This is a genomic window from Burkholderia sp. Ac-20365, assembly GCF_017104715.1.
Classification (GTDB): domain Bacteria; phylum Pseudomonadota; class Gammaproteobacteria; order Burkholderiales; family Burkholderiaceae; genus Paraburkholderia.
This window is the reverse complement of the sequence record NZ_JAAGPI010000023.1, coordinates 1-115,343: the sequence shown is the minus strand read 5'-3', so window position 1 is coordinate 115,343 and position 115,343 is coordinate 1. Positions and strand designations below refer to the sequence as shown.

The window sequence follows — 115,343 nt, the reverse complement described above, 5'->3', positions numbered from 1 at the left end:
GTCGGGACTCGACATTGCCGGGCATCGTGCACAACTGCTCAATCTCGAACTCGTCAGCAACTGCGATCTGATTCTCGCCATGGAAGCCTCGCAGAGGCACGAGATTGTGCGCCGCCATCCGTGCGCGTCGGGGAAGGTATTCCGTCTCGGAGAAATAGAACGCTTCGACGTGCCCGATCCATACCGGAAGCCAGTTACACGCTTTTACGATGCCTTCAGGTTGATCCAGAAGGGCGTCGACGCGTGGGTGCCCCGTATCAAAGCCATGACCTGACAAAAGTGCAACATGAATTACCAGGAACAACCGATCGTCGATGACCGACCAGGCGAAGAGAGCGATTTCATCCGTTATCTGGATACGCTATTCGCAAACCGTTGGCTCATTGCGAGCATCTTCGGCGTTGTCTTGCTGCTGGGCGCTGCCTATGCGCTGCTCGCCCAACCCGCGTACCAGGCCAATATTCTCGTGCAAGTCGAGGAAGATAATCCGACAAGCGCCAGCTCGTTGCTCGGGGACGTGTCGTCGCTATTCAATGTAAAAACACAAGCCGAAGGTGAGTCGAAGATCTTGCAGTCGCGTATGGTCGTCGATCAGGCTGTGCAGAGCCTGCAACTCTTTATCGACGCCCGGCCGCATTATTTTCCGCTGATCGGCTGGCGCATTGCCGGCGGCGCGAAATCATTATCCAATCCGGGAATTTTAGGCTGGGGAGGTTTTTGCTGGGGCAACGAATCAATCGACGTGCGCGAATTCGACGTGCCGAAAGAGCTGGAAGGCAAACCCTTCAAACTGACGTTACTCGATAAGGATCGCTTCCGTCTGGAGCAGTCCGATCTCGACTCGCCCATCGAAGGCGCGATCGGCGAACGCGTGGACGTCGAGCAGAGCGTTGGTCACATCCGGTTGCTCGTGTCGGCCATACACGCCGCGCCCCGCGCAGCGTTCGACTTAACACGCGAGTCGTCGCTCAAAACCCTGGTCGATCTGCAGCGTGAATTCACCGTCCGGCAGGAAGGCAAGCAGAGCGACATTATCAACGGCACGCTACGCGGCCGTGATCCTGAGCAGATCTCCGCGATTCTGAACCGCATCGGAGAGGCCTATGTTGCACAAAACGCCAAACGAAAAGCTGCCGAAGCGGAAAAGTCGTCGCAGTTCCTCGAGGGTCTCCTGCCAAAACTCAAGCTCGATTTGCAAACGGCGGAGAAGCGCTACAACGCGATGCGCAACCATTACGGCGCCTTTGACTTGAGTCTCGAGGCTCAAAGCCTGTTGCAGCAGAGCGTCGCCATGCAGAACAGCCAGTTGGATCTGCTCCAGAAGCGCGACGATCTCGCCACGCGGTACGCGCCGGGTCATCCCGCCATTATCGGTCTTGATCAGCAGATCGACGCGATCAAAGCAAGACTCGGTGATGTCAACAGCCGCATGAAGCGTCTGCCCGACATCGAGCAGGATATGGTGTCACTCATGCGCGACGTGCAGGTCGATCAGGGCATCTACGTCGGCACGCTCAACAATATTCAGCAACTGAAACTGGTTGCGGCAGGGAAGGTTGGCAGCGTTCGTCTCGTGGACATCGCCCGCGTGCCGGAAGAAGTCGTGTGGCCGAAGATTCCGCTTGTGATCGGGCTGGCGGCGATTGCGGGTCTGATGCTCGGTATTGGCGTCGCGTTCGCGAGAGAAATGTTGTATGGCGGCGTAACGGACGCGCAGGACATCGAGCGTTACACAGGGCTCAACGTGTACGGCACCATTCCGCTGTCACGCGCGCAGAAATCGTTCAACGCCGACGTGCGTGCGGAAAGACATCTGCTTGCGAAAACAAATCCTGCAGAGCCGGCAATAGAGAGCCTGCGCAGCATGCGTACCTCGTTGACCTTCGCGATGCTGGATGCGCAAAGCAACTGCGTTCTGCTGACAGGGCCTGCGCCAGGCGTCGGAAAATCGTTCATATCCGCCAACCTCGCCGCCGTATTGTGTGGCGGGACGAAGCGCGTGCTGCTGGTCGACGCCGATATGCGGCGTGGACACCTGCATCAATATTTTGGCTGCGGGCGCGGAGATGGTTTGTCAGATGTGCTTCTGGGTGTGGTCACGGCTGACGACGCGATCCGGCGCGACGTTTGGCCGGGACTCGATCTGCTCACAACGGGCAGCATTCCGCACGATGTCTCAGAGTTGCTGGTCAGCGAGAAGATGAGCAGTCTCATCGCAATGCTACGCGCCCGCTACGACATGGTCATTATCGATACACCGCCGATGCTGGTGGCTTCAGACGTATCGGCCATGGCGAACATCGCCGGCATGGTGTTTCTCGTCGCGCGGTTTCAGCGTACGAGTATTGGAGAAATCAACGAAAGCGCGCGTCAATTGCGGCGTGCACGTGCACCGCTCAAAGGCGTGCTCTTCAATGGCGTGAGCCCGAGCGCATTCGGTTATCGCTCGAGGTACGGCGCTTATCGCTATGTTGCCTATCAATATCAGAGCCGGAAGGCGACGAAATGAGCACTTCGCGCGCGCCATGGCGCAGGGGGCGGCGCAAGCCGCCGTTTGTTCCGCTGCTCACGGGTGGCCTCGCCGTGACGGGACTCTTCACAGCAGTTCATCTTGGCGGCGCCGACCCATTGACGATCGTGTTGTTGCTGCTCGAGGGCGCGAGCATCTGGTTCATCAAGGCCGACAATGAGTTGCTCAGGCTGTGGCGAATATTCGCGCTTGGCTATTTTTGCGTGCTGCCCGCCGGGCAACTGATCCTGCGCGACGAGATCTATCTGACGCTCCTGTCCGAACGGGACCCCGCGACGATCAGTTGGTTCGCGCTGAATATCGTCGGCATCTGGGCGATGAACGTCACGCTTATCGCAATGCGAAGGGGCGGCGTAGCGCGATCCGTATTGCCGGAGACGCTGCGCAATGTAAGGGTGAGCCGATGGGCTTACGTGTTCGCGTTGATGGCCCTCGCGGCACTGTTGTTCATCTACCTGAAGCTCGGCGGCTATGGCCAGATCGTGCAGCTTTATGCGGATCGCCTTGAAACGTCAGTCACTGAAAACGATCCCCTCGAAGGGCTGGGTGTCGTGCAGGCGCTTGCCAATACGGCACCCCTCTGGGTATTCGCTTGCATCATGCTCAGACCCTGGCGTAACCGCGCGTTGAGAACGGCGGCGTTTGTGCAACTTGTCGTGCTTGGGTGGTTGTCGTCAGGTGTTTTCGGAAACCGGCAAGGCATGGTGTTCGTGCTGCTGTTCGCCTCTCTCATTTACAACGCATTCGTGACACATATCAGCCGGCGCATAGCGAAACTCGCAGGAATCTGCGTCGCCGTAGGCGGCCTCGCGATGCTGCCGATGAAATTCGGAATCGACTATTCAGAGATCGGCAATATTTCGGAAAACTTCGCTGATCAGCGAATGCTGCAATTGTCGATGGGGCCGCTTAGCTTCTTCCTGTTCAGAGATCTGTCCCGCTTTGACGTGCAGGTAAAAGCATTGGACGCACTCTCCAAACCAGATTTCACGCTCGCGATGGGCCGTAGTTTCGTGGGCGCAGCAGCTGCGATCGTTCCTAAGGCGATGTGGAAAGACAAGCCGGAAACGTTCGCACGCGAGAAGAGTGACATTGTTCGCGGAAGCGAAAGTAACCAGTCTGATGAAACCACGCTTCTGTTCGGCATGCCGGGCGAGTTCCTCGTCAATTTCGGCATGTTCGGCTATCTGCTGTCGTTCGTCGTGGCGGCGTGGATGATCGATCGAATTGGCCGTATGGCCAACGGCTCGAACTGGAAATGGTTGCCGGTGAAAGTGGTGTCTTATCCGTTGCCGTTTCTGTACTTTCTTTTCGACTCAAATGTTTTGGCGTACTACGTAGTTAGATGGATTTTGCTGTTTGCTTTTCCCATGTCGATGTTGCTAAAAAAAAGGAGTTCCGGCGCGTCAATCGCGTCAGGGATCGTGAGTGAATAATGAAGATAGTTCACGTGGTTGAAGCATGGACAGGGGGTATCGCCAGTTATGTTGCGGCCCTTATGAGCGAACAGTCCAGCGGTGGACACGAAGTGGTCCTCGTCTGCGATCCCGCCAGAATGGACATTTCAAGACTCGATGCCGACGGCTTTCAGGTCGTACCGTATCGATCCAGCCGTAATCCATTTCGCATCCTGCCAGTCGCACGCAGGATGGGTGAGATTATCCGTTCGCTGAATGCAGACGTCGTTCATTGCCATAGCTCATATCCTGGATTCTACGTTCGCCTTAACCGGTTCGAAGATGAGCGAGTACTTTATACGCCACACGCGTGGGCTTTTATGAAAAAGGATATATCGCGTGTGACCGCGTTTGTCTTTGCTTCGATGGAAAAATGGCTGGCGCCGCGTTGCGCGCGAATCCTCTGCATGTCGTTCGATGAAGTTCGGGCTGCGCGAAAGTATCGCATCGCGCCCGAGAAAGTCGAACTTGTGTACACGGGTATTCCGACGGATATACCGGCACATCGAGCCGAGGAGGAGCGCCACGCGAGATCTCATCGAGAGAAACATATCGACGTAGGGTATTTCGGCCGGCTCGATTACCAAAAGGGCTTCGACATAATCGTCGACGCGCTGCCCTTGCTCGAGGATCACGTGCACGTGCACGTGTTTGGCACGGCGGTGCGCGGCGGGGTGGCGATCTCGGGAAACGATACGCGTATCAACTATCACGGTTGGCTAAGCCCGGAGGAGACGGGTGATGCGATGCGCAGGATGGATGTCATTGTCGTTCCATCGCGCTGGGAAGGACTCGCACTCGTTCCCATTGAGGCAATGCGGGCCGGCAAGGTATTGGTTGTCTCAAGTGAAAGCTCGTTGCCTGAACAGGTGATCCACGGCTACAACGGCCTGATGCTTCGGCAACTGACGGGAGCTTGCCTTGCCGAACAGCTCAACGCGTTGTCCATCGACGAATGCCGCCGGATGGGCGCAAATTCGCGCCATGTATTCGATCAGGCGTTCAACGCGGATAAATTCTTCAAGTCCCTGATGAACTGCTATGAAAAGTCCTGATATCTACCTGCTGCACGCATACAGTTCACGCAATAGCGGCGACGGGCTACTAGTCAAGCTAAGCTTGCGCGCACTACGCGATGCTGGATTTGCACAGCCCATTACGGTTGTGTGTCTTGATCCAGCATCCTTCCATGGTTATCTCGACGATCCGAATGTAGAGTTGATTTCGCTCTGGCGGTTTGTGGGCAGAACATTGGTATGTGCGAGGCGCGCGCGTCAGACAGTATTCTTCGGAGTCGGTGGCGGCTATCTGCGTGCGGGCACATGGAAGGAGGGCTGCAAGACGCTGATCGCGCATGGGCTGCAGATCGTGTGTGGGTCGCTGTGGAAGCCGCGCTCGCGCATCTATTTTCCGCAGAGTGTCGGCCCGTTTTCAGGGGTGCCGGGCCATATATTGAAGTGGCTCGTGCGAAATCACGTCGATACGATCATGTTGCGCGACGACAAGAGCGTGCGCGAACTCGATCATCGGAACTCCGTTCGGATCGGCGACCTGGTTGTGCTGGAAATCGGCAAGCCATTGCACATGTCGCGAGCCGTGACCGCTATATCCGCTGCTCCCGCCGCGCGCCGCAAGGTGTACTTCGTTTTTCGCGATCTTGGCGGCAAGCCTTACGCGGAGCGCTACAACGCAAAGCTCCAGCGTCTGCTCGAACTGACGCCCGACGCAACGCTTGCATTGCAGAGCGCCGGGCGTGGGAATAGCGACGATCGCTTCTACCAACAGATGTTCGGTGTGAGTTCTGCGCCCGCGCTGGGCGATGTGATTCGCGACGAAGATGCCGTCGTCGTGTCCGTGCGTTTGCACGGCAGCCTCGAAAGCGTGCTTGGTGGGACGCCGAGCATTCACATTGCGTACGAACGCAAAGGGCTTGCCGCGTTTAGCGATCTGGGACTGTCCGACTATGCGTTCCACGCGGAAAGCTTCGATCCTGAGCAGGTTGCTGCTTCGATCGAAAATCTCAGGTGTGACACAGCACCGTTCTGGAGAAAACTGGCGACTTCGGCAATCGATCGTCGTGAGGAATTGCTGGAGTTGATTGCGCCTGCAAAAAAACCTTCGATTACGTTCCTGATGGACGGCAACTTCCAGAGAGCGGAGAGCCGAATTTTCAGCCCGCATATGGGGCACCGAAAATTCGCGTCGCGCTTCGAGGGCAATTTTTCAAATGTTCTGATTGCAGCCAGGTCGTTTCCAGTACAACAGGCCCGTGGAGAACTCGTTACGGGACGATATACGCAATTCGTTGATCTGGGCAGTCCGCGCGGGGTAGCAGGGTGGATGAAGCACTTTCCCCACCTGGTATGGCGCTGCTGGCGTCTGGTCTGTGATGCGGACCTGTTGTTGCTCCGTTTTCCCGGCAATTTTCCGCTGCTGGCGATGCTGCTATGTCGGGCAAGCAACAAGCCATTCTCCGCCGAAATCGTCGCCGATCCTGCCGAATACTTCAGTGAGGCGGCCTCTAGTCATCCACTAAGGCGTGTCGCTCGCCGGGTTCATTGCTGGGCTACGCGTCACGCGGCAAGGCATGGCCGAACCGTGCGATATGTGACGGCGAACTCCCTGCAGGCGGCATATCCGCCGGGAGCACACGCACAAGCGTTCGGTTTCAGCGACGTCTATCTACCCGACGAGCTGTTCGGGTTTGACAACGGAAATCGGATGGACCACGCCGACGACGCCGTATTTCGCGTCGTGAACGTCGCCATGATGCACAACGGGAGCAAGGGGCATGCGATTTTGCTGCATGCGGTCGCGACTCTGCGTGAACGCGGCTTGAACATCGAACTGACGCTCGTTGGCGACGGCATGTTGCATGTCGAGCTAAAGAGTCTGGCCGAACAGCTTGGGCTCGCCGAGCATGCGCGGTTCGAAGGTGCGCTGAATGGAGAGGACGTGCTGCGCGTGGTTAGCCGGCACGACCTATTCGTGCTTCCATCGTTACAGGAGGGTATGCCGCGTGCGTTGCTCGAGGCGATGGCGATGGGCGTCCCCGCGGTCGCCTCGCGTGTCGGTGGCATTGCGGAGGTGCTCGATCCGGCCTGCCTGATTCCTGCGGGTAATGTCGATGCGCTTGTCGAAAAGTTGATGCAGATTGCCTCCGACAGGCAGTGGCAAGAAGAGCAGAAGCAACGCCAGCGCGAGACAGCCCGAGCGTTTCGCTATTCGGAACTGCAGGTGCGGTACCGCCACTATTGCGACGCGCTAAAAGCGTACGGCTGATATGAAACGAGACGTTGTCTATGTGATGCTCGCGTCCGCGTTGCCGGCCGCGGGCAATTTCGTAGCCGTAGCGCTCGCGCTGCGGTATCTCGATGCCGAATGGCTTGGTAAATCGTACGCGCTCATCGCGTTCTTTTTCGTTTCAATCGACCTTTTCAATTTCGGTTCGCCACGGATCTTCACGGTCAAAACGGTCCACTCGCGCGTATCGACGTTGATTTTCATGGATTGTATTAGCGCGTTTGGTTCGGCGGTCGTGTTCACAACCGTCGGCACGCTATTGGAAGATCGTGGTCTGCTTGCGCGCACGCAGTTCAGCGTGCTGATGACGATCGCGCCGATTTGCTACGGACTCTCGCATTTCTCGCTCGGAGCACTACGTTTTTATGGCCGGAGCGGCATGATCTGCGCGATTTCTACGCTATCCGCGCTCAGCCGCGTGTTGGTTGTCGTGCTACTCGTTGTGCACCAATCACTCGTTCCATATTTTCCCGATCTTCTGTTACTTGTCGAAGCCATGTATGGCGTCATGCTGCTAGTCGCGTACGGCTATAGTTTGCGCCGTGGAGCGCCGCATGACGCCGAGTTTTTTCCGTCAGAAGCGGAAAAGTTCAGACTTCTACGGTTCGAATACAAAACGTTCTTCCGCGAGAACCAGAAAGCGATTCTGGGAAGCTGGTATGGAAATGCGATCTTCTCAGGCGCAAAGCACGTGGACGTCGTGATCGTCACATTCGTTGCCGGGCCAGTTGCGGGGTCGTTGTATCGTGGCATGAAGAGCGTGCATAACCTGGCGTTTAACTGCGGGCAAGGCGTGGCACTCGTGCTGGGTGGTCGGATCAAGCACAGTGGCACGTGGCTCTTTCGAATGTCGTGGGGTCGCGTGCTCGCTGCAGTGGTGGCCTTGCTTACGCTGGTCTCGTGCTCGAGTTTGCTCGCGTGCCGTGTACGTTTGTTCCCGATCGCAGTGCTTGGCTCCGAGACGATACAGTTCAGCGTCATGTTTGCTGCCTTCCTTGGTGCTACGCTCATTTTCCTTTGCCGCGTGTTATCGCTTTTCATCTTCTCGACCAATCGCGCATCCTTCGTCGGCATTTCGACACTCGAGGTCAGTTCGACTCTACTGCTGGTTTCTATCTTGTCGTATGGTTTTGGACTACTCGGTGCACTGACGGGCATTGCGATCACAGGCGCTCTTGTGCTGGCGTTGTCGTTGAGGATGGGCGGGCGTGCGGCACGGCATTCAATGACGGTGCCATGCGCGGCGGGTAGGACCGGTTGACAACAGCCAGCGCGGAAAGATGAAACGTCGAACGCTGCTTGCAGGATGTGCTAGCGCGCCTCTCGTGTGGATGGCCAGACCTGCACGTGCTGCTGCATTGTCGGAACGGAAAGTGTTTGCGCATTACATGGTTGCCTGGCCACGTGGCGGACGTGATGCTCGTATCGCTGACTATGTTGCAGAATTCCGCGATGCGCAGCGGCGTGGCATAGATGGATTCGCATTGAATTGCGGCGGGTGGTCACTGAGCGAACCGCTGTATCGATCTCGGATACTCACGATGTATCGTGCTGCCGAAGAACTCGGCGACGGCTTCAGGTTATTCGTATCGGCAGATGGTAAGGCACAGCAGGAGCTCGATCAAATTGTGCGGACGACAGCTGAACTGCCCGCTCAATTAATGGTTGACGGCAAACCAGTGCTTTCATCGTACGCGCTTGGTGGACAAGACGCTGCTCGTTGTGAAGTACTGATCGCGCAGGCGGACAAGCTGGGTGCGTACTTCGTGCCGCATTTCATGCCTTCCACGCGCGAAGCGGAAATCGGTGATGTCGCTGCGCTTGAAGTTGCAAGCCGCTGCCAGTCCGCGAGCGGATATTTCTATTTTGGTGCGGCTGGTTTGCCGGATTCGCTGGCGCGGTCCACCAGGAATCTTGCTGAGGCGCTCAAGTCCAGTGGCAAGCTGTTTATGGCGTCCGTCACTCCCTACTATCGTGGCCTCGCGAGCGGAACGAACTATCGGGCGTTCGAGACCAATGGCTTTTCGGGTATGGAGACAGAATGGCGTGCCGCCATCGAAGCGCGTGTCGATTGGATTCAAATTGTCACGTGGAATGACTGGGCAGAATCAACGTATGTTTCACCCATCGGAAGCAGCACGCGAAAACAGGTCTATGATCCGCGATTCGGCGCTTTGCTGAACCACACCGCATACCTCGATGCGAGCCGATATTTTATCGAATGGTTTAAGCGGGGCGATGCACCGGAAATCGAGCGGGACGTCTTCTATTATTTCTACCGTGTCCATCCGATCCGAACTGGCTTGATGAAGGGGGAACCGACATCGTCCGATACGCCACCTCCACCTTTAGTGCGCGCACCGTTGACTGCTCAAATTCATGTGACTGCGTTTCTGACTGAAGCTGCTGTTCTGGTGATCGAACAAGGTGGCACGCACACAACGCACAAATTATGCGCTGGCGTGAACCATGTTGCCGTGCCGGCATCACCCGGTGCTCCGCGCTTCGTACTGGTTCGTAATGGAAACACAATCGCCGACAAGAAGGGCGAAGAATCCATCCGCACCGATGACTACAGCGGTGCGTTTAATTACTTCAGCGGATCGTCGGCACTGGTGCGCGAGGAAAACTGAGCGCGGAGGGCACATCGAGTGCTCTTCCACGCTCATTAGTAACATTCGCTCAGTAGGCACTCTTGCTTACGAATCCTTTGATGATTGTCAGCGCAATGATTTTGATGTCTAGCCAGAACGACCAGTTTTGAATGTAGAACATATCGAACTTGACGCGTGCTTCCATCTTTTCGATTTCCGCCGTCTCACCCCTGTATCCATTGATCTGCGCCCACCCGGTGATCCCCGGTTTGATCCGGTAACGGAACATATAGTGCTGAACAAGTTCCTTGTAGTATTCGTCGTGTTCGACGGCGTGCGGGCGTGGCCCGACAACGGACATTTCACCTTTTAGCACGTTCAGAAACTGCGGCAACTCATCAAGACTGGTACGCCGTAGCCAGCCTCCAATTTTTGTGATGCGCGCGTCGCCTCTACGGGCCTGTACAACTGAACCCGGTTTGTCAGCGCCCACAAACATGGTGCGGAACTTGTAGATGGAGAAAACATCGCCGTTGATCCCCTTGCGGTATTGCCGAAAAAGAACGGGGCCGGGCGAAGATAGCTTGATCAGGGCGGCGATCAACAGTAAAAGCGGGAGGATCGCAAGCAGGATAAAGAAGGAAAAAAGACGATCGAATACTTCTTTAGGAAAAATGTCCCAACCGCGTTCAGGTGCCGCTAGCAGGTTCAGGACAGGGATGCCCCTGTAGTGACCAATCGGGGAGCCGCTCCCGGTTCCCACGCTCGAAATGGGTAGAACGCGGATGTTGATGAAGTCGTCGCGAAACTCGCTTAAGAGATGCTCGACTGAAACCGGTCTGAGTGGATTGTTCAGAATCCAGATTTCACGAATTTTTTGAGCCTCAACGTACTGCTTGAACGCGTTCATATCGCGTACAGCGGCTATCCGGTCGATTGTCGTATTGACGCGAAGCGAAGGGTCGAAAATGACCTCCGGTATGAAGGCCATGCTCGTGTGTGCGGCAATCTGCGCGACGAGATCGTCACTGGATACCTTTGAGGCAACTATTGCAATACGCGTCGGTGCAAATTGACGCGGTCTGAACAAGGACGACAATGCATGTATTGTGAAGCGCGCCGCGACGAGTGCGCATGCGGCTGTCAGTGTCCAGCAGAGGAACCATCGGTCCCGCATCTCACCGTCTGGATAGCCATGAGAGATCGCAATCAGAATTAACTGCGAAGCAAGCCAGGCGAGGATTGCGCGCAGCGCGCCGCTGAGCGGTGAGTCATAACGGAATGGCTTGTACACCCTGGTCAGCCGAAACGTCATGAATGGAAGAACGAAACCTAGCAGACCTAGCAAGCCGTCGATGTGAGAAAACGAAGATCGGTCGCTAAAGATAACGCTTTGGGAAAGGATCGCCGCGCCTGTAATACAGATAAGGTCTGCGGCTTTTGCAAATGGAGTCAGCATCTTTTGTATTGACCAATGACGTTAAATATGCATGGTTCTTTCTTGGACTCTGCTTCACATCTATTTTTATATCGCACGCAATCGACTGCGATATTCTGTGGGCGCGATGCCCAAAATGTCCCTGAATAGTCTTGCGAGACTTTCGCCGCTTGTCAGGCCGCAGCGTCGGGCAATTTTGTCCACCGGTAGATCGGTCGTTTCCAGCATTTTCGTGGCGAGTCCTATGCGCGAGTGCCGTAGATATTCAGATGGTTTGACACCCATCTGCTCGCGAAAATGGCGCAAATAGGAACGGTCGCTCATTCCAGCGGTTTGGGCGGCCAATGTCACGGAAATCGGCCTATTGCAATTGCTCGTGATCCATTGCGCACTCTCTTGTATCTTCCGCTTGATTGATTTGCAGCTGTCTCTTGTGATAGCGGGCAATTCTGGGAGAGCGGTATTGTTGGCACAGAGTTCGATTACGCGACGCTGCAAGGCTACGCCGAAGTCCTGCCTGATCAATTCCAGCGCGCGTGCAACTGCCGATCGCTTTGCATGAGAATGCGCAGCGATACCCGCTATGCCATCAATGCTTGCGTCAATTTGTGTGACTATCTCGTCATGACGAAACGAAGAGCGCAGGATACTTGCCGACGATGACGGTGCGCTGCCGTCTGTCATTGCGATCAAATCGTAAGGATCAGCTGTCGCGGCGCGAAGGCGCTGTATTAATTCCGAATGGTGTGAAGTGGTTAGTCCGGCGTTGTCGCGTGCGAAGAACAGCGCCCGCGCGTTGCCGAGATGGTCAATCTTTTTCGTCAGCACATCGACTCTCGCCGAACTCGAGACGCGGCCACCGTGAATGGACACAAATACGGTCCTATAGCAAGACATGCCGGCATGCGTCGCGGCCAAGACCTGATTGGCCTTGTCAAACACATCGATGACTTCTGCCGCAGGCAGCATCGAGAACCCGTCGAATACGGCCACCCCGATGAGATGAGTCTGGCACCCGATGCCTTGCCTCAATACAGCGTTGCGCGGACTGCGTATGACGTCGCAATGATTCGACTTCATCCATGCCTCCCTGCAGTGTGACGGTCTGGACATGTGACGTAGTCCAGGGGTTGGTCGACGGCGCAATCGAATGTGGTTGCTCAGCAGTTGCTTCAAACTACGCCCTCTAAAGGCGCAGAGAATACGAAGACATTTCAATACGTCCTATCGGACAATTCCGATTCAAAGCGCGGAAGTTTCATGCGCGAAACTTTTAACGAATCTGCGCCACAAGAACTCGAACATCCCCTACAGACCCATTCAATCCCACGAATTGATGCACCAAACGTGGGCATTTCACAACGATTTCTACAACTGTTTAGCCTTCAACTAGACGGCATGAAACGGCTCGGGCAGCATCTCGTCCGTTGCATGCACCCTGATTCAAAAAATACGGGCACACCCGCAAGCAAACCGGCAAGAAGCTGCGCAAATAGTAAGCATGCCGAATGAAAAAGTTAAATCCTGAACCCGCGCCAACCAGCATATCTACCAAAATCGGAGATCGTCCAATGAAGAAACAGATCCTCGCGCTAGCCGCTACGGCTGCGTTCGCCGCTCCCGTGTTCGCACAAAGCAGCGTCACGCTGTATGGCGTGATCGACGAAGGCGTCAACTACACGAATAGCGTCGGCGGCCATAGCGTTGTCGAGCTGCAAAGCGGCTATGCGCAGGGCAGCCGCTGGGGCCTGAAGGGTGCGGAAGATCTTGGTGGTGGCAACAAGGCGATCTTCCAGCTGGAAAGCGGCTACGACCTGAATAGCGGCCGTGCGGGGCAGGGTGGCCGCATGTTCGGCCGTCAGGCGTACGTTGGTGTGTCGAATGACCGCTTCGGTACGATTACGTTGGGCCGTCAATACGATTCCGTCGTCGACTACCTCGCGCAAACGACGTCGAACGGCAACTGGTCCGGCTATCTGTTCTCGCACCCGTTCGATAACGACAATACGGACAACTCGTTCCGCGTCAACAACACGGTCAAGTACGCGAGCCCGGACATTGCCGGCTTCCAGTTCGGCGGCACGTATAGCTTCAGCAACGATACGAATTTCGCCAACAACCGTCAGTACAGCTTCGGTGCGCAATACGCGACGGGTGGTCTGCTGCTCGCGGCTGCGTATCTGCAGGCGAACAACACAGGCGCCACGTCGGCGGGTGCAATTGCAACCAACGACGCCAGCTTCTTCGCGCAACGCATGCGCGTGTTCGGCGCAGGCATCAACTACACGTTCGGCTCGGCGACGGTCGGCTTCGCTTACACGAACTCGGATTACCACAACCCGACGGGCAACGGCTACCTCGGCACGCCGGGCGCAATCGTTTCAGCAGGCTCGACGCTGAATCGCCTGCGCTTCCAGAACTTCGAACTGAACGCGAAGTACCAGGTGACGCCTGCCTTCTACGTTGGTGGCGAATACGTGTACACGTTGGAGAACTACGACGCATCGACGGGTAGCGTCAAGCCGAAGGTTCATACGGTTGGCCTGATGGCGGACTACAACATCTCGAAGCGCACCGACTTCTACGTGCAGGGCGTGTACCAGAAGGTTGCAGGCGACTCGACGAACTCGATCATGGACAACGCGTTCATTCTCGGCACGCAGGCGCCGTCGTCGACGTCGAACCAGCTCGCGTTCCGCGCGGCGATCCGCCACAAGTTCTGATCGCGTAATGTAGCAAGCGACATTCGTGTCGTCAGATTTCCACGCATTTCCCGTCGCGCTTCATTCGAAGCCCGACGGGTTTTTTTATTGGCGCAATTAGATTGCCATCACACCATTATTTGCGAACAGATGAAGCGCCGCATACTGCAACAGCATGATGGTCTTGCCATCCATGATCTCGCCGCCAGCGATCATTGCTAGCGCATCGTCGATGAGCAATTCGAGTACTTCGATATCTTCGCCTTCGTCCGCAATGCCGCCACCCCGGCCGACGCGCGAATCGGCATCGTATTCGGCAATGAAGAAATAGAGCTTCTCGGTCACCGAGCCTGGACTCATGAATGCCTCGAAGACCTTGCGCACGTTCGCCACGCGATAGCCGGTTTCCTCTTCCACTTCAGCGCGAATCCTCTCTTCGGGCGACGCCTCCTCGAGCAGGCCGGCGGGCGCTTCGATCAGCATCCCTTCGTGCCCATTGACGAACGCGGGCAAGCGAAACTGCCGCGTCAGCACGACGGTCCGCCGCCGCGGGTCGTAGAGCAGCAGCGTTGCGCCATTGCCCCGGTCATAAGTCTCGCGGCTCTGCCGCTGCCAGCTGCCATCGGCACGCCGGTAGTCGAAGGTGGTTTTCTTCAGCACGTACCAGTCGTCGGACAGCAGCTGTACATCGACGATGCGCACGCGTTCATTCGTCTCGCTCATGCATCCTCCTCGGTTCGAATGAATTCATGGTATCGTGCATATTCGTGCAAAATCAAGAAAAATCGTGCAATTCGAGTTGTCTCACCCTCAGACTAATGACGATGCTGACCTCCCAACGTAAGAAGCTGATCCTCGAAGCACTGAAGCGCGACGGCCAGGTGCTAGCCAGGCCGCTCAGCGATGCATTCGGTGTTTCGGAAGACACGGTGCGCCGCGACCTGCGGGAGCTTGCTGCCGAGGGCAAACTGCAGCGCGTCCACGGTGGCGCGTTGCCGTCATCCCCAGCCGTGGCGAATCTCGCGGGCCGGCAGGCGATCGGCTCGGAAGCGAAGGCCGCGATCGGGCGGGCCGCGGCGCAGATGATCGCACCCGGCCAGATCGCGTTCGTCGATGGCGGGACGACGGCAATCCAGCTGGCGCGCCATCTGCCTGCCGATCTCCACGCGACGATCGTGACGCACAGTCCGAGCGTCGCCGTCGAACTGGCGGCGCACGAGGCGCTGGAAATCGTGCTGATCGGCGGTCGGCTGTTCCGCCATTCGATGGTGACGGTGGGCGCGGCCGCGATCGAGACGCTCGGCCATATCCGCGCCGATCTCTACTTCATGGGCGTGACGGGCGTTCACCCCGAAGCGGGCTTGAGCACAGGCGATCTGGAAGAGGCGTATGTAAAACGCGCGCTCATGGGCCGCGCGGCCGAGACGGTGGTGCTGGCATCGTCGGAAAAGCTGAACGCGGCGTCGGCGTACATGATTGCGGGCATCGACGCTGTGAGCACGATCATCGTCGAGAAGGGTGCGGCCGAAACGGCGACCGCGCCGTTCGAAACGCTCGGCGTCTCGATCGTGCGCGCGTGAACGGCGCGAGGCTTACTGTTTCTCGAGAAACTGCTTCAGTGCCGCGAGATCGCGTGCGACCCATTGCGCGTCAGCGGCGAATTGCGCGTCGCTCATGCCTGCGGTCCGGAGCAGGGTGAGCATCACTTCGCAGCCGTCGCGGTTGGCGACGACGCGCATCGGTATATAGATCTCGTCGCCCTGTCCGGTGCTCACATAGTGGTCCAGCACGCCGTACGGATTGCGCGGCGTGAAGCGCACGGCGACGGGGCGGCCGTCCGCGCTTTCGAAGGTCCATTGCGCGCCTTCACCGCGCAGCGGCTTGCCGAGCCCCGACGCCCATTGCGCGAAAGACAGTGGATGCTCCATGAACGCGTACGCCTCGCGCCAGTCGCGCGCGATCGTCACGCCGATCGTCTTCGCTTCGACAGTTTCCGTCATGGTCGTCTCCGTATTGATGGCTGCACGTCGTGTGTCTCAAGTTTCGCGCACGGCGTGCCGATATGGAATTGAGCGGCCTTGTGTGACGCATGGTTGAAACGGCTGTCGATCTACCTGCGATCCACCCAAAATTACGCCGATTCAGGATTTTGTATCAGAGTGTTCGCGTGCCGCGTTTTCCGGTGCCTGCACTTTACAATGCGGCTTTGATCTGAATGGTCAATCCGACCCCTTTAGCGGAAGATCGCATCATTTTCGACGCGGCTCCGTGTCAGGTGGATTGATCCCGGCGTAACGCCGGAAGGTTGAGGCCGCAACGAGGCGGCATGCTGCGCGCCGTCCGTGGGTGTCGATGGACATCTGCTGTTCGGGCGAACCGCGAGCATCCGGTCTTTACACAACAATGCGCGAATAAGGCGGGAGTGCATATGTCGAAGAATGGATTCGACACGAACTGGGCCAGTTTTGCGAGCATCACGCTCGCCTTTATGTTGGGTGCCTGCGCGCAAGTCGGCGAGCAGGGTGCAAAGAACAACGACGCGGCATCGACCGCGCAAACAACAGCTGTCGATTCCACCGCCGCAGCGCCTGCCACGCAGATGGTTGCGCAGCCCGTGCCGCCCGTGATCTACAAGGTGAAGCGTGGCGACTCGCTGGCTCGTATCGCGCGCAGCAACAAGGTCACGGTCAAACAGATCGTCGCGTGGAATCATCTGAAGACTTCTTCGCGCCTGCATATCGGGCAGCCGTTGAAGGTGTCGTCGCCGGATGCAGTGAAGATGGTCGCGGTGCCGGCGGCTCCTGCTTCTGCTTCTGCTTCCGCGCAGGCGTCCGCTTCTGCCACGAAGAGTGCGCCAGCCGCTGCCAGCGTAGCAGCAGGCAGTGGGACGGCCGGCAACACGAGCGGCGCTCCGAACACGGCGGCGCCAGTACCAGTAACAGGCGCACCCGCGCCGAGCGCCGCCGACGCGCGTGAAGTCAACGCCGAAGTCGCGCGGCATGCAAAAGGCGTCGCGTTGATGTGGCCGGCGCAGGGCAGCGTGGTCGAAGGCTTCCAGCCGGGCGAGACGCGCGGCATCGAGATTGCCGGCAAGCCGGGCGACCCTATCCGCGCTGCCGCGGACGGCAAGGTCATGTATGCGGGCACAGGGCTGAACGAGTACGGCAGCTTGATCATCGTGCAGCACAACAAGGATTTCCTCACGGCTTACGCGCACAACCGCAAGCTGCTGGTGAAGATGGGCGATATCGTGCGCAAGGGGCAGCAGATCGCCGAAATGGGCAGCGAAAACAACTCGCGTGTCTCAGTGCTGTTCGAACTGCGCCACGACGGCAAGCCCATCGACCCGATGCCCTTTCTGCCGCATCAGCGCGGATAATCCCCGTTTCTTTTCATCTCGCCGGTGCTGAGCCGATAAACCTCAGCACCGCGGCGACGATTGCTTCGGGCGCATCTTCCTGCATCAGATGCCCGGCATTCGGCACGGGCTGAAAGCGCGCGTGCGGAATGACGCTGGCCAGGTGCTGGCCGCGTTCGATCGGAATCCACTCATCGTCCTCGCCCCACAGGATCTGCGTGCGGCAGCGCATTTGCGCGTAACGCGCTTCGACCTCATCGGTGTAGCGCTGATCCATCTGCGCGATCTGGCGATAAAACGCCGCTTGCCCCACGTCGCCTAGCCACGGCGCGACATAGGGCGCGAGATCGTCGTCGGATATCGGCCTGGCGAGCGCGCCACGAATGTACGCATCGACGATGGCTTTATGAATGTATGCGGGCAGGCCGGCGAACGCCGCGGCGTGTTCGCGCACGTGCCGCACGAACGGCGAGCCCCACGGCGCAACCGCGACGGGATCGATCAGCGTAAGGCTCGCGTAGTCGCAACCATCTATCAGATGCGCGCGCAGCGCCGTCGCGCCGCCGAAGTCATGCGCGACGACATCGGGTGCATCGAGTTTCCAGTGTTCGAGCAGCGCGGCAAGCAGGCCATTCTGCACGCCGAGCGACACGTCCTGGTCTTCACGCTTCTCCGATTGCCCATAGCCGAGCAGATCGTAAATATGGACCGTATGGTCCTGTGCGAGATGCGGCGCGATCCTGTGCCATACCCATGACGAAAACGGAGTGCCGTGAATCAGTACCATGGGCGGCCCGTCGCCGAAGACCCGATAACGAACCATCTGATCGCGATACGTGAACTGCTGATCGAGCGTCCAGTGTGTCATGCGTGTTCAACTCCGTTCGGCGTTCGTGTGAGTGTGGTTCGCTTTTGAGTCGATAAGTTCGCGCACACACCGCACGCTCATGTGCGCTCCCGCATCTTCTCACCGTAGCGAGGAAATCCACTCTTGCATGCTGCAAATCGAGCTTTCAACACGCGTGAAGCGAATTCGCAAAAGGTGAGTCGATACAGGAGCGCGCCCCGCTTTCGCTATTTATGCAGCGAGTCAATTGCGAAACAAATGAGTCGATTAATCAGCTTCCTTCAAGCGACTTTAAAATCGGCGCAATCTGACCATGTGCATGCAGTATCTCGGGACTGCCCTGCAAAATTTGCCGATAACGCGGCAGGAAAATATTGCCTGGCAGGTCGTCCGAGAAAAGACCCACGGTCGATTCAACGGCTGCAACACGATCGGCACTGGTCGCTTCTGCATCGTCGAGAATCTCATCGGTATTGGCAATTACCGTCGACAATGGATTGAGCCAGCGAAAGCCCGTTCCGTTGATCAATACTTGCAGAAAGGCGGCGGGCGTGACGGGACCGAACTCCTTCTCATACAATGCGCGCTCGTGATCGAGGATCGCCTTGTGCAGCACGAGTAGCGGCTTGCGAATGTCGCGAAGAAACTGAATGGCGCGCTCGTCGTTGATGTTCATCGTGTGACTCCAGAAGCGGTAATCCATTGAGTAGAAGCAGGCAGTCGGGCAGATGTGTAAGCCACGGAAAGAAAATGCGCAGTTCGAATGAAGCATTTGCTAAACCGAACAGAGCGGAAGCGAAAGAGCAAGTGCAAAATAATCGTTCCGTCGTTCACTTCCCACATCAGAAACTGTGCCGGTTGCTTTTTTATAGGCAGCTGAACGATGCTATGCTGGCGACGCCCATTATGACGATTCGCTGACCATATCAGTCTGTCGGCGTGACGGTGTCCGATACCGGATTACCCGTGCCGTTCCGGCGTTCCGGCGTTCCGGTTAACCCTACGCATACGTAATCAACCTCTCGGACATGCAAGACCAACACACGGCAAACCTGCTCGACTATTACACGCGACATCAGACTTCCGTGCAATGGCGCGGCTTTCTGACTGCGCTTGCCGAAGAGTTCGACACGCAACTCGATACGTCGCAACTGCGCGTGCTGATGTCGCGCATCGGTGCCCGCTTCGCCGCGCGCTATCCGGCCAGCGACTGCACGACGCTCGACGACCTCGCTGCTTTTCTCAACGGCATATGGTCGGGACTCGACTGGGGTTTCGTCGGTCTTGCCGAACGGGACGACTATCTTTCCATCGAACATAGCTGCGCGCCGCTTGCCGCATTTGGCGAAACGGCTGCGCCGTGGGCATCGGCGTTTCTCGAAGGCGCGTATCAGCACTGGCTGCACGAACTGGGTGCCGGGTCGCTGGCATTGCAGGAATATCAAGGCACCAGCGCGCATGTATATGAGTTCAGACTGTTGAAAGCGCCGTGACTTACTCTGACTAAACTTGGCGCGAGCGAAGACGTTAACCATATAGTGAACAGTGTGCCGCACGGGCATGCTGATGAAGTGCAGGGATGCGCAGGACGAGCAGGGGGAACATCATGAGCGTTTCAGACGACGTCGGTAATCTGTTCCGGCGCTTCGGCGGCGACGCCGGGCAATATCAGGAAGTCACGCGGGACGACGACGCGAAGCACGCTGCGCTACGCTGGCCGTTGCTGAACGCGCTCGACATCGCGCACACGGAAGCCGTGCCGGATGCCGGTCGTCCCGCGGCGTCGCCGGCGGCGCGCGTCCAGCCCGCCGTGCAGGCGTTGCAGCCTTCGCAGCCGGCGCGCGCAGTTGACGCGCCCGGCGCTTCCGATTCCGAATCCACTGGCCCGGCGCGTCCGCCGTTATTCGCGCGCGGCCATCGCCATGCGTCGATGCCGCCGCCCGTCGCGCCCGCGCAAACGGGCGCGAGCCGTTTCAGCCCGCCGCCCGCCGTCGCGGCTGCCACGGATCGCACGAATGCCGCCGCGAATGCGCCGACCATGTCGTCTGCACAGTCCCCGCAGTCCGCACCGTCCATACCATCGGTGCCCGTGACGCCCGTTGCCGAATCGCCGATGAAATCCGTCGCCCCCGCACCGGTCGTTGCGCCATCAGCACCGCCCGCGCCGCTGGCTTCACTGCCGTCACGCGATGCCGCGCCGCAGCGCCCGGCACAGGCCGTTCCGGCCGCCCCTTTTTTCGAAGAGCGGCAAACGTTTGCTCGTGCCCCATTTAACAAACCGGTTAACAAGCCAGTTAACAAGCCGGTCACGGAGAGTCCTCGCGTCGCATCGCAGCAGGGCGGTTCGATCCTCGCCAGCCTGTTCGGCGGCAAGAACGCGCCGCAGCCGGAAGCGCGCTCCGATGGACCGTCGAAAGACCTGTCGACGCTCTTCGCGCGGCTGTCGCATGGATCGGCGGCGCCCGGCCGTTCACTGCGCGACACCTTCAAATCGCGTTTCAAGGCGGATGGTGACGCATGAGAGTCGTATCCGTTGTTTCTGCTAAAGGGGGCGTCGGCAAGACGACGCTCGCCGCGAATCTCGCATCGGTGCTCGGCTCGAACGGCAATCGCGTGATCGCCGTCGACTTCGATCCGCAAAACGCGCTGCGCCTGCACTTCGGCATTCCCATCGATAACTACGACGGCGTCGCGCGCGCGACGCTCGCGGGCGCTTCGTGGCGCACGGTGATGTTCGACGGCATCGACGGCATTACCGCGCTGCCGCATGGCGCGCTGAACGAAGACGACCGGCGCGAGTTCGAGGCGCGCCTGGACGCCGATCCGTATCTGATCCGCGCGTCGCTCGAATCGCTCGCGCTCGATACCAACGACATCGTCCTGATCGACACGCCGCCGGGCGCAACCGTCTACACGCGCGCCGCGCTGCTCGCCGCCGACTTCGTGCTGAACGTGGTAATCGCCGACGCCGCATCGTATGCAGCGATTCCGCAGATGGAGCGGCTGATCCAGACATACGCGCTGCCGCGTCAGGACTTTATCGGCTACGGCTATGTGATCAATCAGGTCGACCAGAGCCGCAGCCTGACGAAAGACGTGGTCAAGGTGTTGCGCGATTCGCTGGCGGACCACATGTTCCCCGGCGTGATCCATCTCGACCAGGGCGTCAGCGAATCGCTCGCCTACGACACCACCGTGATCCACTACGACACGCATAGCCAGGCGGCCGCCGATCTGCGCGCCTGCGGCGACTGGTTGGGCGCACGCCTGAACGGTCGGGCCGGATTGCCGAGGAACGTCGCATGAGCACCGCACCCGAGGACATTCTCGAAGCCGTCGACGCCGAGCCGCCACGCCGTTCGCGTTTCGACCGGCTGGCGTCGCATCTGATCGATGGACGCATTCTCGGCAGCAAGCCGGTCACGCTCGTGCTGGTGCTGCTCGCGCTGGCGGCGCTCTTTTTCGTCTTCACCGTGCCGCTCGCGTTCGGCGAGCAGCTCACGTTCGCGATCTGCTGCTTCGTGTGCGCGCTGCTGTTCCGTCGCGCGAAAGGGCACTACGCGACGCTCGTGATGATCATGCTGTCGGTGATCGCAACGGGCCGCTATATGTATTGGCGTCTGACGGAAACCACGTACTGGGAGCGTCCGCTCGACGCCGCGTGGGGGCTGCTGCTGGTAACGGCGGAAGTGTATGCGGCGCTCGTGCTGATGCTCGGCTACTTCCAGACGGCGTGGCCGCTCAGGCGCAAGCCGTTGCCGCTGCCCGTGGATCGCAACGCATGGCCGACCGTCGACATTTTCATTCCGACCTACAACGAGCCGCTGTCGGTCGTGAAGCCGACCATCTATGCGGCGATCGCGCTCGACTATCCGAAAGACAAACTGTCGATCCACGTGCTCGACGACGGCCGTCGCCCGGAGTTCAAGGCGTTCTGCGAAGAAGTGGGCGTGGCGTGGACGATCCGCTCGCACAACCGCCACGCGAAGGCGGGCAACATCAACGAAGCGCTGAAGATCACCGACGGCGAATACTTCGCGATCTTCGACTGCGATCACATCCCGACGCGCTCATTCCTGCAGGTCGGACTCGGCTGGTTCCTGCGCGACAAGAAGCTGTCGATGCTGCAGACGCCGCACCATTTCTTCTCCGCCGATCCGTTCGAAAAGAATCTCGGCACGTTCCGCAAGGTGCCGAACGAAGGCGAACTGTTCTACGGTCTCGTGCAGGACGGCAACGATCTGTGGAACGCGACGTTCTTCTGCGGTTCGTGTGCGCTTCTGCGCCGCACGATGGTCGAAGAGATCGGCGGCATTGCCGTCGAGACCGTGACGGAAGATGCGCACACCGCGCTCAAGCTGCACCGTCGAGGCTACACGACCGCGTATCTGGCAATTCCGCAAGCGGCGGGTCTTGCGACGGAAAGTCTCGGCGGCCACATCGGCCAGCGCATCCGCTGGGCGCGAGGCATGACGCAGATTTTCCGTATCGACAATCCGCTGACGGGGCGCGGGCTCTCGTTCGGCCAGCGGCTGTGCTATCTGAACGCGATGATGCACTTCTTCTACGGCATCCCGCGTCTCGTGTTCCTCACCGCGCCGCTGTCGTTCCTGTTCTTCAACGCGCACATCATCCAGGCGGCGGCGGGCACGATCGCGATCTTCGCGCTGCCGCACATGTTCCACGCGAACATCACGAACTCGCGGATGCAGCAGAAGTTCCGCCATTCGTTCTGGTCCGAAGTCTATGAATCGGTGCTCGCGTCGTACATCACGGCGCCGACGCTGCTCGCGCTGATCAACCCGAAGCTCGGCAAGTTCAACGTGACGGCGAAGGGTGGGCGTATCGAAGAGCAGTACTTCGACTGGGGCATTTCGCGGCCGTATCTGATCCTGCTGGCGCTGAACCTGATTGGTTTTATCGTCGGCTGCGTGCATATCGCGCTCAATTCCAGCTCGCACAGCGAAGTGCAGACGACCGTGCTGAACCTCGCGTGGACGGGCTACAACATGCTGATCCTCGGCGCGAGCGTCGCGGCGGCGCGCGAGCAGCGCCAGGTGCGCTCGACACACCGCGTCGCGATGCGCATTCCCGCGTCGCTGCGCTTCTCGACGGGCCGCACGCTGGTATGTGAAACGGTCGACTACGCCGAAGGCGGCGTCGCGCTGCAACTGCCCGCCGCCATTCAGGTGCCGTTGCACGAGAGCGTGGTCGTGTCGCTGTTTCGCGGCCAGGAAGAATTCGTGTTTCCCGCCGATGTCACCTATTCGGTGCCGGGCCGAGTCGGCCTGAAGTTCGCGCCGATGACGCGCGAGCAGGAACTCGATTTCGTGCAGAGCACGTTTGCACGTGCCGATGCCTGGACCGGCTGGGCGGAAGGGCGCGAAGTCGATACGCCGCTCAAGAGTCTGTCACACGTGATGCGCGTCGGTGTGGGCGGCATCGGCGGACTGTTCGAACATCTGTATGCCGACCTGCGCACGTGGAGCGGCAGACGCAAGGCCGCAGCAACCGACTCGAAGAACGGAAAATAAAGCATGGGGATCTTGCGAAACAACACCGCTGGTTCAGCAGCGGCGAAGCGGATGGGTGCGCGTTTGTCGATTCGCAACGCATGGCGTCTGCCACTGCGCGCGACGCTCGCCGCGTCGCTGCTGTTCGGGGCGTTGTTGCCGACCGTTCGGGCGGCCTCCGACGCGACCCCTGCAACTGCGCCAGGTGCGATTCCCGCTACGCGCGCCGAACTCGCGGCGAAGCCGGGCACGACGCCCGCGACGACGCCACTCGTGCCGTCCGCGCCGGCCGGTTCAGGTTTGCCGCCGCTGCCAGCCGCGAAACCTGTCGATCCGCGCGCCGCGTTGCAGCCCGCATTCGCCGAGCCGATGGCGCAGACGTTCGCCGCCGTGCGCAGCGGCCGCGACACGATGCCGACCACGGCCGACAATGGCACGGCTGTCTCGGGCGGACGTCGCCAGACCTTCACGTTCGCGCAACTGGGCGCGCTCGATCCGCTGCAATTGCGCGGCGTCGATGGCCAGAACGGCGTGCCGTTTTCGGTGCGCGCCGACGAAGTGGTGACGGGCGCGAATCTGCATCTGATCTACAGCTACTCGCCGTCGCTGCTGTCCAACCTGTCGCATCTGAAAGTGCTGGTGAACGGCGAAGTTGCCGCGACCTTGCCGTTGCCGCGCGAACAGGCCGGCACGCTGCTCGCACGAGACATTCCGCTCGAACCGCGTCTGATCACCGAGTTCAATCACCTGAACGTCCAGTTGATCGGCCATTACACGCAAGGCTGTGAAGACCCCGCGAGCAGCGCGTTGTGGGCGACCGTCAGCAATGCGAGTTCGCTCGATCTGACGTTTGCATCGCTGGCGACGAAGCCCGATCTCGGCGCGCTGCCGCTGCCGTTCTTCGACCGTCGCGATATCCGCCGCCTCGAACTGCCGTTCGTGTTCGCCGCGAAGCCTTCGTCGCAGGCGCTGGAAGCAGCGGGCGCCGTCGCGTCGTGGTTCGGTTCGCTCGCAGGTTATCGCGGCGCGCTGTTCCCCGCGCAACTCGACAACGCGCCGTTGTCGGGCAACGCCGTGGTGTTTGCGACCAACGACGAACGTCCGGCCGGCGTCACGCTGCCGACCATCAACGGACCGATGCTGGCCGTCGTCGATCGCGAAGCGCCCGCGCGCGGCAAGCTGCTGCTCGTGATGGGCCGCGACGCGCGCGAACTGAAGATCGCCGCGAACGCGCTGTCGCTGGGCGAAGCGGCGCTGTCGGGCACCGTGCAGACGATCACGCACGTCGACGCGCCGCGCGCGCGTCAGCCGTACGACGCGCCCGGCTGGCTGCCGACCGACCGCACCGTGCGCTTCGGCGAACTGACCGTGCCGAAGGATCTGTCCGTGCGCGGCTATAACCCGGATGTGGTGCGCGTCGATCTGCGCATTCCCCCCGATCTCTTCACGTGGCGCACAAAGGGCGTGCCGGTCGATCTGCGCTACCGCTTCACGGTGCGTCCCGCGCCCGACCGTTCGACGCTCAACATCAGCGTGAACAACAACTTCGTGCAGGCGCTGCGCATTCCGGCGCAGTCATCGTCGATGCTCGATCTGGGCCGCTATCTGAACCGGATGCTGCCGGACAACACGGCGCCCGCGTCGAAAGAGATCTACATTCCGCCGCATCTGCTCGCGTCGCAGGCGCAACTGCGTTTCCACTTCTACTACGACATGCCGAAGACGGGCGAATGCCAGGGGCAGGTGCTCGATAACGTGCGCGGCGAGATCGATCCCGATTCGACCATCGATCTGTCATCGTTCCCGCACTACATGGCAATGCCGGATCTCGCCGCCTTCGCGAACAGCGGCTGGCCATTCAGCAAGCTCGCCGACCTCTCGCAAACGGCCGTGATCCTGCCCGTGAACGCGAACCCGAGCGACTACAGCCTGTATCTGATGGTGATGGGCCGCATGGGCGCATCGACGGCATACCCCGTCACGGGCGTCACCGTTGCGACCGCAGCGGATGTACAGCGTTTCGCCGACAAGGATCTGCTCGTGATCGGCGCGCCTGGCCAGCAGCCCTTGCTGACCACATGGGAAAAGGACATGCCGTTTTCCGCCGACGACGACACGCGCCGCATGCAGTTCTCGAACGTGTCGTTCCGTATCGCCAACTGGTGGCATGGCGATCGCGGCGGCGTCCGTACGGCGGGTCGCGCGGACCTGTCGCTGGTGAATGCGTCGGGCGATGCGATTGTCACCGGCTTCCAGTCGCCGCTCGAAAAGGGGCGCAGCGTCGTGGCGCTGATTTCCGCGCCCGGCCAGTCGGAGACCGATCTGACCAATGCGATGCTCGATCCCGATCTCGTCCAGTCGATCCAGGGCGGCCTGACGGTGGTGCGCGGTCGCACGCTCGAAGTCGTGTCGAACGGCGACGTGTATTACGTCGGCCATCTGTCGCCGATCGAATACATGCGCTGGGCATTGTCCGTGCATCCGCTGCTGCTGCTGTTCGGCGGACTGATCGCGGCGCTGATCATCGCGGCCGTGTTCTACCGGATGTTGCGCGCGGTCGCTGCGCGCCGGTTGAAGGATTGATATGCGGGCAGCAGTTTTCTCACGTCCGTTGCGTACCGCACTCGCGTGCGCGGGCCTTGTTGTGGGGATGACCGGCCATGCACACGCCGCAACGTGCGACGACTGGTCCGCGTATCGCGCGTTCGTGTCGCGCTTCGTGCAGCAGGATGGACGTGTCGTCGACTTCTCGACGCCGACGCAGCAGACCACATCCGAAGGGCAGTCGTACGGCATGTTCTTCGCGCTCGTCGCCAATGACCGCGCGACCTTCGAGCGTCTGCTGCGCTGGACGCGCGCGAACCTGTCGGCGGGACGTTTCGACGGCGAGGACGTGAAGCTGCCTTCGTGGCAATGGGGCAAAAAACCCGATGGCTCGTATGGCGTGCTCGACCCGAATTCGGCGGCGGACTCGGATCTGTGGATCGCGTATGACCTGTTCGAAGCGGGACGCCTGTGGCACGAACCGGCCTATACGAAGCTCGCCTATGCGCTCGTCACGCAGATCGAAAAGCAGGAAGTCGCCGATCTGCGCGGCCTTGGTCCGATGCTGCTGCCCGGTCCACAAGGGTTTCGCAATGGCAACACGACGCGCCTGAATCCAAGCTATCTGCCGTTGCCTCTCATTCGCGCGATGGCCGCGCAGTCGCCGAACGGGCCGTGGGCGCGCATCGCGGATAACGCGTTCAAGCTCATCAAGACGACCGCGCCGCTCGGCTTCTCGCCGGATTGGGCCGCTTATCGTGAAAGCTCGGGCGATGGCCAGTTCATCGTCGATCCTCAAAAGGGCGATGTGGGCAGCTACGACGCGATTCGCGTCTATCTGTGGGCCGGGTTGACCGCACCCGCCGACCCGCTCGCGAAGCCGTGGCTCGCTGCGTTGCACGGCATGCGCGACCGGATTGCGCAGACGGGCGTGCCGCCCGAGAAAGTCGCGACGACCACCGGCAACGCAACGGGTGAAGGCCCGATTGGTTTCTGGGGCGCGCTGCTGCCATACTTCCGTGCGTTTCGCGATACGCGCGCAGCGGGCCTCGCGCAAACGCATCTGGCCTCGCTTGCAGCCCCTGCGCCCGCACCGGGCGCGGGACAATCCACACAAAACCAGCCTGTCTATTACGACGAGGTGTTGATGCTCTTCGGTACAGGGTCCGCAGACGGCCGCTACCGCTTCGATGAAAACGGACGACTGGTGCCGCGTTGGGAGAACACATGCCAATCCGCCAACGCGCGCTCGTAATCGGCGTCGCGCTCACGCTGGGCGCGGGCGCGGCGGCGTCGGCATTCGCGCAGGCGCAGCCGAACGACCCGATGAACGTCCTGATCGATCAGGGCAAGTACTGGCAATCGCACAAGCGCGGCGATCTCGCCGAGCAGGCGTGGCTGAAAGTCTTGCGCATCGATCCGAAGCAGCCTGACGCGCTGTACGGCATGGGCATCGTGCTGGCCGACCGCAAGGATGGCGCGGGCGCGCAGCAATATCTGGCGCGCTTGCGCCAGGCCGCGCCGAACTATCCGAACATGGATGAACTCGCGCGCCGCCTCGGTCAGTCGAGTCCCACCGATCAGGCCGTCAACGACGCGCGTCGTCTCGCGCAGGCGGGGCAGCAGGCGTCGGCGGCACAGGCGTACCGGCAGGCGCTCGGCACGAAGCCGACCAATCCGCAGCTTGCGCTCGAGTATTACCAGGCGCTCGGTTCGTCGCCGCAAGGCTGGGAAGAGGCGCGCCGCGGGCTGGAGCAGCTTGCGCGCGAGCATCCCGACGATCCGCGTTTTGCGCTCGCGTATGCGCAGCATCTGACGTATCGCGAAGCGAACCGGCGCGAGGGCATCGAGCAGCTGGCGCAGTTGTCGAAGGATTCCGTGGTCGGCGCACAGGCGAAGGCCGCGTGGCGCCAGGCATTGCTGTGGCTCGGCGTGCGTGCGTCCGATGCGCCGCTGTTTCAGGCCTATCTGTCCGTCTCGCCCGATGACGCCGCCGTCAAGGCTCGCGCCGATTCGATCACGGAACAGGATCGTCGCGCGTCAGAACGTGCGCAGCAGAACGCGGGCGCCGATGCACGCGGCCGCACCGTCGCGGAAGGTTTCGCTGCGCTGGATCGCGGCGATCTGGTGACGGCGAAAGCGCGCTTCACGTCGGTGCTCGCGAGTTCGCCGAACGACGGCGACGCGCTCGGCGGCATGGGCGTCGCGTTGCTGAAGCAGGAGCAGTTCGCACAGGCGCGCGACTATCTGCTGCGGGCGTCGCAGCAAGGCGGCGCGGCGCGCTGGCGCGAGGCGCTCAATAGCGCGACTTACTGGATGTACACGAGCGAAGGTCTCGGCGAGCAGAGCAACGGCAATCTCGCGCAGGCCAAGGCATCGTTCGAAAAAGCGATCGCCGTGAGTCCCGGCGACGTCACCGCACAAACCGCGCTCGGCGATGTGCTGATGCAAAGCGGCGATCCGCGCGGCGCGGAAGCGGCGTTTCGCATGGCGTTGCGCCGACAGGCCGACAATCCCGATGCGATACGCGGCCTCGTTGGCGCGCTCGCTGCGCAGGGACGCGGCGACGAAGCGCTCAGTTTTGCCAATCAGTTGACGGACGAGCAGCGTAAGAAAGTGGGCGGCGCGGACCGTCTGCGCGGTGAAGCGCAAGCGGCGCAGGCGCGGGCAGCCGAAGCACGCGGCGATCTCGGCAATGCGCGCAGCCTGTTCGAAGACGCGCTGCTGAGCAATCCCGACGATCCTTGGCTGCGGCTCGACCTTGCACGTATCTATGCGAAGCAGGGCGCGTATGCGAATGCGAAAAGCATCATGGATGGGCTGATCGCGACGCACCCGGAGATGCCCGATGCGTTCTACGCAAGCGCGCTGCTTGCCGCCGACATGCAGGACTGGCGCTACGGCCTGTCGCAGCTCGAACGCATTCCGCTCAACAGGCGCACCGACGCGATGGCGATGCTGCAACATCGGCTGTGGGTGCATCAACAGTGCGACGAAGCCGTGGCGCTCGCGAAGAGCGGTCGCGTCGCGCAGGCACGCGGCATGCTGCAAAACGCGGAACCGGTGGCGGGCAATAATGCGGAACTGATCGGCGCGATCGCGTCGGCTTATGTGAGCACGGGCGATACACCGCGCGCGCTGATGATGGTGCGCAGCGCCGTTGCTCGCTCGCCGAACGATGCGGGTCTGATGCTCACCGATGCAGGCATTCTGCTGAACGCAGGCCAGGATATCGAACTGGGCGAAGTGATGCGCCGGCTCGCGTCGATGCAGTTGACTGGCCAGCAGCGCACTGACTTCGAGAAGATCAACGTGGCGATCGTCGTGCGCCGCACGGATGCGTTGCGTCAGGCGAACGATCTCGCGAGCGCATTCGACGTGCTGTCGCCATGGCTTGCTGCACGACCGAACGATCCCGACATTCTCGCGGCGCTCGCGCGTCTGTACACCGCGAACAACGACAACGCGAACGCATTGGCCACGTATCGCCTTGCGCTCGCGCAGAATCCGACCGACATGGGGCTGCTGCTGAACGCCGCGGGCGCCGCGACGCAGATCCGCAAATTCGACTTTGCCGAGTCGACGCTGAAGCAGGCGTTGCGCATCGCGCCGAACAATGCGGATGCGCTTGCCGCGATGGGCCGGATGTACCGTGCAGAGGGCAGGAACAATCTTGCCGCGCAGTATTTCCAGCGCTCGCTGATTGCGCAGAATGCGCCGCTGGCGCGGCCCGGTGCGACGACCGCGAGCGCCAATGGCCAGCCCGTGCCGAGCGGCTGGGACGTGCCGTTGCGTTCGCGCGGGCCGATTCCCTTGCCCGGCACGAATCCTTTTGCGAACCGCACGTCGGCGGATGCGTCGAACAGTGTGCCGTTCCCAGCGCAGAATACCGGTCTGACGACCCAACCGTATCCGATGCCAGCTATGCCTGCTTACACACCGCCGACGCAGCCGGCAACCGCGCCTTATGCGCCTTATGTCGCGCCGCAGCCGCAGCAGTCCCCGGCCTCGCAGATCAATTCGCTCGAGACGCTGGCGCCGCAGGCAGCGTTGAGCGGAAACACGACGCCTGACACGGACGGTTACGGCCCCGATCAGTACGGCTCGTCGCAGTCGGGCGGCGGGCTTGCGCCGGGGCAGGCGTATCCGGCGCAGGGTTATGCGCAGCCGGCGCAGACCTATCAGCAGCCGTATCAGCAACCTTATCCGCAGCAGTATCAGCAACCGGTGTATGCGCAACCGGCTGACGTCAGCACGCCGTGGCCGATGTCGCCGCAGGCACAGGCCGCCGCGCAATCTCAGGCGAATCAGGGTGCGGGTGTGCAGCCGTCGTCGAAGAAGCGCCCGGCGAAGAATGCGCGTAACACCGGCAATAACAACGCCGCGTATCCGCAGCAGGGATATGCGCAAGGTGGCTACCCGCAAGCCTATCCGCAGCAGCAGGCTTATCCGCAGCAAGCCTACCCACAGCAAGCGTATCCGCAGCAGCGTGCGTATGCGCAGCAGTATCCGCAGCAGGGGTATCAGCAGCCTTATCAGCCCCAACCGCCACAGCAGCCGTACCCGCAACAGTCGTATTCGCAGAACTACACGAATCAGGGCTACGGGCTCGTACCGTACATCCCGCAGCCGCCTGCGCCTTATCCGACGCGCAATGCGCAAATGCAGGACGAGCAGGCGCGGCAATATCCGCAGCCGACCCAGCCGCAGCCGCTGACCGTCGAGGAGGAACTCGCGCAGATCAACCGCGAGCAGACCAGCACCGTGAGCGCCGGCATCCAGTTCCGCAATCGCGACGGCGAAGACGGTTTGTCGAACCTGACGGATATCGAGGCGCCCATCAAAGGCCGCATTCGTGCTGGCGATGGTCACGTGACCGTCGAGGTCACGCCCGTCACGCTGGACGCGGGCACAGCGAGCAGCAGCGCCAACACGCTGGCCCGCTTTGGCAGCGCTCAGGTCAATCAGGCCACCAATCCGTACGGCTCGCAGACGGCCACGGGCGTCGGTGTAGGCGTCGGCTACGAATACCGCGGGCTGAAGACCGATGTCGGTGCCACGCCGTTCGGCTTTCGCGAGCAGAACATCGTCGGCGGCGTGCAGTTCAAGGGCGGGTTGACCGACAAGGTGTCCTACCGGCTGACGGCGGAACGCCGCGCGGTGACCGATAGTCTGTTGTCGTATGCGGGCGCGCGCGATGCGCTGGCGAACCTCGAATGGGGCGGCGTGACGTCGAACGGCCTTCGCGCGGACGTCGCCTGGGACGACGGCACGAGCGGCCTGTATGCGAACCTCTCGGGCGACTACTATGATGGCCATCACGTCGCATCGAACACGTCGATCAAGGGCGGCGGCGGCGTGTACACGCGTCTTTACAAGGACGCGGACCAGACCTTCACGGTCGGCGTGAACACCACGTGGATGCACTACAACAAGAACCTGTCGTACTTCACGTATGGGCAGGGCGGCTATTTCAGCCCGCAGCAGTATGCGATCCTGAATCTGCCGATCGAATGGACAGGGCGCAACGGACCGTTCACGTACGATCTGAAGGCGTCGATCGGCGTGCAGCATTACCGGCAGGACGACTCCCCGTATTTCCCGCTCGATCCAACCATGCAGAGCGACGCCGCCACGCGTTTCGCCACGTCGAACCAGACGCTGGCGGACCCGAACGCGGTCTATCCCGGTCAGAGCAAGACGGGCGTGTCGTACTCGATCGACGCAGTGGGCGAGTATCAGCTTGCGCCACAGCTCGCGGTCGGCGCGGCAGCGTCGTTCGGCAACGCGTACGAGTATCGCGAGTTCGTTGCCGCCGTCTACGTACGCTACGCATTTACCAAACAGACTGGCTCGCCCGTCTTCCCGCCTTCGCCGCTCAGGTCGCAGTATCTTCCTGTGAACGATTAAGCGCGCTTCCTGAAAGCAGCAACGCAGCGCGTTGCTGCTCCTCTCCTGCTGCCAAATGAACGACGGCCGTCCGCCACCACCGGACGGCCGCCGGCACTTCGCACGCACGTTTTTTTACGCCCCACTACAATCAGTCGGCCCGATTCCTCAATGTGCATGCGCAATGGATTCACGTAGTGCGTATGCACTTGCGGACCTCGCATGATTAGCGCGTCACGTCTAACAAAGACCGGTTATCGACCGGATTTTGTTCGACGTCGGCGGATAAATAAAACTCCCACTTTACGGATACGTTCATGGCAACGCTGAACATCAACGGCCAGTCTCACACCATCGACGCGCCGCCCGACATGCCCGTGCTCTGGGTGCTGCGCGATATCGTCGGTCTCACGGGAACCAAGTTCGGCTGCGGCATCGCGCAATGCGGCGCGTGCACCGTGCATCTGGACGGTGTTGCTGTGCGCTCGTGCGTGCTGCCCATCGCGGCGGTCGGCGACAAAAAGATCACGACGATCGAAGCCGTCGGCGATACGCCTTCCGGCAAGAAGGTGCAGGCGGCGTGGCGGCATCTCGACGTCGTGCAGTGCGGCTACTGTCAGTCCGGACAGGTGATGCAGGCGGCGTCGCTGCTCACGCAGAACCCGAACCCGAGCGACGCCGACATCGACGCGGCGATGGCGGGCAACATCTGCCGCTGTGGCACCTACAACCGCATCCGCGCTGCCGTGAAGCAGGCAGCCAAGGAGGCGTGACATGTCACAAGGATTGCTCGATGCACAAAACGGCAAGCCGCGCGACGACGATGCCACCCGTGTCAACCGCCGCGCCTTTCTGAAGTTCAGCGCGAGCGTTGCCGCGATGGCGGGCGGCGGCCTGATGCTCAGCTTCAGCATGCCTGCGCAAAGCCAGGGCGACGTGCGCAAGTCCGTGATTGGCGGCGATGGGGTCGAGACGCCGCAAAGCGGTGTGCTCGCGGCGAACTCGTTCGTGCAGATCGACACAGCCGGCAAGGTCACGCTGATCATCCCGAAGGTCGAGATGGGCCAAGGCGTGTACACGTCGATTCCGATGCTGATCGCGGAAGAACTCGAAGTGCCGCTGGACAGCGTCACGATCGATCATGCGCCACCCGACGAAAAGCGCTTCACCGACCCGCTGCTCGGCGGCCAGCTGACGGGCGGCTCGACGTCGATCCGCTATGCGTGGGAACCGATGCGCCGCGCGGGCGCGACCACGCGCGTGCTGCTCGTCAATGCAGCCGCCCAGCAATGGCAGGTGGATCCGGCGTCGTGCCATGCGGAGAACGGCCAGGTGATCCACTCGGACACGAAGCGCAGCATCGCGTATGGACAACTCGTCGAAGCTGCCGCGAAGCTGCCCGTGCCGGAGAACGTGCCGCTGAAGAACCCGAAAGACTTCAAGCTGATCGGCACGCAGGCAAAGCGTCTCGATTCGCCGGAGAAGGTGGACGGTAGCGCGATGTTCGGTCTCGACGTGCGTTTGCCCGATATGGTCTACGCGGCAATCGTGAATTGCCCCGTGTTTGGCGGCACGCTCGCGAGCGTCGACGACGCGGCGGCGAAGAAGATCCCCGGTGTGCGCCAGATCGTGAAGATCGACAACGGCGTCGCGGTGATCGGCGATCACACGTGGGCCGCGAAACGCGGCGCCTCGGCGTTGAAGATTACGTGGAACGAAGGCGCGGGCGCGACGGTGTCGATGAAGACGATCGTCGACGATATGGAGAAAGCGTCGCAGGGTACTGGCGCCGTCGCACGCAAGGACGGCGACGTGAACAACGCGTTTTCGCAGGCGAAGACGCGTATCGATGCGGTCTATCAGCAGCCGTTCCTTGCGCACGCAACGATGGAGCCGGTCAACTGCACGGTGCACGTGAAGCCGGATAGCTGCGATATCTGGGTCGGCACGCAGGTGCCGACACGCGCGCGCGATGCGGGCGCGAAGGTGACGGGACTGTCGCCGGACAAGATCGTCGTGCACAACTTTCTGCTTGGCGGCGGCTTCGGGCGCAGGCTCGAATTCGATATGGTCACGCAGGCCGTGAAAGTCGCGAAACAGTTGAACGTGCCTGTGAAAGTGACGTGGACGCGCGAGGAAGACATTCAGCACGACATGTACCGGCCGTATTACTACGACAAGATTTCGGCGGGACTCGACGCGAATGGCAAGCCGATCGCGTGGCAGCATCGGATTGTCGGTTCGTCGATTCTGGCGCGCTTTGCGCCGCCTGCCGTGAAGAACGGAGTCGATCCCGATGCCGTCGAAGTGGCCGCCGACTTGCCGTACGACCTGCCGAATCAGCTCGTCGATTACGTGCGCCAGGAGCCGCACGCGATACCGACTGCGTTCTGGCGCGGCGTCGGGCCGACGCGTGGCACGTTCGTGGTCGAGAGCTTTATCGACGAACTTGCGGCGCAGGCGAAGATCGATCCCGTCAAGTACCGGCGCGATCTGCTCGGCAAATCGCCGCGCGCGCTGAATGTGCTGAATGTCGCGACGCAGGCGGCGGGCTGGGGCAACACGGTGCCGAAGGGGCAGGGGCGCGGCGTATCGGTGATGCATGCGTTCGGCAGTTTCTTTTCGATGGTCGCGGACGTGACCGTCGATCAGGGCGAGGTCACCGTCAACCGCGTGGTGTGCGCGGTCGACTGCGGGATGGTGGTCAATCCGAACACCGTCGAAGCGCAGATTCAGGGCGGCATTATCTTCGCGATCACGGCGGCGCTTTACAGCGAGGTGACGATCGATCGCGGCCGTGTGCAGCAGAACAATTTCACGGACTACCGGATTCTGCGCATCAACGAAGCGCCTTCGATCGACGTGCATATCGTGAAGAGCAGCGAAGCGCCGGGCGGTATCGGTGAACCGGGAACGGCCGCGGCGCAGCCGGCCATCGCCAACGCGATCTATGCGGCGACGGGCAAGCGCTTGCGTCAGTTGCCGGTTGGCAGCCAGTTGATAAACGCATAAGGGGCCGACGATGAAAACGACATTGAAGGCTTTTGCGTTGGCCGTGGCGTTCGCGCTGCCCGCGTTGTCTCACGCCGCCGACGATGCGCTCGTCAAGCGTGGCGAGTATCTGGCGAAGGCGGGCGATTGCATCGCTTGCCATTCGGCGCCGCACGGCAAGCCATTCGCGGGCGGCTTGCAGATGATGACGCCGATGGGCGCGATCTATTCGACCAACATCACGCCGGATCCGCAGACGGGTATCGGCCAATACAGTGAAGACGATTTCAAACGTGCGATGCGCGAGGGCGTCGCGAAGGATGGGCACAACCTGTATCCGGCGATGCCTTACCCGTCCTACGCGAAGGTCAACGACGACGACATGCATGCGCTGTACGCGTATTTCATGCATGGGGTGGCGCCGATCAATCAGGCGAACCGCGAACCCGATATCAAGTGGCCGATGAACATGCGCTGGCCGCTGAAGTTCTGGAACATGGTGTTTCTGGAGAAGGGTGTGTATCGCGACAAGCCGGGCAAGGACGTCGCGTGGAATCGCGGTGCGTATCTGATTCAGGGCCTGGGGCACTGCGGTTCATGTCATACGCCGCGCGGCGTTGCGTTTCAGGAGAAGGCGCTCGATGAAAGCGGCAGTGCGTTTTTGACGGGTGGCGTGCTTGATAACTGGTTCGCGTCGAACCTGACGGGTGAGCATAACGTCGGGCTTGGGCGCTGGTCAGAGGCGGATGTCGCGCTGTTTCTGAAGACCGGCGCGAATCAGCATGCTTCTGCCTTCGGGGCGATGACGAGTGTGATCAACAACAGCACGCAGACTTTGACTGATGAGGATGCCGCTGCGATGTCGCGCTATTTGAAATCGCTGCCGGCGGCGGGTGGTTCGGGTGGGCCTGCTTATGCATATGACGCGAAGGCGACGAAGGTCTCGCTGACGCGGCCTGCTAATGATGCGGGTGCACGGGTTTACACGGCGTTCTGCATGCATTGTCACGGGGTGGATGGGCGTGGGTTTGCGCCTATGCTTGCGCCTTTGGCGGGCAATCCAAATGTGCTGGAGAAGAATGCTTCTTCGTTGATTAACGTTACGTTGAATGGCACTGAGGATCTTGTGATTGGCGGTATTCCTGCGCCTTATCCGATGCCTAAGTACGCGGCTGTGTTGAGTGATCAGCAGATTGCTGATGTGCTTGGTTTTGTTCGTTCAGGTTGGGGGAATGGTGCGGCGGCTGTTAGTGCTCGTGATGTGGCCAAGATGAGGAAGGAGACTCACGCAGCAGGGAAATAGGTTTTTTTTGTCTTGCGACGCTTTGTTCGGTTTGCTTGGGTTGTTGCTGGCATCCGCGGTTTTTTACTGGTGCTTCAGGCGTCGCCCCTGTGCGGGGCGGCACTTACTTTCTTTGCCGCCGCAAAGAAAGTAAGCAAAGAAAGCGGGCTAACACCGCCCGTGCTTGACCTCCGCCTGAGGGCCCCCGACGGGTCCTCTCCTTCACACGGCAACTTCTCGGTCACCGCCCGTTGCCAACGCCTCGAATTAGCGCCTCACCCACTCCAATCACCCGCAGTGCAGCCAGCGGCAATGAATGGTTTGCGCCGCCCAGGTGGCAAACTGTGTGTAGGTCGTAGTACTTCACACCTCAGCGCTCTTACGACACCGATCGTGTTTTTCAGTCCGGAGTGGAACGCATGAGCCGCGACAGCCGACACACAGTTTGCCGCTATAGAACGTGGGCAATCTGATCGCGCGGGCCGCGACGCGAGAGTGTGAAGCGGGTGATGAGCCAATTCGGAGCGTTGGCAGCGGGCATCGAGAAGGGAGATGCCGTGGACAGGACGGGGCCGTTGGGGGCCCGTGGGCAAACGTCAAGAATTGGCGGTGTTCAGCGGCTTTCTTTTGCCTACTTTTCTTTGCCGCGGCAAAGAAAAGTAGGTGCCGCCCCGCACAGGGGCAACGCCTGAAGAACCCATAACAAAACGCGGATGCCAGCAACAACACAAGCAACCCGAACAAAGCGTCGCAAGACAAACACAAAAACAAAAAACCCTACCTCTCTCTCGACACCTTCTGCCGCCGCTCCAAAACCCGCGCATACCACGTAAGAGGAAAGCACATCGCAAAGTACAGAAGCGCGACCATCCCATAGATAGGAAACGGCCGAAACGCAGCATTAGTAATCATGGTCCCGGTCTTGGTCAGCTCAGTGAACCCGATAATAGAAGTCAGAGCCGTACTCTTCACAACCTGAACCAGAAACCCGACAGTCGGCGCAACAGCAATCTTGAGAGCCTGCGGCCAGACGATATACCGCAACTGCTGCGAGAAAGTCATCCCGAGACTGGCGCCGGCAGCCCATTGCCCGCGAGGCACAGCCTCGACACACCCGCGCCAGATATCAGCCAGATAAGCACTCGTATAAAGCGTCAACGTCACAGTAGCCGCAACCCAGGGCGATACGTCGACACCCATCAACGGCAGCCCGAAAAACGCCAGAAAAAGCTGCATCAGCAACGGCGTGCCCTGAAACAACTCAACATAGAGCACGACAATGCGCCTGAGCCAGGGCATCGGCGACACGCGCATCGCAAGCAGCAGCAAGCCAACAACACCGCCACCAACAAACGCAATCAGCGACAACAAAATAGTCCATCGCGCCGCGAGCAACAAATTACGTGCAATATCCCAAAGCGTAAATTCGATCATGATCAGCGCTCCGTCGTCGATGCAGCGCGCGCACCGCGTATCGCAAACAGCGTGCGCAACAGGCCACGCGGAGCCTCGGCAGAACGTGCGGAGCGGCCAGCAAAGAGCCCCTTGCCAAGCCGGTTCAACACCTGCCGCAATACGATCGACAACACCAGATACGTCGCCGTGATGATCACGTACGCTTCGAACGAACGGAAATTGCGCGACTGGATATAGTTCGCCGCGTAAGTCAGATCAGGCACCGAGATTTGCGACACGACAGCCGAACCCAGCATCACGATCAACACCTGGCTCAACAGCGCGGGAAACACATTGGCCACCGCCTGCGGCAACACGACATGACGGAAAACCTGGCGTTGATGCAAGCCCAGCGCCTGCGCCGCCTGAATCTGTCCGCGTGGAATCGAATCGATACCGGCACGCACGATCTCGATCGCGTAGGCGCCCAGATTCACCGTCATCGCAAGTATCGCGGCCTGTATTTCGTCGATGTGTATGCCAAGGCTCGGCAATCCAAAGAACACGAAGAACAACTGCACCAGAAACGGCGTGTTGCGGATCAGTTCGACATAGGTCGCAATCAGCCAGCGCACCCATTTCGGCGCGGACACGGCCGCTGCCGCGCCCGCGATGCCAACCAGGCCACCCAGTACCGTCGATACGGCCGTCAGTCCGAGCGTCACGCCGGTGCCACGCACGAGCATCCCCGCATACATGTCGAAACTGCTGAAATCGAACGTGTAACTCATCGTATGCGGCTCATCGTGACATCTGGTGATCAAAGGAAATGGTTTAGAGGTTCTCCGGCAGCGGCGCGCGCAGCCACTTCTGCGAAATCGCGTTCATCGTGCCGTCCTTGCGGGCGCGCGCAATGGTGTCGTCGACCTTCTTCAAAAGGCGCGGCTCGTTCTTGTTCAGGCCGACGTGATCGGGCGAGCTGAACAGCGAGAACTTCTGCTCCGGGTCGTTGGCAGGATGGCGCGCGAGAATCGTCGCGCCCACATCGTTACCGACGACCATCAACTGTACCTGACCAGAAAGAAATGCAGAAATAGCGCCGTTAGGATCGTCGAAACGTTTGATGTTCGCGCTCGGCGGCGCGATCTTCGTCACGCTCAGGTCCTCCAGCGTGCCGCGCGCGACGGAAATGCTCTTGCCCGCGAGGTCGTTCGCGTCCTTCACCTTTAGCGACTTCGGGCCGAACACGGCGAGGTAGTAAGGCGCGTAAGGCTGCGAGAAGTCGATCACCTTCTCGCGCTCGGGCGTCTGTCCGACGGACAGCAGCATGTCCGCCTTGTGGTCGGCCAGATAGGCCATGCGGTTGTCGCCCGTCACGGCCACCAGCTCGACCTTCACGCCAAGCGACTTGCCGATCAGATCGGCGACGTCGATGTCATAACCCTGCGGCTTCATGTCCGGGCCAATCGAGCCGAACGGCGGATAGTCCATGAACACGCCGACGCGCACGACGCCCGCCTTCGTGATCGTATCGAGAGCATCCGCATGCGCGAGCGGCGCGAACGCGGACAACGCCACGCCTGCGAAAGCGAGCGAGGCGAAGGCGTTGCAGAAGCGGCGGCGGAGGAGAGCGGCGGTGGTCATCGGTGCATCCTTTGTGAATGTTGTGGCTGCGGTGAAAGCCACTCTAGGTATGCAAAAAAACTGGAACAATCGAAATCTGCGCATGGATGCCATGCGTTGCGCTCATGGCACAAGGGTTCTCCCGAGCCCGATCGTGCATGAGTGCAATGCATGACGGTCAGGGGCCGCGGAATTTTGGATCGCGTATGCTCTGGGATCGTCACGCGGCCAGCCATGCAAAAAGCGGCACGCGCGATGAATTTTCCTGATGCAACGAATCCTCATGCGCCGACTTCCACCCCTGAATGCCTTGCAGATCTTCGAGACGGTGGCGCGCCATCGCAGCTTCACGCGCGCGGCCGAGCATCTGTGCCTGACGCAAGGCGCCGTGAGCCGGCAGATCCTCGCGCTCGAAGACTACTATCAGTTCCCGCTCTTCAAGCGTCACGCGAAAGGCCTGACGCTGACGGCCGAAGGCGAGTTGCTGCTGCCTGCCGTCAAGGAGAGCTTTGCACGTATCGAAGAGATTTCGCTGCGGCTCACGCGGCAGCGTACCGATCTCGCGCTGAAGGTGCCGACCTGCGTGATGCGCTGGATGCTGCCCAAGATCATGCAGTTCCAGGCCGAATATCCCGATCTGCACGTGCAGATCACGACCACCTGGCAGCACGACGTCGACTTTCAGGTCGAGCCGTTCGATGCCGCGATCGTCTATGGCACGTCAGCAGGCGCGGACGTGCAGGCCGTGCCGCTGTTCGAGGAGCGGCTGACGCCTGTGTGCGCGCCGCAACTGTTGCAGGACAAGCCGCTCGGCGATGCCGCCGATCTGTCGCGCCATACGCTGCTGCATCCCACGCGCGATCACCGCGACTGGAAAATGTGGCTCGAACACGTGGACGTGCGCAACGTCGACGCAGGACTCGGCCCGAGCTTCGATACGCTCGATCTCGCGACCAACGCCGCGCTGCAAGGCTTCGGGGTGGCGATCAGCGATCTCGCGCTGATCGAAGAGGATGTGGCCGCGCAGCGGCTGGTGCGCCCGTTCGACGCGGTGCTCACGACGGGCGCGCGCTATTACTTCGTGTATCCGGACAGCGTCGCGCATCAGCAGAAGGTCAATCTGTTTCGCGACTGGATCGACCGTCACTGGGCGCAGTGACGGCCGCAGCAGCGCTCAGGGCGCGAACGAAAGAAACAGGTACGCGGCGAACAGCGACAGATGCACGGCGCCTTGCAGGATCGTCGTGCGCCCCGTGCCGAGCGTGAGCGTGCTGATCAGCAGCGTCAGCGTGAGCAGCACGGTGTCCTTGCCGTCGATACCCAGCACCAGCGGGCGCCCCGTCCAGATGAACACCAGCGCAACGGTTGGAATCGTCAGCCCGATGCTCGCGAGCGCCGAGCCGAGCGCGAGGTTCAGACTGGTCTGCAACCGGTTGGAGCGTGCCGCCCGCGCCGCGGCAAGCCCTTCGGGCAGCAGCACCAGCGCGGCGATGACGATACCGACCACGGCTGCAGGCGCGCCCGCTTCGAGCACCGCGCGCTCGACCACCGGCGACAGCACCTTCGCGAGCAGCACGACGGCGACGAGGCTGACCACCAGCAGCGCGCCGCTCGCCATCGCGACGCGGGTGCTGGGCGGTGCGGCGTGCGCGTTTTCATCGGCGGCATGGGCGTCGGCGAGAAAGTAGTCGCGGTGGCGCACGGTCTGCACGAACACGAACACGCCGTACAGCACCAGCGACGAGACGCCCGCGAACGCCAGTTGCGAATCGCTGAGCGCCGGGCCGAGGCTGACGCTCGTGTAGTTGGGCATCACCAGCGTCAGCACGGACAGCGAGGCGAGCACGGCCAGCGCCGCGCTTGCGCCGCGAATCTGGAAGTCCTGTTCGCGGTGCTGCAAGCCGCCCACCAGAAGGCAGATGCCGACGATTCCGTTGCACACGATCATCACGGCCGCAAACACGGTATCGCGCGCGAGGCCCGCTTTTTCCGGTCCCGCGGACAGCATCACGGAGACGATCAGCGCCACTTCGATCACCGTCACGGCCACGGCCAGCACCAGCGTGCCAAACGGCTCGCCGACGCGGTGCGCAACCACTTCCGCGTGATGCACGCCCGAGAACACCGAGCCCGCCAGCGCGACGGCGGCGAGCGCCGTCAGCAGTCCGTTGCCGGGCAGCGCGTAGGCGGCGCCGAGCACGATCCAGGCAATGAAGGGCGCTGCGACCGTCCAGCGGGGCAATACGGGCGATGTCGATGCCATAAAGGTTCAGTCCGTTCGTTGTTGTTCGTATGATCCGCGACGGGACGCCGCCGCATTGACTGATGCGCGGCTCGCACTTCCGTGAGATTAAACCAGCGGGACAGGCTGGCGATATGACGGCCATGTAAAAATGCCCGCCACAAAGAAAAACACCGCTCCTCGTGACGAAGAGCGGTGTGTTGTCCGACCGTGCGCCCGCGAGCGGGCGCCACCAGACGATGCGTCGATTACTGGCCGACCGGGCGGATCGTCAGTGCGTTCTTCACCGACGTCACGCCTGCCACGCCTTGTGCAACCTGCGTCGCCTGGTCGACTTGCGGCTGCTCCGGCACCGAGCCCTGCAGAACCACAGCGCCGCTCTTCGCGCGAACCGTGATGTTGGCGACGCTGATGCCCTTGGCCTTGGCCAGCGCGCCGCGCACCTTGCGCGCCAGCGCACGGTCAGCCGACTTCGCTGCCTTCGCGGTCTGCTTGGCGCTCGGCTGAGCCGTCATGTCGGCATCGCTGGCCTGAGCGTATGCATTGACCGACGCGAGCACTACGAGTGCAGCACCTACCATCTTGATTGCCTGAATCGCCTTCATTCACTTTCTCCTGTTGTCATGATTTGCGACAGTGTCGCGCCTGGAACGCGCCCGGCAAACGGGCTCTTCACGCGTGATACCACTGCACTACCACTTCTTTACTTCTGGATGAAAACGGTTGCGGGTTGTCTGTACACCGGGCGGCTGGCCGGTCTGGCGGCCTGCCTGAGTCAGCGATGCGGCCGACTGGACAGTAACGATACCTCAATTGGTTCCATAGTGAAGATAAGGGTTGCCGCGGTGCGGCTTTGCTACAACGGATCGGTGTCGTCTGGCGCATCCGGCGTGCGTCCTGCATCGAATTGCGCGGCGGGTCATCATGGTGCAACCTGCCTGTCCGATCCGGACATCCGAGCCTCGCCGGCCACACCGGTTTGCTACACACCATCGCATGGCGAACACCACGCTTTCCCTCGTTCCTCTACACCGCAACGATCTTCCCATCGATACGGTTGACCTCGCGCGCTTCCTGTTGGGTAAATACCTGGTCCGCGATCTGCCCAAAGGGCGGGTCGTTGGACGGATCGTCGAGACGGAGGCGTATCCCGTTGGGGATTCGACCAATCATGCGTATCCGGGGCGGCGCGCGTACAACGGCTCGATGTTCCTCGAGCATGGACATGCCTACGTGCGACTGACGTACGGCATCTACCACGTGATCAACGTGGTCAGCGAGCGCGAAGGCGCGGGCGCCGCCGTGCTGATTCGCGCGCTGGAGCCGGTGAACGGTATCGAATGGATGCAGATGCGCCGGCCTGGCGTGAAACTGCGCGACCTCGCGCGCGGTCCGGGGCGGCTGGCGCTCGCGCTTGGCATCGATCTCGGCTTCGACGGCGCGGATCTGTGCACCGGTCACGGGCTGTGGCTCGGCGCGATGGGCAAAGCGGCCACGCCGTTTGCGGTGACGACGCGTATTGGCATTGCCCGCGAAACGCACCGGCTGCTGCGTTTCTATGTGCCGGGCAGCCCATTCGTCAGCGGGCCGCGCAAGCTGCTATCCGGCGACCCGCCGACTTCCGTGTGATCTCGTCTTTTGCGCGTCTCGGGAAAAACCGGTTGGACATGTGACATCCGTCGCGTTTGCCACATGCGCAGACGCACGGATGCGTCCCCGGATTATTGCAGCGCGCTTAATTTTCACTTGACAGAAGGCTTGCGGCGCAGCGCGACTTTTTCAACCTGCGCAATTAAGTATCTCCGTTATAGGGGTTTTCCCTTGGTCCCCCGGTGGCTACACTGATCTCACTGGCTTCACACACGGTTGTGCGAAGCGGCTGACAAAACAACTTTCGGAGGTAGTTACCATGAAATCGCTGATCAAGGCTGTCGCCATCGCTGCTGTTCTCGCAATTCCCGCTGTCTCGTTCGCCCAGTCGAACCAGCCCGTGACCCGCGCACAAGTCCGCGCTGAACTGGTCCAGCTGGAAAAGGCAGGCTACAACCCCGCAACGGCTGTCGATTCGAACTATCCGGCCGACATTCAGGCTGCTGAAGCCCGCGTGCAGGCTCAAAACGGTGCAGTCGCTCAAGCACCGGTCGCCGACACGGGTTACGGCGCATCGACCAACGGCTCGTCGCAATCGGGTGCCGCAAAAACGCTGAACCCGGCGCAAGACGTCTACTTCGGCCATTGATCTGAGAATGCCAGCCGGGCCGCAGTGTTCAGGCCCGGCGCGCGCGGCTTCGACCCATGGGCGAAGCGCGCATCACAGAACGCGGACGGCGGCGTCGGCCGATGCAGGTCGCGGCGCCGCCGTCGAAGAAAGCATGAACCTCCGCCGCCGTAAGGTGGCTTAGCCCAACCTCGCGGATTGGGCTTTTTTTGTTGGCCCGGGGCAAAGACGCGAGGCGGCGCGCCGCTGTCGCTGCGGCATCTGGAAAGCTGTCGTGGCGCCGCCGCTCAGCTGCTGTGGATATAGTGCTCGAGCTGCTGGATGGTGAACTGCTGCTCCGCGATGATCGCCTTCACCAGGTCCCCGATCGACACCATGCCGACCAGCTGGTCGTTCTCCAGCACGGGCAAATGGCGCATGCGCCGCTCCGTCATCAGCGCCATGCATTCGTCCGTGGTCTGGTCCGGGCGCACGAAGCGCACGGCGCTGCTCATGATGTCGCGCACGGGCGTCGTCTTCGACGAACGGTCCATCAGCACGACCTTGCGCGCATAGTCGCGTTCGGTGACGATCCCCGCGATCGACCCGTTTTCCTTGACGATCAACGCGCCGATCTGCTTGTCGGCCATCAGCTTGATGGCGTCGTAGACGGAATCGGATGCTTCGATCGTGTAGACGTCTTGATTCGGCTTCGATTTGAGTAGTTGTGCAACGCTAGTCATGGAGCGGCTCCGTTTGCAGTGCAGCACGCCCGGCCGCGGCGCGCTGGGGTGAAAGAGAGGCACGTCAAGCGCAGAACAGGCGCAAGTCAAGTATAGGCGTCGACGACGCGGGCGGCGACGCTCGCTTCGCCTGGTATCGTGGGCTGCATCACGCATGTCATGCCGCATCGGATGACGTATGTCACGCAAATCGCGGATATGAGCATGCTGCATTTCGTGTCATCCGCCGATGGCTGATGCACCGCATTGCCGCTCGCGCACCAAGGCGAAGCGGCTGCCAGGTACAATTCGCTGTTTAGCGGTAAACTCCGCTTCTATACTTTATCCCCGGTAGTTCACGGGTTCATGTCCGCAATTCCGCTAACGCCATGCCCATGTCTCACGATCCGTTGCTTGCTGACGGCGCCTCCACCGGCGAATGCGTCACGCTCGACGCCTCCGCCACGCTTCCCACCCGCTACGGCACCTTTGAATCCTATGTGTTTCGCGTGAACGACTCGGGTGCCGAGCATTTCGCGCTCGTAATGGGCGATGTCCAGAACCGACAGTCGGTGCTCACGCGCCTGCATTCCGAATGTCTGACGGGCGATGTGCTCGGTTCTTACCGTTGCGATTGCGGCGAGCAACTCGATCTCGCGCTGCGCTATATCGCCGCTGAAGGCTGCGGCGTGCTGCTGTATCTGCGCGGCCACGAAGGGCGCGGCATTGGCCTGTCGAACAAGATCCGCGCGTATGCGCTGCAGGAGCAGGGCCGCGACACCGTCGAAGCCAATCTCGATCTCGGCCTGCCCGACGACTCGCGCGAATACGATTCGGCGGCGGCCATTCTGCGGTTGCTGAAGGTCACGTCCGTGCGCTTGATGAGCAACAACCCGAAGAAGTTCGATTCGCTGTCGAAGCACGGCATTCCCGTGTGCGAACGCGTCGCACTCGCCATCCCTATGCGCGAGGAAAACGAGCGCTATATCCGCACCAAGCAGGTGAAGTTCGGGCATTACTTCGAAGAAAACGAGTGACGCTCGTCGCCCGGAATCAGTGAGTCATGTGCAATGGCCTCGCAGATCGCGAGGCCATTTGCTTTGTGCCTGCAGCGTTAAAAGATCGTGAAGTCGTCGTTGCTGTCGGGGATCGCGCTCAGCAGCCGTTCAAGCCGATGCCAGCCGAGCCGCGTTAATAGCGCTGTCACGAGTGTGTAAAACTTCCTTGCCTGTTCTGGTTCGTCATCGGGATGATGGATCGTGCGAATCAAAGGGCAGCATTGCATTCGACGCTCCCTCACGCGTTGTGCCTTGAAACGAGCGCAGCGAAAACATCGTGCAGTTCAGTCTCGCCGAAGCGCCGTTCGGTGCCCACTTCGACGTCGATGCGCCCGGCGTTCTGCGCATCGTAGAGATCCACGATCAGCTTCGCGTGATTGTCGTTGAGACCGGCGCGTGAGAGGGTTGTGGACCACTCGCCGCGTGGCAGCGCGTGTGCAGAGATGGCGAGGCCGCTTGCGTCGCCCAGGATACGCGCGACATCGTTGGCATCGTACCGGCGTGGACCTTCCACGCTCACGATTCGCGCTTCACGCTCATTCCATCCGTCCGTCAGCAATTGCGCCGCAACGACGCCTACGTCCTGCGCTGATACAGTCGGAAACTTGCGATCAAGCGGATGATGCAGACTCGGCAGATACCCTGTTGCGAGCGCGGCGGGAAACACCCGTGCCCAGTTCTGCATGTGTTCCGCTGAGCGCAGCAACGTCAGGCGCGACGCAGCCTTTCTGAACGTCGCTTCGAGATGATGAAACAGCATCGTGATGCCCGTGTTCGTATCGAGTTCAGCGCCATAGTCGGACAGCGCGACGACATGCAGATGCGGATGCGCAAGCAGCACGCGCGCGGCCGTATCGATCATGCGGTGCATTGCGCGTGCCGGGTCCGGATCGCGCTGCGGCAGCGGGCACAGCATCTGCACGGCTTGCGCGCCGTCGAGCGCGCGATGGATCGATGCTTCATCGTCGAGATCGGCTTCGACCAGTTCGCAGCCAATACGCGTCAACGCTTCATTCTGTGCCGTGCGCCGTACGACGGCGCGCACGGCGTGTCCTTGTTGCCGCAGCGCCGTCGCCGTTGAACGGCCTGCCTTGCCCGATGCGCCAAAAATCACAAACATCATTCGTCTCCTTGAATTGCATTCGAATCAAGGGTACGTGTGGGCGCGTTGCGAAACGCTCACGGAAAGATGGCGCCGAGCAGATATGGATGACGATCTGCGCCTCACAGATATCCGCGAGCGCACAGACGCAAAACACAGCACAATGCGGCAATCGGACGACAAAACAAGGTGTCAGCGATGAATGCAGCCCATCCTGCGTTAGTGCCGCACTCCGGTGCGCGCGCGAGCCTGTTGTCGAGCGCGTCGCTCGGCTGGTCGGGTTTCGGCGCGGAACTGATCGGCGTATCGGCGGGTTCGCACCGTATTCCCGCTGCCGCCGAGCATCGCGTCGGCGTGCATGTCGGCGCGCCCGTGCGAGCGGTCTGCCGCTGCAACGGCGAGCGCGCGGCACGCATTCAGGCACATGGCGATGCCGACGTGATTCCTGCCGGTCTCGATGGCGAATGGTCCGACGACGGCAACTGCACGATTCTGCGCATCTGGTTCGCAGACGACTTCGTGCGCAACACCTTCGATCAGTTGGGCTTGCGCGCGTCCGGTGCGCAGATCCGCCCGCAGTTCCAGCTACGCGATACGCGCTTCCAGCATCTCGCGTGGGCGATGCGCGCGGAGCTCGAAGCCGACGAAGCCTCCGATCCGCTTTACGCGGAGAGCCTCAGCACCGCGATGATCGTGCGGCTCGCGGGCGTTTCCGTCGTGCGCGACAACAAACGCCGCACGCTGTCCCCACATGCGGCCGCACGCGTGATCGACTATATCGAAGCGCATCTCGACGAACGCCTGACGCTGAGCGAACTCGCTGCGCTTGTCGAACTGAGCGTGCCGCACTTCAAGGTGCTGTTTCGCGAGACGATGGGCGTGCCCGTGCATCGGCATGTGCTGCAGCGGCGCGTCGAGCGCGCGAAGGCGCTGTTGCTGCAAGGGACGCTGAGCGCAAGCCAGGTCGCGCTCGAAGTGGGCTTCGCGCATCAGAGCCACATGGCGCACTGGATGAAAAGGCTGCTCGGTGTGACGCCGCGCGAGTTAATTCGCTTCAACTTTTGACGCGTACGGAAGCAGGATCGTACGGCGCCTTGAGATGCAGTGTCGCAGCTATCAGATCGCCGGCGACGTCGATCTGATAGCTGCCGCTCGTGAGCCAGGCTTCATCGATCGCGTTGCCGTCGTCGCCCTTCACATAGCCCATCGCAACCGGGCAGCCAAGCGTATGCCCGAACGCCGCCGAGCTCACGAAGCCCACCGCCTTGCCATCGCGAATGATCGCTTCGCCGCCCCATAGCATGCGATCGCTCGCGCTATCGGCGGTGAAGACGACAAGGCGTCGTTGCCGCGGTTTGCCGCGCAATTCGATAAGTGCGTCACGCCCGATAAACGCCATGTCCTTGTCGAGCTTGCAAGCGAACGCGAGACCCGCTTCGAACGGATTCGTATCGGGTGACAGCTCGCGTCCCCACGCGCGATAACCTTTCTCGATCCGCAGCGACTCCAGCGCATAATAGCCCGCGTTTTTCAGGCCAAAACGCGTACCCGCTGCATGCAGCGTCTCATAGACGCCGACTGCGAACTCGACGGGCACATACAGTTCCCAGCCAAGCTCGCCGACATACGTGATGCGCGTGGCGCGCACCGTCGCATAGCCGATATCGACTTCGCGGCTTTGCCCGAACGCGAACGCTTCATTGCTCCAGTCGGCTTTCGATACGCTCGCAAGCAGATCGCGCGCACGCGGTCCCATCACGGCGAGCACGGCATACTGGCCTGTCACGTCGACGAGCATGCAATGGCTGTCGTGTGGAATGCGTCTGTCGATTGCGTCGAAGTCGCGCGTGGTTTGCGCAGAGCCTGTGACGAGCAGGTATTGATCGTCAGCGAGGCGCGTGAGTGTGAAGTCCGACTCGTAGCCGCCGCGCTCGTTGAGCATGCCCGTATAGACAGCGGTACCGGGCGGCACGGCAACATCGTTCGCGACGATGCCTTGCAACACGGCCTCGGCATCGCGTCCCTTGACGAGAAACTTGGAGAACGACGTCATATCGAACAGCGCGACGCCTTCGCGGCATGCGCGATGTTCGTCAGCGCTCCACGGCAGCCAGTTCTGCTGATCGAACGAATAATCGATGCGTGCCTCTTCTTGCGACGGCGCGAAGAAATTCGCGCGTTCCCAGCCCATCTTGCTGCCGAAGCATGCGCCTTCGTCGCGCAGCAGTGAATAGAGCGGCGAGCGGCGGAACGGCCTGGCGCTATCGAGTTCACGGTTTGGCCAGGGCATCGCGTAGTGCAGGCCGAGCGTTTCCTTCACGCGGTCGTGCAGCCACGTATCGTTGCCGTTGAAACGCGCGAAGCGGCGGATGTCGACGGGCCACAGGTCCATCGTCGGCTCGCCTGCGACGATCCATTCGGCGAGCGCCATGCCCGCGCCACCCGCCGATGCAATGCCCATCGAGTTGAAGCCCGCGCCGACATAGAAATTGCGCAGCTCGGGCGCTTCGCCCAGCATGAAGTTGTTGTCAGGCGTGAACGACTCGGGCCCGTTGTAGAACTGGCGCACCTGTGCCGTTTCCAGCGCGGGCACACGTTGCAGCGCGTTCTCCATCAGGATCTGGAATTGATCCCAGTCGTCGGGCAGCAACTGGAACTCGAAGTTCTCGGGGATGCCGTTCATGCCCCACGGTTTCGCGTCCGGCTCGAAGCCGCCCATCACGAGGCCGCCCACTTCTTCCTTGAAGTAGATGTAGCCGTCGGGATCGCGCATCACGGGCAGGTCGGGATGCACGCCCGCAATCCGCTCTGTGACGATGTAGTAGTGTTCGGCCGAATGCAGCGGTACGGTCACGCCGCACAGACGTCCGACGCTTTTCGCCCATTGACCCGCGCAATTGACGACGACCAGTGCCGCGATCGTCCCTTCATTGCCTTGCTTGTCGCGCCACGCGACACCGCTCGCTTCGCGGCCCTTCACGGCAGGCCGCGTGTGGATCGCGGTAACGCGCGTGTTCTCGACGATGCGCGCGCCGCGCTGGCGTGCGCCGCGTGCGAGCGCCTGCGTGAGATCGGTCGGATTCGCCTTGCCGTCGCCGGGCAGCCAGACTGCGCCGTGCAGGTCGTCGGTGCGCATCGGCGGCCACAGTTCGCCGGCTTCCTTCGGGCCGATCACGTCGCAGCTCACGCCATAGGCGCGCGCGACGGCGGCCGTGCGTTTGAGCTGCGTCATGCGCTCGGCCGTGCGCGCCACCGACAGCGAGCCGCATTGCTTCCAGCCCGTCGCAAGACCCGTGTCGGCTTCGAGTTCAGCGTAGAGCGCCGTCGAATACCGGATCAGCTTCGTCATGCTTTCCTGCGCGCGCAACTGGCCGACCAGACCCGCCGCATGCCATGTCGTGCCGCATGACAACTGCCCCTGTTCGAGCAGCACGACGTCCGTCCAGCCGAGCTTCGTGAGGTGATACGCGACCGAGCACCCGATGATGCCGCCGCCGATGATGACGACGCGCGCCTGCGCCGGAAGAGGAGTGGACATGGATCGAGGCTCGCGGGAATGCGTGGAATTGAGTGGGAATGTGTGGAAGTGCGTCGCTGCGTACTTTGCCGCAAAAAGCCTAGAAATGCAACGCTGTCGGACAACTTCCCGATCCGGGTGGTGAGGAGTCGATGTGGATTTCCGTGGTTTCGTTTTGGAACTGCGTGCACAGGTTTGTTAGACTGGCGCCAATTTCCACACGCCGCATTCGCATGTTCGCTACTCATCGACAGAACGAGATCCTCCGGCTGGTCCGCGCGCAGCAGACCTGCACGGTCACCGATCTGGCCGCGACGTTCGCGGTGTCCGATGAAACGATCCGCCGCGATCTCAAGCCGCTCGTCGCTGTGGGGCTGCTGGTCAAGGTGCACGGCGGCATCATGCTGCCCGCGCAGCTGGACGAGCCGCCGTTCAGGCGCCGAATGGTCGAGCAACGCGAGGCCAAGCGCGCAATCGCGGCGCATATCGCGCAACTGATTCGCGACGGCGATTCGCTGATGCTCGACGGCGGCACGACTTGCGTTCACATCGCGCAGGCGCTCGAGTCGCACGCACGTCTCACGGTTGTGACGAATTCCGCCGAGATCGCGCGGCTACTGGCGCCGCGCAACGAGAACCGCGTGTTGATGGCGGGCGGCGAACTGCGCGCGGACGATGCGGCCGCTGTCGGCGAAAGCGCGCTTGCATTCTTCCGGCAATTCCACGTGCGTCACGCCATCGTGTCCGTGACGGCCATCGACGCGAAAGGGCGTTTCATGGACGCGCAGCCCGCCGACGCCGCGCTCGCGCAAATCGCGTTCTCGCAGGCCGAACATCGCATCATCGCGGCCGACCACACGAAGTTCGGCCATAGCGCCCTGGTGCATGTGTTCGGCGCCGATCACGTCGACACACTGGTCACCGATGCAGCGCCCGCAACGGGACTTGCTAAGGTGCTGGCGGGCGCGGGGGTCGAAGTGATCTGCGCGTCGCCCGCGGCCGACGATACAAATGATGAAGTTGTCTAGGCGCGCCTGATGGCGCAAGCCATTCGCGAGTGGTCCTAAAGTGCAGTGCATCAATAGCCGCTAACCGAATTGGAATCGTCGTGTTCCATTGCAACGTATAGCGCATATGGCACCGATAAGCCGGTTATCGGTATCATCGGTCCAATTTAACGAAATGACCGGCTCGTCACATAAAAATGGCGAGATTAATTGACTGATCCAATTCGTTCTAATAATCTTCGTTCCGATTTAAATCGAATGCGTCAGCGGCGACGCTCGAATTGTTAAATCTTTCGCGACACTGGCACGAACTTTAATTCTAATGTGTGGAATCAGACACATTAAACGGGCGTTTGTCGGGCAGTGTCGGTAAGTATCGGCAGCATGATCTGTCGATCGGCTTTCAGTGTTACGCCAGTAATTCCAGCCGCAAAACGAAGTGCTGCGCACGGCCCACGCGCGTGTGGCGTCATGCTTTCCGGCATGGCGCTCGCTGACGCGAGGCGGGCAATGCGCGCAGGAAAAACGCAAGAAAAAAATTCCGCTTGTACTGCGCGGTCAAAAGAAGTGGATTGTGCGCCTGTTTAAATCCCGTTGTTCCATTGCGGAAATCAGGTGCGCAGGCATTAAAGCAATATCGGGCAATCGTGGCGTTGTCTGGCAATGTGAAGCAATCTGCCGACATTCGATGCAAGGCTTGAAGAACATTGCGCATGTGGATTTGAAATTTCATATTCGCGAGTCGTCATCCTTCATCGAGGATTACCCGGTCGAACGGAAACAACGAATTAGCGTTGCGGGGTTTTATGAGAATTGCAGTGCTGGAGGAGACTCAGGCGCAGGCCGACTTCGTGTGCAGGACCTTGTCGGCGGCGGGGCACACGTGTCATGCATTCGACGACGGAGCGGCACTCGTCAGGCAGTTGCGCAGCCAGCCGTTCGATCTGCTCGTGCTGGATCGTCATGCCCCGGGTCTGTCGGGCGACGAGGTGCTGCGCTGGGTCCGTCAGAATCTCACGGAGCGTTTGCCCGTGCTGTTCATGACGCGCGTGAGCGATACCGCGCGCCAGGACATCGACGCCGATGATTATCTGGTCAAGCCGGTCAGCGCGGCCGCGTTGCTGGCGCGTGTGGGCGTGCTGCTGCGCGGCGCGTTCCAGCGCGAGCCGATGGCCGAGAAGGAAGTGTTCGGCGAATACGAGTTCGAGCCCGGCGCGAAGCGCGTGCATGTGCGCGGCAGCGCCGTCACGCTGACGCACAAGGAGTTTGAACTTGCGCTGCTGCTGTTCAAGCATCTGAGCCGGCCGCTGTCGCGCTCGCATATCCTCGATGCGATCTGGAAGCAGGCGGCGAGCATTCCGTCGCGCACGATGGACACGCATGTGTCGATGCTGCGCTCGAAGCTCGGTCTGCGGCCCGAGAATGGGTATCGTCTGATGCCGATTTACGGCTTCGGATACCGGCTCGAACGGATCGAGAAGGGCGACGCCTGAGCCGGACGCTGGCGCGTTTCAGGGCGCGTTCTGCAACGTCCGGTCAGTGCCGCTTTCCTGCGGCGCATCGCCGCACGTTGGCTGCGTTTCGGGCCACGTGTTTTCAAATACGCATGCGCTCAACGGCATGCGCGTCGCCCAGCCTTCCGTTTCGAGCATCGGCTCGGGATAGAAGCGCTCCACCTGCCCGAGGCAAAGCAGCGCAATGGGCCGCGCGCCTTCCGGCATGCCGAGCATCGCGCGCACTTCGTCGGCGTCGAACAGCGACACCCAGCCCATGCCGAGGCCTTCGGCGCGCGCCGCGAGCCACATGTTCTGGATCGCACACGACACCGACGCGAGATCCATCTCCGGCAGCGTACGCCGCCCGAATACGTGCTTTTCGCGGCCGTCCATCAGCGCCATCACCAGCAGCTCGCCGCAATCGAGCATGCCTTCCACCTTCAGCTTCATGAACTCGTCGCGCCGCTTGCCGAGCGCGTCGGCCGTCAACAGGCGCTCGCGTTCGACGGCTGCATGCAGTTGGGTGCGCAACGCGGGATCGGTGATGCGGCCGATTCGCCACGGCTGCATGTAGCCGACGCTCGGCGCGTGATGCGCCGCGTCGATCAGGCGCGCGAGCACGGCCGGGTCGACAGGGCCGGGCACGAAATGGCGCATGTCGCGGCGTTCGTAGATCGCGCGGTAGACGGCGGCGCGTTCGGCGTCGTTAAAAGGCTCGGCCATGGAAGAGGGCAGCCGCGAAGGCCGGGTTGGACGGCCAGTAGCCGTGCATATAGGTGGCGACGACCGGACCCTGGCGATAAACCGCTTCGCCAGGCGTGTCGGACTGGGCGCGCGTTGCATGGCCGACGGGTGCGAGCGGCGTGCTCACGCGCGAATAGTGGAATGTGTGGCCCGTCAGCGCGCCGTGCACGCTGTCGTTCAACTGCTGCATGCCGAGCGCCGTGAAGCGCGTCTGCATTGCTGCATGGCCCGGCAGAAGGCCGAGCATCGGCGTGGCGACGCCTTGCGTGTCGGTGACGCTGTCGAGCAGATACAGCATGCCGCCGCATTCGGCGACGACGGGCTTCTGCGCGCTCACATGTGCGCGGATCGATGCCGCAGCGCAGGCGTTGGCAGCAAGCTTTGTTGCGTGCAACTCGGGATAGCCGCCGGGAAGATAGAGCGCGTTTGCATCGTCGGGGACGGCTTCGTCTGCAAGCGGCGAGAAGTACGTGAGGCGCGCGCCGAGCGCTTCGAGCAAGCGGATGTTCGCCGGATAGATGAACGAGAAGGCGGCGTCGCGCGCGATCGCGATGTGCATGCCGTCGAGCAGGCGCGGCAGTGGCGCTTCGTCCGCGTCGTCTTCGAACATGACCGCGGGCGGCAATTGCGCCAACGCCGTCGATGCAAGCGCGTCCGCCGCACGATCGAGTCGCGCGTCGAGATCGCCGATTTCCGCGGCTTGCAGCAGACCGAGATGTCGATCCGGCAGTTCGATCGCATCGGTGCTCGACAGATGGCCGAGCATTTTCAGGTCATGCGGCAATAGTTCTTCGAGCATCTGCGCGTGGCGCGCCGAGCCGACGCGGTTTGCGAACACGCCATGAAACGGCACGTCAGCGCGAAAGCGCGCGAGGCCGAACGCGATCGCGCCGAACGTCTGCGCCATCGCCTTGGCCGAAATCACGGCCGCAACAGGCACATTGAACTTCGCGGCGAGATCGGCACTGCTCGGCGTGCCATCGAACAGACCCATCACGCCTTCGATCAATATCAGATCCGCTTCGCGCGCGGCCTGCGCAAGCAGCGCACGGCACGCGCGCTCGCCGACCATCCACAGGTCGAGCGACAAAACGGGCGCGCCGCTCGCGCGCGCGAGAATCATCGGGTCGAGAAAATCCGGGCCTGTCTTGAACACGCGCACGTCGCGCCCCATCCGCCGGTGATGCCGCGCGAGCGCGGCCGTGATCGTCGTCTTGCCCTGGCCCGACGCCGGCGCGCTGATGAAGAGAGCGGGGCACGCGGGCATCGCTCAGAACTCCACGCCGCGTTGTGCCTTCACGTGCTGCTCGCGGTACGGATGCTTGACGAGGCGCATTTCGGTGACGAGGTCGGCGGCGTCGATCAGCGCGTCGGGCGCGTGACGGCCCGTGATGACGACGTGCACCATCTCCGGCCGCGCGTTCACGACTTCGAGCACTTCATCGAGCGGCAGATATTCGTACTTCAGCACGGTATTCAGTTCGTCGAGAATCACCATCTGATACTCGCCGCTTTCGATCATGCGGCGTGCCTCGTTCCAGCCCTTGCGCGCCGTCGCGATGTCGGCTTCGCGGTCCTGCGTGTTCCAGGTGTAGCCATCGCCCATCGTGACGAAATCGCAATTCGCCACTGCGCCCAGAAAATCGCGCTCGGACGTATGCAGCGCGCCCTTGATGAACTGCACGACGCCGAGCTTCATGCCGTGGCCCAGCACGCGCACGGCCATACCGAACGCTGCCGTCGTTTTGCCCTTGCCCGTGCCCGTATTGACGATCAGCAGCCCTTTTTCGACGGTGGCCTGCGCCTGCTTTTTCTCGTGGCCTTCGCGGCGGCGCTGCGTCATGCGTGCGTGCGATTCGGGATCGGTCTTCATCGGGGTTCCTTGATTCTGGATGTGTCGTTGGAATGAGGGTGTGCGGCAGCGCACGCGATCGCGACGGTCACGCCGTCGCGCACGTGCTTGCGCACGAGCAGTGCGCCGCCTTGCGAAGCCAGCAACGCGCACGGCTCGCAGACGCCGTCGACGCCGAGCTGCGCGCGTACGTGCGGCGAGGCGTCAAAAGGCGTATCGAGTGCGTTGATCGCTTCGCGTGTGAAGGTTTGCAGCGGCAGCGCATGCCGCGCGCAGAACGCGACGAGGCCCGATTCATCCGCTTTCGTATCGATCGACGCAATTGCGTTCAGTGCCGCAAACGGCAGCGTCGCGCCGAGCGCGTCGCGTACGGCCGCTTCGATCTGTTCGGCCGACACGCCGCGCCGGCAACCGATACCTGCAACGAGCGCGGTCATGGCGCGGGCTTGAGCAGGGTTTCGACGGGCGCGGCCAGCGACGCGACGCCGCCGATCACGACGATCGACGGCGAGCCGAGTCCGGCCTCCGCGACGTGCCGCACGAGTTCATGCAAGGTCGAACGGATATGGCGCTGTTCGGGACGCGTCGCCGATTCGATCGCGGCGCACGGCGTGTCGGGCGGCATGCCGGCACTCAGGAGCGCGTCGGCGATGTCGCTCAGGCGGCGCATGCCCATGTAGATCACGAGCGTCAGCCGCGTGGCCGCGAGCGCGCGCCAATCCGCTTCGTGTTCGCCTGCGCCGTGGCCCGTCACGAAGATCACGCCCTGTGCGTGGTCGCGATGGGTCACGGGAATGCCGACGGCAGCGGGCGCGGCGATGCCAGCGGTGATTCCGCTGATGATTTCGACGTGGATGCCCGCGTCCTGCAGCGCCTGCTGCTCTTCGCCGCCGCGGCCGAACACGAACGGGTCGCCGCCCTTGAGGCGCGCGACACTGCGGCCCGCGCGCAGATGCTCGAGCATCATCGCGACGATGTCGGGTTGCGGTGTGGACTGCTGCCCGCCGCGCTTGCCGACATAGACGATTTGCGCGTCTTCGCGCGCGAACTGCAGGACATCGGGATTGACGAGATCGTCGACGAGCACGACGTCGGCGAGCGCGAGCGTGCGCGCTGCCTTGAGCGTCAGCAGTTCGACGTCGCCGGGGCCGGCGCCGATCAGCCAGGCGCGGCTCATGGCGTGGGGAGCGCCGCTGCGCAGGCGGACGCTTGTGTGTGACAGGTCATGCGATGTTGCGTGTAACGCGCGAGAGCCTGATGTAGGCGTGTATCGCGCGTGGGCGCTGGCGTCCGTTTCCCGCGGCTCCAGCGAATGGCGATCGTACTGTCGCCCCCTTGCGTCTGGCCGGTATCCGGGCTGGCGGCTCATCGCGTTCGCCTTCCCACCTGCAAGTGCAGGCAGTGGCCCGGAACGCACTGCGCGGAAGATGCCTTTTCCGCTCGCCGCATGACCGTTGCGGGGACAGCACAGGCTGGGCGCATGTTCTTCGCTTTCGATGTCGCGACGATCAGGCGCTTCCCTGTTTCCCGTTTAACCTCACAGGCGGTCAACGCCTGCGGGCACCAGATGCGCCGCTACGATAGCACACGCGTGCTGCCGGGGCGCCGCGGGCTTATCCGGAGTGCCCGCGCGGTGGGGCGGTTGCTGCTGCATTTCGACAAGTTCGAAAACTGTTTTCGACCGGTGCGGGTGGCGAAGCTGAAAGGCGGTCATTTATAGTGATTGAAAGTGAAATGCCGTTTATTTCGGTGTGATATATCGGATAACTAATTAAATTTCACTTTGATTCGAATCGACGGTTTCTTTCAACCGCTTTTGTCTGCGTCTGCCCGCAGGGCAGGCAGATCAACCTCCAGGGAGAATATCTATATGAAAGTAGCAATGATCGCCTCGGTATTGCTGGCAGCCGTGCTGACGGCAGGCCCCGCGCAAGCAGCCGATCCGCTTGCCAGTGACGCGGATGCGCTCGTCCAGGCGGCGCCGTCGGTGCATTTGAAGGCGCGCATCATCGCGATCGACGCGGGCGCCCGGGCGGTCACGCTGAAAGGCGACGACGGTCTCGAAGTGACGGTGTCAGTGGGCGCCAAAGCCGCGACGTTCGATACATTGCACGTCGGCGACAAGGTCGACGTACTGTACAAGAATGCGCTGCTCGTCCAGGCCGAAAAGGTGGATTCCGCCGGCAAGGGTATCCGCGAGCGGGTCGATGCGCAGGTCGTTCTGCGGGGTCCGGACGGCAAGGAAACGGCGCGTCAGGTCGAAACGCTCTCCACCGTGCAGAAGATCGATCAAACCCGGCGCCTGCTGACGCTGCGCGGCGTCTACGAGACCCAGGTAATCAGGGTGACGCCCGATTTCGACATGAAGAATCTGCACGTTGGCGACACGATCCACGCGGTGTTCGTGTCGGCGGCGGCGATCGAAATCAAGCCGCAAGCCACTGCAAACTGAGTTGCGCATCTTCAGGGCTGCCGCAGGAGGCAGCCGGTGGATATTTCTTCAGTGAACGACGGCATGAGGCACGCTTCATGCCGTCGTCTGTCCTTGACGCTACCTTCCTCACGGCCTAAACTCGCACGCACTCTGGTGCTCGCGCGCGCTTTCTGCGCGCGCAGTTAAACGGGAAATAGCAGGCCGGGCGCATGAAAGTGCCGGCCAAACTATGCTGCTCCCCGCAACGGTAGGTGAAGGCATCGCGCAGACGATGCAGAGCCGGCCTCGCTGCATGTGCGTCCAATAGCGGCCCATGCAGACAATCCACTGCGCGAAAACGCTCGCGCGGGAAGGAGAGGCGGCGCTTTCATCAGCCCGGATACCGGCCCGAGAAAACGACGCGATGCTGCGGGGATGCGGCACTGCGTTCAATGTTCCCTACGCGCTTCAAGCCGGTCGGGCGCCCGTCATTGCGGGCTGCGCACCGCTTGTCGTACCGCTTGTCGCGCCGTTTTTCGTCCCCGTGTATCACTTTTGACTCCGCGCCTTGCTGGCGGCGCGGCATCGAAGTCACCCGAATCCATGTCGGGCAACGGAGCCACCATGCAGACACAGATGCGCAAGATTCCCGTGACGATCGTCACCGGTTTTCTCGGCAGCGGCAAAACGACGTTGATGCGTCACATCCTTCAACACGCGGGCGGCTTGCGCATCGCGGTGATCGTCAACGAGTTCGGCGAACTCGGTATCGACGGCGAAATTCTCAAGGGTTGCGGCATCGGTTGCGATGAAAACGGCAACGAGGCAGAAGGCCAGTTGTACGAGCTGGCCAACGGCTGCCTGTGCTGCACCGTGCAGGAAGAGTTCTTCCCTGTCATGGAGCAACTGGTTGAGCGCCGCGACCAGATCGATCACGTACTGATCGAAACCTCGGGCCTTGCGCTGCCGAAACCGCTCGTGCAGGCGTTCAACTGGCCGTCGATCAAGAACAGCTTTACCGTCGATGCGGTCGTCACCGTAGTCGATGGTCCCGCCGTTGCGAGCGGCCAGTTCGCCGAAGACCCCGTTGCCGTCGACCAGTTGCGCAAGGCCGATCCGAATCTCGATCACGAATCGCCGCTGCACGAACTGTTCGAAGACCAGTTGTCGGCTGCCGATCTCGTCATTCTCAACAAGACCGATCTGCTCGACGAAGCGCAGCAGGCAAGCGTCGAGGCCGTGATTCGCGAAGAGATTCCGCCGCAGGTGAAGGTGGTGCGCGCGCACATGGGTCAGCTCGATCTCCATGCGCTGCTCGGGCTCGAATCCGCTTCGGAAGAAACGATTCATCTGCGTCACGATCATCACGGTTCCGCCGACGACCCCGATCACGCAGACCATCATCACGATGAATTCGATTCCGTCGTCGTCACGGCGCGCGCCATGTCGCGCGAAACGATGATCGCGGCGTTGCAGCACGTGGTGGAAGGTCACACGATCTATCGCGTGAAGGGTTTTGCGGCTCTGCCGGGCGCGGCGATGCGTCTGGTGATTCAAGGTGTCGGGCGCCGTTTCGACAGCTACTTCGACCGGCGCTGGCAGGCGGGCGAAATTGATGCCGCGTCGCTGAGCCGCTTCGTGCTGATCGGCGAAGATCTCGATCAGCCGACCTTGCAGCGCGCGCTCGACGAAGCGTTGAACGTGCAGCCGCAACAGGCCTGAGAGCGTACCGATGCATCTGCTGCGCACCGTCCCCGGGGGTTTCGTCGACGATACGAAGGGCGTGATCCGTATCGACCAGAAGCCCGCCGATATCGTGATCCTCAGTTCCGCCGACACGACACTGTCACTGCTTGCGAGCGTCGTGCCGCGACTCGGCGATGGTTTTCCGAGCGTGCGGCTCGCGAATGTGACGTATCTGCGGCAGCCGGCATCGGTGGATTTTTATATCGACGATGTATTGCAGCATGCGCGCGTGGTCGTCGTCGATCATCTGGGCGGCGAAGCGTACTGGCCGTATGGAATCGAGCAGGTCGTCGCGCTGGCGCAGCGCAAGCAGCAGACACTCGCGATGTTTTCGGGCGACTTGCAGGAAGACCCGAACCTGCTCGCGCGCAGTACCGCCGACGCAGATCTGTGCCATCAGTTATGGCGCTATCTGCGTGAAGGCGGCGCGCATAACGCCGAGTCGTTCATGCGCTGCATCGCGTGGCGCACGCTCGGCTGGGGCAAGGAGCCTGCGCCGCCCGTTCCGTTGCCGGCTGCCGCGCTTTATCACCCCGCGCGCGACATCGCGACCATCGAAGACTGGCAGGCACGCTGGAAGCCCGATGCGCCTGTCGTCGCGATCCTGTTTTACAAGGCGCATTTGCAGGCTGCCAACACGGCCGTGTTCGATGCGTTGATCGACGCGCTCGAAGCGCGCGGGATGAATCCGCTGCCCGTGGCGATCACGTCGTTGAAAGACACGATCAGCCGCGACGTGGTGCAGCAACTGGCGGAGCAGCATCGCATTGCGCTCGTGCTGAACACGACGGCCTTCGCTGCGTCCGCGATCGACGATCCCGAGCCGCTCGCGCTGGCAGGCGATGCGCCCGTCATGCAGGTCATTCTGAGCGGCGGCAACCGCGAAGACTGGCTGAACGACAATCACGGCCTCAATTCGCGCGATATCGCGATGCATGTCGCGCTGCCCGAAGTGGACGGCCGCATCATCACGCGCGCGATCAGTTTCAAGGGACTCGCGTATCGCTGCCCGCATACGGAAGTGGACGTGGTCCGCTATCAGCCGGATCACGAGCGCATCGCGTTTCTCGCGGAACTGAGCGAGCGCTGGTGCAGGCTGCGTAGCAAGCCGAACGAAGGCAAGAAGCTCGCTCTGATCCTCGCGAACTATCCGATGAGCGAAGGGCGCATCGGCAATGGCGTTGGACTGGATACGCCCGCGTCCGTCGTGAACATCCTTAAGATGCTGCGCGACGAAGGCTATGCAGTCGACAATGTGCCCGAGAGCGGCGACGCACTGATGGACGCGCTCACACAAGGCGTGACCAACGACCCCGTCGTGCGCGATCTGCGCCCTGCGCTGCAAAGCCTCGCGCTGAGCGATTACATCACGCATTTCTCGCGCCTGCCGCAGTCGATGCGCGACGCGCTCAACGCGAAGTGGGGCGCGCCCGAGCAGGATCCCACCTTGCGCCGCGGACGTTTCATGATCGCGGGCTGGCGCTGCGGGCATGTGTTCATCGGCATCCAGCCGCCGCGCTCGCGCGAACAGAATGATTACGCGAGCTATCACGACGCCGAACTCGTGCCGCCGCATGCGTATCTCGCGTTCTATTTCTGGCTGCGCCATCAGTTCAATATCGATGCCGTCGTGCATGTCGGCAAACACGGCAATCTGGAATGGCTGCCTGGCAAGAGCGTGGCGCTCAGCGATACGTGCTGGCCCGATGCGATACTCGGGCCGCTGCCGCACCTGTATCCGTTCATCGTCAACGATCCGGGCGAGGGCAGTCAGGCGAAACGCCGCACGCAGGCCGTGATCGTCGATCATCTGATGCCGCCGCTCACGCGCGCAGAAAACTACGGGCCGTTGCAGGATCTCGAACGCCAGGTCGACGAATACTACGACGCACTGATGGTCGATCCGCGCCGCGCGAAGCTATTGCGCCGGACGATTCTCGACACGATCGTCACGCATCGCCTGCACGAGGAACTGAGCCTCGACGCGCCTGCCAACACCGAGGCGGAAGACGAGGTGCTGACGCGCGTCGATGCATGGCTGTGCGAGTTGAAGGAAGCGCAGATCCGCGACGGCTTGCATACGTTCGGGCAGTCGCCGGAAGGCGTGCAGCGGCGCGATACGCTGCTCGCGCTCGGGCGCTTTCCGGTAGGCGATGGACACGGCGCGAAGGCGGGCCTCATCGATGCGCTGGCGCGCGATCTGAACATGGATCACCTGTTCGATCCTTTATCGGCGGACTGGTCTGCAGAATGGAATGGTCCGCGTCCGTCGTGCCTGCAACAGGTCAGCGACTCGCCGTGGCGCCACAACGGCGATACGCGCGAAAGGCTCGAATTGCTCGCGGCGTCATTGCTCGATGAGATGTGCGGCATGCCTTCAGCCGATACGCCCGCATGGGCCGTCGCTGAAGCGTTGCCGCAAGCAGCACGCGTACTCGAACGCCTGCGCAACGATATCCTGCCGCGTCTGGACGCATGCGGTGCAAACGAACTGATGCACCTGAAGCGCGGTCTCGAAGGGCGTTTCGTGCCGCCGGGGCCGAGCGGCTCGCCATCGCGCGGACGTCCAGATGTGCTGCCCACCGGCCGCAATTTCTATTCCGTCGATACGCGCGCCATTCCGACGCAGGCCGCGTGGTCGCTCGGACTCAAATCCGCGCAGATGCTGATCGAGCGTCATATGCAGGAACACGGTGATTATCCGCGCGCAATTGGTCTATCCGTGTGGGGCACGGCAACGATGCGCACGGGCGGCGACGATATCGCGCAGGCACTCGCGCTGCTCGGCGTGCGGCCGAAATGGGCGCCCGGCAGCCATCGCGTGACGGACTTCGAGATCATGCCGATCGCAGCGTTCGACCGTCCGCGTATCGACGTCACGTTGCGCGTGTCCGGCTTCTTCCGCGACGCGTTCGCGAACGTGATGCATCTGTTCGATGCAGCCGTGCAAGCCGTCGCCGAACTCGACGAACCGGAAGACGTGAACCCGATTCGCGCACGCGTGCTGCGCGAGCGCGACGCGTGGATTTCGCGCGGCGTCGCGCCCGATGAAGCACGCAGGCGCGCGGGCTTTCGCGTGTTCAGCGCGCGTCCGGGCGCGTACGGCGCGGGTTTGCAACAGATGATCGACACGCAGCAATGGCAAACGGATGCCGATCTCGCGAACGCGTATCTGTCGTGGGGCGGCTATGCGTACACGCAGAAGCGCGCCGGCGAAGAAGCGCGGCACGCGTTCGGCACGCGGCTCGCCGCGATGGACGTCGTGCTGCAGAACCAGGATAACCGCGAGCACGACGTGCTCGATTCGAATGATTACTACCAGTTTCAGGGCGGCATGACGGCGGCCGTGCGGCATCTCGCTGGCAGTCAGCCGCATGTGTATCACGCCGATCACAGCAACCCGGATGCGCCGCGCGTTCGTACGCTGCATGAGGAGATCGCGCGCGTGATCCGTTCGCGCGTCGTGAATCCGAAGTGGCTGGATGGCGTGAAGCGCCACGGCTACAAGGGCGCCGCGGAAATCGCAGCAACGGTCGATTATCTCTACGGCTACGATGCAACCGCGCGCGTGGTTGCGGATCATCAATATGCGCTCGTCGCCGATGCTTATCTGAACGACGCGGATACACGCGAGTTCATGCGCAAGCACAATCCGCACGCGCTGCACGGCGTCTGCGAGCGGCTGCTCGAAGCGATGCAGCGCGGTCTATGGCAGGAACCCGGCGACTATCGCGCGCAAGTCGAGCAACACCTGCTGGACAGCGAACAGCACATCGAAGGATCACGATCATGAGCGAAGCCAACGCACCGCGCGCGGCGTTTCCGTTTTCTGCGCTGATCGGCCAGGCGCCGCTGCAACAGGCGTTGCTGCTGGCCGCTGTCGATCCCGGCATCGGCGGCGTGCTGGTCAGCGGTCCGCGCGGCACGGCCAAATCGACGGCGGCGCGCGCGCTCGCCGAGTTGCTGCCTGAGGGCCAGTTCGTCACGCTGCCGCTCGGCGCGAGCGAAGACAGGCTGATCGGCACACTCGATATCGAATCGGCTTTGCGCGATGCGTCCGTGCGCTTTTCGCCGGGTCTGCTGGCAAAGGCGCACCGCGGCGTGCTGTATGTCGATGAAGTCAACCTGTTGCCCGATGGGCTCGTCGATGCACTACTCGATGCGGCGTCGAGCGGCGTGAACACCGTCGAGCGCGATGGCGTGTCGCATACGCACGACGCGAGTTTCGTGCTGATCGGCACGATGAATCCGGAAGAGGGCGAATTGCGCCCGCAACTGACGGACCGTTTCGGGCTGATGGTTGCGCTGGAAAACTGCTTCGAGGCGCAGACGCGTCAGGCGATCGTCAAGGCACGACTCGCGTTCGATCTCGATCCTGTCGCATTTCGCGCGTCTCATGCGGCCGAGCAGGAAACGCATGTCGCGCGGCTCCACGATGCGCGCGCCGCGTTGCCGCGTTTGGCGTTCGACGATCAAGTTCACGCGCATGTCAGCGCGTTGTGCATCGCGGCCGGCGTGGACGGATTGCGCGCCGATCTCGTGATGCTGCGTGCTGCGCGGGCGCTCGCCGCGCTTGAACAGGCGGATGCCGTGACAGCAGCGCATGTCGATCGCGTCGCCGCGTCGGTACTGTTGCACCGGCGCCGGACGCATGATGACGCTGCCTCGCGTACGCATGACGCTGGATCTTCTTCGCAGCAGGATGCTTCGTCGCAACCCGAGTCCGCTGCAACGGACAGCGACCATGGCTATCTTCCGCCCGAGCCGACGGGCATCGTGCGAGTCGCAGGCGTCAAGAGCGTTATTCCACTCGACATAAAAAAACGCTAGGCCATCGAAAGAACGCGGCCGCGCGCGCGATGCGCAGCGGTTTTCGATGGCGGCAGGGCGCGGGCGATGCATCGCGGGCCGGCACGGCCGGCGCGCGACGCATCGCATGGCCGCGCTCGCTGGCAGCGAAGCGCGATGCCGCGCTGCGTCCTGAACATCTGCATTTCGTGCATGAAGAAGCGCGCGGTGGCGTGCTGCATTGCTTCGTGCTCGACTGTTCCCATTCGATGTTGTCCGGGCAGCGACTGGCGCTCGCCAAGGGCCTGCTCGTCGCGTTGTTCGATCAGGCGCGCATGACGCGCTCGGAAGTGGCGCTGGTGTGCTTCGGCGGTGTTCAGGCCGATGTGCACTTCGGTCCGGCCGTGCCGCGCTGGTGGAATGAACGGTGGATCGAACCGGTCGGCGGTGGCGGTGGGACACCGTTGTCGCTCGGCATCGAACGGGCGAATCAGCTTCTGGCGCAGGCTGCGCGCAGAATCCGGACGCGGCAGCGCTGGCTCTGGCTCCTGACGGATGGCCGCAGCAGCGGTTTACCGTCGCGTCCCATCGCTACAGATCATGTCGTGGTCGTCGATTTCGAGAGCGGACAGGTGCCGCTCGGGCGTTGCCGGCAAATTGCACACGAATGGCATGCCGAATACGTGACGGTCGACGCATTGCTCGGCGATACCCAGGCTGATCGACCGAACGCGTCGTAGCCTTCGTTGCGCCCGTTTGCCAGGACGGGCGCTGTCTGTCTCTTTGTTCCTCCTCTTCGCACGGTGCGCACGTTTCACTGATTGTCGGGCGCCGCGCCGCCAGGCTGCGGACTACCTGCCGCCCCGCGCAGGTCTTAGCCTTCGTAGGCGAATCACCTCTATGGGCGTAGCGCAGGCACCGGTGCGCTGCCGAATCAATCTCACTTGATCGAGCTTCAATGTCTGTTCGACGTGTAGGAATGGTCGAATCAATATGTAGGACTACTTTTAAAGTGCGTGTGATTCAAGGCGCTTCGGAATAGTCCGATTCCTGCAAGCGGTTCCCGTCTCTTAAGGTTCAGCCGGTTGTCGGCTGAAATCATGTAGCCGAGGAAGGAATGGACGACCGTGGTGACGGATGAGAGTGTCACTTGTTTCAGGTTCGCTTTAACATAAATAAACAGGATTGCGAATGAATAAGACATATCGTTCGGTCTGGAACGAATCGACCGGGACGTGGGTGGCAGCGCAAGAGAATTCCAGAGCGCGGGGAAAACGGAATGCTGCGAAACGTGTGCTGGCGGCAGTCGCGCTGGGGACTGGGGCTTACAGCGGAGCAGTATTCGCGGGCGGCGGAGCGCTCATCCTTTGCCCGACGGGAGGAGGGGGCGGCTGGTCTCACGGATACTCGGGGCAAGTTTCGCCAAATTGCAGCAACGCCACGGTCAATGGGAACTACGTCCACTACAACTTCCTTCTGGGGGTTGGCGATCAAAATGGCGCGAACGGTGCGGGCGGTACGGCCATGGTCTACGACGACTACTACACCAACGCGCTGAACCTGAAGGGACCGGGCGGCATATATCTGTACAGCACGACGTACCTGAACAACCAGAAGATCACTTCCCTGGCAGCTGGCACGGTCAGCAGTTCCAGTACCGATGCGGTCAACGGCAGCCAGCTGTACCAGGTGAGCAGTTCGGTTTCGACGCTCAGCAATACGGTCAACAGTTACAGCACGACCATCTCGAACATCAGCAGTACCGTCAACAGCATGAATGTCACGGTGAACAACATCGTGAACGGTGGCGGCATCAAGTACTTCCATGCCAATTCGACGCTGGCGGATTCGAATGCCTCGGGTTCGGGTTCACTGGCAGCGGGCGGCGCAGCGGTCGGCTCGGGGCAGAACGCGACGGCTGTGGGCACAGGCGCGACGGCGTCAGCGTATGGCGACGTTGCCGTTGGCTACTGGACACACACGGCGGGCACGGGTGGCGCGACCGCGGTTGGCGACCAGTCGTCGGCGCTCGCGGGCGGCGCATTCGCGGGCGGTCTGTCGTCGACTGCGTCGGGTACCTCGGCGGTGGCGCTGGGCTACCAGTCGACATCGGCGGGTGCAAACAGCCTGGCGATTGGCGGCAATGCGCTGGCCAATCAGGCTTCCACGATCGCGATGGGCGTCAACAGCAAGGCAGGCGGCGCAGGCGTTGCCGATATCGGCAACGTGGCAATCGGTGGCGGCGCCCAGGCGTACATGTCCACCAACCAGACGGGTGCGATGCCGAGTGTCGCGTTGGGCTATGCCGCCAACGCCAATGGCGACAACACGTGGGGTGCGAACACGGTGGTCGGCGCGTATGCGACAGCGTCGAGCTATGAGGCCACTGCGCTCGGCTATGCGACTAACGCGAGTTCGAATGCAGTCGCGATCGGCTACAACTCGACGGCGTCAGGGAACTCGGTGGCTATCGGTTATGTCGCCAAAACGACGGGCACCTCGGCCATTGCTTTAGGACAATCGGCATTGGCGTCGGGTAACAATGCGGTCGCCACGGGCACGTCGGCGGTGGCTAGCGGCGGCTACTCGAACGCAATGGGGTATCAGACGAATGCTGCAGGTCAGGACAGCGTTGCGCTTGGCACGCAGGCGAACGTCGGCGCCGCAGGCGTACAAGGTGTGGCGATCGGTGCGCGGGCGACGGCGACTGCGGCGAACTCGGTGGCGCTCGGTACGAACTCGACGACAACGGCCAACCTGAGCGCAGCAGGCTATAACCCGGGTACGGGCGCGCTGTCGGGCGTGGCATCGGCGGCCAATGGTGAAGTGTCGGTGGGCAAGGCAGGTGCGGAGCGTCGTGTGACGAACGTTGCTGCGGGCTCTGCCGCGACGGATGCCGTGAACGTGAGCCAGTTGCAGTCGGAAGACGCGAAGGTCAACGGCATCAGCGGCAACGTGTCGAACCTGAGCAATACCGTCAACAACATCAACGCGTCGACGACCAACATCAACAACACCGTGACGAACATCGTCAACGGCGGCGGCATCAAGTACTTCCACGCGAATTCGACGCTGGCGGATTCGAATGCATCAGGCTCTGGCTCCGTTGCAGCGGGCGGCGCCGCAGTCGGCTCGGGTTCAAATGCGACCGCTGTGGGCACGAGCGCGACGGCTTCGGCAGCAAACGCGGTCGCTGTGGGCGTGAATGCACAGTCGGCAGGCGCCGCATCGATTGCTCTGGGTCAGAGTGCGAACGTCGGCGCGGGTGCGAGTAACAGCATGGCGCTGGGATACGCGGCGACGGTGACGTCGGCGGTGGCGAGCAGCGGCTTTGCTATCGGCACGGGCTCGCAGGTCAGTGCGAATGACGGCACGGCCTTGGGACGCGACACGCGCGTAACGGCGACCGATAGTGAGGCGCTGGGTCACGCCGCAACGGCATCAGCGGCCAATTCGGTGGCGCTGGGCGCATATTCGACGACGACGGCCAACCTGTCGGCTGCGGGATACAACCCAGGCACGGGCACGCTGGCGGGTATCGCTTCGGCGGCCAATGGTGAAGTGTCGGTGGGCAAGGCAGGCGCGGAGCGTCGCGTGACGAACGTTGCCGCGGGCTCTGCCGCGACGGACGCCGTGAACGTGAGCCAGTTGCAGTCGGAAGACGCGAAGGTCAACGGCATCAGCGGCAACGTGTCGAACCTGAGCAATACCGTCAACAACATCAACGCGTCGACGACCAACATCAACAACACCGTGACGAACATCGTCAACGGCGGCGGCATCAAGTACTTCCACGCGAATTCGACGCTGGCGGATTCGAATGCATCAGGCTCTGGCTCCGTTGCAGCGGGCGGCGCCGCAGTCGGCTCGGGTTCAAATGCGACCGCTGTGGGCACGAGCGCGACGGCTTCGGCAGCAAACGCGGTCGCTGTGGGCGTGAATGCACAGTCGGCAGGCGCCGCATCGATTGCTCTGGGTCAGAGTGCGAACGTCGGCGCGGGTGCGAGTAACAGCATGGCGCTGGGATACGCGGCGACGGTGACGTCGGCGGTGGCGAGCAGCGGCTTTGCTATCGGCACGGGCTCGCAGGTCAGTGCGAATGACGGCACGGCCTTGGGACGCGACACGCGCGTAACGGCGACCGATAGTGAGGCGCTGGGTCACGCCGCAACGGCATCAGCGGCCAATTCGGTGGCGCTGGGCGCATATTCGACGACGACGGCCACCCTGTCGGCTGCGGGATACAACCCAGGCACGGGCACGCTGGCGGGTATCGCTTCGGCGGCCAATGGTGAAGTGTCGGTGGGCAGGGCAGGCGCGGAGCGTCGCGTGACGAACGTTGCCGCGGGCTCTGCCGCGACGGATGCCGTGAACGTGAGCCAGTTGCAGTCGGAAGACGCGAAGGTCAACGGCATCAGCGGCAACGTGTCGAACCTGAGCAATACCGTCAACAACATCAACGCGTCGACGACCAACATCAACAACACCGTGACGAACATCGTCAACGGTGGCGGTATCAAGTACTTCCACGCGAATTCCAGCCAGGCCGACTCGCTCGCGAGCGGCGCGAACTCGGTCGCAGTCGGCGACCGCGCGAATTCGATGGGCGGTTCGTCGGTGGCGGTGGGCGACGGCGCGACGGCAGTCGGCGCGGCCAGCGTCGCGATTGGCAACAATGCGAAGAATGCGGCCACGGCCAACAACTCGGTAGCGATCGGCGGCGATTCGGCGTCCGGCGACAAGTCGGTGACCATCGGTAACGGCGCGAACTCGACAAACTCGTCGTGGGCCGTTGTAGTCGGCACGAACGCGAACGTGTCGGGCGCACTGGGCGTGGCGATCGGCGGCGGCTCGGTGGCATCGGGCGCGAACGGCGTGTCGATGGGGCCGAACGCAATCGCCTCCGGTGCGAATACCCTTGCGCTGGGCAATGCAGCCAATGCGTCGGCGGCGAATTCGGTGGCGCTGGGCGCAGGCTCGCTGGCTGACCGCGCGAACACCGTCTCCGTCGGCTCGTCGACGGCGCAGCGTCAGATCATCAATCTGTCGGCAGGTACCGCCAATACCGATGCAGTGAACGTCAACCAGCTCAAGGGCGTGACCGCCGCGCTCGGCGGCGGCGCGGCGGTGAATGCAGATGGCTCGGTCAAACTGCCGACGTACAACGTTGCGGGCTCGACGTACTCGAACGTGGGTGATGCCCTCGCGACCCTTGTGAATGGCATCAACCCGCAGCTGCGGTACATCCAGTTCGGCGATACGAATGCGAACGTTGCGCAGGCTTCAGGCTCCGACTCGATCGCGATCGGTGGCAACTCGTTCTCGAACGGCAACGGCGCGCTGGCGATCGGCACGGGCGCGCGTGCACAGGGCGTGAACTCCGTCGCCATTGGCTTTGGCTCGGCAACGACGGCAGCGAACACGTTCGCGGTTGGCAGTTCGACGTCCACGCGCCGTATCGTCAACGTCGCAGACGGCGTCAACGCGACCGATGCCGCCACGGTCGGCCAGGTCAGTGCGAATATCGCGGCGGCCATGGCCAACCTGAATGCCGGGCTGAAGGCGCAAAGCCAGACCACGAGCCAGGGCGGGCTGCCTGGTGCGGCGACATCCGGCGGCTCCACGCAGATGCTCGGCGCAACGAGCCAGTCGTTGCTCGGCGTGACGTCGAGTCTGCCACCCGATCAACTGCTCGCATCGGGTCCGACCGACAAGGGCGGCATGATCAAGGCAATCGGCATCGATTCGATGGCGATCGGCCTGAACACGGCTGCCATGGCCGACTACGCGCTCGCTATCGGCGACAACGTGCAGGTCGGCTCGGCCTCTTCGGTCGGCGTGGGTCAGAACATTGCGATCAATGGCTCGAACACCGTAGTGATCGGCAGTGTGGTCTCGGCGAACGCGGCCAACGCGATCGTGATCGGCAACAACGGCACGGAAGCGGATAACGACAACGCGATCGCGATCGGCAACAACGTCGCCGTTGGCGGCAGCAACACGATGGCGATCGGCAAGGACATCGTGGCCGTCGGCGTGAACAGCGTGACGCTGGGTTACGCCAGCTCCGACAACGGCCGTGCGAACGTGCTGTCCGTGGGCAGCAACAAGCAGCAGCGCCAGATCATCAACGTCGGTGCCGGTACGCAGAACACCGATGCCGTGAACGTGTCGCAGCTCTCCGGCGCGGCAGCGGCGCTGGGCGGCGGCGCGGCGCTGAATACGTCGACGGGTGCGTTCGTGGCGCCGAAGTACACGGTGCAGAACCTGTCGAACATCTCCGACGTCGGCACCGCGATCGCGAAGCTCGATGCGGCTGAAACGGCGACCAACGGCAATGTGACGAACATCACAAGCACGGTGAACAACATCCTGATTGGCGGCGGCATCAGGTATTTCCACTCGAACTCGGCGCTCGCGGACTCCGTGGCTTCGGGCACGGACTCGGTCGCGATCGGCGGCAACGCAACCGCTACGACGGCGAATTCCGTCGCGCTTGGCGCGAACTCGGTGGCGAACTCGACGACGCTAGCCAGCGCCGCGTTCACGCCGACGGGCTACACCGCCGGTTCGGGCGTCAACAACGTGGGTGAAGTGTCGGTGGGCGCTGCGGGCGCGCAACGCCGCATCACGAATCTGGCAGCGGGCTCGGCTTCGACGGACGCCGTCAACGTCAGTCAGCTGGCAACGGAAGACGACAAGGTCAATCGGCTCGGCGCCGCTGCGGCAGCGGCGTTGGGTGGCTCGGCGACCTATGTCCCCGGCAACGACCCGATGTTCAAGCCGTCATACGCGGTCGGCGGCGGTACGTACACCAATGTGGGCGACGCGTTGGCGGCCTTGAACAACGCAGCGGCGACGGGCAATCCGTTGGGCGTGGCGTACGACGACACTTCGAAAACGCAGATTTCGCTGCAAGGCTCGGGCGGCACGAAGCTCACGAAGCTGAAGGCGGGCGATGTCAGCGCGACGAGCACGGATGCGGTGAACGGCGCGCAGCTGTACGCGACCAACCAGAACGTGACGAATCTGGGCAACAACATTACGTACATCAACAACTCGATCAACAACATCTTCAACGGCGAGGGCATCAAGTACTTCCACGCGAACTCCACACTCGCCGACTCGGCAGCGTCGGGCGCGAACGCCGTGGCGATCGGCGGCAACGCGAGCGCGACGACGGCGAACTCCGTCGCGCTCGGTGCGAACTCGCTGGCGAATTCGAGCACGCTCGCCATGGCGGCATTCAACCCCGGCAACGCGACGCTGTCGGCGGCGACGGCTGCGGGTGAAGTGTCCGTCGGTGCGCAAGGCAGCGAACGCCGCATCACGAATCTCGCTGCGGGCCTCAACGCAACCGACGCGGTCAACGTGAGCCAGCTCAAGTCCGAAGACGCGAAGGTGAACGCCGAAGGCACGAGCATCGCGAGCGTGATCGGCGGCGGCTCGACCTATGATGCGTCGACGGGCAAGGTGACGAACCCGACGTACAACATCGGCGGCGCGACGATCACGACGATAGGCGGCGCGATCACGAACCTCGATAACCGCGTGTACGCGAACTCGACCGATATCACGAACCTGCAGACGCAGATCAACGATGGCGGCATCGGTCTCGTGACGCAGGATCCGGCCAGCAAGAACATTCTGGTTGCCTCGAAGACGGGTGGCTCGACAGTCGATTTCACGGGCACGGCAGGTGCCCGCAGGCTGACAGGCGTTGCAGCGGGCACGGTCAGCATCTCGAGTTTCGATGCAGTGAACGGCGCGCAACTGTTCAACGTGGCGGCGTCGACGGCCAGTGTGATTGGCGGCGGTTCGACCTATGATGCGTCGACGGGCAAGGTGACGAACCCGACGTACAACATCGGCGGCGCGACGATCACGACGATAGGCGGCGCGATCACGAACCTCGATAACCGCGTGTACGCGAACTCGACCGATATCACGAACCTGCAGACGCAGATCAACGATGGCGGCATCGGGATCGTCACGCAGGATGCAACCAGCAGAAACATTCTCGTTGCATCGACGACCGACGGCACGATCGTCGATTTCACGAACACGAACGGTGCCGCGCGCAAACTCACGGGCGTTGCAGCCGGCGCGGTGAACGCATCGAGCCTCGATGCGGTGAACGGCGCGCAACTGTTCAACGTGGCGGCGTCGACGGCCAGTGTGATTGGCGGCGGTTCGACCTATGACCCGTCGACGGGCAGGATCACGAACCCGACGTACAACATCGGCGGCACGACCATCACGACAATAGGCGGCGCGATCACGAACCTCGATGCGCGCGTCTACGCGAATACCACCGACATCACCAATCTGCAGACGCAGATCAACGAAGGTGGTATCGGCATCGTCACGCAGGATGCAACCAGCAGGAACATTCTGGTCGCGTCGAAGACCGACGGCACCGTCGTCGACTTCACGAACAAGGACGGTGCGGCGCGCGTGCTGACGGGCGTCGCGGCCGGCACGAACGACAATGACGCAGTCAACGTCGCGCAACTGAAAGCGGCTGGCATCATCAATGGCAATGGTTCGACGAAGACGGCCGTAACGTACGACACGACCACCGACGCCAGCGGCAAGACGGCGACCGACTACACCAACATCACGCTGGGCGACGGTTCGGCGGGCGCGGCGCCCGTGGCGATCCACAACGTTGCGGCGGGCTCGTCTGCCAACGATGCGGTGAACTTCGCGCAATACACGGATCTGCAGGCGAAGGTCGACAAGATCGCCAATGCAGGCACGGGCGTCGACACGCTGTTCGTGGGCGACGGCGACCGCAACACCGAAGCCGCGCAGGTGGGCGGCACGCACGGGGTTGCGATGGGCGCGCTGTCGGTTGCGAACGGTTTGCAGTCCGTCGCGACGGGCTACGCATCGAACGCAACGGGCAGCAATGCCGTCGCAATCGGCGCAGGTTCGACGGCGAGCGGCAACAATTCGGTGGCACTCGGCGCAGGCTCGGTGGCAACCGACGACAACACGGTGTCCGTCGGTTCCGCCAGCCAGCAGCGTCGCATCACGAACGTCGCGGCGGGCACGCAGGGCACCGACGCCGTCAACGTCAGCCAGTTGAACGATGCGATCGCGACCGCCAGCAGCAACACCGTCAACCAGGCTGTCCAGCAGGCGAACTCGTACACCGACCAGCAGTTCAACAAGATGAACGACAAGATGAACTCGCTGGGCGCGGCGGCGATGGCGGCGACCTCGCTGATCCCGAATGCGCGTGCGGAAGGCAACTTCCAGATGTCGGCGGCGGCGGGCACGTACGGCGGCGCGTCGGCGCTCGCGGTCGGCGCCAACTACTGGGTCTCCGACCGGTTGCTGGTGAACGCGCACGTCACGCGTTCGACGGGGAGCGGTGCCAGCACGGGTGCGTCGGTAGGCGCAACCTTCGGCTTCTGACGACCTGACGCGCCCGCCGCGCGCACGCGCGGCGGGCCGGGAGATATCGATGACACAACCCAAACTACGCGGCGCGGTGCTGGCCGCGACGCTCGGCATCGCCGCCAGCGCGCCGGCGAGCGCTTTTGCCGACAACATCAGCAGCCAGGCCGAGGCGCTGAAGCCGTCCGTGCAACAGATCAGCGATCCATACCGGCGCGGGGTGGCCGAAGGTTTTCTGGAGATCGCGCAACGGCAGGACAGTCACGTGCTGGTGTCGACGGTTTATGACGACGCGGCCAGCAAGGCGCTCGGCAACGCGCGCTATCTGATCGACGGCACCGGAGCATGGCAGCCGCTGTACCGCACGAAGAACTGGCCGACGCGCGACAAGTGGGCCCAGTCGATCCGTACGATCGAAACAACCAACGCGCGTGCCTCGGCTTCGACCTGCAAGAGCGAAGCGGCGGGACGGCTGCTCGCGCTGACCGACGAGGTCTGGAAAGAGCAGGCCGAAACGCATGGCACGCGCTGGGTGCACGGCTGGGACGCGATCGATCGCGCCAAGACGCTGAGCGTGCAGGTCAACGACGAGCTCGACCGCTGTCCTCCGCCTGTGCAACCCGTCGCCCTCATGCCTCAACCCGACCGGCCCGTTTCCTTATCGGCGGATGCGTTGTTCGATTTCGATAGCGCGAAGCTCAAGCCCGAGGGCATCGAAGCGATCGATGCGCTCGCGGCGAGCCTGAAACGTGTGAAAGCGATCGACGTGGTGACTGTGATCGGCTACACGGACCGGTTCGGCTCGGTCGCACACAACCGCGATCTGTCGCGGCGGCGTGCGCAGGCCGTCGCTGATGCGCTGAAGGATCGCGGCCTGAACCCGGCGCGATTCGATGTGCGCGGCGCTGGGGCGAGCGCGCCCGTCGCGACTTGTCCGGGGGCGAAGTCCGCGGCCGTGATTGCCTGTCTGGCACCGAATCGCCGCGTGGAACTTCGCGTGAGCGGGCAGATGGCGTCGGCAGCGCAGCCCTAGTCGCGGGCGCGGACGACTGCCGGCAAGGCGGTCCGCAAACAGGACGGCCCGGTCATTCGCATGACCGGGCCGTTTTTATCGCTTACGAAAAGGTATCGGCAGGCGCGCTCACTTCGGCCCGCTGGTCCAGAAAATCACATCGTCGATCCGGTCGAACACATAGACCTTCAGCGCCATCTGCTCGACCTGGTCGAGCTTGTCGAACTCGATGCCATGCGTCGTCGGATCGCCCGGCTTCGAGCCGGGCTGCACGTTGCGAATGGTCGCCGTCGTTTCGATCGACGTTTCCATGTCCTTCGAGCGTAGCGTGAACGCGACGCGGATGCGCTTGCCGACTTCGCCCACCGTCCACGGCGCGACGAACGACATGCCCATCGCGCTCACACTCTGCACGAGGCCAAGGCTTTCGTAGCCCGTGCCTTCCACTTCGATGCCAAAGCGCAGCGGCAGGCTCGCCCGCACGCGTACCGACTTGCGCTCGCGCAACCGGCGCACCACGCCGGGCCGGGACAGCACGAGATAGTGGAACGGCACCTGGCAGACGGAATCGACGGTGCAGACGAAGCGGAACACCGCCTGACTCGCAATCGCCACGATCTCGACGTTTTCACCGATCGACAACGGCATCGGCTTGCCGTCGACCAGCGGCGGCGTGACGAACAGCGACTCGTTCGGCGCGAAGCCGATGATGCGCGACGGATGCATCGGCGCGCCCATGCCGACCTGCGAGCGCACGCCGATCAGCGCGCCGATGGTCAGATGCATTTCCTTGAGCGTCAGCGCATCCGCTTCGCCGGCTTTTGCGGCGGCGGCCTGCGCGGCGGCCGTGACGTCGTCGCTCGCGGTGCTGACATCGCCGCGCTGCGGCTTGAAATTCTGAAACAGAAAGCGGTGTTCGTCCGCGCCGATCACGACCGCGCCGCGATCGAACAGCAACGCGCCGTCGCTGTCGACGATCGGAAATTCGAGCGGTGCGCCGACCGGCACGGCGTCGGGCGAAAGGTGTCGTGCTGCGACGGGCGCGCTCGCGCCGGTGTCGACGATGTCTTCACTGGTTTCCATATGCGAATAAAGCGGTAGCCGTTGATAACCGCTGTATACGTCGCGTGGTGAAAAAACTTTAATTTATTTTATTACGCGCACGAAATTTGCCTTTCACCCGCTTTATTTATTATCGATAAGCGTGCCGGTTTAATGCGCTGTAAACGTAAAAATCGGCGCCTTTTCACGGAAGTTCATACCAGCGCGGCGTGTAAACCCATTCCCGGCCATGCCCGGCGGGGCGGAACGCACGTGTGGTGGACGAGCCGATTATTACCATCGTTCGCATATCGACATCGGCGGATTTCAGTTCTGAAAGCGTGGTCGTTTTCAGTGTCGCGCCTGGTCGTCCAATATCCCGGCCAAGCACGACAACCGTCGCCGGCGCCCGCCATTCGCGCACGATATCGAGCGCCTTGTCGAGTTGCCACGGACGCGCGCGCGAGATCGGGTTATAGAACGCCATCACCAGATCGGCTTGCGCCGCGTGCGCCAAGCGCGTTTCGATGATCGCCCACGGTTTCAGATTGTCCGACAGCGACAGCATGCAGAAATCGTGGCCGAGCGGTGCGCCTGCCTGTGCGGCCGTCGCCAGCGCGGCGGAGATGCCCGGCACGATCTCCAGTTCGACAGCGGCCCATGCAGCGCTTTGCGGTTCGTCGCGGGCTTCATCGAGCGCTTCGATCACGGCGGCCGCCATCGCGAACACGCCGGGATCGCCCGACGACACCATCGCCACGTGTCGCCCCGCGCTCGCCAGTTCGAATGCATGGCGGGCGCGCTGCATTTCCTCGCGATTGTCGGTGCCGTGCACGCGCTGGTCGGCGCGGAACGGGCCGGCCATTTTCACGTAGGTTTCGTAGCCGAGAACGTCGGTCGCCTGCGTCAGCGCGGCGCGCGCGGCGGGCGCCAGCAGCGATTTGTCGCCGGGCCCGAGGCCGATCACGCTCAGCTTGCCGCGCGCGCGGCCGACCGTCGCGGGATCGGGCGGCGCGTGGGTGACGGCGAAGGCGATGCCGGCTTCGGCGCTGGCTACGAGCGTTTTGTTCGGCACCCGTAATGTCTGCCGAAGCATGTCAGCGGGATGGTTTTGCGGGCCGCTTTCGGCCGCGAAGCGCAGGGCAACCTGTAACGCGTCCGCGGCCTGTTGAAGCGCCGGTTCGCCGGCGAGCGACAGCGGCGCGAGCAGCACCGCGAGCGATTGCGCGGCCAGTCCGTGCGCTTGTGCCGCCTCGAGGATGCGTTCATGCAGCCCGTCGGCCGTTGCCGTTGCGTCGACAGCGACTACGACGCTGCGCGGATGGATCACCAGCTCGTCTTTCGATCCGCTCCATGCCAGCGGCGTGACGCGGATCGCACGTTGCGCGTCATTGGCGCGCGGCAACTGCACGTCGTCGAGCCACGGCGCGTCGCCTTCGATACGCGTCGCTTCGCCCGCGAGCAGGTCGGAGACGAAGCGCTTGCCCTGGTCGATGCTCGCGAGCGTGTAACCGTCGGGCGGATTCAGCACGCATGCGCCGAAGCGCAGCTCGCCGCTCGTCGTGATGGCGGGCGCCACGTCGAGCGCGGCGGCGATCTCGCGTGCCATCGTGTTGACGCCCGACAATCCGCCGAGCAGCGGCACGACGGCGCTGCCATCTTCGGCGACGGCGAGCACGGGCGGCTCGACGCCCTTGTTCGCGAGCAGCGGCGCGATGCAGCGGATCACGATGCCCGCTGCGCACAACGCGACGACAGGCGTGCCGCTTGCATAGAGTTCGCACAGATGCGCGCTGAGTTCCGTGTACGCGACGTCGGCTTGCATGACGCGGCCCCGCAGGCCGTGGACCTGCGCGCCGTCGTAGAGCGCTTTCAGACGCTGCGCCGTGTCCTGCGCGCCGACGCCGAGTATCACGATCGCGGGCGGCGTCGTCATCCTTGCCATTTTTCCCCCGGCACGACGAGCAGCGAAAAATAGGGCGACGCCATTGGATCGACGTCCGCGAGCGGCACGATGCGCTGGTTCGCCATCGTCGCGCGTTCCACATAGAGCGCGCGGCTGGCGAGGCCCAGTTCGTCGAGCACGCGGCGCACCTTGTCGAAGTTGCGGCCGAGCTTCATCACGACGGCTGCGTCGGCGTCCGCGAGCCGGCGTTTCAGTTCGTCTTCGGGCAGCACGCCCGACAGCACCGACAGCGTCTGGTTGCGATACACGAGCGGCTGGCCGAGCACCGCGACGCCGCCGAGCATCGAGCACACGCCGGGCACGACTTCCGCCTCGAAGCGCGGATCGAGCCGGTTCGCGAGCCGGTCGTGCAGGTACATGTACGAGCCATAGAAAAACGGATCGCCTTCGCAGATCACGGCCACGTCGCGGCCCGCATCGAGATGATTCGCGACCACTTCGGCGGCGGTGTCGTAGAAGTCGGCGATGATCGCTTCGTAAGAGAGCGGCGGTTCAAGCGCTTCCGTCGTGACGGGATAAACGAGCGGCAACTGCTCCTGCTCGTTCGACAGATGCGACTCGATGATCGAGAACGCGTTACCTTTTTTGCCCTTCGCGACGAAATACGCGACCACGTGCGCCGACTTCAGCAGCCGCAGCGCTTTTACCGTGATCAGCTCCGGGTCGCCGGGACCGACGCCGAGTCCGAAGAGACGTCCGCGCGTGCTGTTCGACTGGCCCGTCATTTATTCGACCTCCGTGGCGAGCGCATTGACGGCGGCAGCGGCCATCGCGCTGCCGCCGCGCCGTCCTTGCACGGCGACGAACGGCACGCCGCGGCTGTCGGCGGCAAGCATTGCTTTCGATTCCGCCGCGCCGATGAAGCCGACCGGAAAGCCGAGAATCAGCGCGGGGCGCGGTGCGCCGCCATCGAGCATATCGAGCAGATGAAACAGCGAAGTCGGCGCATTGCCGATCACGACCACGCTGCCTTGCAGGCGCGGGCGCCACAGTTCGAGCGCCGCCGCCGAGCGTGTGTTGTTCATTTCGCGCGCGAGATCGGGCACGGATGGATCGCTCAACGTGCAGATCACTTCGTTGCGTGCCGGCAGTCGCGCGCGGGTAATGCCTTCGGCAACCATGCGTGCGTCGCAGAGAATCGGCGCGCCGCTGGCGAGCGCTTCACGCCCCGCACGGCCCGCGCCTTCGGAAAAGCGCAGATCGCCGACGATATCGGTCATTCCGCACGCGTGGATCACGCGCACGGCGAGCTTTTCGAGGTCGGCGGGAATGTGCGAGAGGTCGGCTTCCGCGCGTATCGTCGCGAACGACTGGCGATAAATTTCCTGTCCGTCGCGGATGTAGTCAAGCATCGAATGGCTCATCTGAAGAAGGAAGCGCGGATGCGTGCAGCCTGTCCGCGGCTTCGTCGATTGTCAGACCGCGCGCGAGGCACTGGCCGAAGCCGTTGGCGTCGCGCGGATCGTGTGTCTGGTACAGGTCGTAGCGGCCATCGGCCACGGCGAGCAGCGTGTAGGGCGCGCGATGCGCGGCCGCGCAGGAGCGCTGGCAGCCGCTGAGGTGCGCCTGCGTGTGTCCGGGCACGCGCGCGGCGAGTTTCAATGCATCGGCTTTGGTGTCTGCATGGCTTTTCGCGCAGCCTGTCGAACCGGTGCAGGCGATCACGCGGGTCAGCGGATCGTGCGGCGTGGTCGCGAGGCCGAGTGTTTCGAGCGTGTGCAACGTCGCATCGACGTTGGCGCTCGCGATGTTGACGAGCAGCACGCTTTGCCATGGCGTCATGCGCAGCGTCGCGCCGTCAGTCTCGCGCGCAAGCTGAGCGAGGCCGCGCAATGTCGCGCTGTTCATGCGGCCCAGCGCGGGCTGGGCGCCGATATGCCAATGCTGTCCGTCGCGCTGACGATGGGCGCCGAGTCTTCGGGATGCATCGGCCGGCGCGCGTCGCCAGTGGCTCAGCGATGCGTCGCGCAGCAGATACACACCGCTCCTGCGTTCGGCGTGCCTGATGATGCTTTCTACGGAATGCGTCGCGAGCAGATCGCGCATGCGCGTCGCGTCCGCGCTTGCGAGATCGAGGAACGTGTGCAGCAGCGCTTGCGTGAGCGTCGCCAGATCCGAAGCGGCGATAGCGGCGGCAGCGCTTTCGTGTCCCGCAACAACGGGCGGGCATCCCGCGAGCCCAAACGCGAATAGCGGCTGCGCGTGATCAGATCTCGGCATCGCCGAAAACCAGACATCGTGCGGATGATCGAGCATCATCAGACGCTCGCCGCCATCGAGCATCAGCGAAAACTTCGGCGATAGCGCGGCAAAACGGGCGTCGCTTTGCAGCGTCGACAGAAGTTGGTCCGCGAGCGCCGTCGTGTCGAATAGCGCGTGCGCATCGCAGCCCGCGGCGGGACTGACGAGCACGTTGCGCACATCGTCGGCGAAGGCTTGAGTAGCGTCGCGTGGACCGAGGCCCGCATCCAGCAGCGCCGCGATCAGCGCATCTTCATGGCCGCGCTTCACGCCGCGCAATTGCAGATTCGCGCGATTCGTCACGTCGACGATGCCGGATGCGTGCTCGTCGATCGCATTTGCAATGGCGAGCGCCTGAGCCGCGTTCAACTCGCCGCCCGCCAGCTTCACGCGGCAGATGCCGCCGTCGAGCGCGGGCACGATGCGCAACAACCCCGGACAAGCCGAAGGGCGCAAAGTGGAAGCGTCGGACGAATGGAAAGCGTGGCTCAAGACATCACCGGGTAAGCGTCGCGCGACGGCCCGGGCATCTCGAAGGAGAGTGGCTCGGCATCGGTACACCCCGCCCGATGTTGGCTGGCACGAACTGTTGGCCGGCAGGTTTCCTGACTCACAGGTCGTCGTCCGCGCCGGGCCTTCCCGGTATCACCAGTGGCGCAAATTGGCGTGGACTCGCTGCATACAGTTGCGGGGGCAGTCACGGTCATCGCAGTGATGTGTGTTCCCTCTTAGGCCCCGAAAGGCACCGGCGAACGGGTATTATGCCTTTTTTCGAACAGCACAACGACGCTGCGGCCTTTGAACACGGTCCGCAGCAGCGTTTTCAATACAGCGAGCAGATGAGGATCGAGGCATGTCGGCGTGGCTGACCGTGGTGGGAATGGGCGATGACGGTTTTGCCGGTCTGGGGAAAGCGGCGCGGCGCGCGCTGATCGACGCGTCGGTGATCTACGGCGGCGAGCGGCATCTGTCGATGCTGCCGGTGTGCCTCTCCGCCGCGCGCGAGCCGTGGCCGCAACCATTCGACATCGCGCCCGTGCTGGCGCGGCGCGATACGCCCGTGTGCGTGCTGGCGAGCGGCGATCCCATGTTTTACGGCGTCGGCGCGACGCTCGCGCGTCATCTTCGCGCAGACGAATTGCGCGTGCTGCCTGCGCCGTCGTCGGTTTCCCTTGCGGCAGCGCGCCTGGGCTGGGCGTTGCAGGATGCGGCGACGGTGTCGCTGGTCGGGCGGCCGCTCGCCGCGTTGCAGATGCATCTGCACGACGGCGCCCGCGTGTTCGTGCTGAGCGCGGACGGCACGACGCCTGCAGCGGTCGCCGCGTGGTTGCGCGAACGCGGCTTCGGCGCGACGCGCATGGTCGTGATGGAGCATCTGGGCAACGCATCCGAACGTTTGATCGACGCTCGCGCGCATGAATGGTCGATCGGCGAGACGGCGCAACTCAATGTAATCGCGCTCGACTGCCGTCGCGACGAAGCGGGCGATACGCCGCGCCTCGCGTTGACCCCCGGTCTGCCCGACGACGCCTATCGTCACGACGGCCAGTTGACCAAGCGCGACGTGCGCGCGTTGACGCTCGGGCGTCTTGCGCCCGCGCCCGGCGAACTGCTGTGGGACGTGGGCGCGGGCTGCGGATCGATCGGTATCGAATGGATGCGCGCGCACGCCAGTTGCCGCGCGATTGCAATCGAAGCGAATAGCGAGCGCCAGCGTTTCATCGAACACAATCGCGACGCGCTCGGTGTGCCGGGACTGCAACTGATCGCGGGCAAGGCTCCCGATGCGCTGGGTGGACTGCCCGCGCCGGATGCAATTTTCATCGGCGGCGGCGTGACCGCGCAGGGCGTGCTCGATGCCTGCTGGAGCGCATTGAAACCGGGCGGGCGGCTGATCGCGAATGCCGTCACGCTCGAAGGCGAAGCAGCGCTTGTCGCATGGCGCGCGCAACACGGCGGCACGTTGACGCGCATTGCACTTGCCGAAGCGCAGGCGCTCGGCAGCTTCGAGACGTGGCGTTCCGCGCTGCCGATCACGCTGCTCGATACCACCAAACCGTGATGCGCGACGAAACGCCCGAACAACCCGCGCCGCTGCGCAGCGGCTACACGACGGGAAGCTGCGCGACGGCGACGTCGCTGGCGGCGGCGCGTCTGCTGCTGACGGGCGTGGCCAGCGACATCGCCGAAATCGTGCTGCCAAAAGGCCAGCACGTGCCGATGAAGCTCGTGTTCTGCCGCCTGCTCGACGACGATCCACATGCAGCCGAAGCCGGCACCATCAAGGACGCGGGCGACGACCCCGACGTCACACATGGCGCCGTGGTGTTCGCGCGCGTGCGTCTCGCCGACACGCCTGGCGTGCGCTTTCATGCGGGGCCGGGCGTCGGCACGGTGACGCGCGCGGGGCTCACGCTGCCTGTGGGCGAGGCGGCTATCAACCCGGTGCCGCGTCAGATGATGACCGCGCATTTGACCGAACTCGCTGCCGAGCATGGCTACGCGGGCGGCTTCGACGTGACGATCGGCGTCGAGAACGGCGAAGAACTTGCGCAAAAGACGATGAATCCGCGGCTGGGCATTATCGGCGGGCTGTCGATACTCGGCACGACGGGTATCGTGCGGCCGTTTTCGTGTTCGGCGTATATCGCTTCGATCCATCAGGGCATCGATGTGGCGCGCGCGAACGGCTACAGGCATATCGCCGCGTGCACGGGCAACGCGAGCGAGGACGCGATGCGCGCTTACTACCAGTTGCCCGATATTGCGCTGATCGAAATGGGCGACTTCGCGGGCGCGGTGCTCAAGCATCTGAAACGCGCGCCCGTCGACAAGCTCAGCATGTGCGGCGGCTTCGGCAAGCTGAGCAAGCTCGCGGCCGGGCATCTCGATTTGCACAGCCGCAATTCGAGCATCGATCTGCCGCAACTTGCCGCGTGGTGCGCGGGACATGCGGCGAGCGATGCCGCGTTGCAGGCCGCCATTGTCGCGGCGAACACGAGCCAGGAAGCGCTGGCAATGGCGTTGAAAAAAGGCGTGCCGCTCGGCGACATCGTCTGCGCACGGGCGCGCGATGTGGCGCGCGAGATCGTGCCGGCATCGGTTGAAGTCGAGATGTTCGCGATCGACCGGCAGGGCAACATCATGGGTGTGGCGCGATGAAGCGGGTGCTGCTGCTCGGCGGAACGGGCGACGCGTTGCAGATCGCGCGGCAGCTCGGGCCGCAGCATGTCTACAGTCTGGCGGGACTCGGACGTGTGCCGGAAGGGCTCGCGTGTGAAGTGCGGGTCGGCGGCTTTGGTGGCTGCGAAGGGCTGGCGCGGTTCATCGAAAGCGAAGGCATTGCGCTGGTGATCGACGCGACGCATCCGTATGCCGCGCAAATGAGCGCGAACGCGGCGGCTGCGTGCCGTACGGCGCAGGTGCCATGCTGGGCGCTGCGCCGCGCGGGCTGGACGCAGCAGACGGGCGATGACTGGCGGATGGTGGACGACTGGGATGCGCTGGTCGATGCGATTCGCGCGTTCCGGCGCGTGCTGTTCACCTCGGGCCGCGAGCCGCTTGTGCATCTCGACGAGATACCGGCGCATCAGTATTGGCTCGTGCGTTGTCTCGACGCGCATCCGGGCAACGAGCGCGCGCGAATTATCGATGCACGGGGTCCGTTCGATATCGACGGTGAACGGGCGCTGTTCGCGTTGAATCACATCGATGTGCTGGTGACGAAGAACAGCGGCGGCGCCGCGACGCAGGCGAAGCTCGAAGTCGCGCGCGAGTTGAAGGTGCCTGTGGTGATGATGCGGCGTCCTGCGTTGCCCGATGTCGATCGCGAGTTCGACAGTCCGGCGCAACTGCTGCGCGCATTGAATGAAGAAGATTGGAGTGGTGTGAAATGACGGTGTTTTTTATCGGCGCGGGGCCGGGTGATCCTGAACTGATCACGGTAAAGGGGCAGCGTCTGGTGCGCACGTGTCCGGTGATTCTGTATGCCGGCTCGCTGGTGCCTGAAGCCGTGTTGAGCGGCAATGTTGCCGAACAGGTGGTGAATACGGCCGAGCTCGATCTCGATGCGATCATCGCGCTGCTTGCGCAAGCGCATGCCAAAGGGCAGGACGTTGCGCGCGTGCATTCGGGCGATCCGTCGTTATATGGGGCGATTGGCGAGCAGATTCGCCGCTTGCGTGCACTTGGCATTCCGTATGAGATCGTGCCTGGGGTGACGGCGACGGCAGCGTGTGCGGCTACGCTTGGCGTTGAGTTGACGTTGCCTGATGTGTCGCAGACGGTGATCTTGACGCGCTATGCGCGGAAGACTTCGATGCCTGACGGCGAGCAGTTGGCCGATCTCGCGCGGCATAGGGCGACCATGGCGATTCATCTTGGCGTGCGGCATCTTGCCAGCATTGTTGATGTGCTCGTGCCGTACTATGGGGGCGACTGTCCTGTCGCGGTTGTTTATCGGGCTAGTTGGCCTGATGAAGAGCGGGTGTGCGGGACCCTGGCTGATATTGTTGCCAGGGTGCAGGCGACTGATATTGAACGCACTGCGTTGATATTGGTGGGGCGTGTGCTCGATGCTGAGCATTTTGCAGATTCAACGTTGTATGCCAAAGATGCCGATGGCAGGTGAGGTGTTGTTGTTGTTGGTGGTGGCATCCGCGATTTGTCTTCGTACTTCACGCGTTGCCCCTGTGCGGGGCGGCACCTACTTTTCTTTGCCGCGGCAAAGAAAAGTAGGCAAAAGAAAGCCGCTGAACACCGCTAATCCTTGTTTCCGCCCGAGGGCCCCCGACGGGTCCTCCGCTTCAAACGGCAACCTGCCTTCCACCGCCCGTTGCCAACGCTCTGATTGAGCGCATCACCCGCTTCACACTCCCGCGTGGCCACACGCGAGATCGCATCGCCCACGTTCTATGGCGGCAAACTGTGTGTAGGCTGTCGCGGCGTACGCGCTCCACTCCGGACTGAAAAGCACCATCGGTGTCGTAAGAACGCAGAGGTGTGAAGCACTACGACCTACACACAGTTTGCCACCTGGGCGGCCGTAACCAATCGCTGCCGCTTGCTGCGCTACGGGTGACTGAAGTGGGTGAGGCGCCCATTCAAGGCGTTGGCAACGGGCAGTGAATGGCAGGACGCCGTGTGAAGTGGAGGAACTGTTGGGGGCCCTCAGGCGGAGGTCAAGAACGGGCGGTGTTAGCCCGCTTTCTTTGCTTACTTTCTTTGCGGCGGCAAAGAAAGTAAGTGCCGCCCCGCACAGGGGCAACGCGTGAAGCAGGCAAAACAAATCGCGGATGCCAGCGAAACCACAAGCAAACCAAACAAAACCAAAAGCGCATGCCACCCCGCACAGGGGCAACGCCTGAAGCACCAGTAACAAAACGCGAATGCCAGCGACCCCTTAAGCAAACAACATCATCGAGGCGCCGCCAGCAAAAAAACTCGTCAACGCGTTTGCACGGAAGACTGCTCACCCTGCGCCTGCGGCTGAGTAACAGCACTAACAACCACAAACACAACAACATTCAGCGCGAGCGCAAGAAACCCGATATTGACGTCCTTGAGCGCATCGGGCAAAAACGGCATCAACTGCCCGACGCTCATCTTGAAGATAGTGGTGATTGCAACAACGGCGACCCCAACCACAATCCCGCAAAACGCCCCTTGTTTCGTAGCACGATTCCGCGGCGCGAGGCTGCAAATAATAGCGGGGAACAGTTGCGTAACAAAGCTATACCCCATCAAAAGGAGAGCAACAATCGTCTCCCCGCCATGCAATGTAAAAAGCACGGCCACCAGCGCAACAACAGGCACGAAAACCCGCGCAAGCTTTGCAACCGTCTCATCGGAAGCATTACGCTGCACAAGCCCGCGATAAACATCGTTAGCAAGCAACGTCGAAGCCGTCGTGAGAATCATGGAACCTGGCACAAGCGCAGTCAGCACGCCAGCGGCACCAATCACCCCAACAAACCACGGATCAAACGTCTGCAACGACAGCTTGAACAACGACAGATCGATATCGCCGCCTTTGAGGCCCGGCACCTTCAGCGCCGCAGCAAAGCCAACAAAGAACACGAACAGCAGGATCAGCTGATAAAGCGGCAACACCATCGCGTTACGTCGAAAGATCCGTTCGTCCTTCGCGGTAAAGACAGATCCAAACGTATGCGGCCACATAAAGAAGCCCAGCGCGGTAAGCAGAACCGTCGACTGGAACCAGGTGACGCTCGAGCCCTTCTCAGGGAACGTGAGAAAGCCAGGACGCGCAGCATCGATCGCATGAAACATCTGACCGAGGCCGCCGTAATAATGCATCGGCAGATAGATGCCAAGAAACAGCACGATGCCAAGAATGAGCATGTCCTTGACGACCGAATTCCATGCCGAGCCGCGCACACCCGATACCGTCACGTAGATCGTGACAACAGCCGCGCCGATCCATATCGCCGCCGATGACGAAATCGCACCATACGATGCCGTCGACACGATAATCCCAAGGCCCTTCAACTGCAGCACCAGATAAGGAATCAGCGCAGCCACATCGACGATCGCAACCAGCACCCCAAGCGGCGCGCTATCGTATTTGCGCGTGAGAAAGTGCGGCTGCGACACGACGCGATGCGTCTTCGCGAAGCGCCACACGGGCGGCAGCATCCAGTACGACAGCACATACGCCAGCGTGCCGTACGCAAGAATGTAGTAGACGGGTGCGCCCTTGCCATACGCGAAGCCGCTGCCGCCAAGGAAGGTGAACGTCGTATAGATCTCGCCTGCCATCAGCAGGAACACGAACGCGGTGCCGAAGCTGCGGCCGCCCACCGTCCATTGTTCAAGGCTCATGTCGTGCCCATGACGGGCGCGTATGCCCAGATAAAGCGCGAACAGCGTGACGGCGACGATGATTGCGAGGGCGCTGCTCATGAACGCACCTCCTCGCCGGAGGAAGTCTGCCGGTTCACGGGGTCGAGCTTGTAGATGATGCCCATGATGACCGAGCTCAGCACCACCCACATCACGATCCACGCAAGCACGAACGGCATGCCGAGCACGAGCGGCTCGACGCGGTTGACGAACGGAACGCCGAGCAGAATGCCGATGAACGGCAGCACGGCGAGCAGACGAAATGACATGGGACAACTCCTCGATTGTGAATGAGTCCGTCTCGATGAACGTCAATGTGACCGTCAATTCCTGAAGCAACGACTGAGATGCCGCGCACCGACTGTATGCCTCTTGCCATATTCCGGTAAAGCTCGCCAAAAATATGCAGGTATATTGAAAGGAACGTGCGCAAACGCAGTGCCCGTGGGCGTCGGCGTGCATCGAAGGCGTGCTGCATTGCATGAAGAAGGTGCCCGCGCATGGCGTGCGAAATTGGTTGCAATTACACTGTTCGGCCCTGATGCTCCGTTGCGCGGCGCAAAAATCAAAACCATCAAAGAGCGATTTCATCGATGATTTCGAGCCTGATTTCGGAGATTCTGTTTGGCTTCACCGGGTTGATCAGCATCATCAACCCGATCGCGATTGCGTTCGTGTTCCTCGACCGCACGGAATCGCTCACGGACGCGGAGCGCGCCGCGCTCGCCAAACGCGTGTCCCTCAACGCGTTCTTTGTGCTGCTCGTCGTATTCTTTGTCGGTACGCCGATCCTGCATTTCTTCGGCATTTCCATGGAAGCGTTGCGCATAGGCGGCGGTCTTGCCGTGGCGGTGAGCGCGTGGAATATGCTCAATGCGCCCGAACGGCAGCCGAACGAAGCAGCCGTCAAGCCCGTCGATCCCGACAACGCCATGTCGAAGGCTTTCTTTCCGTTGACGGTGCCGCTCACGACAGGCCCCGGCACGATGGCAACCGCCATTGCGCTGAACGCGAACCGCAGTCACAAGCTGTCGGAGTTCGTGATGTCGTCGATTGCTTCCGTGACGATTTCGTTTCTCGTGATGCTCGCAATCTGGTTCACGTACAACCACTCGGCAACCCTTGGCCGTTATCTGGGCAAGGAAGGCACAAAGGTCGCGCTGCGCGTGTCCGCCTTTCTGTTGCTGTGCATCGGCGTACAGATCATCCTGACGGGGCTGTCCGAGTTTCTCGCGCCGATTGCGAACGGACGGCTGAACAATTGAACGCCGGGAGCCAGTCGGGCGCTTCCCCGATGTGACCCGGCATGATCCCGATCAAAGCGGCGCCGCTTCACGCCGTTTCAAACGGAAGCGTGCGCAGGCGTTTTTCTTCGAGGAGACCGATCATGTGCCGCTGGCTGGCTTACACAGGCAACCCGATTCAGCTCGAAGCCGTGCTGTTCCGGGCCAAGCATTCCCTGATCGACCAGAGCCTTCATTCGCGGCTCGGGCAGACAACGACCAACGGCGACGGCTTCGGCGTCGGCTGGTACGGTCATCCCACCGATATCCCGTTTCGCTACCGCTGCGCGCATCCCGCGTGGAGCGACCGCAATCTGCGCGACGCCGCGCGGGCCGTGCGCGCGCCGCTGTTCGTCGCGCATATCCGCGCGGCGACGGATACGCCGTCGCAGGAAACCAACTGTCATCCGTTTCGCCACGGCCGGTGGCTGTTCATGCACAACGGCCTGATCCGCAACTACCCGAAAGTGCGGCGGGACCTGATGCTCGGCATCGACCCGGACCTGTTCGCTTCGATCGAGGGCTCGACGGATTCCGAAGTCATGTTCTATCTGGCGCTGACCTTCGGGCTCGAAATCGATCCCGTGCTGGCGCTCGAACGCATGGCGGGCTTCGTCGAGGAAGTGGGGCGGCGCCACGGCATCGAGGCGCCGCTGAACATGACCGTCTGCGCGACGGACGGCGAGCAGATCGTGTCGGCGCGCTATTCGAGCGAGCGGCAGTCGCGCTCGCTTTTTCACAGCACGTCGATCCGCCATCTGATGGAGTTGTATCCTGATGATCCGCGTCTGGCCGCCGTCGGCGCCGATGCGTTTCTGGTGCTTTCCGAGCCGCTCGTCGACCTGGAAGGCTGGTGGGAGGAAATACCGGAAGCGACGGCGATCGTCGCGAAGGGCGGCGCAATCGAATCGCGGCAATTCAATCCGCATGGAACATAGCGTCGTTGCAGGTTCATGGCCGTGCTTCGCGTAAACCCTGATACGCGCTGCGCGTCCGTCTGCCGTTGTTGCATGAAGGGAGTGCAACCATGAGTCGTCCAGTGACTGCAGACATCGCGACTGACAAGCCATCCGAACGCACTCGCCACGGGTCCGATCTGGCCGCCGAGGTGCTGGCATCGGAACAGAGCGTATTGCGTCTGCTCACGCGCAGCACGCCGCTGCCCGAACTGCTGGCGGAAGTGTGCCGCCGCGCCGAAACGCTGCTCGGCGAGGGCTCGCGCTGCTCGATCCTCGTGCTGGACACCGACGGATTCACGGTGCGCGTCGGCGCGGCGCCGTCGCTGCCGGCGCTGTACAGCGAGGCTATCGACGGCATGTCTATCGGTCCGTGCGCCGGTTCCTGCGGCACGGCAATGCATGACCGGCGGCTCGTGATCGTCGATGACATCGAAAACGATCCGTTGTGGTCGGACTACCGGCATCTCGCGCTGCCACTCGGGCTGCGCGCCTGCTGGTCGGTGCCGTTCGAGGACGACGCCGGCCAGGTGCTCGGCGCGTTCGGCGTCTACTACGACCGCCAGCGCCGTCCCAACGAAGACGAACATGCGCTGCTGCGCGAGATCGGCCAGAGCGTGGGTCTCGCCGTCCATCAGGATCTGATGCGCAAGCGTCTTGCGGAAAGCGAGGAGCATCACCGGCTGGTGGTCGATCATCTGAACGAAGGGATCGTCGTGCAGACGCGCGACGGCGTCGTGCTGGCCTGCAATCCGAGCGCGCGGCGCATGCTGCACGCGACGGGCGAAGTAATCGGCCAGGACATCTACAAGGTGATTCGCGCCGCGTTCCGGGAAGACGGTTCGCCCGTCGAGGGCGGCGACCAGCCGACGCAGCGCGTGCTGCACACGGGCGAGCCCGCCGTTGGCATCACGCTGCGGCTCGAACTGGCGGACGGTGAATCGATCTGGATCACCGAGAACGTCGTGCCGATCGTCAGGCCGGGCGAGAGCGAGCCGCATGCGGTGCTGGTGTCGTTCAACGATATCAGCGCAGTGCGCGCCGCGCGGGCGCAGTTGCAGCACCTCGCCACGCGCGATTCGTTGACCGGGCTTTACAACCGCGCGTTTCTTGCCGACCGGATGAGCGCGCTGCTCGCGCCCTATGCCGGTACCGGTGCAGGACTGCATGAGTCCGCGCCGCGTCTGGCCGTGCTGTTTGTCGATCTGGACGGCTTCAAGAAGGTCAACGACATCGCCGGCCACGAAGCCGGCGACGCGCTGCTGTGCAGCGTCGCCGAGCGGCTCGCGGCCTGCGTGCGCAGCGAGGACACGCTCGCGCGTGTCGGCGGCGACGAGTTCGTGATTGCGACGGGCGACTACGGCGACGGGTCGTTTCTCACCGCGCTCGCGCAACGCGTGCTCGATACGATCGCGAAGCCGTTTGCCGTCGGCGGCAACGAGTATTACCTGGGCGCGTCGATCGGCATCAGCCTCTTTCCCGACGACGGACGCGACGCGCAGACGCTGATGCGCAACGCCGACTCCGCGATGTACGACGCGAAGCAGCGCGGCCGCAACAACTTCCAGTTTTTCACGTCCGAATTGAGCCAGCGGCTGCAGCGGCGCTTCGCTATCGAACAGTCGTTGCGGCGCGCGCTCGTTGCCGATGAACTGAGCCTTGCCTATCAACCGATCGTCGAGGGTGCGACCGGGCGCATCGTCGGCGCGGAGGCGCTCTTGCGCTGGCACAACGGCGAACTGGGCAATGTGTCGCCCGTCGAGTTCATTCCCGTCGCGGAAGATACCGGCCTCATCATCGATATCGGCCGCTGGGTGCTGGAGAACGCGTGCCTGCAGGCGGTCGAATGGCGCAAGACGATCACACCGCATCTGATGATGGCCGTGAACCTGTCGCCGCGGCAGATCAACGGCGAGCTGATCGAGCATGTGGCGCTGAGTCTCGAACTCGCGGGGCTGGAGGCGTGCGCGCTCGAACTGGAGATCACAGAAGGCGTGCTGATGAGCGACAGCGACGCCGTGATGCCGCTGCTGACGACGCTCGCGCGCATGGGCGTGCGCATTTCCGTCGACGACTTCGGCACCGGCTATTCGTCGCTGTCGTATCTGAAGCGTTTTCCGCTGCATAGCCTGAAGGTGGACCGTTCGTTTGTCGCGGGCTTGCCGGAGCATCGCGACGCCGTTGCGATCACGCATGCCGTCGTCGCGATGGCGCATTCGCTCGGCATGAACGTGACGGCCGAAGGCGTCGAAACGAGCGAGCAGGCCGCGTTTCTGCGCTCGATCGGCTGCGAGCGGCAACAAGGTTATCTGTTCGGCCGGCCCGTCGTGGCGGGGGAATTCGCGCGCGAAGCGCAGCGGATGCTGGCCGGTGGCTGATCCGCGCGATTTGACGTTTGTTCAATGAGTTCACGCGAGGCGGTTACACTGGCGCTCGTTTTTTTCTTCGCGAGCGATGTGTGGACGGACGGTTGAAGCGCGTGGTTGACCGTGTGCTGCTGTGTGCGGCAGCGCTGGCGTTGCCGTTGACGGCCGCGCACGCTGAGAATCATGTGCAGACCCGGGCTTTCGACGCATCGCCATGGACGTCGTACTACGGCGATGCCGATTCTCTAGGCGATCTGACGCGCGTCGCGTCGACCTTCCGCGTCATCGACGTCGATCTCGATCCCGACACCGACAACTTCACGCCCGCCGAGGTCGCCGCGCTCAAGGACGGCGGCCGCAATATCGTGCTGAGTTACCTGAACCTAGGATCGTGCGAGACGTATCGCTCGTACTGGCGCAATGTGCCGGAAGGGTTCGTTTCGTGCGAAGCGAACACGGCGGCGCACGCGGGCAGTTATCGCGGCTACCGGCAGGAAACGTGGATGAATCTGTCTAATGCCGACTACCAGCGGCTGATCGTCGATTACGTCGCGCCGCGTCTCGTTGCGCAAGGGGCCGACGGCTTCTATCTCGACAACCTCGAAATCGTCGAGCACGGCACGTCGACGCGCAACGGCCCGTGCGATGCGGCTTGCGTGCAAGGCGCGCTCGATCTTGTGCGCAAGCTGCGCGAGAAGTATCCGGCGCTCGTCTTCGTGATGCAGAACGCGACCGGCCGCACGACGCGCGAAGGCATGACGGGTGGCGTGCCGTTCGCCTCGCTGCTGGATGGCGTTGCGCATGAAGAGGTGTACGCGCCGAAGTACGACCCGCAGGCCGAAGCGGAACTGGCTGCGTGGCAAGCGATGGCGCTCACGCCGAATGGCCACGCATTCTGGATCGCGACGCTCGATTACGTGGGCAGTTGCGACGCGGCGGCGAAGGCGCGCCGCGTGTTGGCGCGCAGCCGCGCGAAGGGCTTCGTGCCGTATGCGTCGGATAGCAGCGCGAAGCAGGGCGTGGTCTGCTACTGGGGCAAGTGATCGACGCGTGCGCTCATGCGCGCGAAGTCAGCAACTTCAGGCCCGCGAGGCCGAACACGATTGCGAGGCCGCCGTCGAGCCAGCGACGGATCGACAGATACACGCGGCGCGCAAGCGGCGTCGAGAACAACGCGGCATAGGTGCTGAACACCAGCATGCCGATCGCCAGGCAGCCGGCCACCGTCGTCAGCATGTGCGGCGCACCGCCGTTCGCCGGCGAGGCGAGCGCCACGACCGAAATCCACACGAGAATCGCCTTCGGGTTGGTCAGATGCATCAGCAGTCCGCGAGTGTAAAGGCGGCGTAGCGGCAACGGCGCGTCCGACGCGTGCGTCTGGGCACTACGCGGTTGCAGCGCCGAGCGGCCCGACTTGAAGGCGAGCCACAGCAGATAGCATCCGCCGAATATCTTCAGTCCGACCATCAGCCCCGAAAATGCGAGCAGCGCCGCCGACAACCCCAGCGCCGCGAGCATCGCCCAGAAGCACGATCCGCACACGACACCCGCGGCGAACGCGAACGCGGACTTGCGTCCATCCGAGGTCGCGATCGACATGATGGCCAGATTGCTCGGGCCGGGGCTCGCCGTACCGACGAAATACGCGGACCAGGCAAACACGACGTTCGCGGACAGCAGCGGAAGGCTGGACATGGGATGTTTTGGATGTAGTTGAGCCGAGCGGAGATTGTCACTGGCGCACGCGGCGCGCGGAATAGACAATTCGCGGCGCGCAAGGCAGGCCAGCCGTCTGGAACGCGCCGGATGGTTGATGACAGTGCGTTCAGCGTCGAGCGTTCTGCGCCAGTTCCGGCCAGCAGCGTTGCGCGATCCGCTCGTGATACGCCATCAGCGTGGCGTGCTGCGAGACGAAATCGCGCACCGGGCTTTCGAAGGGATGGGCGACGGTCGTGTGAATCCACGCGAAGCCGGTTGCGTCGATCGTGGTCGGCTCATCGCCGAGCAGGAAGCGCTGATCGCCGAGCAGATCGGCGACGGCCTGCCAGCCTTCGATGCCCATCTGCGCGATTTCGTCGTAGCTATGTCGTCCCGTGCCTTGCTCCCACGCCTGGCGCAGCACCTTGCGGCGGACCACGGGCATCAGCAGCGGCGCGATTGCGCCCACCAGCGGCCGGGCGGGCGGCGGCGCGATCCGCCGCGCGTAGTCGATCATCACGGGCTTGTAGATGGCCATGTTGCGATCGACGGCCCAGCGGAAGTACACGGCCACGAAGTACAGATGCGTTTCGAGCAGCGCCTTGATCGCAGCAGCTTGCGCGCGCTGCTTCGGGTCTAGTCGCGCGTCGTTCAGCGCATCCGGATAGCGGTTCTGCAGATAGCGGATGATCGCGGACGAATCGCAGATCGTCATGCCGTCGATCTCCACAACGGGCAACTTTTTTTTCGGCATCGCGTTGAGATTGCCGATGCGTCCTTCGTACGGAATCCCTGAGAGTCTTAGCCACGTTTCGAGCTTGACGACGAACGGACTGAGATCGGGCGGCATGGCGCCCGCGCCGTCACCGAACTTGTAGACGATCATGAAGTCCTCGTGTGTCGCGTCCCGTTGCGGTGACGGAATCGTACAGCGGCTCAGCGCTATCCGGTACATCGTGCCATTCGGCTAGCCGTTCGGCGCATGCTTAACTTTCGTGCCAGCGTGGCGCGTGGATTGTTGTTCTCACGTGAACATAGATTCCCCGCGCATACGATTGATGCTTGACGGGAGACTCCTAAAATTGTCATCAAGGGGCGCAGGATGCAACGGCGCCAGGCGATTCAGGATTCGGACGGATAGCGGAGATTGAAATGGACATCCTCGACGTAGCGCGGCAAGCGGGAATGACGGTCGTGCTCGAAGCACGCATCGGTCGACAGGAATATCACAGTGTGCACGGGTCGCTGGCGGCGCTGCAAAGCTTCGCCGAGCGGGTGAGGGCATCGACGATGGAAGAGACTCACGCCGTTGAGCAGGAATAAAAAAAGAGCCGTCGATTTGCGACGGCTCTTTGCTTTTACGTGGTCTCCAGCGCCGGATCTGACGCTCAGTTGAACAGTTCGACGAGACAGACGACCGTCGTAAACAGTCCGATGCAGCCGCCCAACGCGACGGCACCTTGCATGAAACCTCCTAAATTCCCCATATAGCGCTCCGTGATGTTCTGGGTGGTGGCGCTAGTCTAAATCGAAAGAAATAAGAAAGGTAAAAGAAAGTATTGGTGAGTTCTTCATCGGTTTGTCGTTCGTCTTACTTGTACGATGACGTATCTCAATACTCGGCACGTAAGCGCTTCGACGCGCGAAGCGACTCTCGCGTATTGCGCGCAAAGCGTGTGCGCACGAATGGCGACAGCTGCGGCGGCCTTCGCGGATGCGGAATTGCGTTTTCGGACGCCTCGATCTTCCTTTTCAGTCGTGAAGAGAACAATCCGATGTTCGAATGAACATTGCGAGCCTGACGTTCCCGGTTTTGTCCTTTCTCAACATAGCAGCCTCTGTAATGTGCAGATCGGCCATCCGACAAGGTTTCCGAGTTGGATGACGTGGCGCTTACATGGTTTTCCCTGGTATCCTACAGACTTTTCAGTGATACGATGACCGACGATAAACGCTGACTGAATGTTCGAATTCGCGCATCGGCCGGTGTCACCGCCGGGCGATCTCGGGCCCGGTCTGCACAAAGGAATGGAGACAGACTTGAGAACAATCATTGGCCTGCGCTGGTGGATCATTGCGCTCGTGTGCCTTGGGACTATCGTCAACTACCTGTCACGCAACGCGCTCGGCGTCATGGCGCCCGAACTGAAGACGTTGCTGCACATGAACACGCAGCAGTATTCGTATGTCGTCGGCGCGTTCCAGATCGGCTACACGATCATGCAACCGGTTTGCGGTCTGATCATCGACCTGATCGGTCTGCGTCTCGGTTTCGCGCTGTTCGCGTGTCTGTGGTCGGCGACGGGCATGCTGCACGGTCTCGCGAGCGGCTGGCTGTCGCTTGCGGCGCTGCGCGGGTTGATGGGTCTGTCGGAAGCCGTCGCGATTCCCGCCGGGATGAAGGTCGTCGCCGAATGGTTTCCGAATCGGGAAAAGTCGGTGGCCGTCGGGTATTTCAACGCGGGCACGTCGCTCGGCTCGCTGTTCGCGCCGCCGCTCGTCGTGTTCCTGTCGCTGCGCTACGGCTGGCAGAGCGCGTTTGCCGTGACGGGCGCATTGGGTTTCGTGTGGGCCGCGCTCTGGTACGCGTTCTATCGCACGCCGTCCGAGCACAAGCGGATCAGCGACAGCGAGCGCACCGCCATCGTCGAAGGGCAGACGCCGCCTGCCGCGCATGCGCAGGACAAGCGCCGCATTCGCGAAGTGCTCGGCACGCGCCGTTTCTGGGCGATCGCGCAAGCGCGTTTTTTCGCCGAGCCGGCCTGGCAAACGTTCAGCTTCTGGATTCCTCTCTATCTCGCTACCGAACGTCACATGGATCTCAAGCAGATCGCGATGTTCGCCTGGCTGCCGTTTCTTGCCGCGGACCTTGGCGGCCTGTTCGGTGGTTATCTGTCGCCGTTCCTGATGAAGCGGCTGCGCGTGCCGCTCATCTGGTCGCGTATCGCCGGCGTCGTGCTGGGCGCATTCATGATGATCGGACCCGCGTGCATTGGCCTGGTCGCTTCGCCGTATGAGGCCATTGCGCTGTTCTGCGTCGGCGGCTTCGCCCACCAGATGATTTCCGCACTCGTCAACACGCTCGCTGCTGATGTATTCGAGCCCGGTGAAGTCGGCACCGCGGCGGGCTTCGCGGGCATGGCCGCGTGGATCGGCGGACTTGGCTTTTCGCTGATGGTGGGCGCGCTGGCGGACAAGATCGGCTATACGCCGCTGTTCGGCGCACTTGGGGCATTCGACCTGATCGGCGCGGCGCTGCTGGTGATCCTGATGCGCGGCGTGTCGCGTGACGCGCGTTTGCAACGTGTCGAAAACGGTGCGGGCAGCGCGGCCTGACCCGATTGATCTGACTGACCTAACTGTTGACTGAGCTGGAACACATCATGGCTACGTTGAAGAATCGACCGCGGTTTGCTGTCTCCGAACCGCTCGCCGGTCAAACCGGTAACCCGATCGTGTTGCGCGCTGCCGACGGCGCGCAGATCGAACTGTTCGTTCTCGCCGACGACATCATCCGCGTGCTCGTGCTGCCGAACGGCGAATTGCGCGGACCGCGCACGTGGTCGATTGCGCCCGGCCTGGAAGACGTGCCGGTCGAAGGCCGCGACCGACGCGATCTGACTGGCTTTGAGAAAGTGACGTTCAGCGCGACGAGCGACGCGGATCGCTTCGTCGTCGAAACCGCGCAGATTCGCCTGACGGTGGATCTGGACGGCGGCTTCTGTTCGTGGGCAATCGCGCGCGACGGCGGCTGGCACGCCGTGATGAACGACCGCAAGACCCAGGCGTACAACTTCGGCTGGTGGGACGAACGCGTTTATCACTATGTCGAACGGCAGCGCGGCGAGATGTATGTAGGTCTCGGCGAACGCGCGGGCACGCTGGACCGCGCGAACCAGAGCTACGAGATGCGCAACATCGACGCGATGGGTTATAGCGCGCGCAACACGGATCCGCTCTACAAGCACATCCCGTTTTACGTGACGTGGCAGCCGCAGTCGTCGCTGGGATTCGGACTGTTCTACGACACGCTCGCCGATTGCCGTTTCGACATGGGCCGCGAACTCGACAACTATCATGGCCACTACCGCCATTTCGTCGCCGAGCATGGCGATCTGGACTATTACTTCATCGCGTCGGCGGATACGCCGCTGAACGCCGTGCGCCGTTTTACGTGGCTCACCGGCCGCCCCGCGCTGATGCCGAAGTGGGGCCTGGGCTATTCCGGCTCGACGATGAGCTACACCGACGCGCCCGACGCGCAACGCCGGATGGGCGAATTCATCGACCGTTGCCGCGAGCACGACGTGCTGTGCGACTCGTTCCATCTGTCGTCGGGTTATACGTCGATCGGACCCAAGCGTTACGTGTTCAACTGGAATCACGAGAAATTTCCGGATATCGAAGGGTTCGTTCACGGCTATCTGCGCGAAGGCGTGAAGCTGTGCGCGAACATCAAACCGTGTCTGCTGCAGGATCACCCAGCATTCGATGAAGCCGCGAAAGCCGGTCTGCTGATCGAAGCAAAGGATGGCGAGCCCGCATGGGTGCAGTTCTGGGATGAAGTGGGCGCGTATCTGGACTTCACCAATCCGGCGACGATCGACTGGTGGAAAGCGCGCGTGAAGGACAGTTTGCTGCGCTATGGCATCGCGTCGACGTGGAACGACAACAACGAGTTTGAAATCTGGACGCCCAACGCCATTGCGCAAGGTTTTGGCGAGCCGTTCCCCGCGCATCAGGCGAAGGTGTTGCAGACGCAGTCGATGATGCGCGCGTCACGCGACGCGCAGCGCGAACACGCGCCCCGCACGCGGCCATTTCTTGTGTCGCGTTCGGGCGGCGTCGGTATGCATCGCTATGTGCAGACATGGTCCGGCGACAACTACACGTCGTGGGAAACGCTGCGCTATAACCTGAAAATGGGTCTGGGCCTCGCGATGTCCGGCGTGTCGAACAGTGGTCACGACATCGGCGGATTTTCCGGTCCGGCGCCCGAGCCGGAACTGCTGCTGCGCTGGGTGGCGTTCGGCGTTTTCCTGCCGCGTTTCAGCATCCATTCGTGGAACGACGACGGCACCGTCAACGAACCGTGGATGTATCCGGAAGCGACCAGCCAGATTGCTGGCCTCATCAAGCTGCGTTACCGGCTGATTCCGTACCTGTACGAACTGCTGTGGCAATCGCATCGCGCGTACGAGCCGGTCATGCGTCCGCTGTTCGCGGAGTTTCCGAACGATCCGCGTTGCCTCGCCGATGGCGACGACATGATGCTCGGCTCGTCGCTGCTGCTTGCGCCCGTCGTCGAGAAGGGACAGACGGAGCGCGAAGTCTATCTGCCCGATGGCGCGCGCTGGGCGTCGTACTGGAGCGGTGAGGTGTTCGAAGGCGGGCAGAGCGTGACGCTGCCCGCGCCGTTCGAGCAACCTGTGATGCTGCTGCGCGAAGGCAGCGTCGTTCCGTTGAACATCGCCGAGCAGCACTTTGCGCAACCCGCCGACACCCGCGGCTTCATCGCGTTGCCCGTCAAGGGAGCAGGCACCGCGCAAGGTGGTTGCGTCGAAGACGACGGGGAAACGGAAGCATGGCGCGACGGCGCGCAAGGTCGCTGGGAGATTGCAATCGCCAGCGACGCAACCACGCTGCGTATTGCGATCGAACGCAAAGGACAGATGCCGGTTGAGCAGACGGAAGTGCAACTCAGTGTGCCGGCGTCGGAGACGCGTGCGGTTCACTGCACGAGCGGCGATTTGACTGGCGATGCGATCGAAAACGGCTGGCGCCGTCTGACGGTGCGACTCGCGCGTCCATAACTTCAATCTGCGACGGGGTTGACCCACCCGTCGCCATTCCAACCCACAACCATTTTGCATGGGGCGGGCGCGGGGCGCTGAAGCTCCCGCTCCCGTCATAGGGAGACTACAAGCAATGACGATTTTGAAATGCACGCGCAGGCGTGCAAGGGCCCTCTATTGCCTGCCGATCGCTGGCGCAGCGCTATCGACGGGTGCGTTCGCGCAGAGTAGCGTCACGCTCTACGGTGTCGTCGATAACGCATTCAGCTACGTGAGCAATCAGCGCGGCCACTCGAACTTCTATATGAGCCAGGGCAATCTGCAGGCGAGCAAGTTCGGTTTGCTCGGCGCGGAGGAACTCGGGGGCGGCACGAAGGCGATTTTCCGGCTCGAGAGCGGCTTCAATTCGTTGACGGGCGCGCAAAGCAGCGCGGGCAATCTCTTCAACCGCCAGGCGTATGTCGGCCTGAGTAACGACAAATACGGCACCGTGACGCTCGGCCGCCAGTACACACCGTACTTCAACATGGTCGGCGCGCTTGGACCGACGGGCGTGCTGACGGGCGCAACAGGCGCGCATCCGGGCGACCTCGACGCGCTCGACACGACGCTGCGCTTCAACAACTCGATCACCTATGCTTCGCCGAATATCGCCGGCTTCACGTTTGGCGCGCAGTACGGACTCGGCGGCGTGCCGGGCAGCGTCACGAACGGCAGCAACCTGAGCGCGGCGCTGCGGTACGACTATCAGTCGTTCTCGGTTGCGGCGGGCTATGTGAAGCTGAAGGACATCACGACGAGCCAGTCGCTCGGCAGTTTCGCGATCAATTCGCCCGTCAATAACGGCTACGCGAGCGCAAGCAGCACGCAGATGATTGCCGCCGCCGCGCGCTACAACTTCAGCGATCTGATGGTCGGCGTGAACTACTCGAACGTGCAGTACGCGCCCGGCTCGCACTCGCTGTTCGCGAGCGAGGCGGTGTTCAACACCTATGGCGCGATCGCGACGTATCGCTTCACGCCGTCGGTGATCGCGGGCATCGGCTATAGCTATACACGCGCAAGCAAGGCGAACGGCATCGACGACCCGGCGCAGTATCACCAGATTTCGCTGGAGCAGACCTACAGCCTGTCCAAGCGCACGACGCTTTACGCACTCGAGGCGTATCAGCTGGCGCGCGGCAAGTCGCTGGTCGCGTCGGGCTCGGGTGTGGCGATTACGGATGCCGTGGCCGTTGTCGGCGATTCGCAGAACACGACGCCTTCGTCGGGGCCGTCGCAGTTCGTCGGGATGGTGGGCATTCGCCACGCGTTCTGACGTTTCGAGCACAACGCATCGGCCGCGGCAAGCAATTTGCCGCGGCTGTCTCACGATTAAACGCCGGGCGTCGCGCCATTGCGACGGCCCGGCGTTTGTTTATCCGTCGCGCGGACATGCGGGTTAGACTGCAGCGCGCAGTCGCGGCTACGTTTCGATTGCGTAAAAACCTGTATGAATATACAGTATCGGCGTGCGATCGAAGAGGAGCGTGCGTCATGAATATGCGTGTGCAACAACCCGGCCGTCACCCGATGCCGGAAATCGCGGCCTTTGTCGCGAACCTGAAGACGGCGTTCGGCGAGCGGGAAATCGACGAGGCCATCCGCCGCGGCAAGGCGGGGGAGCCGACGTTCTACGCACGCGAAAATGGCCGTTCGGTTGGTACAGCGCATGCCACGGTGGTCGCCGCTGTGGCGCATGAGCTGGCCGAGGCTGAGGCAAGTGACGTCTGTCAGGTTGTTCAGGGCAAGGAGATTGAGCGATGAAGGCAGGTCGTCTATGCGTCGCGCTGATTGCGCTGGTTTTGACGTCTGCGGCGCACGCGGAAAAGTACACCGAAATCTGGAATCCGCCTGAAGCGCGCGGGCATTCGGGTGGCACGGCCGTGCAAAAACCGCTGCGCCCACACGCGCAAAAGCCGACAACGCCGCGTCTCGCGAGAAAGGTCACGGAAGCCGGTAATGCACACGTTGATCAGCGCGCGTCGGAAGTGGTGTCGACAAAGCGGCCCGGCAACCGGAGCATCCCGCGCAAGATCGGCCCCGACGGCAACGTGTTTCGCGTCTGAGAGAACAGGGAAGGCGGCGGGCGTCCCAATCCGGTATGCGCGGGCAACTTGCTAAACTGATCGTTCCTGTTCACCGCGGCCCGTGTGGGCGTCGGCGGAACGATCCGGCAACGCCGTGCCGCAGCCCTTTATCGAAACCGCACCACGCAACATGAGTGTCACCGTCCGCCGTATCGCGCATCTCGACATGGACGCGTTCTACGCATCCGTCGAACTGCTGCGCTATCCGGAATTGCGCGGCAAGCCGGTCGTGATCGGTGGCGGGCGCGACGCGACACCGGAGGTCTTGCCTGACGGCACGCGCCGGTTTGCGCGTCTGAGGGACTATGCCGGGCGCGGCGTCGTGACGACTTCGACCTATGAGGCGCGTGCCTTTGGCGTCTTCTCGGCGATGGGCATGATGAAGGCGGCGCAACTCGCGCCCGACGCGTTTCTCCTGCCAACCGACTTCGATTCATACCGCCACTACTCGCGCCTGTTCAAGGCGGAAGTGGCAAAGTTCACGACGCGGATCGAAGATCGCGGCATCGACGAAATCTATATCGATCTGACGGACGCGCCCGGCGATGCCGCCGACATCGGTTCGCGAATCAAGCAGGCGGTGCGTAGCGCAACGGGGCTGACGTGTTCGATCTGCGTCGCGCCGAACAAGCTGCTCGCGAAGATCGGCTCCGAACTGGACAAGCCCGACGGTCTCACCATACTGACGCCCGAGGACATGTCGACGCGCATCTGGCCGCTCGCGGCGCGCAAGATCAACGGCATCGGGCCAAAGGCCAGTGAACGGCTGGCAACGCTCGGCATCAACACAGTCGGCGATCTGGCGAATGCGGCGCCGGATCTGTTGCAATCCAACTTCGGTCTCAAGTACGCGACGTGGCTGACGCAAGTCGCGCAGGGCATCGATGATCGTCCCGTCGTGGTCGAGTCGGAGCCCAAGTCGATGAGCCGTGAGACCACGTTCGAGCGCGACCTGCATCCGCGCCATGACAGGCCTGCGCTGTCGGAGTCGTTCACGCGGCTATGCGTGCGCGTCGCGGAAGACTTGCAGCGCAAGGGCTATGTCGGCCACACGATCGGCATCAAGCTGCGTTTCGACGATTTCTCCACCGTCACGCGCGATCTGACCATTTCCGTTGCGACGCAGGATGCAGCGGCGATCCGGCGCGCGGCGACGGAGTGTCTGAAGCGCGTCACGCTGAGCCGCAAGTTGCGGCTGCTCGGCGTGCGCGTGAGCGGGCTGTCGCTGGCAAACGAGCAGGCACGGCCGCTACCTGTACAGGCCGAGCTGCCATTTACTGCATGAACTGCTGACCTGGTTCAGCCTCGCCGGAACGAAGCACCGTTCAATCGACCCAGCGAAACCAGTAGACGTCCAATCTTCGCGACCATCGAACCGTTCAACGGACCCGAATCGATCTGCGCGATCACGGCGTGCTGTCCGATCGCGATCACTTCGACAAAGGCTTCGTAGGGCAATACGTGACGCTCGCCTTCGTGTAGCACCACGGAAACCTTGGGCGCATCGCCGAGCAGCCAGTCCAGCGACGCATCGCGGTAGCTGATCTGCAGCGTGCCTTCCAGCGCGGCAATCGCGCTGCCGCGTCTGAACCAGGCGGCGTGAATCTGACCGGGGGCGTATCGGTGTTCGAAGGGTTTCATCGCAAGCTCAATCTAAACGCAGGTCAAGGGATCCGCCCGGCGATTTCGGAATCGACGGGCTACATGTCCACAGCGTAAAGACACCCATCAGACCGCAACAGACTCACACGTTTAGAATCTGTAGCGATACAGAAGGCCAATTTCCTGATCTGTTTCGGTCTGAATTGCGGCTGTCTGTATCTGGCGATCTTTCCGTGCCACAGGCACGATCCAAACGATGAATCCGTTGAACGACGAACCCCTCCTGACACCGCCCGAAACGGGCGCGCCGCTGTACGAGCGCCTCGCCGATCACTACCGGCGCGTGATCGCGTCGGGCACGCTCGCGCCGGGCGACCGGATGCCGTCGGTGCGCGCGCTGATGAGCCAGCATCGCGTGAGTCTGTCGACGGCGATTCAGGTGTTCCGGCGTCTCGAGGATGGCGGTTGGCTACAGGCGCGGCCGCGCGCCGGCTACTTCGTGCGGCGTCCGCACGCATCGAAGCTCGCGACGGTCGCCGAGCCGGACATTCCGGCGCTTGCCGAGCCGGCGCGCTACGTCGGTTTGCACGAGCGGATCTCGCGCGTGATCGAGCGCAGCCAGGCGTTTCCGGACGCGCTCAACCTCGGCGGCGCGACAGCGGATGCGGTGCTGTATCCGACCGAGCGACTGCAGGCGCTTGCGTCGCGCATCCTGCGTCATCGGCCGACGCTGTTGACGGAGGTCGGCGAAGACGGCGGTGCGGCCGAACTGCGGCAGGCAGTGGCGAAGCGCGCATTGTCAACGGGCGTGACCGTCTCGCCGGACGAGGTGCTCGTGACGAGCGGCGGCGTCGAAGGCGTCAACCTCGCGTTGCGTGCGGTCGCGCAGCCGGGCGATACCATCGCCGTCGAATCGCCGGCGTTTTTCGGATTGCTGCAGATTCTCGAAAGTCTCGGATTGCGCGCGCTCGAGATACCGACCAGCCCGACCACGGGACTGTCGCTCGAAGCGCTCGATATTGCGTTGACCGCGTGCCCGGACATCAAGGCGCTCGTCGTCGTGCCGAACTTGCAGAACCCGCTCGGCTGCGTGATGCCGGATACGCGCAAGGCCGAACTGGTACGGCTGTGCGCGAGCCGTGGCGTGGCGTTGATCGAAGATGAGCCGTATCGCGAGCTGATCGAAGGTGCAGAGCCCGCGCGCCCGCTGAAGGCGTGGGATCGCGACGGCGGTGTGATCTATTGCACGTCGCTGAACAAGGTGCTTGCGCCGGGAATGCGGCTCGGCTGGATGTCGTCAGGACGCTGGCAAGGGCGTGTGCGGTTGTTGAAATTCGCGCAGACGCGCCACAACGAGTCGCTCGCGCAATTCGTCGCGGCCGAGTTCATCGGTTCGGGCGCGTATGACCGCCATCTGTACCGTCTGCGCGAAAAGCTGCGCGTGCAGCGCGAGGCAAGTGCCGATGCCATCGGCCGGTACTTTCCCGAAGGCACGCGCCTGAGCTTGCCGCCCGGCGGGCTGCTGCTGTGGGTCGAGTTGCCGCAAGGCAAGTCGTCGGATGCACTGTTCGAGGCCGCGTTGCCGCATGGCATCCGGATCGCGCCGGGGTCGATCTTTTCGAACTCGGCGCGCTTTCGTTCATTTATCCGCTTGAGCTGTCCCGGTCCGTTCGATACGCGGATGGAGGCGGCGTTTCGTCAACTCGGCCGTCTGGTCGAAGCGATCGACTGATTTCGGCATTCAGTTTCATCTGCTCAAACGGCCGCGCGAAGTTCGCTGCATCCGTCACCGCATTGTCACGAAGCGCGTCTAATTTCGAAACGCACCCCATACAAAGCTTTCAGTAGAGCGGTCGATAGCGCCAATGCTCACCGACCGCATTTTGGTGCATGGGACAGGAGCAAGCCATGAAAACAGCCTTACTAGCCGCAGCCAGCCTGATCACCGCGCTATCCTTCTCCGCCGCGCACGCAGCCGACATCACCGGCGCAGGCAGTACCTTCGCCGCGCCGATCTACACGAAATGGGCCGATGCATACCAGAAGACGGGCGGCGGTCGCATCAACTATCAGGGCATCGGCTCGTCGGGCGGCATCAAGCAGGTGCTCGCCAAGACCGTGGACTTCGCCGGCTCCGATGCGCCGCTCAAGGACGACGAACTCGCCAAAGACGGCCTGTTCCAGTTTCCGACGGTGGTCGGCGGCGTCGTGCCCGTCGTCAACCTGCCGGGTATGAAGCCTGGTGCGCTGGTGCTCTCCGGCCCCGTGCTCGGCGACATCTTCCTCGGCAAGATCAAGAAGTGGAACGATCCCGCGATCGCCGCGCTCAACCCCGGCGCGAAGCTGCCCGACACCGACATCGCCGTGGTGCGCCGCGCGGACGGTTCAGGCACGAGCTTCATCTGGACGCACTACCTTGCGCAGGTGAACCCGGAGTGGAAGAGCAAGGTCGGCGAGGGCACCACGGTCAACTGGCCGACTGGCACGGGCGGCAAGGGCAATGACGGCGTCGCGGCGTTCGTGCAGCGGCTGCCGGGTGCTATCGGTTACGTCGAATGGGCGTACGCGAAGCAGAACAAGATGACGTACACGTCGCTGAAGAATTCGGCGGGCGCCGTGGTCGAGCCGAAGACCGACACGTTCAAGGCAGCGGCTGCGGGTGCGGACTGGTCGAAGTCGTTCTATCAGATTCTGACCAATGAACCCGGCAAGGACGCGTGGCCTGTCGTCGGCGCGACATTCGTGCTCGTGCATTCGTCGCAGGACAAGCCGGATCGCGGCAAGGAAACCCTCAAGTTCTTCGACTGGGCTTTCAAGAACGGCAATCAGACGGCACAGGAACTCGATTACATCACGCTGCCGGACGGCGTCGTGTCCGAGATCCGCACGCAATGGAAGGCGAAGGTCAAGGACGCTGCGGGCAAACCGGTCGCTGATTAATCGGATTTGTCGGATTGATCGGATTAATCATACAAAAACGGGTCGGCGTGTCGACACGCCGACCGTCATTGAACAGTAACGGGGCATCGCGATAATGCGAACGCTGGCCTGAGAGCAATCGGGACGGGCGTGAAGCGCGGCGCTGGCTGCGCGCAGCGCCAGCCTTTCCGGTTGAAGCCAGAGACGTATCAATGACCATTCCCATGCTGACGACACACCGAGGCTATCGCCTGCAAGCCAGCGCCGCAATTGGCGACGACGGCATGCACGCAGCCGAACTGACCATCGATAAACCGGGTCTGCCGCCGCGCACCTTCAATGCACTCGACTACTTCTACGACGGCGAGCAGGCGCTCAAATACGCGACCGCCTGGGGCCGCATCTGGGTCGATATGAAAGGTTGATCCCGCATGCCGCTTTACGGTGGCGCCTGCGCACGACGCGCGGCCACGAGGCAGTCACTGCCCGCTGAAAACGATTTCAACGAAAGTTTCTTCCCAAATATCGGGGCGGGGTTCAGACAACGATGAGCAGGCCGTAACAGGCGGAGCAACCGTCCTCCCATGACGACATCGCGCGCGTCTCGTGCAGAGGCCGCGCGCGGGTGCACGTCTCTCCCTCATCGTTCATGAAACTCACCTTCAAGCTTCCTCTTGCTTTCGCCGCTGCACTCTTTCTGATGTTCGCGGGCGCGATGTACGGCCTGTACGCGATGCACCGTTCAATCGACGAATACAACGACCTCGTGCGCGTGCATGTCGCAAACGAGCGGATGGCTGCGAATATCCTCGTCAACTTCAAGCTTCAGGTGCAGGAATGGAAGGACATCCTGCTGCGCGGCAAAGACCCTGCGAAGCTCGAGAAGGGCTGGGCCGCATTCGAGAAGCAGGAGCAACTCGTCGATACGCAGACGAAAGACCTGCTCGCGTCGCTCGACGACGGCAGCACGCGCGCGCTCGTCGAGCAGTTCGGGTCTGCGCATGTCGATATGGGCGGCGGTTATCGCAAGGGACTCGAAGCGTTCAAGGCAGCCGGCTTCGAACCGACGGCGGGCGACAAGGCGGTCGCGGGCGTCGACCGTGAGCCCGCGCGGCTGCTTGGCGAAGCCGTCCAGCAGATCGCGACGAAAACGGCGGCCATGTCGGCGCAAGCCGCCGACGACGCGCGCCGCGCCGGCGCAATCAGCGTCGTGCTGATGCTGGCCGCGTTCGCCGCGGGTCTTGGCGGCGCGTTCTTCTTCAGCCGCTCGATCACATCGCCGTTGACGCGTGCCGTCGATGTGGCGCGCAGCGTCGCGCAAGGCGATCTGACCACGCACATCGACGCGCACGGCCACGACGAAATCGGCGCGCTGCTCAACGCGCTGGCGGAGATGCAGGCGAGCCTGTCGAAAGTGGTGAGCAAGGTGCGCCGTAACGCGGACGGCGTCGCGACGGCCAGTTCGGAAATCGCGGCGGGCAATCTGAGTCTGTCCGCACGCACGGAAGAACAGGCGGCGTCGCTCGAAGAAACCGCGGCGAGCATGGAGGAACTGACGGGCACCGTACGACAGAACGCGGGCAATGCGAATCACGCGGCGTCGCTAGCGGAAAAAGCGTCGGGCACGGCCACGCATGGCGGCGACGTGATGCGCCGTGTCGTCGAAACGATGGCGGGCATTTCGGAAAGCTCGTCGAAGGTGGGCGAGATCATCGCCGTGATCGAAGGCATTGCTTTCCAGACCAACATCCTCGCATTGAACGCGGCCGTCGAGGCGGCGCGCGCAGGGGAACAGGGCCGCGGCTTTGCCGTCGTCGCGGGCGAAGTGCGCGCACTTGCGCAGCGCAGCGCGAGCGCCGCGAAAGAAGTGAAGCAGCTGATCGAGCAGTCGTCGACGCGTGTCGCTGCGGGCTCGGATCTCGTGCGCGACGCGGGCAACATCATCGGCGAGATCGTCGGGTCGGTGCAGCAGGTGACGGCGATCATCGCCGAGATTTCCGCGGCGTCGAATGAGCAGACCGCGGGTATCGAACAGGTCAATCTCGCCGTCACGCAGATGGACGAAGTCACGCAGCAGAATGCCGCGCTCGTCGAGCAGGCATCGGCGGCTGCGCAGTCGATGGCCGAGCAGGCGCACTCGCTGCGCGAAGCGGTCGCCGTGTTCACGACCGCCGATTCGGGTCATCCCCAAGCCCGATAAATTCATACGATTAGCAGGTCGAAATGCCCGAGTGTATGCCTTCGCACACAGCTATTTTTGCTACGCTCGACCATCGCAGTTATGCCCGATAAGATGGCACGTGACGCAACATGTCTATTCGCTGGCTGATTTTGCATCGGGCGGGCGGCCCGATACGTATGACGAACGAGACGCGGCAGGACATGCCTGCATGACGGACGCCTCGTTACCGTGATACGCGCCGCAACACGCCTGATTTCTTCGAACCCAGACGGCTTGCCGGGAAGGGCTGCCCGGCGCATAAGAGGGACGTGGCATGTTGAACAGGTTGATCGACATCGCGAGACACATCCGGCGCAGTGAACGCTTCAAACATTCGATCAGCACGCCGGGCCGCATCACGCTGCACGCACAACAACGTCTGAACCGCGGCTACTTCGCGATCGAAATTCGCGCGCATTCGGGCTTCTTTTCCGTGATGCAGATGGTGCTGTTCATCCTCATGTATTGCGAGGAGAAACGCCTCACGCCGCTCATTTCCGCGCGCGGCGGCATCTATGGCGATGCCGAAGGCAAGGTCGACTGGTTTTCCCAATACTTCGATACCGTGGGCCCGGCGCCGCTGCCCACGTCGAACGTGCGGCTGCGCACGTCGGTCGTGCACGATCTCGGCGGGCTGGGTTTTCGCCGCCGCTATGAGCCGAGGCTCGATCTGCAGCATGCGAGCGCGCTGTTTCGCTCGCACTATCAGCCGGCTGCGCCCATTCGCGATGAAGTGGGCGCGATCTGCCGGCGTCTGGGCATCGGCACTTCGACGCTCGGTGTGCATTTTCGTGGCACCGACAAGAAGGTCGAGGCGCATACGATCGCATGGGAAGCGTTCTGCCGGCTTGTCGAAGAGACACTTGCCGCCGATCCGCAACTGAACAACATCTTCGTGTCGAGCGACGAACAGGCGTTTCTCGATTACTTCGTCAAACGGGACTTTCCCGTGCCCGTGAATGTCGCGCCCGCCAAACTGCTCGCCACGGGCGCCACACCCGTGCATTTCAGCGGCCATCCCGGTCTTGCGATCGGACGCGAGGCGCTGGTCGCGAGCCTGCTGCTCGCGAGTTGCGGATATCTGGTGAAGACGCCTTCGTATCTGTCGGCATGGTCGAAAATGTTCAACCCTTCGCTGCCCGTCAGGCTCGCCGTTCCGCCGCGTGAAGGCGCGTTCTGGTTCCCGGACAGCCAGATCTGGAACGAGCAGCAACACCAGCACGAGATAGCGATGCAGTCTGATATGCGGATGCCGGACCGGAAAACGGCCTGAAGGACATCGCGGCATTTGCCGCGACGCAAAACGACGGGACGCGACGGGAAATGCGGTCTGGCCCACAACGGCGATAGAAAAGCTGGCTTCCGGCCGCATTCACGAACGGTCGGTCCGCCCGCGCTCGCGTAGAATCATCAGAAAATACCAGCACGGCAATCGGGGAAGGGCGTGAAGATTCACAGCCACTATGACAATCTGAAAGTCTCGCGGGATGCCCCTCAAGAGGTGATCCGCGCGGCCTACAAGACCTTGTGTCAGAAATATCATCCTGACCGGCGGATCGACGATCCCGATGCCGAGCGGGTGATGAAGATCATCAACGCGTCCTATGCGGTCCTGAGCGACCCCGTGCAACGCAAGGAGCACGACGAATGGCTCGCACGCAAGGAGCGTGAAGCGGCGGCTGCCGCCGCGCCGCCGCGTCCATCGGCTTCGGCATCCCAGCAGCAAGCTCACTGGCAGACCGCCACGCAAACCAGGCGCGACACACCGCCGCCGCGTCAGCAAGCCCGTTCGAGTACGTGGACATCACAAGCGCGCGTCGATCCGCGTGCCGCGCAGCACAAGCCGCGTGCCGCGTCCTCCGCGTCCCGTTTCTTGTTGCGCAAGATTTCGCTGCGCAGCTGGGCCGTGATTGGCGTGTGCGCGTTCTTCGGTTACGTCGCGATCACGGAATCGATGACGCCGTGGCCGTTCACGCGCAACACGCCGTCGTATGGTTCACAGTACGGTTCACACGCTGGCGCCGGGGCGGGCGATGCGAATGCGGCCGACAGCAGGCGTCGCGCGCTGGGCGCGATGTCGTCGGCGCAGGCGGCCACCTCGCCGTGGAAGAACGACGTGTCCGTCGCAGGCAACGATCCGTCGGCTGCACACGTGTCGTACGTGAGGCCTGCGGTCGCGCCGAATGGCTTGCCGTGGCCGTCGACGGCGTCTTATCTCGACGGCATGTCGATCGGCGCGGCGGACGGGCATTCGTCGGTGACGATCGACAATTCCGTCAACCGTTTCGACGTGTTCGGCAAGCTTGTCTACAACGCGTCGGTGTTCGACCAGCCGGTGCGCCATTTTTTCATTCCGGCTGGCCAGAGCTTTACGCTGGTCGGCGTCGCGCCGGGCAACTACGACGTGCGCTACCAGAACCTCGACGACGGCGGCCTGTACAAATCGCAAGGCTTCGAGCTGTCCGAACAGGCGGCAGGCGGCAGCATCGACGCGACCAACGTGAGCATCACGCTGTACGGGCTGCCCGGCAGCACCGTCCAGCCGACCACCATCGGCCGCGGCGATTTCTAGCACGCAGCGCTGCTTACTGCAGCGTCGCGCCCGCGCCTCGTACCACCACGCTCTGCCGCCCGTCGATGCTCACGGGCACGTCGCCATGCACCGTGGCGCGCCGCACCACGCGGTGCGCATCGCCGTAATCGTTGATCGCGTAGTGCTGCGTCGCGCGGTTGTCCCAGATCGCGACGTCGCCCTGGGTCCAGTTCCAGCGCACCGTGTTTTCCAGCCGTGTGACGTGATCGTGGAAAACCTGCAGCAGATGCGTCGAATCGGTGGCCGACAGCCCCTTCAGACGCTGCACGAAGTGACCGAGCACGAGCGAGCGCTCGCCCGTTTCCGGATGCACGCGCACGACGGGATGCTCGGTTTCGTACACCGTCGACGTGAACACTTCCCGGTAGCGCTTGAGCTGCTCGCTATCCGCGTTCACATGCGAGGACGCGTAGTCGTACGCATTCGTATGCAGCGCCCAGAGCGTGTCGGCCAGATTGCGCAACGACTCGGGCAGATTCTCGTAGGCGGCAGCGGTGTTTGCCCAGACCGTGTCGCCACCGTATGGCGGAATCACGACGGCGCGCAGGATCGAAATCTTCGGATACGCATCGACGAACGTGACGTCCGTATGCCACGAGTTCGCGCGTGCGCCGTGCTGCGAATCGAGTTCGAGCAGATGGCGGCTGCCGTCGACGGAAGGCACGGTCGGATGCGCGACGGTTTCGCCGAAGCGCCGCGCGAAGGCTTCCTGCTCTGCGTCGTCGAGATGCTGCTGGCCGCGGAAGAACAGCACCTTGTGCTTCAGCAGTGCGGCGTTGATGGCCGCGAAGGTATGCGTATCGATCGAACCCGACAACCTGACGCCCTGAACCTCGGCGCCGATATGGCCGGCGACGCGGCGCAGTTCGAGCGTGTCAGGCGTAGCGTGTGCGGCAATGCCGGGTGCATTCGAAGGGGCGAGCGCCGCTTGCGTATTCGACATCTGACGTCTCCGTGTAAGTGAGAGCGTCCATTCAAGCAGTGTGCTCGCGCAAAGAGAACTGACATTTCGTGCGAAGGTGTCCACGCGGGCTGCGCTATCGATAGGCGCAATTGTGCTATGCGAGGGGGCGTATTTTTGCGGGATGGATGTGCCGCGCGACGGCATGGTCAGGGTATCGGTCGAACCCGTGCGCGAAGCGCTTTCCCGCCTCGGCGATTGACGCGTCGGCGGGAAAGCGCGGGGTGAAGCGAAGGTGGCGTGGGCTCAGCGCGGCTGCGCCGGCACGAGTTTCAGGCGGCCGCGGGCGAGCGGTGTGCCGTGTATGTCGTGCGGCTCCGGCATCTGCCACGCCGCGCGCAACCGTTCAATGAAGGCGGCTTCGCCTTCGGACAGATGGCCGTCCGCATGCGCGCCTTCATTGCATAGCGCGAGGACTTCGCGGCGCATCCGCCAGTCGGTGATGTCCTGCGCGAGGCAGAGAATCACACCTGGATCGAGACGGCAGGTGTCGCCCCAGTTCAGGTACGCCGTCGACGTCAGGTCTTCACACATCTGTTGCATGACGCCGAGCAGTTGTCCGCGGTTCATCTTCAGCCGCGCTTCCATTCCACAGCGCTCGAGCGCTTCGAGTTCATCCGTGCCGACGTGTCCGTCCGACAGCAGGCACGCGGCCACGATGCGCGCTGCCGCTTCGGGGCTATTGCTTCGATAGTGACGCATTCCATATCTCCTTTACTTCGATTCGATTGACTGCACGAAGGCTCGCGTGTCACGCAATCCAGTCGCGCGGCGAGAGGTTCGAGTTCACGTGGAACGGATAACGTGTGTCGTCGAGCATGCGCTGGCGGCGTTCGAGATCGGCGAGGTCGGTCGACGATGCGAGATACGCGTCGCGTTCGCTTTCACGGGATGCCGTGAAGATCGTGCCAAGACGATGTGCGATCTGGTTGAACATGATGTGCTCCTTCAGTAGTGCGATAAGTGAAACGCGCTGACGAATACGTGGTTCGCGTGGCTGCGTGGTGACGATGCGCGGGCTGGGTGCAGTCCGCCGTCTCGTCGCTTTCGACCATGACGCTGCATCGACGGAATGCATCGTAGGCGGGATGAATTAGCGGGAAATGAGTGCGCTGTGCGAGTGAAAAACCGCTATGGCATGACGTGACATCACGCGATTCGAGCGTGATGTCGAGGCTAATTCTTCGCTCACTCTGCACGCACAGAATGCGAATCAACCGATGCAGCAATGAGACGGCATCGGATGTTCAGGAGAAGAACATGAAAGGGATTCGCCACATCGCAGTTACTGCCGCAGTTGCCGGATTGCTCGGCCTGGGGCTGGTGAGCGCCGCGCAGGCCCATGTTTTCGTCGGCGTCGGGATTGGACCGGTTGCGCCCGTCGTGCCTGTTATGCCCGTTGCGGCGTTGCCCGTCTATCCGCCGCCGCCCGTGTATTACGCGCCGCCTCCGCCTGTGTACGTCGCACCGCCCGTCGTGGTTGGCGCGTATTGGGGCCATCCGCACTATTACCCGCACTACTACCCGCGCTATTACGGCTACGGCTACTGGCGCTAGGCGGACACGAAGCTCACTTGTTTCTAATTTTCGATCTCTACGATCCACTTCATCGCAACACACACTTGACCAACAATCTGGAGGGAAACATCATGAAAACGCTGATTCGTACTGCCGCTGTCGCAACCTTGCTCGCACTGCCCATCGCCTGTTTTGCGCAAACGACGGCACCCGTCACGCGCGCCGATGTCGAGGCGCAGCTGACGCAGCTTGAACAGGCGGGCTACAACCCGACGTCCGACCGGACACAATATCCGGCGAACATCGAAGCCGCACAGGCGCGTCTCGACGCGCAGCAAGGCGGCGCATATGGCGGCGTCGCGGACGGCTCGTCGCAAAGCGGGGCGGCTTTCCATCCGCAATACGACGTGGGACTGAAGTCGATCTACGTGGGACATTGAGAACACGCGGGAACCGCAGGTCCGTTCGATAAATATCGCGGGCGCGCAGATAACTCTGCGCGCCCGCATCATTGTCTTTACAACCAGGAGCGCGTGCAGCGCGGTGTAGAATCGGCGAGCCCTTGGGGCACGTCTGTCGTTGCCCAATCCAGTCGCACAACTCTCACCGGACGGCACGCATCACACCCATGTCCATGCCCAAGATCCGCTCGCTCAGAAATCAACTCGTGCTCGCCCTGTGTGTGCTGGTGAGCGTCGTCGGTGTGGTGCAGGGCATCAGTTCATGGCAGCTCGCCAAGGCGGGCATGGACGCGCTGCTCGATCTGCGTCTCGAGCAGGTGGCCATGCGCCTGTATCACAGCGGACTTGCCGACGCGCTGCCGACTACGCCCGCACGCGGCTCGCAGCCGGAGCGCGACGTCTACCTCACCGTCTGGAGGGACGGCATCGACACCCCGTATCGTTCGACCGATCCTTCGCTTGCGTTGCCGCGCGACGCCGATCCGGGTTTTACGACCACGATGGTGAACGGCGAAAGCTGGCGCATCTTCACGCTGCGCGAGCCGTCCACCGTGGTTCAGGTTGCGCAGCGCTCGCGCGTGCGCCAGGACCTTTCGGAAGCGCGTTCGCTGAATACGCTGTGGCCGATGATCGTGCTCGTGCCGATGGTATGGATCGCCGTGCTGCTGGTCGTACGGCGCGCGCTGCGCCGCCTGACGCGGCTCGGCGCGCAGGTGCAGGCAATCGACATGACGCATTTCCAGCAGCTGTCGACCTCGGGCGTGCCCACCGAAATCCGCCCGTTCATCTTTTCGATCAACAAGATGATCGAGCGGCTCGAACAGTCGATAGAAAGCGAGCGCAAGTTTATCTCCGACGCCGCGCACGAGCTGCGCACGCCGCTCACCGCGTTGCAGTTGCAGGCGGACAACCTGCAGCCGCACATCGCGCCGGGCAATCAGGAGCGCTTTCGGGAGCTGCAGGGCGGCATTCGCCGCAGCGGCCGGATGATTGCGCAGCTGCTGCGTCTCGCGCGCGCCGATGCCGCGGTGCAGGCGGACACGCTGACGCGCGTCGACGTATCGGCCGTGGTCGTCGACGCCGTTGCCGAAGTGTTGCCGATCGCGATGCAGCGCGGCATCGACATCGGCGCGGACGAAATGGCGAGCGCCTACGTGCATGCCAACGACGCCGACATCGGCATTGCGCTGCGCAACCTGGTGAGCAATGCGATTCGCTACACGCCCGACGGCGGCAAGGTCGACCTCAGCGTGCATCTGCGCGAGGGTCGAGTGTGGATCGAAGTCGTCGATACGGGGCCGGGCATTGATGAGGCGCTGCTGCCGCGCGTGTTTGACCGGTTTTTCCGGGCCAATGTGCAGATTGAAGGGAGCGGGCTGGGGCTGTCGATTGTTCAGGCTATTGTTAATCGCTATGGCGGGGAGGCGAGTTTGCGCAATCGTTCGGACGGGGTCTCAGGTATTGTCGCGACGCTTTGTTTTCCTGCTGTGGCGTGAGGGTTTTTGCCCGCGCTGCGGGATGCTCATTCTTTGCTAACTGTCCGTGCCTAAGATGGGAACCATTGAAGCAGGCCCCTCTGGTTCTGGCACGGCGATCGGTGCACGCCAGAATCCTTCTGGCCGACTGCGGAAGCGGTCGGCTTTTTTTTGTTTTTTGCTTTTGATTTTGTTTTTTGTCTTTTGTCTTTTGTCTTTGCTGTTGAGGTGGCATCCAGGATTTGTCTTGCCTGCTTCGGGCGTTGCCCCTGTGCGGGGCGGCATTTGCTTCTGGTTTGTCTTGCGACGCTTTGTTTGGTTTGCTTGTGTTGTTGCTGGCATCCGCGTTTTGTTATTGGTTCTTCACGCGTCGCCCCTGTGCGGGGCGGCACCTACTTTTCTTTGCCGCGGCAAAGAAAAGTAGGCAAAAGAAAGCCGCTGAACACCGCTAATTCTTGTTCCCGCCTGAGGGCCCCCAACGGGT

The 115,343-nt window shown here is 62.5% G+C and carries 92 protein-coding genes and 3 riboswitches (1 of these 95 running past the window's edge); of the genes, 58 read left to right on the top strand and 34 right to left on the bottom strand.

The window, feature by feature from the left end; all coding sequences use genetic code 11:
- From G3O01_RS29855 to G3O01_RS29820, 7 genes are all read left to right on the top strand, one after another.
- A protein-coding gene (locus G3O01_RS29855; protein WP_205810191.1) for a low molecular weight protein-tyrosine-phosphatase crosses the window boundary here: on the top strand, positions 1–274 show its 3' portion. It extends 164 nt beyond the left edge of the window; only the last 274 of its 438 coding nucleotides appear in the window; its start codon lies beyond the left edge, outside the window; the stop codon is at positions 272–274.
- A gap of 12 nt (positions 275–286) precedes the next feature.
- Positions 287–2,509, top strand: coding sequence for a polysaccharide biosynthesis tyrosine autokinase (locus G3O01_RS29850; RefSeq protein WP_205810190.1), 2,223 nt, complete (start codon positions 287–289; stop codon positions 2,507–2,509).
- The gene (locus G3O01_RS29845) at positions 2,506–3,966 is read left to right on the top strand and encodes a hypothetical protein (protein ID WP_205810189.1); all 1,461 of its coding nucleotides are present in this window, start codon (positions 2,506–2,508) and stop codon (positions 3,964–3,966) included. Before G3O01_RS29850 ends, G3O01_RS29845 begins: the two co-directional genes overlap by 4 nt.
- The gene (locus G3O01_RS29840) at positions 3,966–5,042 is read left to right on the top strand and encodes a glycosyltransferase (protein ID WP_205810188.1); all 1,077 of its coding nucleotides are present in this window, start codon (positions 3,966–3,968) and stop codon (positions 5,040–5,042) included. The genes G3O01_RS29845 and G3O01_RS29840 overlap by 1 nt, the downstream gene beginning before the upstream one ends.
- The gene (locus G3O01_RS45415) at positions 5,029–7,269 is read left to right on the top strand and encodes a glycosyltransferase (RefSeq protein WP_241024367.1); all 2,241 of its coding nucleotides are present in this window, start codon (positions 5,029–5,031) and stop codon (positions 7,267–7,269) included. The genes G3O01_RS29840 and G3O01_RS45415 overlap by 14 nt, the downstream gene beginning before the upstream one ends.
- Positions 7,270–7,294: 25 nt before the next feature.
- Complete coding sequence (locus tag G3O01_RS29825) at positions 7,295–8,551, top strand: hypothetical protein (protein WP_241024373.1); 1,257 nt, start codon at positions 7,295–7,297, stop codon at positions 8,549–8,551.
- 112 nt (positions 8,552–8,663) lie between these two features.
- Positions 8,664–9,923 carry a glycoside hydrolase family 71 protein gene (locus G3O01_RS29820; protein WP_346779227.1) on the top strand — a complete coding sequence of 420 codons (1,260 nt, stop codon included), beginning with the start codon at positions 8,664–8,666 and terminating at the stop codon, positions 9,921–9,923.
- A 49-nt stretch (positions 9,924–9,972) separates the two neighbouring features.
- Here the strand turns inward: G3O01_RS29820 and G3O01_RS29815 are convergent, their stop codons facing one another.
- Positions 9,973–11,343 carry an undecaprenyl-phosphate glucose phosphotransferase gene (locus G3O01_RS29815; RefSeq protein WP_205810184.1) on the bottom strand — a complete coding sequence of 457 codons (1,371 nt, stop codon included), beginning with the start codon at positions 11,341–11,343 and terminating at the stop codon, positions 9,973–9,975.
- A 66-nt stretch (positions 11,344–11,409) separates the two neighbouring features.
- Positions 11,410–12,402 (bottom strand): helix-turn-helix domain-containing protein, encoded by a 993-nt coding sequence (locus G3O01_RS29810; RefSeq protein ID WP_205810183.1) that lies wholly within the window; start codon positions 12,400–12,402, stop codon positions 11,410–11,412.
- A gap of 491 nt (positions 12,403–12,893) precedes the next feature.
- Here G3O01_RS29810 and G3O01_RS29805 point away from each other — a divergent pair, with 491 nt between their 5' ends.
- Positions 12,894–14,045 carry a porin gene (locus G3O01_RS29805; protein ID WP_205810182.1) on the top strand — a complete coding sequence of 384 codons (1,152 nt, stop codon included), beginning with the start codon at positions 12,894–12,896 and terminating at the stop codon, positions 14,043–14,045.
- Between the two features lie 96 nt (positions 14,046–14,141).
- On the opposite strand, the gene G3O01_RS29800 is transcribed toward G3O01_RS29805, so the two are convergent.
- On the bottom strand, positions 14,142–14,747 hold the full coding sequence (locus G3O01_RS29800) for an NUDIX domain-containing protein (RefSeq protein WP_205810181.1): 606 nt from the start codon (positions 14,745–14,747) through the stop codon (positions 14,142–14,144).
- Between the two features lie 26 nt (positions 14,748–14,773).
- Between G3O01_RS29800 and G3O01_RS29795 the strand changes: the two genes are divergently transcribed.
- Positions 14,774–15,604 (top strand): DeoR/GlpR family DNA-binding transcription regulator, encoded by an 831-nt coding sequence (locus G3O01_RS29795; protein ID WP_241024366.1) that lies wholly within the window; start codon positions 14,774–14,776, stop codon positions 15,602–15,604.
- A 12-nt stretch (positions 15,605–15,616) separates the two neighbouring features.
- On the opposite strand, the gene G3O01_RS29790 is transcribed toward G3O01_RS29795, so the two are convergent.
- Entirely contained in the window at positions 15,617–16,024 is a 408-nt protein-coding gene (locus G3O01_RS29790) for an SRPBCC family protein (RefSeq protein WP_205810179.1), read from the bottom strand.
- 428 nt (positions 16,025–16,452) lie between these two features.
- Between G3O01_RS29790 and G3O01_RS29785 the strand changes: the two genes are divergently transcribed.
- Positions 16,453–17,403 (top strand): peptidoglycan DD-metalloendopeptidase family protein, encoded by a 951-nt coding sequence (locus G3O01_RS29785; RefSeq protein WP_205810178.1) that lies wholly within the window; start codon positions 16,453–16,455, stop codon positions 17,401–17,403.
- Between the two features lie 13 nt (positions 17,404–17,416).
- Here the strand turns inward: G3O01_RS29785 and G3O01_RS29780 are convergent, their stop codons facing one another.
- Together G3O01_RS29780 and G3O01_RS29775 are read right to left on the bottom strand one after the other, a co-directional pair.
- Positions 17,417–18,250: an alpha/beta hydrolase gene (locus tag G3O01_RS29780; protein WP_205810177.1), complete on the bottom strand. Its 834-nt coding sequence runs from the start codon at positions 18,248–18,250 to the stop codon at positions 17,417–17,419.
- Positions 18,251–18,500: 250 nt separating this feature from the next.
- On the bottom strand, positions 18,501–18,899 hold the full coding sequence (locus G3O01_RS29775; protein ID WP_205810229.1) for a hypothetical protein: 399 nt from the start codon (positions 18,897–18,899) through the stop codon (positions 18,501–18,503).
- Between the two features lie 358 nt (positions 18,900–19,257).
- Between G3O01_RS29775 and bcsD the strand changes: the two genes are divergently transcribed.
- The 10 genes from bcsD (at position 19,258) to G3O01_RS29725 (ending at position 36,469) form a co-directional block, all read left to right on the top strand.
- The gene (gene bcsD, locus G3O01_RS29770) at positions 19,258–19,722 is read left to right on the top strand and encodes a cellulose biosynthesis protein BcsD (protein WP_205810176.1); all 465 of its coding nucleotides are present in this window, start codon (positions 19,258–19,260) and stop codon (positions 19,720–19,722) included.
- A 113-nt stretch (positions 19,723–19,835) separates the two neighbouring features.
- A complete protein-coding gene (gene bcsP / locus G3O01_RS29765) occupies positions 19,836–20,750 on the top strand; it encodes a cellulose biosynthesis protein BcsP (RefSeq protein WP_205810175.1) in 915 nt (304 codons plus the stop codon).
- Positions 20,747–21,535: a cellulose biosynthesis protein BcsQ gene (gene bcsQ, locus G3O01_RS29760; protein WP_205810174.1), complete on the top strand. Its 789-nt coding sequence runs from the start codon at positions 20,747–20,749 to the stop codon at positions 21,533–21,535. The genes bcsP and bcsQ overlap by 4 nt, the downstream gene beginning before the upstream one ends.
- Positions 21,532–23,763 (top strand): UDP-forming cellulose synthase catalytic subunit, encoded by a 2,232-nt coding sequence (bcsA, locus tag G3O01_RS29755; protein WP_205810173.1) that lies wholly within the window; start codon positions 21,532–21,534, stop codon positions 23,761–23,763. Before bcsQ ends, bcsA begins: the two co-directional genes overlap by 4 nt.
- 3 nt (positions 23,764–23,766) lie before the next feature.
- Positions 23,767–26,325, top strand: a complete 2,559-nt coding sequence (bcsB, locus tag G3O01_RS29750; RefSeq protein ID WP_205810172.1) for a cellulose biosynthesis cyclic di-GMP-binding regulatory protein BcsB — start codon at positions 23,767–23,769, stop codon at positions 26,323–26,325.
- 1 nt (position 26,326) lies between these two features.
- On the top strand, positions 26,327–27,541 hold the full coding sequence (bcsZ, locus tag G3O01_RS29745) for a cellulose synthase complex periplasmic endoglucanase BcsZ (protein ID WP_205810171.1): 1,215 nt from the start codon (positions 26,327–26,329) through the stop codon (positions 27,539–27,541).
- The gene (locus G3O01_RS29740) at positions 27,514–32,196 is read left to right on the top strand and encodes a cellulose synthase subunit BcsC-related outer membrane protein (RefSeq protein WP_205810170.1); all 4,683 of its coding nucleotides are present in this window, start codon (positions 27,514–27,516) and stop codon (positions 32,194–32,196) included. Before bcsZ ends, G3O01_RS29740 begins: the two co-directional genes overlap by 28 nt.
- A 296-nt stretch (positions 32,197–32,492) precedes the next feature.
- Positions 32,493–32,948: a (2Fe-2S)-binding protein gene (locus tag G3O01_RS29735; protein WP_205810169.1), complete on the top strand. Its 456-nt coding sequence runs from the start codon at positions 32,493–32,495 to the stop codon at positions 32,946–32,948.
- Position 32,949: 1 nt separating this feature from the next.
- Positions 32,950–35,187, top strand: coding sequence for a xanthine dehydrogenase family protein molybdopterin-binding subunit (locus tag G3O01_RS29730; RefSeq protein ID WP_205810168.1), 2,238 nt, complete (start codon positions 32,950–32,952; stop codon positions 35,185–35,187).
- A gap of 10 nt (positions 35,188–35,197) precedes the next feature.
- The gene (locus G3O01_RS29725; protein WP_205810167.1) at positions 35,198–36,469 is read left to right on the top strand and encodes a cytochrome c; all 1,272 of its coding nucleotides are present in this window, start codon (positions 35,198–35,200) and stop codon (positions 36,467–36,469) included.
- A 756-nt stretch (positions 36,470–37,225) separates the two neighbouring features.
- On the opposite strand, the gene G3O01_RS29720 is transcribed toward G3O01_RS29725, so the two are convergent.
- Genes G3O01_RS29720 through G3O01_RS29710 form a run of 3 tightly spaced genes read right to left on the bottom strand, consistent with a single transcriptional unit; the run spans position 37,226 to position 39,487 of the window.
- Complete coding sequence (locus G3O01_RS29720) at positions 37,226–37,882, bottom strand: amino acid ABC transporter permease (protein WP_205810166.1); 657 nt, start codon at positions 37,880–37,882, stop codon at positions 37,226–37,228.
- 2 nt (positions 37,883–37,884) lie between these two features.
- Positions 37,885–38,634 carry an amino acid ABC transporter permease gene (locus G3O01_RS29715; RefSeq protein ID WP_205810165.1) on the bottom strand — a complete coding sequence of 250 codons (750 nt, stop codon included), beginning with the start codon at positions 38,632–38,634 and terminating at the stop codon, positions 37,885–37,887.
- Positions 38,635–38,677: 43 nt separating this feature from the next.
- Complete coding sequence (locus G3O01_RS29710; RefSeq protein ID WP_205810164.1) at positions 38,678–39,487, bottom strand: transporter substrate-binding domain-containing protein; 810 nt, start codon at positions 39,485–39,487, stop codon at positions 38,678–38,680.
- A 262-nt stretch (positions 39,488–39,749) separates the two neighbouring features.
- Here G3O01_RS29710 and G3O01_RS29705 point away from each other — a divergent pair, with 262 nt between their 5' ends.
- Positions 39,750–40,625, top strand: a complete 876-nt coding sequence (locus G3O01_RS29705) for a LysR substrate-binding domain-containing protein (protein WP_205810163.1) — start codon at positions 39,750–39,752, stop codon at positions 40,623–40,625.
- Between the two features lie 15 nt (positions 40,626–40,640).
- Here G3O01_RS29705 and G3O01_RS29700 read toward each other — a convergent pair whose 3' ends face one another.
- Together G3O01_RS29700 and G3O01_RS29695 are read right to left on the bottom strand one after the other, a co-directional pair.
- Entirely contained in the window at positions 40,641–41,729 is a 1,089-nt protein-coding gene (locus tag G3O01_RS29700) for an ionic transporter y4hA (protein ID WP_205810162.1), read from the bottom strand.
- Between the two features lie 227 nt (positions 41,730–41,956).
- The gene (locus G3O01_RS29695; RefSeq protein WP_205810161.1) at positions 41,957–42,313 is read right to left on the bottom strand and encodes a BON domain-containing protein; all 357 of its coding nucleotides are present in this window, start codon (positions 42,311–42,313) and stop codon (positions 41,957–41,959) included.
- Between the two features lie 391 nt (positions 42,314–42,704).
- Here G3O01_RS29695 and G3O01_RS29690 point away from each other — a divergent pair, with 391 nt between their 5' ends.
- Positions 42,705–43,337 (top strand): DNA-3-methyladenine glycosylase, encoded by a 633-nt coding sequence (locus tag G3O01_RS29690; RefSeq protein WP_205810160.1) that lies wholly within the window; start codon positions 42,705–42,707, stop codon positions 43,335–43,337.
- Positions 43,338–43,617: 280 nt separating this feature from the next.
- Positions 43,618–43,947, top strand: a complete 330-nt coding sequence (locus G3O01_RS29685) for a DUF4148 domain-containing protein (RefSeq protein WP_205810159.1) — start codon at positions 43,618–43,620, stop codon at positions 43,945–43,947.
- A 266-nt stretch (positions 43,948–44,213) separates the two neighbouring features.
- Here G3O01_RS29685 and G3O01_RS29680 read toward each other — a convergent pair whose 3' ends face one another.
- Positions 44,214–44,648, bottom strand: coding sequence for a CBS domain-containing protein (locus G3O01_RS29680; protein ID WP_205810158.1), 435 nt, complete (start codon positions 44,646–44,648; stop codon positions 44,214–44,216).
- A 368-nt stretch (positions 44,649–45,016) separates the two neighbouring features.
- Here G3O01_RS29680 and ribA point away from each other — a divergent pair, with 368 nt between their 5' ends.
- Entirely contained in the window at positions 45,017–45,664 is a 648-nt protein-coding gene (ribA, locus tag G3O01_RS29675) for a GTP cyclohydrolase II (protein WP_205810157.1), read from the top strand.
- Positions 45,665–45,923: 259 nt separating this feature from the next.
- Here the strand turns inward: ribA and G3O01_RS29670 are convergent, their stop codons facing one another.
- A complete protein-coding gene (locus tag G3O01_RS29670; RefSeq protein ID WP_205810228.1) occupies positions 45,924–46,805 on the bottom strand; it encodes an NmrA family NAD(P)-binding protein in 882 nt (293 codons plus the stop codon).
- 180 nt (positions 46,806–46,985) lie between these two features.
- On the opposite strand from G3O01_RS29670, the gene G3O01_RS29665 reads away from it, so the two are divergent.
- The gene (locus tag G3O01_RS29665; protein ID WP_205810156.1) at positions 46,986–47,852 is read left to right on the top strand and encodes an AraC family transcriptional regulator; all 867 of its coding nucleotides are present in this window, start codon (positions 46,986–46,988) and stop codon (positions 47,850–47,852) included.
- On the opposite strand, the gene G3O01_RS29660 is transcribed toward G3O01_RS29665, so the two are convergent.
- Complete coding sequence (locus tag G3O01_RS29660) at positions 47,842–50,325, bottom strand: FAD-dependent oxidoreductase (protein WP_205810155.1); 2,484 nt, start codon at positions 50,323–50,325, stop codon at positions 47,842–47,844. The genes G3O01_RS29665 and G3O01_RS29660 overlap by 11 nt on opposite strands.
- 212 nt (positions 50,326–50,537) lie before the next feature.
- Here G3O01_RS29660 and G3O01_RS29655 point away from each other — a divergent pair, with 212 nt between their 5' ends.
- Positions 50,538–51,332 (top strand): DeoR/GlpR family DNA-binding transcription regulator, encoded by a 795-nt coding sequence (locus G3O01_RS29655; RefSeq protein ID WP_205810154.1) that lies wholly within the window; start codon positions 50,538–50,540, stop codon positions 51,330–51,332.
- 448 nt (positions 51,333–51,780) lie between these two features.
- Here the strand turns inward: G3O01_RS29655 and G3O01_RS29650 are convergent, their stop codons facing one another.
- Positions 51,781–52,044, bottom strand: coding sequence for a hypothetical protein (locus G3O01_RS29650; RefSeq protein ID WP_205810153.1), 264 nt, complete (start codon positions 52,042–52,044; stop codon positions 51,781–51,783).
- Positions 52,045–52,117: 73 nt separating this feature from the next.
- Between G3O01_RS29650 and G3O01_RS29645 the strand changes: the two genes are divergently transcribed.
- Positions 52,118–52,804 (top strand): response regulator transcription factor, encoded by a 687-nt coding sequence (locus G3O01_RS29645; protein WP_205810152.1) that lies wholly within the window; start codon positions 52,118–52,120, stop codon positions 52,802–52,804.
- Between the two features lie 18 nt (positions 52,805–52,822).
- On the opposite strand, the gene bluB is transcribed toward G3O01_RS29645, so the two are convergent.
- From bluB to cobA, 5 genes are read right to left on the bottom strand one after another with little or no spacing between them, the layout of a single operon-like run.
- Complete coding sequence (gene bluB, locus G3O01_RS29640) at positions 52,823–53,530, bottom strand: 5,6-dimethylbenzimidazole synthase (protein WP_205810151.1); 708 nt, start codon at positions 53,528–53,530, stop codon at positions 52,823–52,825.
- The gene (locus G3O01_RS29635; RefSeq protein ID WP_205810150.1) at positions 53,514–54,818 is read right to left on the bottom strand and encodes a cobyrinate a,c-diamide synthase; all 1,305 of its coding nucleotides are present in this window, start codon (positions 54,816–54,818) and stop codon (positions 53,514–53,516) included. Before G3O01_RS29635 ends, bluB begins: the two co-directional genes overlap by 17 nt.
- Positions 54,819–54,821: 3 nt before the next feature.
- Positions 54,822–55,424 (bottom strand): cob(I)yrinic acid a,c-diamide adenosyltransferase, encoded by a 603-nt coding sequence (gene cobO, locus G3O01_RS29630; RefSeq protein ID WP_205810149.1) that lies wholly within the window; start codon positions 55,422–55,424, stop codon positions 54,822–54,824.
- On the bottom strand, positions 55,421–55,840 hold the full coding sequence (locus G3O01_RS29625; protein ID WP_205810148.1) for a cobalamin biosynthesis protein: 420 nt from the start codon (positions 55,838–55,840) through the stop codon (positions 55,421–55,423). Before G3O01_RS29625 ends, cobO begins: the two co-directional genes overlap by 4 nt.
- Positions 55,837–56,580 (bottom strand): uroporphyrinogen-III C-methyltransferase, encoded by a 744-nt coding sequence (gene cobA, locus G3O01_RS29620; protein WP_205810147.1) that lies wholly within the window; start codon positions 56,578–56,580, stop codon positions 55,837–55,839. The genes G3O01_RS29625 and cobA overlap by 4 nt, the downstream gene beginning before the upstream one ends.
- A 148-nt stretch (positions 56,581–56,728) precedes the next feature.
- A riboswitch (cobalamin riboswitch) is annotated at positions 56,729–56,986 on the bottom strand.
- Positions 56,987–57,273: 287 nt separating this feature from the next.
- Between cobA and G3O01_RS29615 the strand changes: the two genes are divergently transcribed.
- From G3O01_RS29615 to G3O01_RS29585, 7 genes are all read left to right on the top strand, one after another.
- Positions 57,274–57,855: a hypothetical protein gene (locus G3O01_RS29615; RefSeq protein ID WP_205810146.1), complete on the top strand. Its 582-nt coding sequence runs from the start codon at positions 57,274–57,276 to the stop codon at positions 57,853–57,855.
- Between the two features lie 116 nt (positions 57,856–57,971).
- Positions 57,972–58,243, top strand: a riboswitch (cobalamin riboswitch).
- 197 nt (positions 58,244–58,440) lie between these two features.
- Positions 58,441–59,538, top strand: coding sequence for a cobalamin biosynthesis protein CobW (cobW, locus tag G3O01_RS29610; protein ID WP_205810145.1), 1,098 nt, complete (start codon positions 58,441–58,443; stop codon positions 59,536–59,538).
- A 10-nt stretch (positions 59,539–59,548) separates the two neighbouring features.
- Positions 59,549–63,355, top strand: a complete 3,807-nt coding sequence (cobN, locus tag G3O01_RS29605; protein WP_205810144.1) for a cobaltochelatase subunit CobN — start codon at positions 59,549–59,551, stop codon at positions 63,353–63,355.
- On the top strand, positions 63,352–64,392 hold the full coding sequence (locus tag G3O01_RS29600; RefSeq protein ID WP_205810143.1) for an ATP-binding protein: 1,041 nt from the start codon (positions 63,352–63,354) through the stop codon (positions 64,390–64,392). Before cobN ends, G3O01_RS29600 begins: the two co-directional genes overlap by 4 nt.
- 29 nt (positions 64,393–64,421) lie before the next feature.
- The gene (locus tag G3O01_RS29595) at positions 64,422–65,090 is read left to right on the top strand and encodes a VWA domain-containing protein (RefSeq protein WP_205810142.1); all 669 of its coding nucleotides are present in this window, start codon (positions 64,422–64,424) and stop codon (positions 65,088–65,090) included.
- Between the two features lie 784 nt (positions 65,091–65,874).
- Positions 65,875–73,776 (top strand): YadA-like family protein, encoded by a 7,902-nt coding sequence (locus tag G3O01_RS29590; protein WP_241024363.1) that lies wholly within the window; start codon positions 65,875–65,877, stop codon positions 73,774–73,776.
- 49 nt (positions 73,777–73,825) lie between these two features.
- A complete protein-coding gene (locus G3O01_RS29585) occupies positions 73,826–74,791 on the top strand; it encodes an OmpA family protein (protein ID WP_205810140.1) in 966 nt (321 codons plus the stop codon).
- Positions 74,792–74,899: 108 nt separating this feature from the next.
- Here the strand turns inward: G3O01_RS29585 and G3O01_RS29580 are convergent, their stop codons facing one another.
- From G3O01_RS29580 to cobG, 5 genes are all read right to left on the bottom strand, one after another.
- On the bottom strand, positions 74,900–75,853 hold the full coding sequence (locus G3O01_RS29580; protein ID WP_205810139.1) for a flagellar brake protein: 954 nt from the start codon (positions 75,851–75,853) through the stop codon (positions 74,900–74,902).
- Between the two features lie 163 nt (positions 75,854–76,016).
- Positions 76,017–77,747: a precorrin-3B C(17)-methyltransferase gene (gene cobJ, locus G3O01_RS29575; protein WP_205810138.1), complete on the bottom strand. Its 1,731-nt coding sequence runs from the start codon at positions 77,745–77,747 to the stop codon at positions 76,017–76,019.
- Complete coding sequence (locus tag G3O01_RS29570; protein ID WP_205810137.1) at positions 77,744–78,502, bottom strand: precorrin-2 C(20)-methyltransferase; 759 nt, start codon at positions 78,500–78,502, stop codon at positions 77,744–77,746. Before G3O01_RS29570 ends, cobJ begins: the two co-directional genes overlap by 4 nt.
- Positions 78,503–79,129, bottom strand: coding sequence for a precorrin-8X methylmutase (locus G3O01_RS29565; RefSeq protein WP_205810136.1), 627 nt, complete (start codon positions 79,127–79,129; stop codon positions 78,503–78,505).
- The gene (gene cobG / locus G3O01_RS29560) at positions 79,122–80,510 is read right to left on the bottom strand and encodes a precorrin-3B synthase (protein WP_241024361.1); all 1,389 of its coding nucleotides are present in this window, start codon (positions 80,508–80,510) and stop codon (positions 79,122–79,124) included. The genes G3O01_RS29565 and cobG overlap by 8 nt, the downstream gene beginning before the upstream one ends.
- Before the next feature lie 85 nt (positions 80,511–80,595).
- A riboswitch (cobalamin riboswitch) is annotated at positions 80,596–80,783 on the bottom strand.
- 88 nt (positions 80,784–80,871) lie between these two features.
- Between cobG and cbiE the strand changes: the two genes are divergently transcribed.
- The 4 genes from cbiE to cobM are packed head-to-tail and all read left to right on the top strand — an operon-like array spanning position 80,872 to position 84,648.
- The gene (gene cbiE / locus G3O01_RS29555; protein ID WP_205810135.1) at positions 80,872–82,080 is read left to right on the top strand and encodes a precorrin-6y C5,15-methyltransferase (decarboxylating) subunit CbiE; all 1,209 of its coding nucleotides are present in this window, start codon (positions 80,872–80,874) and stop codon (positions 82,078–82,080) included.
- Positions 82,080–83,180, top strand: coding sequence for a cobalt-precorrin-5B (C(1))-methyltransferase (locus G3O01_RS29550; protein WP_205810134.1), 1,101 nt, complete (start codon positions 82,080–82,082; stop codon positions 83,178–83,180). The genes cbiE and G3O01_RS29550 overlap by 1 nt, the downstream gene beginning before the upstream one ends.
- Positions 83,177–83,914 (top strand): cobalt-precorrin-6A reductase, encoded by a 738-nt coding sequence (locus tag G3O01_RS29545; protein ID WP_205810133.1) that lies wholly within the window; start codon positions 83,177–83,179, stop codon positions 83,912–83,914. The genes G3O01_RS29550 and G3O01_RS29545 overlap by 4 nt, the downstream gene beginning before the upstream one ends.
- A complete protein-coding gene (gene cobM / locus G3O01_RS29540) occupies positions 83,911–84,648 on the top strand; it encodes a precorrin-4 C(11)-methyltransferase (RefSeq protein ID WP_205810132.1) in 738 nt (245 codons plus the stop codon). Before G3O01_RS29545 ends, cobM begins: the two co-directional genes overlap by 4 nt.
- 815 nt (positions 84,649–85,463) lie before the next feature.
- Here cobM and G3O01_RS29535 read toward each other — a convergent pair.
- On the bottom strand, positions 85,464–86,942 hold the full coding sequence (locus tag G3O01_RS29535) for a sodium:solute symporter family protein (protein ID WP_205810131.1): 1,479 nt from the start codon (positions 86,940–86,942) through the stop codon (positions 85,464–85,466).
- Complete coding sequence (locus G3O01_RS29530; protein ID WP_109483027.1) at positions 86,939–87,151, bottom strand: DUF3311 domain-containing protein; 213 nt, start codon at positions 87,149–87,151, stop codon at positions 86,939–86,941. The genes G3O01_RS29535 and G3O01_RS29530 overlap by 4 nt, the downstream gene beginning before the upstream one ends.
- Positions 87,152–87,475: 324 nt before the next feature.
- Between G3O01_RS29530 and G3O01_RS29525 the strand changes: the two genes are divergently transcribed.
- The 4 genes from G3O01_RS29525 (at position 87,476) to G3O01_RS29510 (ending at position 92,530) form a co-directional block, all read left to right on the top strand.
- Positions 87,476–88,147 (top strand): MarC family protein, encoded by a 672-nt coding sequence (locus tag G3O01_RS29525; protein ID WP_205810130.1) that lies wholly within the window; start codon positions 87,476–87,478, stop codon positions 88,145–88,147.
- Between the two features lie 122 nt (positions 88,148–88,269).
- On the top strand, positions 88,270–89,103 hold the full coding sequence (locus G3O01_RS29520; protein WP_205810129.1) for a class II glutamine amidotransferase: 834 nt from the start codon (positions 88,270–88,272) through the stop codon (positions 89,101–89,103).
- Between the two features lie 89 nt (positions 89,104–89,192).
- Complete coding sequence (locus G3O01_RS29515; RefSeq protein WP_205810128.1) at positions 89,193–91,499, top strand: EAL domain-containing protein; 2,307 nt, start codon at positions 89,193–89,195, stop codon at positions 91,497–91,499.
- 173 nt (positions 91,500–91,672) lie between these two features.
- Positions 91,673–92,530, top strand: coding sequence for an endo alpha-1,4 polygalactosaminidase (locus tag G3O01_RS29510; protein WP_346779228.1), 858 nt, complete (start codon positions 91,673–91,675; stop codon positions 92,528–92,530).
- Positions 92,531–92,543: 13 nt separating this feature from the next.
- On the opposite strand, the gene G3O01_RS29505 is transcribed toward G3O01_RS29510, so the two are convergent.
- Complete coding sequence (locus G3O01_RS29505; RefSeq protein ID WP_205810127.1) at positions 92,544–93,182, bottom strand: LysE family translocator; 639 nt, start codon at positions 93,180–93,182, stop codon at positions 92,544–92,546.
- A 130-nt stretch (positions 93,183–93,312) separates the two neighbouring features.
- On the bottom strand, positions 93,313–94,071 hold the full coding sequence (locus tag G3O01_RS29500) for a glutathione S-transferase family protein (protein ID WP_205810126.1): 759 nt from the start codon (positions 94,069–94,071) through the stop codon (positions 93,313–93,315).
- 266 nt (positions 94,072–94,337) lie between these two features.
- On the opposite strand from G3O01_RS29500, the gene G3O01_RS29495 reads away from it, so the two are divergent.
- From G3O01_RS29495 to dinB, 7 genes are all read left to right on the top strand, one after another.
- A complete protein-coding gene (locus tag G3O01_RS29495) occupies positions 94,338–94,508 on the top strand; it encodes a hypothetical protein (protein ID WP_205810125.1) in 171 nt (56 codons plus the stop codon).
- A 717-nt stretch (positions 94,509–95,225) separates the two neighbouring features.
- A complete protein-coding gene (locus tag G3O01_RS29490) occupies positions 95,226–96,521 on the top strand; it encodes an MFS transporter (protein ID WP_241024359.1) in 1,296 nt (431 codons plus the stop codon).
- A gap of 47 nt (positions 96,522–96,568) precedes the next feature.
- Entirely contained in the window at positions 96,569–98,998 is a 2,430-nt protein-coding gene (locus G3O01_RS29485; protein WP_205810123.1) for a glycoside hydrolase family 31 protein, read from the top strand.
- A 115-nt stretch (positions 98,999–99,113) separates the two neighbouring features.
- A complete protein-coding gene (locus G3O01_RS29480; RefSeq protein WP_205810122.1) occupies positions 99,114–100,298 on the top strand; it encodes a porin in 1,185 nt (394 codons plus the stop codon).
- A gap of 218 nt (positions 100,299–100,516) precedes the next feature.
- Positions 100,517–100,786, top strand: a complete 270-nt coding sequence (locus G3O01_RS29475) for a hypothetical protein (protein WP_205810121.1) — start codon at positions 100,517–100,519, stop codon at positions 100,784–100,786.
- Positions 100,783–101,088 (top strand): hypothetical protein, encoded by a 306-nt coding sequence (locus G3O01_RS29470; RefSeq protein ID WP_205810120.1) that lies wholly within the window; start codon positions 100,783–100,785, stop codon positions 101,086–101,088. The genes G3O01_RS29475 and G3O01_RS29470 overlap by 4 nt, the downstream gene beginning before the upstream one ends.
- Positions 101,089–101,239: 151 nt before the next feature.
- A complete protein-coding gene (dinB, locus tag G3O01_RS29465) occupies positions 101,240–102,394 on the top strand; it encodes a DNA polymerase IV (protein ID WP_205810119.1) in 1,155 nt (384 codons plus the stop codon).
- A 14-nt stretch (positions 102,395–102,408) separates the two neighbouring features.
- Here the strand turns inward: dinB and G3O01_RS29460 are convergent, their stop codons facing one another.
- Positions 102,409–102,750 carry a hypothetical protein gene (locus tag G3O01_RS29460; protein ID WP_205810118.1) on the bottom strand — a complete coding sequence of 114 codons (342 nt, stop codon included), beginning with the start codon at positions 102,748–102,750 and terminating at the stop codon, positions 102,409–102,411.
- 217 nt (positions 102,751–102,967) lie between these two features.
- On the opposite strand from G3O01_RS29460, the gene G3O01_RS29455 reads away from it, so the two are divergent.
- The 6 genes from G3O01_RS29455 to G3O01_RS29430 all read left to right on the top strand — a co-directional run bounded on the left by G3O01_RS29455 (position 102,968) and on the right by G3O01_RS29430 (position 110,423).
- Positions 102,968–104,443: a PLP-dependent aminotransferase family protein gene (locus tag G3O01_RS29455; protein ID WP_205810117.1), complete on the top strand. Its 1,476-nt coding sequence runs from the start codon at positions 102,968–102,970 to the stop codon at positions 104,441–104,443.
- A 176-nt stretch (positions 104,444–104,619) separates the two neighbouring features.
- The gene (gene pstS / locus G3O01_RS29450; protein ID WP_205810116.1) at positions 104,620–105,651 is read left to right on the top strand and encodes a phosphate ABC transporter substrate-binding protein PstS; all 1,032 of its coding nucleotides are present in this window, start codon (positions 104,620–104,622) and stop codon (positions 105,649–105,651) included.
- A 191-nt stretch (positions 105,652–105,842) separates the two neighbouring features.
- A complete protein-coding gene (locus G3O01_RS29445; RefSeq protein ID WP_205810115.1) occupies positions 105,843–106,055 on the top strand; it encodes a hypothetical protein in 213 nt (70 codons plus the stop codon).
- Positions 106,056–106,279: 224 nt separating this feature from the next.
- The gene (locus tag G3O01_RS29440; RefSeq protein ID WP_205810114.1) at positions 106,280–107,830 is read left to right on the top strand and encodes a methyl-accepting chemotaxis protein; all 1,551 of its coding nucleotides are present in this window, start codon (positions 106,280–106,282) and stop codon (positions 107,828–107,830) included.
- Between the two features lie 295 nt (positions 107,831–108,125).
- Positions 108,126–109,124, top strand: a complete 999-nt coding sequence (locus tag G3O01_RS29435; protein ID WP_205810113.1) for a hypothetical protein — start codon at positions 108,126–108,128, stop codon at positions 109,122–109,124.
- Between the two features lie 171 nt (positions 109,125–109,295).
- Entirely contained in the window at positions 109,296–110,423 is a 1,128-nt protein-coding gene (locus G3O01_RS29430) for a J domain-containing protein (RefSeq protein ID WP_205810112.1), read from the top strand.
- Positions 110,424–110,436: 13 nt separating this feature from the next.
- Here the strand turns inward: G3O01_RS29430 and G3O01_RS29425 are convergent, their stop codons facing one another.
- From G3O01_RS29425 to G3O01_RS29415, 3 genes are all read right to left on the bottom strand, one after another.
- Positions 110,437–111,387, bottom strand: coding sequence for a TauD/TfdA family dioxygenase (locus tag G3O01_RS29425; protein ID WP_205810111.1), 951 nt, complete (start codon positions 111,385–111,387; stop codon positions 110,437–110,439).
- 264 nt (positions 111,388–111,651) lie between these two features.
- Positions 111,652–112,107: a TerB family tellurite resistance protein gene (locus tag G3O01_RS29420; RefSeq protein WP_205810110.1), complete on the bottom strand. Its 456-nt coding sequence runs from the start codon at positions 112,105–112,107 to the stop codon at positions 111,652–111,654.
- A gap of 49 nt (positions 112,108–112,156) precedes the next feature.
- The gene (locus tag G3O01_RS29415; RefSeq protein WP_205810109.1) at positions 112,157–112,342 is read right to left on the bottom strand and encodes a DUF3563 family protein; all 186 of its coding nucleotides are present in this window, start codon (positions 112,340–112,342) and stop codon (positions 112,157–112,159) included.
- A 323-nt stretch (positions 112,343–112,665) separates the two neighbouring features.
- Between G3O01_RS29415 and G3O01_RS29410 the strand changes: the two genes are divergently transcribed.
- The 3 genes from G3O01_RS29410 to G3O01_RS29400 all read left to right on the top strand — a co-directional run bounded on the left by G3O01_RS29410 (position 112,666) and on the right by G3O01_RS29400 (position 114,880).
- Entirely contained in the window at positions 112,666–112,962 is a 297-nt protein-coding gene (locus G3O01_RS29410) for a hypothetical protein (RefSeq protein WP_205810108.1), read from the top strand.
- Positions 112,963–113,054: 92 nt separating this feature from the next.
- Positions 113,055–113,363, top strand: coding sequence for a DUF4148 domain-containing protein (locus G3O01_RS29405; protein WP_205810107.1), 309 nt, complete (start codon positions 113,055–113,057; stop codon positions 113,361–113,363).
- Positions 113,364–113,551: 188 nt separating this feature from the next.
- A complete protein-coding gene (locus tag G3O01_RS29400) occupies positions 113,552–114,880 on the top strand; it encodes a HAMP domain-containing sensor histidine kinase (protein WP_205810106.1) in 1,329 nt (442 codons plus the stop codon).
- A 36-nt stretch (positions 114,881–114,916) separates the two neighbouring features.
- On the opposite strand, the gene G3O01_RS29395 is transcribed toward G3O01_RS29400, so the two are convergent.
- Positions 114,917–115,201: a hypothetical protein gene (locus G3O01_RS29395; protein WP_205810105.1), complete on the bottom strand. Its 285-nt coding sequence runs from the start codon at positions 115,199–115,201 to the stop codon at positions 114,917–114,919.
- Positions 115,202–115,343 lie beyond the last annotated feature (142 nt).

What these genes read in the sequence shown, in the direction of transcription:
- G3O01_RS29850 (WP_205810190.1), top strand. Translation starts at nt 287, where the DNA reads ATGAATTACCAGGAACAACCGATCGTCGATGACCGACCAGGCGAAGAG.
- G3O01_RS29845 (WP_205810189.1), top strand. Translation starts at nt 2,506, where the DNA reads ATGAGCACTTCGCGCGCGCCATGGCGCAGGGGGCGGCGCAAGCCGCCG.
- G3O01_RS29840 (WP_205810188.1), top strand. Translation starts at nt 3,966, where the DNA reads ATGAAGATAGTTCACGTGGTTGAAGCATGGACAGGGGGTATCGCCAGT.
- G3O01_RS45415 (WP_241024367.1), top strand. Translation starts at nt 5,029, where the DNA reads ATGAAAAGTCCTGATATCTACCTGCTGCACGCATACAGTTCACGCAAT.
- G3O01_RS29825 (WP_241024373.1), top strand. Translation starts at nt 7,295, where the DNA reads ATGCTCGCGTCCGCGTTGCCGGCCGCGGGCAATTTCGTAGCCGTAGCG.
- G3O01_RS29815 (WP_205810184.1), bottom strand. Translation starts at nt 11,343, where the DNA reads ATGCTGACTCCATTTGCAAAAGCCGCAGACCTTATCTGTATTACAGGC.
- G3O01_RS29810 (WP_205810183.1), bottom strand. Translation starts at nt 12,402, where the DNA reads ATGAAGTCGAATCATTGCGACGTCATACGCAGTCCGCGCAACGCTGTA.
- G3O01_RS29805 (WP_205810182.1), top strand. Translation starts at nt 12,894, where the DNA reads ATGAAGAAACAGATCCTCGCGCTAGCCGCTACGGCTGCGTTCGCCGCT.
- G3O01_RS29800 (WP_205810181.1), bottom strand. Translation starts at nt 14,747, where the DNA reads ATGAGCGAGACGAATGAACGCGTGCGCATCGTCGATGTACAGCTGCTG.
- G3O01_RS29795 (WP_241024366.1), top strand. Translation starts at nt 14,774, where the DNA reads ATGGTATCGTGCATATTCGTGCAAAATCAAGAAAAATCGTGCAATTCG.
- G3O01_RS29790 (WP_205810179.1), bottom strand. Translation starts at nt 16,024, where the DNA reads ATGACGGAAACTGTCGAAGCGAAGACGATCGGCGTGACGATCGCGCGC.
- G3O01_RS29785 (WP_205810178.1), top strand. Translation starts at nt 16,453, where the DNA reads ATGTCGAAGAATGGATTCGACACGAACTGGGCCAGTTTTGCGAGCATC.
- G3O01_RS29780 (WP_205810177.1), bottom strand. Translation starts at nt 18,250, where the DNA reads ATGACACACTGGACGCTCGATCAGCAGTTCACGTATCGCGATCAGATG.
- bcsD (WP_205810176.1), top strand. Translation starts at nt 19,258, where the DNA reads ATGCAAGACCAACACACGGCAAACCTGCTCGACTATTACACGCGACAT.
- bcsP (WP_205810175.1), top strand. Translation starts at nt 19,836, where the DNA reads ATGAGCGTTTCAGACGACGTCGGTAATCTGTTCCGGCGCTTCGGCGGC.
- bcsQ (WP_205810174.1), top strand. Translation starts at nt 20,747, where the DNA reads ATGAGAGTCGTATCCGTTGTTTCTGCTAAAGGGGGCGTCGGCAAGACG.
- bcsA (WP_205810173.1), top strand. Translation starts at nt 21,532, where the DNA reads ATGAGCACCGCACCCGAGGACATTCTCGAAGCCGTCGACGCCGAGCCG.
- bcsB (WP_205810172.1), top strand. Translation starts at nt 23,767, where the DNA reads ATGGGGATCTTGCGAAACAACACCGCTGGTTCAGCAGCGGCGAAGCGG.
- bcsZ (WP_205810171.1), top strand. Translation starts at nt 26,327, where the DNA reads ATGCGGGCAGCAGTTTTCTCACGTCCGTTGCGTACCGCACTCGCGTGC.
- G3O01_RS29740 (WP_205810170.1), top strand. Translation starts at nt 27,514, where the DNA reads ATGCCAATCCGCCAACGCGCGCTCGTAATCGGCGTCGCGCTCACGCTG.
- G3O01_RS29735 (WP_205810169.1), top strand. Translation starts at nt 32,493, where the DNA reads ATGGCAACGCTGAACATCAACGGCCAGTCTCACACCATCGACGCGCCG.
- G3O01_RS29730 (WP_205810168.1), top strand. Translation starts at nt 32,950, where the DNA reads ATGTCACAAGGATTGCTCGATGCACAAAACGGCAAGCCGCGCGACGAC.
- G3O01_RS29725 (WP_205810167.1), top strand. Translation starts at nt 35,198, where the DNA reads ATGAAAACGACATTGAAGGCTTTTGCGTTGGCCGTGGCGTTCGCGCTG.
- G3O01_RS29720 (WP_205810166.1), bottom strand. Translation starts at nt 37,882, where the DNA reads ATGATCGAATTTACGCTTTGGGATATTGCACGTAATTTGTTGCTCGCG.
- G3O01_RS29715 (WP_205810165.1), bottom strand. Translation starts at nt 38,634, where the DNA reads ATGAGTTACACGTTCGATTTCAGCAGTTTCGACATGTATGCGGGGATG.
- G3O01_RS29710 (WP_205810164.1), bottom strand. Translation starts at nt 39,487, where the DNA reads ATGACCACCGCCGCTCTCCTCCGCCGCCGCTTCTGCAACGCCTTCGCC.
- G3O01_RS29705 (WP_205810163.1), top strand. Translation starts at nt 39,750, where the DNA reads ATGCGCCGACTTCCACCCCTGAATGCCTTGCAGATCTTCGAGACGGTG.
- G3O01_RS29700 (WP_205810162.1), bottom strand. Translation starts at nt 41,729, where the DNA reads ATGGCATCGACATCGCCCGTATTGCCCCGCTGGACGGTCGCAGCGCCC.
- G3O01_RS29695 (WP_205810161.1), bottom strand. Translation starts at nt 42,313, where the DNA reads ATGAAGGCGATTCAGGCAATCAAGATGGTAGGTGCTGCACTCGTAGTG.
- G3O01_RS29690 (WP_205810160.1), top strand. Translation starts at nt 42,705, where the DNA reads ATGGCGAACACCACGCTTTCCCTCGTTCCTCTACACCGCAACGATCTT.
- G3O01_RS29685 (WP_205810159.1), top strand. Translation starts at nt 43,618, where the DNA reads ATGAAATCGCTGATCAAGGCTGTCGCCATCGCTGCTGTTCTCGCAATT.
- G3O01_RS29680 (WP_205810158.1), bottom strand. Translation starts at nt 44,648, where the DNA reads ATGACTAGCGTTGCACAACTACTCAAATCGAAGCCGAATCAAGACGTC.
- ribA (WP_205810157.1), top strand. Translation starts at nt 45,017, where the DNA reads ATGCCCATGTCTCACGATCCGTTGCTTGCTGACGGCGCCTCCACCGGC.
- G3O01_RS29670 (WP_205810228.1), bottom strand. Translation starts at nt 46,805, where the DNA reads ATGTTTGTGATTTTTGGCGCATCGGGCAAGGCAGGCCGTTCAACGGCG.
- G3O01_RS29665 (WP_205810156.1), top strand. Translation starts at nt 46,986, where the DNA reads ATGAATGCAGCCCATCCTGCGTTAGTGCCGCACTCCGGTGCGCGCGCG.
- G3O01_RS29660 (WP_205810155.1), bottom strand. Translation starts at nt 50,325, where the DNA reads ATGTCCACTCCTCTTCCGGCGCAGGCGCGCGTCGTCATCATCGGCGGC.
- G3O01_RS29655 (WP_205810154.1), top strand. Translation starts at nt 50,538, where the DNA reads ATGTTCGCTACTCATCGACAGAACGAGATCCTCCGGCTGGTCCGCGCG.
- G3O01_RS29650 (WP_205810153.1), bottom strand. Translation starts at nt 52,044, where the DNA reads ATGAAATTTCAAATCCACATGCGCAATGTTCTTCAAGCCTTGCATCGA.
- G3O01_RS29645 (WP_205810152.1), top strand. Translation starts at nt 52,118, where the DNA reads ATGAGAATTGCAGTGCTGGAGGAGACTCAGGCGCAGGCCGACTTCGTG.
- bluB (WP_205810151.1), bottom strand. Translation starts at nt 53,530, where the DNA reads ATGGCCGAGCCTTTTAACGACGCCGAACGCGCCGCCGTCTACCGCGCG.
- G3O01_RS29635 (WP_205810150.1), bottom strand. Translation starts at nt 54,818, where the DNA reads ATGCCCGCGTGCCCCGCTCTCTTCATCAGCGCGCCGGCGTCGGGCCAG.
- cobO (WP_205810149.1), bottom strand. Translation starts at nt 55,424, where the DNA reads ATGAAGACCGATCCCGAATCGCACGCACGCATGACGCAGCGCCGCCGC.
- G3O01_RS29625 (WP_205810148.1), bottom strand. Translation starts at nt 55,840, where the DNA reads ATGACCGCGCTCGTTGCAGGTATCGGTTGCCGGCGCGGCGTGTCGGCC.
- cobA (WP_205810147.1), bottom strand. Translation starts at nt 56,580, where the DNA reads ATGAGCCGCGCCTGGCTGATCGGCGCCGGCCCCGGCGACGTCGAACTG.
- G3O01_RS29615 (WP_205810146.1), top strand. Translation starts at nt 57,274, where the DNA reads ATGAAAGTAGCAATGATCGCCTCGGTATTGCTGGCAGCCGTGCTGACG.
- cobW (WP_205810145.1), top strand. Translation starts at nt 58,441, where the DNA reads ATGCAGACACAGATGCGCAAGATTCCCGTGACGATCGTCACCGGTTTT.
- cobN (WP_205810144.1), top strand. Translation starts at nt 59,549, where the DNA reads ATGCATCTGCTGCGCACCGTCCCCGGGGGTTTCGTCGACGATACGAAG.
- G3O01_RS29600 (WP_205810143.1), top strand. Translation starts at nt 63,352, where the DNA reads ATGAGCGAAGCCAACGCACCGCGCGCGGCGTTTCCGTTTTCTGCGCTG.
- G3O01_RS29595 (WP_205810142.1), top strand. Translation starts at nt 64,422, where the DNA reads ATGCGCAGCGGTTTTCGATGGCGGCAGGGCGCGGGCGATGCATCGCGG.
- G3O01_RS29590 (WP_241024363.1), top strand. Translation starts at nt 65,875, where the DNA reads ATGGTCTACGACGACTACTACACCAACGCGCTGAACCTGAAGGGACCG.
- G3O01_RS29585 (WP_205810140.1), top strand. Translation starts at nt 73,826, where the DNA reads ATGACACAACCCAAACTACGCGGCGCGGTGCTGGCCGCGACGCTCGGC.
- G3O01_RS29580 (WP_205810139.1), bottom strand. Translation starts at nt 75,853, where the DNA reads ATGGAAACCAGTGAAGACATCGTCGACACCGGCGCGAGCGCGCCCGTC.
- cobJ (WP_205810138.1), bottom strand. Translation starts at nt 77,747, where the DNA reads ATGACGACGCCGCCCGCGATCGTGATACTCGGCGTCGGCGCGCAGGAC.
- G3O01_RS29570 (WP_205810137.1), bottom strand. Translation starts at nt 78,502, where the DNA reads ATGACGGGCCAGTCGAACAGCACGCGCGGACGTCTCTTCGGACTCGGC.
- G3O01_RS29565 (WP_205810136.1), bottom strand. Translation starts at nt 79,129, where the DNA reads ATGCTTGACTACATCCGCGACGGACAGGAAATTTATCGCCAGTCGTTC.
- cbiE (WP_205810135.1), top strand. Translation starts at nt 80,872, where the DNA reads ATGTCGGCGTGGCTGACCGTGGTGGGAATGGGCGATGACGGTTTTGCC.
- G3O01_RS29550 (WP_205810134.1), top strand. Translation starts at nt 82,080, where the DNA reads ATGCGCGACGAAACGCCCGAACAACCCGCGCCGCTGCGCAGCGGCTAC.
- G3O01_RS29545 (WP_205810133.1), top strand. Translation starts at nt 83,177, where the DNA reads ATGAAGCGGGTGCTGCTGCTCGGCGGAACGGGCGACGCGTTGCAGATC.
- cobM (WP_205810132.1), top strand. Translation starts at nt 83,911, where the DNA reads ATGACGGTGTTTTTTATCGGCGCGGGGCCGGGTGATCCTGAACTGATC.
- G3O01_RS29535 (WP_205810131.1), bottom strand. Translation starts at nt 86,942, where the DNA reads ATGAGCAGCGCCCTCGCAATCATCGTCGCCGTCACGCTGTTCGCGCTT.
- G3O01_RS29530 (WP_109483027.1), bottom strand. Translation starts at nt 87,151, where the DNA reads ATGTCATTTCGTCTGCTCGCCGTGCTGCCGTTCATCGGCATTCTGCTC.
- G3O01_RS29525 (WP_205810130.1), top strand. Translation starts at nt 87,476, where the DNA reads ATGATTTCGAGCCTGATTTCGGAGATTCTGTTTGGCTTCACCGGGTTG.
- G3O01_RS29520 (WP_205810129.1), top strand. Translation starts at nt 88,270, where the DNA reads ATGTGCCGCTGGCTGGCTTACACAGGCAACCCGATTCAGCTCGAAGCC.
- G3O01_RS29515 (WP_205810128.1), top strand. Translation starts at nt 89,193, where the DNA reads ATGAGTCGTCCAGTGACTGCAGACATCGCGACTGACAAGCCATCCGAA.
- G3O01_RS29505 (WP_205810127.1), bottom strand. Translation starts at nt 93,182, where the DNA reads ATGTCCAGCCTTCCGCTGCTGTCCGCGAACGTCGTGTTTGCCTGGTCC.
- G3O01_RS29500 (WP_205810126.1), bottom strand. Translation starts at nt 94,071, where the DNA reads ATGATCGTCTACAAGTTCGGTGACGGCGCGGGCGCCATGCCGCCCGAT.
- G3O01_RS29495 (WP_205810125.1), top strand. Translation starts at nt 94,338, where the DNA reads ATGGACATCCTCGACGTAGCGCGGCAAGCGGGAATGACGGTCGTGCTC.
- G3O01_RS29485 (WP_205810123.1), top strand. Translation starts at nt 96,569, where the DNA reads ATGGCTACGTTGAAGAATCGACCGCGGTTTGCTGTCTCCGAACCGCTC.
- G3O01_RS29480 (WP_205810122.1), top strand. Translation starts at nt 99,114, where the DNA reads ATGACGATTTTGAAATGCACGCGCAGGCGTGCAAGGGCCCTCTATTGC.
- G3O01_RS29475 (WP_205810121.1), top strand. Translation starts at nt 100,517, where the DNA reads ATGAATATGCGTGTGCAACAACCCGGCCGTCACCCGATGCCGGAAATC.
- G3O01_RS29470 (WP_205810120.1), top strand. Translation starts at nt 100,783, where the DNA reads ATGAAGGCAGGTCGTCTATGCGTCGCGCTGATTGCGCTGGTTTTGACG.
- dinB (WP_205810119.1), top strand. Translation starts at nt 101,240, where the DNA reads ATGAGTGTCACCGTCCGCCGTATCGCGCATCTCGACATGGACGCGTTC.
- G3O01_RS29460 (WP_205810118.1), bottom strand. Translation starts at nt 102,750, where the DNA reads ATGAAACCCTTCGAACACCGATACGCCCCCGGTCAGATTCACGCCGCC.
- G3O01_RS29455 (WP_205810117.1), top strand. Translation starts at nt 102,968, where the DNA reads ATGAATCCGTTGAACGACGAACCCCTCCTGACACCGCCCGAAACGGGC.
- pstS (WP_205810116.1), top strand. Translation starts at nt 104,620, where the DNA reads ATGAAAACAGCCTTACTAGCCGCAGCCAGCCTGATCACCGCGCTATCC.
- G3O01_RS29445 (WP_205810115.1), top strand. Translation starts at nt 105,843, where the DNA reads ATGACCATTCCCATGCTGACGACACACCGAGGCTATCGCCTGCAAGCC.
- G3O01_RS29440 (WP_205810114.1), top strand. Translation starts at nt 106,280, where the DNA reads ATGAAACTCACCTTCAAGCTTCCTCTTGCTTTCGCCGCTGCACTCTTT.
- G3O01_RS29435 (WP_205810113.1), top strand. Translation starts at nt 108,126, where the DNA reads ATGTTGAACAGGTTGATCGACATCGCGAGACACATCCGGCGCAGTGAA.
- G3O01_RS29425 (WP_205810111.1), bottom strand. Translation starts at nt 111,387, where the DNA reads ATGTCGAATACGCAAGCGGCGCTCGCCCCTTCGAATGCACCCGGCATT.
- G3O01_RS29420 (WP_205810110.1), bottom strand. Translation starts at nt 112,107, where the DNA reads ATGCGTCACTATCGAAGCAATAGCCCCGAAGCGGCAGCGCGCATCGTG.
- G3O01_RS29415 (WP_205810109.1), bottom strand. Translation starts at nt 112,342, where the DNA reads ATGTTCAACCAGATCGCACATCGTCTTGGCACGATCTTCACGGCATCC.
- G3O01_RS29410 (WP_205810108.1), top strand. Translation starts at nt 112,666, where the DNA reads ATGAAAGGGATTCGCCACATCGCAGTTACTGCCGCAGTTGCCGGATTG.
- G3O01_RS29405 (WP_205810107.1), top strand. Translation starts at nt 113,055, where the DNA reads ATGAAAACGCTGATTCGTACTGCCGCTGTCGCAACCTTGCTCGCACTG.
- G3O01_RS29400 (WP_205810106.1), top strand. Translation starts at nt 113,552, where the DNA reads ATGTCCATGCCCAAGATCCGCTCGCTCAGAAATCAACTCGTGCTCGCC.
- G3O01_RS29395 (WP_205810105.1), bottom strand. Translation starts at nt 115,201, where the DNA reads ATGCCAGCAACAACACAAGCAAACCAAACAAAGCGTCGCAAGACAAAC.